The organism is Shinella sp. CPCC 101442, assembly GCF_024704725.1.
Taxonomy (GTDB): domain Bacteria; phylum Pseudomonadota; class Alphaproteobacteria; order Rhizobiales; family Rhizobiaceae; genus Shinella.
The window spans coordinates 1-96,414 of the sequence record NZ_JALIQS010000012.1 but is presented as its reverse complement, the minus strand read 5'-3'; the positions used below and the strand labels follow the sequence as shown (position 1 = coordinate 96,414).

Here is a 96,414-nt window from a genome sequence, read left to right as displayed (position 1 = left end):
AGAGCGAGTTCGTCGGCCGCCAGAAGCGCCGCCGCTCTCGTTCGATGGCCGGGTTATAGGCCCATCATTTTCTGGCGTCAACAGCGATGTGACACTTTTTTGAAGAAATCTTCGAAAAAATGCGTTTGCCTTTCATTTGCCGCGCTGCACACCCTGGTTTCCGGGCATTTCGCAGTGCAAACATCGCAAACAGGCCCGATTGCCCTCAGATTATCACAATCGGCACCTCTTAGAGAGAGCATAGAAGCAGCATGATTTGACTCGCGGGCCCGCCTGCGTGCATCTTCCCGCGCTGAAACGACAAAAGGCGAAGTGCAATCGGCATGACCACCGACCGGAACATGATCCGATCCCTCGGCAATGAACCGCCGATCCTCGCCGACGGGCGCAAGGCGCCCGACCGTCGCGAGATTTCGCTGCGCTGGCTTTCGGGTACCTTTCTTACCGGCATCACCTCTTCCATTCTTATGGGCGTGGCCCTCTTCGCCGCGCTCGACGGCCGCCAGCAGCTCGCCATCCCGGCCGAAGCCTATGCGGCGCTCGGCGTTGCCAACCAGACGAACAAGACCGGCGAGACGGCCAAGCGCGGCGAACGCGTGCTGGAGCCCGCCATCGTCACCAAGCCCGCAGACAAGAAGATCATGGAAATCTCCACCATGATCCATGACGGCCAGAAGGAAGTGGTGCGCCGGCAACCCTTCGCGCATGTGAAGATGGCGCTCGCCGCCAACCATGCGACGAGCGAGGACTATCCGCGCTTCGATCCGCTGGCGATTTTCTCCACCAACGGCAAGGACGCAGCGCCCGCCTCGCGCATGGGCACGATCTATGGTTCTGACGTCGAATCCGAGGTGGCGCTGCAGACCGACGCTTTTCCGACCGGCGGCTCGGCCCTCGACTATGCCGACCAGATGTCGATCGAGGAAGTCGAGGAGAACGTGCGCACCAACGGTTCCGTCCTAACGGATGGCAGCACGCAGGTCGCCTCGCTCTATTATGTCGATCCGCAGCGCTTCGCTTCGGAAGGTTCGGATCTCGACCTGTTGCAGGGCCTGACGGCCCGCGTGGTCGAGGAGAACATGAGCGTTTCGAACTTCGACACGGCGACGCCGGACGATACCGAATATGCCGATGACGTCATCCCGGTACGCCGTGCGGCCGATATCGACGAGATCATGACGGCTGCGGGCTACACCAAGGCGCAGGCCGAAGATCTCTCCGCCTATCTCGAGGGCCAGCTCGGCACCAGGCAACTCGCTGAGGGCGACGTGCTGCGCATCTGCATTTCGCAGCAGGGCAAGGAAGCGAGCATCGTGCGCGCCAGCGTCTATTCGCGCGGCCGCCATGTCGTGACCGCCGCACTCGACGACAAGGGTCGCTTCGTCAGCGGCGCCGAGCCGCCGGTGCTCGATGCCGTCGCCACGGCCTTCGACGACGATGGCCGGCCGACCATCATCGCCGGCCGCGACCTGCCGCGCGTCTATGACGGCATCTACCGCGCTGCGCTCTCTTACGGCATGGGACAGGATATGACGGCGGAAGTCATTCGTGTTCTCGCAAGCACGGTGGATTTCCAGGCGCAGCTTCGCCCGACGGACTCGCTGGAAGCCTTTTTCTCGGTGACCGACGAGACGGGCACGGCGACGGAAGGGTCCGAAATCCTCTTCCTCGATGCCAAGTTCGGCGACACGGAAACCCGGGTCTATCGCTTCCAGAACGCGGAAGACGAATCCGTCGATTATTACGACGAGGACGGCAAGAGCATTCGCCAGTTCCTGCTGCGCAACCCGGTCCCCAACGGCACCTTCCGCTCCGGCTTCGGCATGCGCCGCCATCCGATCCTCGGTTTTTCGCGCATGCATACGGGGGTCGACTGGGCGGCGCCGCGCGGCACACCGATCATCGCGGCGGGCAACGGCGTCGTCGAAAAGGCCGGCTGGGATTCCGGCGGCTACGGCAACCAGACGCTGATCCGCCACGCCAATGGCTATGTCTCCTCCTACAACCACCAGAGCGCCATCGCCAAGGGTATCAAGCCGGGCGTCAAGGTGCGTCAGGGTCAGGTGATCGGCTTCGTCGGCACGACCGGTCTTTCAACCGGCCCGCACCTGCACTACGAGCTGATCGTCAACGGCAACAAGGTGGATGCGCTGAAAATCCGCCTGCCCGGCGGCAAGTCGCTGGAAGGCAAGGCGCTCGCCCAGTTCGAGACCGAACGCAAGCGCATCGACGATCTGCTCGGCCGCGGGGACGACCCGACGGAAGTCGCCGAAACCCACTGAACATCCGATCGGCAAAGCTGCCGGACATCCGCACCGGCAGGTCTCTCGCCCGGCAGACCGCAGGGCGGACAGGCGGTCATTTCCTGCGCCTTAAGGATTGTCCGAAAGGCATGGGAAGCCGGCTTTACAATTGCTGCGCGAAGGTGGAAGTTCGCCGCTGATCGTCAGTCCAATCACGGTTTCCGGGGCGATCTTCATTTGTCGGGGGCTTCAATGCGAGACAAATTGATTGCAGCATTTTCACAGGTCGGCGTGATGCAGCCGCTCGGCGAGCATTCAAAGGCATCGTCACTCGGCGCATGCCACAATTTTACGATCGAATGGGTCAGCTTCATGCTCGAGGACAAGGGTCTTGTCTCCGATGCCGCCGCTGCCAAGCGCATGAACAAGCTCTCTGCCCGCCGGGGTGCGGGCAATCCGGTGCTTCAGAAGGTTTTCAGCCAACGCTGGGCTGAGGGCGGCCAATCCTATACGATGGCGGATGGCATGATGATCTCGCTTCGCGGCATGAAAGAGGTCGATCTAACGATACCCTATGAGCCCTTTGATCAGAAGAGACTCCTCACCCAGATCAAAGCACCGAAGGCCGCGGGTTTCGTCTATTCCTTCTGGTTCAAAGGGTCGGTAGTCGGCGCTACCGGCGGCGCGCATACGATCGGGTTCTTCCGGCCCGTTGGCGGCAGCGGCGGTTCCCTGAAGCCAACCAGTGATTATGTCAGCGTTTTCGATCCCAATTTCGGCGAATATTATGTGCCGGCGCTGGAATTCAACTACTGGCTGAACAAGTTCAAGGATTCCTACGGCAAGTTCACGAACCAGATGCTGAAATTCGTTACGAAATGACGGGTTCCGCAGGAGGACGATTGCGTCCGCATCCGGGAAAAACAAAGAAGCGCGGGCTGGAACCCGCGCTTCTTTTTGACCTCACCCTGACTTAGGCAGCCTTGCTCACCGGCGCAGCGCGCGACGAGAAGAGCAGCCGGTCGGAACCGGCCGTTACCTTGACGGTCGAACCGTCGGGGATATCGCCGCCGAGGATTTTCTCGGCCAGCGGATCCTGCAGGTGCTTCTGGATCGCCCGCTTCAGGGGACGCGCACCATAGACCGGATCGTAACCCTTTTCCGCCAGCCAGTGCACAGCGTCCTCATCGAGTTCGAGAAGGATCTTGCGATCTTCCAGAAGCTTGCGCAGACGCGCCAGCTGGATGTCGACGATCGCGCCCATTTCCGACCGCTTGAGGCGATGGAACAGGATGATCTCGTCGACGCGGTTCAGGAATTCCGGCCGGAACGCCATCTTCACGACATCCATGACCTGATCGCGAACCGTGTCGCTGTCCTCGTTTTCGCCGAGCGCCGTCAGATATTCCGCTCCGAGATTCGACGTCATGATGATCATCGTATTGCGGAAATCCACGGTGCGGCCCTGACCATCGGTCAGGCGGCCATCGTCGAGAACCTGCAAGAGCACGTTGAAGACATCGGGATGCGCCTTCTCGATTTCGTCGAACAGCACGACCTGATAGGGCCGGCGGCGGACGGATTCGGTGAGAGCACCGCCTTCCTCATAACCGACATAGCCCGGAGGCGCGCCGATCAGCCGGGCCACGGAGTGTTTCTCCATGTATTCCGACATGTCCATGCGCTGGATCGCCGTCTCGTCGTCGAACAGGAAGCGGGCCAGCGCCTTGGTCAGCTCCGTTTTGCCGACCCCGGTCGGACCGAGGAAGATGAACGAGCCGATCGGCCGGTTCGGATCCTGCAGGCCGGCGCGGGCGCGGCGAACCGCACGGGAGACCGCCTGGACGGCATCGCCCTGGCCGACAACCCACTTGGCGAGCTCGTCTTCCATTCGAAGCAGCTTGTCGCGCTCGCCTTCCAGCATCTTGTCCACGGGAATACCCGTCCAGCGCGAGACGATATGGGCGATGTTGTCGGGCGTGACGACTTCCTGCACCATCGGATCGACATCGCCGACATCGTGTCCTTCGGCGTCTTCCAGCTCTTTTTCGAGCTTGGGAATGATGCCGTAGGCAAGCTCGCCGGCGCGCTGGAATTCACCCTTGCGCTGGGCAATGGCAAGTTCGTTGCGCAGTTCATCGAGCTGGCGCTTGAGATCGGCGGCACGGCCGAGTTTCGACTTTTCCGCCTGCCAGCGCGCGGTGAGCGCAGAGGCTTCCTCTTCGATCGCGGCGAGATCGATCTCGAGCTTTTCGAGACGATCCTGCGACGAGCGGTCGGTTTCCTTCTTCAGGGCCTCGCGCTCAATCTTCAGCTGGATGATGCGGCGGTCGAGTTCGTCGAGCTCTTCCGGCTTGGAATCGACCTGCATGCGCAGCCGCGAGGCGGCTTCGTCCATGAGGTCAATCGCCTTGTCCGGCAGGAAGCGATCCGTGATGTAGCGGTTAGAGAGGGTCGCGGCGGCAACGAGGGCCGAGTCGGAAATCCGGACCTTGTGATGTTGCTCATACTTCTCCTTCAGACCACGCAGGATCGAGATCGTGTCCTCGACCGTCGGCTCGTCCACCATGACGGGCTGGAACCGGCGGGCAAGGGCCGCGTCCTTCTCGACATGCTTGCGGTACTCGTCGAGCGTGGTGGCGCCGACGCAGTGCAATTCGCCGCGGGCAAGCGCGGGCTTCAGGAGGTTGGAGGCGTCCATCGCCCCCTCCGCCTTGCCGGCGCCGACCAGCGTATGCATCTCGTCGATGAAGAGGATGATCTCGCCGTCTTCCGCCTGAACTTCGGCAAGAACGGCCTTCAGCCGCTCCTCGAATTCACCGCGATATTTCGCACCGGCGATCAATGCGCCCATGTCGAGCGCCATCAGCTTCTTCTCTTTCAGGCTCTCCGGCACGTCGCCATTGACGATGCGCAATGCCAGACCTTCGGCGATCGCCGTCTTGCCGACGCCGGGTTCACCGATGAGGACCGGATTGTTCTTCGTGCGGCGCGACAGGACCTGGATCGTGCGACGGATTTCGTCGTCACGGCCGATCACGGGGTCGAGGCGGCCTTCGCGTGCATCGGCGGTAAGGTCGCGGGCGAACTTCTTCAGCGAATCAAAACCCTGTTCCGCGCTCGCCGTATCGGCGGTGCGGCCCTTGCGGATGTCGTTGATGACCTGGTTGAGCTTCATCGCCGTCACGCCGGCCTTGGCCAGGATGTCGGAGGTCGCCGCGGATTTTTCGATGGCCAGCGCCAGAAGCAGGCGCTCGACCGTGACGAAACTGTCGCCGGCCTTCTTGGCGGCGTCTTCGGCAGTCGAGAAAACCTTGGCGAGCGGCTGCGAAAGATAGACCTGCCCGTTGCCGCCGGACACTTTCGGCAGCTTGGCGAGGGCGGCATCGTTGGCGATCCGCGCATCACGCGCATTTCCGCCGGCCCGCTCGATCAAGGATGCGGCCATGCCCTGCTCGTCGTCGAGCAGCACTTTCAGCACATGTTCGGGCGTGAATTGCGGGTGGCCGTCGGCCAACGCCTTGGTCTGGGCGGATTGCAGGAACCCGCGCACGCGTTCGGAGTATTTTTCAATATTCATATTTGCCTCCAGGACTCGGCCGGCCCTTCGTGGCACCGGTCGACGATTGAAGATAGGCTCCCATCAAGGCGAGCCTTTCATGCTTGCGGCGCACCGGCCTTGCGACCGGTCAACCGCCTGAAGGGAATATGGTGGAGGGGGTTGCGGAATTAAAGGATCACCGGAAGCCGCGTGAAACATTTTTCCGCAGGAACTGCGCAAACGCAAGAACCCGGCACAAGGCCGGGTTCCTGATAGTCCTGAAACGCGTTTCGTTATTCCGAAGCGGGTTCGAGCGCCGGGGAATCGTCACCGGACGATGCACCCTCTTCGCCGGAAGCCTCGCCTTCGCCACGACGCGGGCGACGCGGACGAGCGGCATTGCGGCGGCGCGGTGCGCGACCGGCGGGCGCTGCCGCCTCTTCGTCGAGCGCCACTTCGGCAGGCGTACCTTCGATGACAGGCTGCGGACCGGAACCGTCGATGACCGGCTGTTCGACAGCCGGCTTGGCGGCAGGCTTGGCGACCGGCGTTGCGGCAGGCTTGGCGACAGGTGCCGCGGCAACGGGAGCCGGCTCGTCCGCATGCATCGAATCGCCATCGTCCTGATCGTAACCGTCACGGTCGCCGTCGTCGCCGCGGTCGGCATTGTCGGCGCGCTCGTCGCGCGGGTAGCGTTCCTGCATCTGCGCCTGAGCGGCCGCGATGATGCGGTTATAGTGCTCGGCGTGCTGCAGGTAGTTTTCCGCGATAACACGGTCGCCGGCGCTCTGGGCGTCTCGCGCGAGTGTGGAATACTTTTCGGCGATGTGCTGGGCCGTGCCCCTGATCTTCACGTCCGGACCCGAGCTATCGTAGGTCCTCGTCAGGGGATTGCCACCCTTGCGGTGGTTGTTGTGATTGCTGCTGTTATTGTTGTTGTTATTGCTACTGTTGTTGTTACGCCCGCGGCCGCGCTTGTTTTGCTGTCCTGGCCTCATATTTCACTCACCTAACGTATCGTGTCTGGATGATCATGTGTCTGCACGCTTGATCCGGCCATGCCAAATCAAGCATCCTTACCCGCGGGCAAACCACGCCGGTGGGTGGTCCTGTCGCCGTAAGACGTCAAATTAACAGGTACCCGCACAGGGCAGTCTTCAACCCTATCAACTCTTCGAGAGAGCAATCCTCGATCGGGGTCACGCAGGAGCGAATCTCTGTGTCATGACCGCTTGCCTAGTGCGTGGCCGCAACCTAGCCCGCTTCCTTCACAATTCCAAGCCTTTTCTTTGGGTCGATGGAATTTGCTGCGCACATGCAGCAAAACCTCAAGGAGCCGGTGTTTTTGCAAAGACAAGAGCACGGTCGTTGCCACCAAGATCCATGACCGCTTCGATCCGCGTAAAACCTTTTTCGCGCATGATCGCGGTGACGGCGTCCTTCTGGTCGTAACCGATTTCGTAAGCCACCAGGCCACTTTCCCTGAGATGGTCGCCTGCACCGGCGGCAATGGCGCGATAGGCATCGAGCCCGTCTTCGCCGCCATCCAGCGCCAGGATCGGATCGAACAGCCGGACCTCGTCATCCAGCGTCCCGACCACGGAACGCACGATATAGGGGGGATTTGACACGATGATGTCGAACACCCCGGTCACGGCTGCAAACCAGTCGCTCTCGACCGCTTCGAAACGGTCGGCGACACCATTGATGTCAGCATTGCGCCGGGCGGTTTCAAGGGCCCCGGCCGAAAGATCGGCCCCCACGCCCGTTGCGCCCGACACCAGATCGAGCAGCGCAAGGCAGATCGCGCCCGTGCCCGTGCCGAGATCGAGAATGCGGCAGCTGCCCGTCCCTGCGACCATCTTCTGCGCGTAGGGCACGAGCGTATCGACCAGGACTTCCGTATCCGGCCTCGGCTCCAGCGTTTCGGGCGAAAGGGCAAGGTCGAGCCGGGAGAAGGCACGGTGGCCGAGGATGCGGTGCACCGGCTCGCGCGCCGCCCGGCGGGCGATTGCCACCGCAACCGCCGACTGCGCAGCCTCGTCAAGAACACGGGATCCGTCGGTGAGGATGGCCGTGGAAGAAAGCTTGAGAATGCCGGCGACCAATACGCGTGCGTCCTGTGCCGCATCCGCAATGCCCGCATCGGCAAGCTGACGCCGCGCCGCGGCGAGAACCCCGGCGAGCGTCGCGCCGTTCATCGACCCTGCTCGCCGAGCTGCGCGAGCTGGCCGGCCTGGTAATCGGCCATCAGCGCATCGACGATCTCGTCGATCTCGCCGATCATCATGCGGTCGAGCTTGTAGAGCGTCAGGTTGATGCGGTGGTCCGTCACCCGCCCCTGCGGGAAATTGTAGGTGCGGATGCGCTCGGAGCGATCGCCCGAGCCGACCTGGCTCCTGCGGTCGGCAGAGCGCTCGCTGTCTGCCCGCTGGCGCTCGATGTCGTAGAGCCGCGAGCGCAGCACCTGCATCGCCTTGGCGCGGTTCTGGTGCTGCGACTTTTCCGAACTGGTGACGATCAGGCCCGTCGGCAGATGCGTGATGCGCACAGCCGAGTCCGTCGTGTTGACGTGCTGACCACCGGCGCCGGAGGAACGCATCGTATCGATACGGATGTCTTCCGGGCGAATTTCGATATCGATTTCCTCGGCCTCGGGTAGAACGGCCACCGTCGCCGCCGAGGTATGGATGCGTCCGCTCGCCTCTGTTTCCGGCACACGCTGCACGCGGTGCACGCCGGATTCGAACTTCAGCTTGGCGAAGACGCCGCGCCCGGTGATGGTCGCGATGATTTCCTTGAAGCCGCCCGCTTCCCCTTCACTCGACGAAAGGACTTCCACCTTCCAGTTATGCGCGGCGGCATAACGCTCGTACATGCGGAAAAGATCGCCGGCAAAGAGTGCCGCCTCGGAGCCGCCCGTGCCCGCGCGAATTTCGAGGATCGCGCTCTTCTCGTCGGCGGCATCTTTCGGGAGAAGCAGGATCTGCATCTCCTTTTCGAGGCCTTCGAGGCGCTCCTTGAGGTCCGGCAGCTCCATTTCGGCGAGATCGCGCATCTCGCGATCGGTCGTCTTGTCGTTGAGCAACGCATCGAGGTCGGCGATCTCGCCGCTGACCTTCTGGTATTCGCGGATCTTCGTGACGACGGGCTGAAGTTCGGAATATTCCGATGCGAGACGCACATAGGTCTCCGAATCCGGACCCGCCGACATGCGGGCCTCGATCTCGCCGAAACGGCGTTCGAGTTCACGCATCTTTTCAACGGGAAGCTTCGCCACCGTTCAAACTCCAATCGAATATTAAAGCGGAATGCCGTTCTCGGCCGCAAAGTCGGTGAGAATCTGACGGACCGAGGCCGTCGGTTTCGTATCGTCGAGCGCCGGCGTCATAAGCGCTTCGAGCTTGCCGGCATCGAGCGCCAGCAGCATCGACTTGACCGGGCCGATGGCGGCCGGCGACATCGAGACGGACCGGAAACCGATACCCATCAGCGCCATGGCGGAAATCGGCTTGCTCGCCATCTCGCCGCAGAGCGTCACCGACGTGTCGTTGCGTTCGCCAGCGCGCACGATATCGCGCAGGATGCGCAGGAACGGCCGGCCGAGCGTATCGAAGCGGTCGGACACACGGGCATTGCCGCGATCGACCGCCATCGCGAACTGGAAGAGGTCGTTCGAGCCGACCGAGACGAAGTCCACCTCGGCCATCAACTCGTCCATCTGCCAGAGCAGGGCGGGCACTTCGAGCATGGCGCCGAACTGCAGCTTCTTCGGAAGCTGCTCCCCGATCTTCGACTGGCGCTGGATTTCCTTCTGCAGGAGATCGCGGACCTCCTTCAGTTCCGATACCTCGGTCACCATGGGCAGCATCAGCCGCAGGTCAGCCCCGGCGGCCGCGCGCAGCATGGCGCGCAACTGGGTGCGCAAGAGGCCCGGCCGGTCGAGCGACAGACGGATGGCGCGCCAGCCAAGCGCCGGGTTTTCTTCTTCCGCCGCGCGGAAATAGGGCACGACCTTGTCGCCGCCGATATCGAGCGTGCGGAAGGTCACAGGACGCCCGCCCGCCTGCTTCAGCACGTTGCGGTAGAACGCCTCCTGCTCCTCCGCCTTCGGCATGGTCGAGGCGATCATGAACTGAAGCTCGGTTCGGAAGAGGCCGATGCCCGAGGCGCCGGATTCGTTGAGATGCGGCAGGTCGACGAGGAGACCGGCATTCATCTGGAGATTGATATGGCGGCCGTCCCGGGTGACCGGCTCGACGGCGCGCAACGCCCGATATTGCTCCTGCCGCCGGGCGCGAAAACGCACCTTTTCCTCGTAGGAACGCTGGAGATCCGAGAGCGGACGCAGATGCACCCGCGCATCCTCGCCATCGACGATGATGGCGTCACCGTTTTCGGCAAGCGCCACGGCGCCCGCCGCCTGGCCGACAACCGGAATCCCCATCGCGCGGGCAACGATGACGACATGACTGGTGACCGCACCCTCTTCGAGCACGAGGCCGCGCACGTTCTCGCGCGGATAGTCGAGCAGTTCGGCAGCCCCCATGGCGCGCGCGACGACGATCGCATCGTTCGGGAAATTGCTTGCCGATAGTTTCGCGCCGTAGCCGGTCAGCTGCCGCAGCAGGCGGTTGGCCAGATCGTCGAAATCGTGCATGCGTTCGCGCAGATACGGATCCGTCAGGCGGATCATGCGCGCCTTGGTTTCGCTCTGCACACGCTCGACCGCCGCTTCCGCCGTCAAACCGTTTCGGATCGCCTCTTCGAGTTTTCTGACCCAACCGCGGTCATGCGCGAACATGCGGTAGGTTTCCAGAACCTCGCGGTGCTCGCCTTCCATGGAGATTTCACGGCGCGACAGCATGTCGTCGATGGAGATGCGCAGCGAGCCGAGCGCCTCGGCGAGACGGCCGAGTTCGTGTTCGGAATCCTCGTTGAGCAGGTTCGTGACGACGATGCGCGGCTCGTGCAGCACGACATAGCCTAGGCCGATGCCTTCGCCGAAGCTGGACCCTTCGATCGCGACGGGGCGGGAAAGGTCGAGCTCGAGGCCGGGCTTGGTGAGCTTCTTCAGCTCGCCGGTCGCCACCATTTCCGCAATCACCATCGCCGTCGTTTCGAGCGCCTCTACCTCGTCCTCGCGGTAGGTGCGGCTCGCCTTGTTCTGCACGACAAGCACGCCGAGCGCCCTGCCGGTGCGCAAGATAGGAACGCCGAGGAAGGAATGGTAGATCTCCTCGCCCGTTTCCGGCAGATAGGTGAAGGCGGGATGCGACTGGGCGTCGGACAGGTTGAGCGGCCGGGCGGAGGCCGCGATGGTGCCGACGAGGCCCTGGCCCATCTTGAGCTGGGCCAGGTGCACAGCGCCGGGATTGAGACCTTCGGTCGCGTAAAGCTCGAGAATGCCATCGGAGCGCAGCACGTAAACGGAACACACTTCCGCGACCATGTTCTGCGCGATCTGGCGCACGATCTGGTCTAGGCGCTCCTGCGGCTCGAGCGGCTCCGCCATCAATTCGCGAAGCCGCTTGAGAAGAACGCGCGGACCCGCGGAGAGATCTCTCATCGCGTGGCGTCTCCCGAAAATGACGTTACCTCACCGGCGCTTGCCCGCGCTGGCGATCACAGGATCGGCGCCGACTCGGCCGGTCCTTACTTCTTATCGAGACCGTAGACGGAATGCAAAGTCCGAACGGCGAGTTCGGCATAGGGACCGTCGATCAGGATGGAAATCTTGATTTCCGAGGTGGTGATCGCCTTGATGTTGATGCCCTTCTCGGCCAGCGCCCGGAAGGCGGAGGCGGCAACGCCGGCGTGGCTGCGCATGCCGATGCCGATGACGGAGACCTTCACCAGGCCCGTCTCGTGCTGGATCACGTCGAAACCGACCTGCGCCTTGGCGCCTTCCAGAACCTTGAGTGCCTTCTCGACATCGCCGAAGGGAACCGTGAAGGTCATGTCGGTCTTGGAGCCGTCCTCGGAAATGTTCTGGACGATCATGTCGACATTGATATGGGCTTCGGCCAACGGGCCGAAGATCGCGGCCGAAACGCCCGGCCGGTCGGCGACGCGGCGGAGCGAGATCTGCGCTTCATCCTTGGCATAGGCGATGCCGGTTACGACTTCCTGTTCCACGATCTCATCCTCATCACAAATCAGCGTACCGGGCGGGTTCAGAAGATCGCCCATGCCCGGCGCATCGGGGTCCTCGAAAGAGGAGCGAACGAAGGTGCGCACCTTGTGCACCATGGCAAGCTCAACGGAGCGCACCTGCAGGACCTTGGCACCGAGGGAGGCCATTTCGAGCATTTCCTCGAAGGCGATCTTCTTCAGGCGGCGGGCCTTCGGCTCGATGCGCGGGTCGGTCGTGTAGACGCCATCGACGTCGGTATAGATGTCGCAGCGATCAGCCTTGACGGCAGCGGCGATGGCTACTGCGGACGTATCGGAACCGCCGCGGCCGAGCGTGGCGACGCGATTGTCCGGGCCAAGGCCCTGGAAGCCAGCGACGACGGCCACCTGGCCCTCGCCCATGCGACGGATGATGTCCGAGCCCTCGATTTCGAGGATGCGGGCTGCACCATGGGCGTTGTCGGTGCGGATCGGGATCTGCCATCCCTGCCAGGAGCGCGCATCGATGCCCATCGACTGGAGCGCGATGGCGAGAAGGCCGGCGGTGACGAGCTCGCCCGAAGCGACGATCGCGTCATATTCGCGCGCGTCGTAGAAGGGCGAGTTGGCCCCCGTCACCTTCGGCATGTTCTGCACCCAGCCGACGAGTTCGTTCGTCTTGCCGGACATGGCCGAAACGACGACGGCGACTTCGTGGCCGGCATCGACCTCGCGTTTCACATGACGGGCCACATTGTGGATACGGTCGAGGTCAGCGACGGACGTTCCGCCGAATTTCATCACGATGCGTGCCATGAGTGTGTACCGCTATTTTCGATGTTCGCGCGAGCGCGGGAGAAACCGCGGGGTTTTTAGCGGAAGACCCTGCACTGTGCAATGCGCAAACTGTACCAATCGGTACGGTTCGGTCGAAAGGCCGCAGACCGACCGATTCTAGCGCTTGCGGCCGATGCGGTAGACAAAAGCGGGCGGCACGTTGCGTATTGTCCCGCCGGTGCGGACGGCCGAGAGCCCGAGCCGATAGAGCACGGCGCGCGGCACCGGGCATCTGAGGCCATAGGTGAACTGATAGAGCGCCGCGTTCTCCTCAAGACGTGAAAACGTGCCGGCAAGAATGGCGAAAACCTTCTCCGGCCGCATGGAAAGCAGCGGCAGGCCGCTGATGGCCGCCCCTGCCGGCTCAGTGCAGAAACGCGCGATTTTGGCCGCATCCGTACACGCGATCACGGCCTTCGGGAAACGTTGCTGGAGGAGGCTTGCAAATTCCGGCCCTTTTTCCACGAGGACGATGTCCTCCTCCGCGACCCCGCGCCGCAGCAGCGCATGTGTGAAAACGCCGGTGCCAGGTCCAAGCTCGATCACCCTGCCCGTCTCCGGCCCGATCTCGCGCACGATAAGGTCGGACAACGCCTTGCCCGACGGCGTGATGGACGCGACCCGAAGCGGGTCGCGGATCCAGGCGCGGAAAAATTGATAGGAATCCATCGTCAAGGCGGTCATGCGGCGCGCTCCGGGATTGCTGGAAATTGAGTCTTCGTCATGCCTTCGGAAAGCGCCCAGAGGCGGGCTGCCAGGTCCCCGTCGGTCGCCGCCGGCAGCGGATGCACCAGCGAGGGCGAGCCACGCATTTCGCGGAAACCGTCGGGGCCGATGAATTCGCCGCCGCGTAGCCCCTTGGCCGTCGCGGCATAGAGCTGGTTCAGCACGCCCTGCTCGGCATTCTGCGCGAGGAACCGGTTGCCGATGCGCATGAAGAGGCGAAGCACACCTGACGTCGCGCTGGTCTGGAGATTGGTATCCGAATAGCCGGGATGGGCCAGCACACTGATCACAGGCAGGTTCGCGGCCTTGAGGCGACGGTCGAGTTCCAGCGCGAAGAGGACGTTGGCGAATTTCGACTGGGCATAGAAGGCGAGGCGGCTGTAGCTTTTTTCGCCCGTGAAATCGTCGAAATGTATTCGCCCGCGACGATGCAGCTCGGAACTGACGGTGACGACGCGCGCGCCGATGGCCCGGGAAAGCAGGGGCAGAAGGCGCAGCGTCAGGGCAAAATGGGCGAGATGGTTGACGCCGAACTGCGTCTCGTGGCCCTGCCGGGTCAGCCCGCGCGGCGGCATCATCACGCCGGCATTGTTGATCAGGAGATCGACCGCTCGGCCCTCGCTATTGAGAGCGCCCGCAAAGGCGGCGACGGCGTCGAGGTCTGCAAGGTCGAGCCGCCGGAGTTCGACCGCGGCATCGGGAAGCTCGGCCTGAATGCGCGCCAGCGCACGCTGTCCCCTGCCCTCGTCTCGCGCAGTCATCACGACCCGCGCGCCTTTTCGGGCGAGTTCCCGCGCCGTGAGGAAGCCCAGTCCGCTATTGGCTCCGGTGACGACGGCCAAGCGTCCAGTCTGGTCCGGCATTCGGGTCAATGTCCATGGTGCCCTGATTGCCTCATCGGTGGTTGCCACAGTGACGGCACGCATTATGATACCTCGCAGCGAATCTGAACAGTGTTTACATTTGCTAGCGCATAATCTTTACACTGTAAAGATATTCATTCGGCGAGACCTGCGATGAACGAGAAGAAAACGGCCGAACGCGGCTATCACCACGGCGACCTGCGCGATGCACTGATCCGCGCCGCCGACGACCTCATGGCTGAAAAGGGCCTCGAAGGTTTCACGCTGCGCGAAACCGCGCGCCGCGCCGGCGTTTCCCCGGCGGCGCCCTCGCACCATTTCGGCGGCTCGCCCGGCCTGTTGACCGAGGTCGCGGCGCTCGGCTACCGGGAGCTCGCCCGCCGGCTGGTAGCAGCAAGCGAAACAGGCTCGCCCGCCGACCGCCTGAAGGCACAAGGCGTCGCCTATGTGCGCTTTGCCCTGGATTTTCCCGGACGCTTCCACCTGATGTTCCGCCACGATCTTCTCGTGAAGGAGCAACTCTCGCTGGAACAGGCGACCGGACAGGCCTGGGATGCATTGGAAAAGACCGTGCTCGCCATTCGCGGCCAATCGGAAGGCGCCGAGCTCGACGCGGAGGGCGAGGCCATGCTGATCGGTATCTGGTCGACCGCGCATGGCTTTGCCCATCTGACGCTCGACAAGAAACTGGCACGCATCGCCGAATGCGACAGCGACGACGACATGCTGGAAAACCTCTTCCCCGCCATCATCGATACGCTCTGGGTCAAGAAGCTCGGCTGACATGAAAAAGCCCGCGCACCTTTCGGCACGCGGGCGAGCGGATCGAATACCAGTGGGGACGGGCCGTACAGCCCGTCCCCACGTCACTTACTTCTGCCAGCTTTTGACGAGTTCGTCATAGTTGACGGTCTGCGGCTTTTCCTTCTCGTTCTCGATCTTGAGCTGCGGTGCGAGGTTGCCCTTTTCGACGGCATCCTTGTTCCAGTAGGCAAGATCGTGCTCTTCGGCGAGCTTCGGGCCGATATCGCCCTGGACGCCGGCGCGCTCGAGGCGTTCCAGCACCTTTTCCTGCTCGGCGCACAGCGAGTCCATCGCTTCCTGCGCGCTCTTGGCACCCGACGACGCATCGCCGATCGCCTGCCACCACAGCTGGGCCAGCTTCGGATAGTCCGGGATGTTCGTACCGGTCGGCGACCACTGCACGCGGGCCGGCGAACGATAGAACTCGATCAGACCACCGAGCTTCGGTGCGCGTTCCGTAAACGACGGATGAGCGATCGAGGATTCGCGGATGAGCGTCAGGCCGGTCTGGCTCTTCTTGACGTCAACCGTCTTGGACACCACGAACTGCGCATAGAGCCAGGCGGCCTTGGCGCGGTCGTCCGGGGTGGACTTCAGAAGCGTCCAGGAGCCCACGTCCTGGTAACCGAGCTTCATGCCGTCCTTCCAGTAGACGCCGTGCGGGCTCGGCGCGAAGCGCCACTTCGGCGTGCCGTCCGCGTTGACGACCGGCAGGCCTTCCTTCACGAAGTCGGCGGTGAACGCCGTATAGGTGAACATCTGCTGGGCGACCTCGCCCTGCGCCGGAACGGGACCGGCCTCGCCGAAGGTCATGCCCTGGGCGGATGCCGGAGCGTAAGCCTTCAGCCAGTCGAGATACTTCTGGATGGCATAGACCGAAGCCGGGCCGTTGGTGTCGCCGCCGCGCGCAACGCACGAGCCGACCGGACGCGACTTCTCGTCGACCTTGATGCCCCATTCGTCGACCGGCAGGCCGTTCGGCAGGCCCCTGTCGCCGTTGCCGGCCATCGAGAGCCAGGCGTCGGTGAAGCGCCAGCCGAGCGACGGGTCCTTCTTGCCGTAGTCCATGTGGCCATAGACCTTCTTGCCGTCGATCTCGCGGCCGGTGAAGAACTCGGCGATGTCCTCGTAAGCGGACCAGTTGACGGGAACGCCGAGGTCGTAGCCGTACTTCGCCTTGAAGTCGGCCTTGTTCTTCTCGTCGTTGAACCAGTCATAGCGGAACCAGTAGAGGTTCGCGAACTGCTGGTCGGGCAGCTGGTAGAGGTCGCCGTCCGGAGCGGTGGTGAACTTCAGGCCGATGAAGTCTTCCAGGTCGAGACCCGGATTGGTGACGTCCTTGCCTTCGTTGGCCATCCACTTGGTGAGCGAGCGGGCCTGCTGGTAGCGCCAGTGCGTGCCGATGAGGTCGGAGTCATTGACGTATGCGTCATAGACGTTTTCGCCCGACTGCATCTGAGTCTGCAGCTTTTCGACGACGTCGCCCTCGCCGATCAGGTCGTGGGTGATCTTGATGCCCGTGATCGCGGTAAAGGCCGGAGCCAGCACCTTCGATTCGTATTCATGCGTGGTGATCGTTTCAGAGACGACCTTGATCTCCATGCCGGCGAACGGCTTGGCGGCATCGACGAACCACTGCATTTCGGCTTCCTGGCCGGCGCGGTCGAGCGAGGACAAGTCGCCGATTTCCGCATCCAGGAATTTCTTGGCAGCATCCATGTCCGCGAATGCGGAGCCGGTAAACGCCAGCAGCATAACCGCCGTCGTCGTCAGAAGTTGCTTTCGCATATTGATCCTCCCTTAGGGTTTTGCGATTGCAAGTGCGAAGGCCCCATATCTCCCCGAGGCCTCCATTTCCTTTGCCTCACACGAAGCGGAATACGCCGATGGCGTAGACCACGGACAAGGCAAGAGCCCACCACAGGTTGGCGCCGATCAGCCCCAACCATGCGAGATGAATGAACGCCGAGCCGAGCAGCGACACGAAGAGCCGGTCGCCGCGGGTCGTCTCGAAGCGCAGGATGCCGACGCGCGGATTGCCGCCCGGACGGGCATATTCCCAGACGCCCATCAGCGCGATCAGCGTGAAGATCGTCAGGAAGAACATCGCCGTCGGGAACGACCAGGCCATCCAGCCGCCCGGAATGAGCGGTGCGAACCAGTCGCGCTCGCCGTCCTTGAGCGGAAGCGCCATGACCAGGAGCCCGGCGACAACGGTATAGACAGCAAGAACGGCGGCAAGCGCCACAGGCCAGCGATTGGTACGGTTGGCGACAGCAGCAGTCATCAGACCCTCCCCAGGGCAAAGCCCTTGGCGATGTAATTGCGGACGAAGTAGATCACGAGCGCGCCGGGAATGATGGTCAGCACGCCGGCAGCGGCCAGCACGCCCCAGTCCATGCCCGAAGCCGAGACCGTGCGCGTCATCGTGGCGGCAATCGGCTTGGCATCCGTCGTCGTCAGCGTGCGGGCGATCAGGAGTTCGACCCAGGAGAACATGAAGCAGAAGAAGGCGGCGACACCGATGCCGGACGCGATCAGCGGCACGAAGATCTTGGCGAAGAATTTCGGGAACGAGTAGCCGTCGATATAGGCGGTCTCGTCGATCTCCTTCGGCACGCCCGACATGAAGCCTTCGAGGATCCAGACGGCGAGCGGCACGTTGAACAGGCAGTGGGCGATGGCGACGGCGATATGCGTGTCGATCAGGCCGAAGGCCGAATAGAGCTGGAAGAACGGCAGCGCGAAGACGGCCGGCGGCGCCATGCGGTTGGTGAGCAGCCAGAAGAACAGGTGCTTGTCGCCGAGGAAACGGTAGCGCGAGAAGGCATAGGCTGCCGGCAGCGCCACCGAGACCGAGATCAGCGTGTTCAGCACGACGTAGATGATCGAGTTGATATAGCCATTGTACCAGGCCGGATCGGTGAAGATCACCGTGTAGTTGCGAAGCGTCGGATTGACCGGCCAGAGCGAGAACGCCCCGGTGATCTCCGCATTCGTCTTGAAGCTCATGTTGACGAGCCAGTAGATCGGCAGCATCAGGAAGACGATGTAGAGCGTCGGCACCAGCCAGGACAAGCTGCGCTTGCTGTTGGCCCCGGCCCTGCTGCCGGCGCTGCTTGCAACGCTGGCCTGGAGTGTGTTTGCGGTGGTTGCCTGTGAGGTCATGGTTTCCTCCCTCACGCCTGTTCGTCGCTGCTGGTCATGACCGTGTAGAAGATCCACGACAGCAGCAGGATGATCAGGAAGTAGATGATGGACATTGCCGCGGCCGGGCCGAGGTCGAACTGGCCGATCGCCATCTTGACGAGGTCGATCGACAGGAAGGTCGTCGAGTTGCCGGGACCGCCGCCGGTGATGACGAAGGGTTCGGTATAGATCATGAAGCTATCCATGAAGCGCAGCAGGAAGGCGATGAGCAGGACGCGCTTCATCTTCGGCAGCTGGATGTAGCGGAACACGGCCCAGCGCGAGGCGCCGTCGATCTTGGCGGCCTGGTAATAGGCTTCAGGGATCGACACCAGGCCAGCATAGCACAGGAGCACAACGAGGCTCGTCCAGTGCCAGACGTCCATGACGATGAGCGTCATCCAGGCGTCGAAGACATTGTTGACGTAGTTGTAGCTGATGCCGAGCGCATCCAGCGTGCGGCCGAGCAGGCCGATATCGACGCGGCCAAAAACCTGCCAGATCGTGCCGACGACGTTCCACGGAATGAGCAGCGGCAGCGCCATCAGCACGAGGCAGAACGGCACGCCGAGGCCTTTTTTCGGCATGTTGAGCGCGATCAGGATGCCAAGCGGGATCTCAATCGTCAGAATGATGCCGGAGAACAGCAGGTTGCGTCCGAGCGCCTGCCAGAAGCGATCCGATGCCAGAACGTCGGAGAACCAGCCGACGCCGTTCCAGAAGAACTGGTTGTTGCCGAACGTGTCCTGAACCGAATAGTTCACCACCGTCATCAGCGGGATCACCGCCGAGAAGGCGACGAGCAGCAGGACGGGCAGGACCATGAACCAGGCCTTGTTGTTCCAGGTCTTGTTCATCGTCAGCCCTCCCTGCCGACACGCCAAGAATCGGCGTAGATGTTGATGGCGGTCGGATCGAAGGTCACGCGCGGATCGGCCGGAATTTCTCCGTCCTCCGGCACGACGATGGCGATCGGCTTGCCGGCGAATTCGGCGCGCACGATCTTCTGCCGGCCGATATCCTCGACCTTGTTGATCGAGACCGGCATGCCGTCGCGCGAAAGCGTGATGAATTCCGGGCGGATACCGAGCTCGGTCTTGGCGCCGACGGCGACCGTCGGCTTGTAACCGAGGTCAAGCGTCTGCTCACCGACCTTGATGCTGCTGCCGTCGATGGCGGCCGGCAGCACGTTCATACCCGGTGAGCCGATGAAGTAGCCGACAAAAGTGTGGCTCGGCTTCTCGAAGAGCTCGGCCGGCGTGCCGATCTGCACGATCTGGCCGTCATACATGACGACGACCTTGTCGGCGAAGGTGAGCGCTTCGGTCTGGTCGTGCGTGACATAGACCATGGTGAAGCCGAACTGGCGGTGCAGCTTCTTCAATTGCGAGCGCAGTACCCATTTCATGTGCGGGTCGATGACGGTCAGCGGCTCGTCGAACAGGATGGCATTGACGTCGTTGCGCACGAGGCCGCGGCCGAGCGAAATCTTCTGCTTCTGGTCGGCGGTGAGGCCGCGTGCGGTCTTCTTCGCCCAGCTCGAAAGATCGATCATCTCAAGGATTTCGCGCACCCGGCGGTCGACTTCCGGTTCCGCAACGCCGCGGTTGCGCAAGGGGAAGGCCAGGTTGTCGTAGACCGTCATCGTGTCGTAGATGACCGGGAACTGGAAGACCTGCGCGATGTTGCGCTGCTGCGTCGAGAGGTACGTCACGTCCTTGCCGTCGAACAGGATGCGGCCTTCCGACGGCTGCAACAGGCCCGAGATAATGTTGAGCAGCGTGGTCTTGCCGCAGCCCGAGGGGCCGAGCAGCGCGTAGGCGCCGCCATCGTTCCACTCGTGATGGACTTCCTTCAGCGAATAATCCGCTTCCGACTTCGGCTTTTCGCCGTAGGCGTGGCGGATATGATCGAGGGTGATGCGTGCCATGGTCTCCTCCTCAGGCCGCCGCGGCGACCGGTTCGGCGATCGTCCTGCCATCCGTGCCGAACGCCATCAGGTGGCGTGTGTCGACATGGACAGTGATGATCGCGTCCGGTTCGATGTCGTGGATACCCGGCGAGAGCATGACCCAGCGGCTGCCCTCGAATTCGATGTAGATAAAGCTTTCCGAACCGGCGATCTCCGAGATCGCGGTGCGCACCTGGAGGCTTGCCGAGGTCGGATGCCGGCTCGTCAACGCCAGGTGATGTGGATGAAACGCAATGGTGCAGGGACCGTCGGCCAGCGCGGCAAGATGCGCAGGCACCTGCAGCACCGGTTTGCCGCCCACCTCGAAACTGCCGCCGTTCTTCAGGACCTGCATCGTGTTCAGCGGCGGGTCCGCGAAGGTTCGCGCCGTGACGAGATCGCTCGGATGACGATAGACGTCGATGGTGCGGCCGAACTGGGTGATGCGACCTTGCGACAGCGTCGCCGTGTTGCCGCCGAGCAAAAGGGCTTCGGAGGGTTCGGTCGTGGCATAGACGAAGATCGCGCCGGATGCGGCAAAGATTTTTGGCAGTTCGAGGCGCAGTTCTTCGCGCAGCTTGTAGTCGAGATTGGCGAGCGGCTCGTCGAGCAGGACGAGGCTGGCATTCTTGACGATGGCGCGAGCGAGCGCTGTGCGCTGCTGCTGGCCGCCGGAAAGATTGAGCGGCGTGCGGTCGAGATAGGGCGTGAGCTTCAGGAGATCGGCCGCCTTTCGCACTTCGCGGTCGATCGTCGCCTTGTCCGCCCCCTTGATGCGCATCGGCGACGCGATGTTCTCGTAGACGGTCAGCGCCGGGTAATTGATGAACTGCTGGTAGACCATGGCGACGCCGCGCTCCTGCACGCGCACGCCGGTGACGTCCTTGCCGTCGAACCAGACGGAGCCGGCGGTCGGCTTGTCGAGGCCTGCCATCAGCCGCATCAGCGATGTCTTGCCAGACAGCGTCGGGCCGAGCAGCACGTTGAGCGAGCCGCGCTCGAGCACGAGGTTGGTCGGGTGGATATGCGTCTCCGCCCCCACCACCTTTGCGATGTTTCTGAGTTCAAGCATTCATGGTCTCCAATGTTCCTCCCAGCCACCGGATCAGGTGCGGCTAGTGCGGGGCCGCCAGGGCTCCCACCATGTATTCTTCCAGCGCAGCCGCTTCCGCAGCCGAGAGATGCAATCCTCGTTTGGTCCGCCGCCACAGCACGTCCTCTGCATGCCGGGCCCATTCTTCGCTCATCAGCCAGCGCACTTCGCACTCGTAAAGGTCGCTGCCGAAATGCCGCCCAAGGTCGCCAATCGTCTTCGCGCCACCCAGCATCGCCGCCGCCCGTGTGCCGTAGAGCCGAACAAGCCGACGGGCATGGGCCGGAGCGAGGAAGGCAAAGCGCGATGCAAGCGCCTTCACCTCGGCATCGAAACCGTCGACCTTGAAGTCACCGCCGGGCAGGCGGGACTGCGCCGTCCAGCGGCCACCCTTCGCGCCGATCGATTCCGAAATCTTCTCCAGCGCCGATTCGGCGAGACGCCGGTAGGTGGTGAGCTTGCCGCCGAAGATGTTGAGCAACGGCGCCTGGCCATCGCCACCCTCGACCTTCAGCACGTAGTCGCGTGTTGCTTCCTGCGCCTTGCTGGCGCCATCATCGAACAGCGGGCGCACGCCGGAATAGGTCCAGACGATATCCTCGCGCGTCACCGGTTCGGCAAAATATTCGCTGGCCGAGGCGCAAAGATAGTCGATTTCCGCGTCGCTGATGCGAACATCCCGGGGATCGCCCTGATAGTCACGGTCGGTCGTGCCGATCAGCGTGAACTCTTCCTGATAGGGAATGGCGAACATGATACGCCCATCCGGGTTCTGGAAGAAGTAGGCGCGCGGATCGGAGAATTTCTTCTTCACGACGATATGGCTGCCCTGCACGAGGCGGACATTGTGCACGTCGTTGCGACTGAGCGCGGAGGACAGCACCTTGTCGACCCAGGGGCCTGCCGCATTCACCAGCATGCGGGCGCGAAATGTTTCGCGAGCGCCCGTCTCGACATTTTCCGTCTCGACATTCCAGTGGCCGTTTTCACGACGCGCGGTGACGACCTTGGTGGCCGTGCGAATGTCGGCGCCGCGATCGGCGGCATCACGCGCATTCAGCACCACGAGGCGGGCATCATCGACCCAGCCGTCGGAATATTCGAAAGCCTTGCGGAACAGCTTTTTCAGTGGGCCACCGGCCGGATCCTTCGCGAGATCCACCGTGCGGGTTGCCGGCAAAAGCTTGCGGCCGCCGATATAGTCGTAAAGGAATAGGCCGAGGCGGATGAGCCAGGCCGGACGCGGCCCGCCCTTCTGGAACGGCAGCACGAAACGCATCGGCCAGATGACGTTCGGCGCCATGGCCCAGAGCACTTCGCGCTCCATCAGCGCCTCGCGCACCAGGCGGAATTCATAATGTTCGAGATAACGCAGGCCGCCATGGATGAGCTTGGTGGAGGCGGAAGACGTGCCGGAGGCAAAGTCCTTCATCTCGGCAAGCACGACCGAATAGCCACGGCCCGCAGCATCGCGTGCAATGCCACAGCCATTGATGCCGCCACCGATAACAAAAATATCGCGGATCACGTTGCCGTCCAAGTTCCCCTCCCATTTCGCATTGCACAATATGCGCGCAGTTGCGAAAGCAAGAGGAGTTAAAACGAAAACATTTCGAATGTCAAACGAATGCGAGAAGAAATTCCATGCCCTATGTCATGCCTGTGAAGCCGTCTCGACCAGGCGCACGTCGTGCTCCTGGCAAATGGTGCGAATGCCCTCGAAAGGGCAGCTGTCGGTGATGAATGTATGGACCTGCGAGAGGTGGCCGATCCGAACCGGCGCGGTCCTTTCGAATTTCGTCGAATCCGAAACCAGAATGACATGCCGCGCATTCGCGATGATGGCCTGCGCCACCTTGACTTCGCGGTAATCGAAATCGAGCAGCGCACCGTCCTCGTCGATGGCGGAAACGCCGATGACGGCATAATCCACCTTGAACTGGCGGATAAAATCGACCGCCGCCTCGCCGACGATGCCGCCATCCGCCCCACGCACCACACCGCCGGCAATCACCACCTCGATCGAGGGGTAGACGCGCAAGCGATTGGCGACGTTGATATTGTTGGTAATGACCATCAATTCCTTGTGGTCGAGCAGCGCCTCGCCGACGGCTTCCGTCGTCGTGCCGATATTGATGAAGAGCGAGGAATTGTCGGGAATAACGGCGGCGGCGGCGCGGCCGATCGCCTGTTTTTCCGGCGCAGCTATGGAACGCCGCGCTTCGTACTTCACATTCTCGTTGCCGCTCGGGAAGAGCGCGCCGCCATGAATGCGCGTCAAAACCTTGTTGTCGCAGAGATCGTTCAGGTCCTTGCGGATCGTCTGCGGCGTCACGGAGAAGCGTGCCGCCAGGTCTTCCACGAGCACGCGGCCCTCGGTTTTGGCGAGATCCAGAATCTCCGCCTGTCGACCCGTCAGAAACATAGGCACCTCCCACTGCTTTCGTTTTCTTTCATCATATGCAAAAACGAAAGCACATCAATTGATCGATCCTGCCTTCTTGGAGTGCGCCCCACTTTTTGTGATACTGGGTGGATCGCAGATGACGGGAGGACAGTCCATGTTTCATCCAGCCTTGTTCAAGGGCGCCAATGTCGTCGTAACGGGTGCCGGCCGCGGCATCGGCCTGGAAATCGCGAGGCAGTTCCTCGATTGCGGTGCCCATGTGCTGCTGCACGGCGGCCGCGCGCCCGCAGAATCGCTGCCGGAATTCCTCGACATTGCCGTAGCGGAAGCGCGCGCCCACATCGTCTATGCGGACTTCCTCGAGGAAGGCGGCATCGGCGCCATCCTTCAGCGGACGGACAGCCTCTTTCCGCATGTCGATGTGCTCATCAACAATGCGGGCACCATGGTCGGTCGCTTTCCGGCCGCCGATCTCACCGACGAGCAGTACGACACCGTCGTGCGCCTGAACCAGACTTCTGTCGTCGAGGTAACGCGCGCGCTCCTGCGGTCGCTGCGCCGGGCGCCGCACGCCGCCATCGTCAACACGGTGTCGATTTCGGCGCTGACCGGCGGCAGCCCCGGCTCGGCGATCTACTCGGCCACGAAGGCCTTCGTCTCGACCTATTCGAAGGGCCTCGCCCGCGAACTCGCGCCCGACGGCATCCGCGTCAACTGCGTCTCGCCGGGCACGATCACCACGGATTTCCACGCGCGCTATTCATCCTCCGACAAGCTGGAAGCGACGCGCAAGACGATCCCGCTGCAGCGGCTCGGCACGACAGAGGACTGCGCCCCCGCCTATCTCTTCCTCGCCTCGAATGCGCTGTCCGGCTACATCACCGGCCAGGTTCTGGAGGTGAATGGCGGCCAGCTCATCTGCTGACTGTCGCTGCCGTCAGGTCCAAACCCGTCAAGCGTTGACATCGACGACGACGCGCCCCTTCACCTTGCCCTCCAGAATCTGGTTCGCCAGGTCCGGCAGGTCCGACAACCGGTGCTCGACGACCATGGCCTCGAGCTTGTCCATCGGCAGGTCGGTGGCGATGCGGCTCCAGGCATCGACACGCTGGTTATAGGGCCGGTTCACCGAATCGATCCCGAGCAGGCTGACGCCGCGCAGCAGGAACGGAATGACCGTGAAGGACGGCACGGCCGCACCCGCGGCAAGGCCGACGGAGGCGACGGCGCCATCATATTTCATCTGCTTGAGCACGCGCGCCAGCATCTCGCCGCCCACAGCATCCACCGCGCCGGCCCAGCGCTCGGATTCGAGCGGCCTGCTGTTCGGCTCCGCCAGGTCCGCGCGATCGATGATCGTCTCCGCACCCAGCTCCTTGAGGTAATCTGCCGTTTCCGGCCGCCCCGTGACGGCGGCGACCGCGTAGCCGAGCCGCGCCAGAAGGGCCACGGCGACCGAGCCGACGCCACCGGCCGCTCCCGTTACGAGAACCTCGCCCTTCAGCGGCGAAAGCCCCGCCTTTTCCAGCGCGATAACCGACATCATGGAGGTGAGGCCCGCCGTGCCGATCGCCATGGCCTGCCGGGTCGAAAGCTCGTCCGGCAACGGCACCAGCCAGTCGGCCTTCACCTTGGCGCGCGTCGCATAGCCACCCCACCAGACCTCGCCGACGCGCCAGCCCGTCAGCACCACCCGGTCGCCGGGCCGGTAGCGGGGATCGTCCGAGGCCTCCACCGTACCGGCGAAATCGACACCCGGTACATGCGGGAAGGTCCGCACCAGGCCGCCCTTGCCGTTGATGCAGAGGCCGTCCTTGTAGTTCAGCGTGGAATATTCGACGGCGACAGTGACATCGCCATCGGGAAGCCGGGCGTCGTCAAGCGCCTGGATCGATGCGGAAACCGCGCCATCGGCGGCCTTTTCTACCAACAATGCCTGAAACGTCATCGCATGCTCCCTGTGTTTCCTGCGCTGCACGAGATATAGGGCCGGGGGCATTGGTGCCGCCACTGTTCTTTTGTATCAAGAGAAAGGAGGCGTGCTTCTGACATGATAGACAAGCTCGAATATTTCATCGCGCTCGCCCGCGAAAAGCACTTTGCCCGGGCCGCCGAGGAGATCGGCATTTCACAGCCGACGCTGTCTGCGGCGATCCGCCAGCTGGAAGACCAGCTCGGCGTGATGCTCGTGGTGCGCGGCTCGCGTTTCCAGGGCCTGACACCGGAAGGCCAGCGCGTGCTGGAATGGGCGCGCCGCATCGTCGGCGACACCCGCACTATGCGCGAGGAGATGCGCGCGGCGCGAAAGGGTCTTTCCGGCCATATCCGCATCGCCGCCATCCCGACGACGCTCGCCATGGTGCCGCGCATCACCGCGCCCTTCCAGGAAAAGCACCCCGACGTCACGTTCTCGATCGTCTCGACGACCTCGATAAAAATCCTTGGCCTGCTCGAAAACCTCGAGATCGATGCCGGCCTGACCTATCTCGAAAACGAGCCGCTCGGCCGCGTCACCAGCGTACCGCTGCTGCACGAGCACTATTGCCTGATCACCGCCAGGGGAAATGCCTTTTCCGATCGCGAAACCGTGACCTGGCAGGAGGCCGGCAGCATTAGGCTCTGCCTATTGACCGCCGACATGCAGAACCGCCGCATCATCAACCGACACTTCGCGGAAGCCGGGGTTACGGTGGAACCTTCGCTTGAAGCCAATTCGATGATCGTGCTGTTTTCCCATGTCCGCACGGGACGCTGGTCGAGCATCATGCCGCGCAATGTTGCAAAATCGTTTGGATTTCCTGACGAAATAAGTATAGTTTCCCTCGTCGATCCCGAACCGCATCATACGGTCGGCCTCGTGGCAACCCATCGCGAGCCGTTTACACCGCTCGTTTCCGCGCTGCTGCACGAAGCGCGTGTGCTTGCCGAAAAGGGGATGGATTGATAGGAGTTTTCTATCGCCCAACGGCTTTGCTTTATTGACCCGTCGTCCCCCGGCTGAGAAGGTGCTAGACTAAGTCTGCGGGGATCGACAGGGTTCCGGTCTTCGCCGAACATTTTCAATGGTATCGGCGCGCCAGAACCCCCTGTCTCCTCGTGGTTCATTCGTGTCGGTTGGGAGGCCTACCATGAATGTGCACGTTGCCGGCAGCGATGTCGGAGCAAGAACGCTGGCGATCATCAGCGAACTGAAGGGGCTTGAAGGCCCGCTTCTTCCCATCCTGCACGAAATCCAGGCCGAATTCGGCTATGTGCCGCAGGACTGCCTGCCGATCATTGCGCGTGAACTGAACCTGTCGCGCGCCGAAGTGCATGGCGTCGTCACCTTCTATCATGACTATCGCGACCACCCGACGGGCCGGCATGTCCTGAAGCTCTGTCGCGCCGAAGCCTGCCAGTCGATGGGCGGGGACGCGGTCGCCGAGCGCATCAAGGCGCTGCTCGGCATCGATTTCCACCAGACGACGCTGGACGGGGCGGTGACGCTCGAGCCCATCTACTGTCTCGGGCTCTGTTCGTGCGCACCCGCCGCGATGCTCGACGGCGAGGTGCATGGACGGGTCGATGCCGAGCTTGCCAAGGAACTCGTCGCGGAGGCCCGCCGATGACCGTTCGCATCTACGTTCCCCGCGATGCCGCAGCCCTTGCGCTTGGCGCCGACCGCGTCGCCAAGGCACTGGCGAGCGAAGCCCATTCCCGCAAGCTCGACATCGTCATCGTGCGCAACGGCTCGCGCGGCATGCACTGGCTGGAGCCGCTGGTCGAGGTGGAGACGGCCAGTGGCCGCATCGCCTATGGCCCGGTCAAGGCATCCGACGTGCCGGACCTGCTCGATGCCGGTCTCCTCGAAGGCAGGACGCACGCGCTCTGTCTTGGCGGAACGGAAGACATTCCGTTCCTGAAAAACCAGACCCGCCTCACCTTTGCCCGGTGCGGCCTCATCGATCCCGTCTCGCTGGAGGACTACAAGGCGCATGGCGGCCTGAAGGGCCTCGAAAAGGCCATCGCCATGGCTCCGCTCGACATCGTCAAGGAAGTCACCGACAGCGGCCTGCGCGGCCGCGGCGGCGCAGGCTTCCCGACGGGCATCAAGTGGAAGACCGTTCTGGAGGCGCCGGGCGACAGAAAATACATCGTCTGCAATGCCGACGAGGGCGACTCGGGCACCTTCGCCGACCGCATGATCATGGAGGGTGACCCCTTCGTGCTCATCGAAGGCATGGCGATTGCCGGCCTCGCGACGGGCGCCACGAAGGGTTATGTCTACACCCGCTCGGAATATCCGCACGCCATCGCCGTCATGAACGAGGCCGTCGCGGTCGCACGCGCCGCCGGTGTTCTCGGCCCCTCGGTGCTCGGTTCCGGCAAGGCGTTCGACATGGAAATCCGCGTCGGCGCAGGCGCCTATGTCTGCGGCGAGGAAACGGCGCTGCTCAACAGCCTGGAAGGCAAGCGCGGCATCGTGCGCGCCAAACCGCCGCTGCCCGCACTTCAGGGCTTCCTCGGTCGTCCGACCGTGGTCAACAACGTCATCTCGCTCGCCTCGGTGCCCGTCGTCATGGACAAGGGCGCCGCCTTCTATCGCGATTTCGGCACGGGCCGTTCGCGCGGCACGATCCCGATCCAGATTGCCGGCAATGTGAAGCATGGCGGCCTCTATGAAACCGCCTTCGGCCTGACGCTCGGCGAGATCGTCGATCAGATCGGCGGCGGCACCGCCTCCGGCCGTCCGGTGCGCGCCGTGCAGGTCGGCGGCCCGCTCGGCGCCTATTTCCCGCGCGCGCTGTTCGATACGCCTTTCGATTACGAGGCCTTTGCAGCAAAGGACGGCCTCATCGGCCATGCCGGCATCACCGTCTTCGACGATACGGTCGACATGCTGAAGCAGGCACGCTTCGCCATGGAGTTCTGCGCCGTCGAAAGCTGCGGCAAGTGCACGCCCTGCCGCATCGGTTCGACGCGCGGCGTCGAGACGGCGGACAAGATCGCCCAGGGTATCGAGCCGGAGAAAAACCGCGAACTGCTCGCCGACCTCTGCAACACCATGAAATTCGGCTCGCTGTGCGCACTTGGCGGCTTCACGCCCTACCCAGTCATGAGCGCCATGAACCACTTCCCGGAAGACTTTTCACCGGCACCGATGGTGGAGGCTGCGGAATGAGCGAGAAGATCAAAGGCCCGGCCTCCTACTTCCCGTCCATCGAGAAGACATACGGCCAGCCAATCGAGCATTGGAAAGCCATCGTCCGCGCGCAGGACGGCAAGGCGCATATGCAGATCGTCGCGTTCCTGAAGGAAACGCACGGTCTCGGCCATGGCCATGCCAATGCGCTCGTCGCGGCGACCCTCGCCGAGACGAAGTCCTAAGAATTGAACCCAAGTCGCCGCTGAAACGCGGCGCGAGACGATCCGGAGGTTCCCATGTCCCTCGTTCCTGAAATCGACTTCGGCACGCCCGCCGCCCGTTCGGAAAAGATGGTGACGCTCACCATCGACGGGAACGAGATCACCGTTCCCGAAGGCACCTCCATCATGCGCGCCTCGATGGAGGCCGGCATCCAGGTGCCGAAACTCTGCGCGACCGACATGGTCGATGCCTTCGGCTCCTGCCGCCTCTGTCTCGTCGAGATCGAAGGCCGCAACGGCACACCCGCCTCCTGCACGACGCCCGTCGCGCCCGGCCTCGTCATCCATACCCAGACGAGCCGTCTGAAGAGCATCCGCAAGGGCGTGATGGAACTCTATATCTCCGACCATCCGCTCGACTGTCTGACCTGCGCGGCCAACGGCGACTGCGAGTTGCAGGACATGGCCGGCGCGGTCGGCCTGCGCGACGTGCGCTATGGCTATGAGGGCGACAACCACGTCAAGGCGCGCAGCAACGGCGAGGCGAACGCCCGCTGGATGCCGAAGGACGAATCGAACCCTTACTTCACCTATGATCCGTCGAAATGCATCGTCTGCTCGCGCTGCGTGCGCGCCTGCGAAGAGGTGCAGGGCACGTTCGCGTTGACGATCGAGGGCCGTGGCTTCGACAGCCGCGTCTCGCCCGGCATGCACGAGCATTTCCTCGAATCCGAATGCGTCTCCTGCGGCGCCTGCGTGCAGGCCTGCCCGACGGCGACGCTGACGGAAAAGTCGGTCATCGAGATCGGCCAGCCGGAACATTCCGTCGTCACCACCTGCGCCTATTGCGGCGTCGGCTGCTCCTTCAAGGCGGAAATGCGCGGCGAGGAGCTGGTACGCATGGTGCCGTGGAAGGATGGCCAGGCCAATCGCGGCCACTCCTGTGTGAAGGGTCGTTTCGCCTATGGCTATTCGACCCACCGCGACCGCATCCTCAACCCGATGATCCGCGAGAAGATTTCCGATCCCTGGCGTGAAGTGACCTGGGAAGAGGCCTATGCCCATACCGCCTCGGAATTCCGCCGCATCCAGTATCAATATGGCCGGGAGTCCATCGGCGGCATCACTTCGTCGCGTTGCACCAACGAGGAGACCTACCTCGTCCAGAAGCTGATCCGTGCCGGCTTCGGCAACAACAATGTCGATACCTGCGCGCGCGTCTGTCACTCGCCGACGGGTTACGGTCTCGGACAGGCCTTCGGCACCTCGGCCGGCACGCAGAACTTCGATTCGGTCGAGCATACGGATGTCGTCATCGTCATCGGTGCCAACCCGACGGATGGTCACCCGGTCTTCGCCTCGCGCCTGAAGAAGCGCCTGCGCCAGGGCGCCAAGCTGATCGTCATCGATCCGCGCCGCATCGACCTCGTCTCCTCGCCGCATGTCAAGGCGTCCTATCACCTGCCGCTCCGGCCGGGCACCAACGTCGCGGTCGTCACCGCGCTCGCCCATGTCATCGTGACGGAAAGCCTCTACGACGAGAGCTTCATCAAGGAGCGCTGCGACTGGTCGGAATTCGAGGACTGGGCCGGCTTCGTCGCCGAACCGCGCCACAGCCCGGAGGAAACCGAAGCGCTGACCGGTGTGCCCGCCGAAACGCTGCGCGGTGCCGCCCGGCTTTTCGCCACCGGTGGCAATGGCTCGATCTATTACGGCCTCGGCGTCACCGAACACAGCCAGGGCTCGACGACGGTCATGGCGATTGCCAACCTTGCCATGGCGACCGGCAATATCGGCCGCGAGGGCGTGGGCGTGAACCCGCTGCGCGGCCAGAACAACGTGCAGGGCTCGTGCGACATGGGGTCCTTCCCGCATGAACTGCCGGGCTATCGCCACATCTCGGATGATTCCACGCGCGAAATCTTCGAAAAGCTCTGGGGTGTGACGCTCAACAACGAACCGGGCCTGCGCATTCCCAACATGCTGGACGCCGCTGTCGAGGGCACGTTCAAGGGCATCTACATCCAGGGCGAGGACATCCTCCAGTCCGACCCCGACACCAAACACGTCTCCGCCGGTCTTGCCGCCATGGAATGCGTCGTGGTGCAGGATCTCTTCCTGAACGAAACCGCAAACTACGCCCATGTCTTCCTGCCGGGCTCGACCTTCCTCGAAAAGGACGGCACCTTCACCAATGCCGAGCGCCGCATCAACCGCGTGCGCCGCGTCATGACGCCGAAGAACGGCTATGCCGACTGGGAGGTCACGCAGAACCTCGCCCATGCCATGGGACTGGGCTGGAACTACAGCCACCCCTCCGAGATCATGGACGAGATCGCCGCGACGACGCCGAGCTTTGCGCTCGTTTCCTACGACTATCTCGAAAAGCACGGTTCGGTGCAGTGGCCGTGCAACGAGAAGAACCCGCAGGGTTCGCCGATCATGCACATCAACGGCTTCGTGCGCGGCAAGGGTAAGTTCATCCGCACGGAATATGTCGCGACGGACGAGAAGACCGGCCCGCGCTTCCCGCTGCTGCTCACCACCGGCCGCATTCTCAGCCAGTACAATGTCGGCGCCCAGACGCGACGCACCGACAACGTGCTCTGGCACGAGGAGGACCGGCTGGAAATGCATCCGCACGATGCGGAAAACCGCGGCATCCGCGACGGCGACTGGGTGCGGCTGGCAAGCCGCGCCGGTGAGACGACGCTGCGCGCGCTCGTCACCGACCGCGTTTCGCCCGGCGTCGTCTACACGACCTTCCACCATCCGCTGACGCAGGCCAACGTCATCACCACCGATTTCTCCGACTGGGCGACGAACTGCCCGGAGTATAAGGTGACGGCCGTGCAGATCTCGCCGTCGAACGGTCCGTCCGACTGGCAGGTCGAATATGACGAGCTGTCGCGCCAGTCCCGCCGCATCAAGGGCAAGCTGGAGGCAGCGGAATAGGAACGCGCGTGCCGGATTTTCCGACCCACACCAAGGTTGCCGAGACCGCCCGCCGCAACGGGCGGCTCGGCGAGAGCGATCGGTTCGTGCCGGAGGAAACCCCGGTCGCCTTCTCCTATGCCGGCTCGACCCACGCCGTGATGATGGCGACGCCCGCGGATCTTGAGGATTTCGCGACCGGCTTCAGCCTCACCGAAGGCATCATCGCCGATCCCTCGGAGATCGAAACCATCGAGGTTCTGGCGGAAGACAAGGGCATCGACCTGCAGATCCGCCTTGCCGACGCACAGAACGACGCGCTGACCACCCGCCGCCGCCATATGGCCGGCCCGGTCGGCTGCGGTCTCTGCGGCATCGAATCGATCGAACAGGCGGTTCGCGTCACGCCTTCGGTGCGTTCATCACCGCTTACCCTTCTGGAGGACCAGGTCGTCGAAGCGGTTCGCCTTCTGAACGGTCAGCAGCCGCTGCACATGGTGACGCGCGCCGTGCATGGCGCGGGCTTCTATGTGCCGGGCCAAGGCCTCATCGCGGTGCGCGAGGATGTCGGCCGGCACAACGCGCTGGACAAGCTCGTTGGTGCCGCGCGACGCGCCGGCCATGCCGGTGGCGCGGGCGCCGTGGTCGTCACCAGCCGCGTCTCGGTCGAGATGGTGCAGAAGACGGCGATCATCGGCAGCCCGTTCATCATCGCCATTTCGGCACCGACCGCGCTCGCCATCCGAACGGCGGAGGATGCCGGCATGACGCTGATCGCGCTGGTGCGCGGCGAGGACTTCGAGATTTTCACCGGTGCGGAACGCATCGTGCCCGGCGCCGAGCGGCGCCTGGGAAATGGTTAGGAGACGCGCATGTCCGACAACAACAAGATCATCCGGATGGCAAACCAGATCGCCACCTTTTTCCACTCGCAGCCGGCAAGCGAAGGCCCGGGGGGCGTCGCCACCCATATCAACAAGTTCTGGGAGCCGCGCATGCGCCGCCAGCTTTTCGATCTCGTCGACAACCACAATGGCGAAGGTCTCGACAGCCTCGTCCTGCAGGCGGTCCCGCTGATCCATCGCCCCAAGCCGGCGGAAGTCCCGCCCGCGGCGGCCGCACCGGCCTGAAGCCGGCTCTTGCCCTCAAACAAAACGGCCGGCTTTACGCCGGCCGTTTTTGCATTGATGCGCCGGGATCAGAATTCTTCCCAGTTTTCCGCCGCCGCGGCACCGCCGGAGGATCGCATCGTGCGGGCAACGGCATGCAGCTGCGCGGTGGGGGCAGGAGCGACAGCCCTTGGAGCTCGGGCCGCCCCCTGCCCGCCAGCCGCGCCGTTTCCGGCGAGCCGGAACCGACGGATAAGCGCATGCAATGCATCGGCCTCACGCGCCATGGCATGGCTCGCCGCCGTGCTTTCCTCGACCATCGCCGCATTCTGCTGCGTGGCCTGGTCCATCGAGTTGACGGAGGTGTTGATCTCGCGAAGGCCCGTCGATTGTTCGCGCGAAGCCTCGACGATGGCGGCGACGTTGGTGTGAACCTCGTGCACCTGCGCCAGGATTTCCTGCAGGGCGCGCCCGGTCTCGTCGACGAGGGCGACGCCGCTCCTAACCTGCTCGCCTGACGTGGTGATCAGCGCCTTGATGTCCTTGGCCGCACTTGCCGAACGCTGGGCAAGCTCGCGTACCTCCTGCGCCACGACCGCAAAGCCCTTGCCGGCCTCCCCCGCTCGCGCAGCTTCGACACCGGCATTCAGCGCCAGGAGGTTGGTCTGGAAAGCGATGTCGTCGATCACGCCGATGATATTGGAAATCTCGCGTGACGACTGCTCGATCTGTCCCATGGCGCCGATCGCCTTCTTGACGACTTCACCGGATTTTTCCGCGCCCATCCTGGTCTTGCCGACCAGTGTACCGGCCTCGTCGGCGCGGCGGCTCGAATCGGCGACCGTCGTGGTGATTTCGTCGAGGGCGGCCGCGGTTTCCTCCACGGAGGCCGCCTGCTGCTCGGTACGCCTGGCAAGATCGTCCGCCGCCGAGCGGATTTCCTGTGCGCCGGACGCGATGGCATTCGCATTGGTTTCGACTGTCCGCATGGTCTCGTGCAGACCGGCGACAGCCTCGTTGAAGTCCTTGCGGACCGCCTCCATGGAGGGCACGAAGGGAACTTTCAGGTTCTGCGTGAGGTCGCCTTCCGACAACGCCTTCAGCGCGCCGCCGAGCGCATTGATCGCTGACATGCGCTGGGTGACATCGGTCGCGAACTTGACGACCTTGAAGACCCGGCCATTCAGGTCGCGGATCGGATTGTAGGCCGCCTGGATCCAGATTTCCTTGCCGCCCTTGCCATAGCGCACGAATTCGTTGGAGATGAATTGCCCGTCGGCAAGGTTCTTCCAGAAATCCGCATAGGCCTGCGTCTGCACATAGGCTGGATCGCAGAACATGCGGTGATGCCTGCCGCGAATTTCGGAGAGATCGTAGCCGAGCCCCGCGCAGAAATTTTCGTTGGCATTGAGGATTTCGCCCGATGGCGTGAACTCGATCACCGCCTGCGAGCGGGAAATGGCGTCGAGCTTTGCAGCGTCTTCCGTCGCCCGCATCTTCGCTTCGGTGATATCGCTCGCGAATTTGACGACCTTGTAAGCTTTGCCGCCACGGAAGACCGGGTTGTAGCTCGCCTGGATCCAGATCTCCTTGCCGTCCTTGCGCAGGCGCTTGTAGCTGGAGGAGTCGTGTTCCCCACGTCCGAGGCGCGCCCAGAACTGGCGGTATTCTTCCGTCGCCGTATAGGCGGCTTCGCAGAAGATGCGGTGATGCTTGCCGACGATCTCCTTCAGATCGTAGCCGAGCGCCTTGCAGAAGTTTTCGTTGGCGGTGAGGATATTGCCGTTAAGGTCGAATTGGATCACGGCCTGCGAGCGCGACAGCGCGTCGATGATGTGGCCTGCATCCATGGACTTTGCAAATGAAAGCATGACCTGTCCCCTTGTGTGACGACCACTGCTTCTAAGCTGATGGCCAGCGTGGCGATCGTCAGTTTGCGGTGTTGCGCATGGGTCGCGACGCGGCCCACGATAGACCTGCTCAGTTCTCAATCTTTGCGGGAGACGATCACGCCTCCCCAGAACGCATATCTGCAATCAAAGATGGAGCGACAGCTTTAACAATTGATGAAAAACAAGATATCATTTTTAAGTTCTGTTATATAACAATAGCTTACAAATGCAGTCAGCTTTGTGTTGCTGACGTAACGTTAGGCGCCGCTTTCCTTGCGTAACTGCAATTTCTTCCAAAGGTTGCATTATTTTACAGGCAACAAAAAACCGCCGTGCGGCAGCACGACGGTTTTCGATTTTCCAGAAGGATGGGACGGGGAATCAGGCCGCCATTTCTTCCACGTCGCGTTCCTTGAACATGCGCGCAAGGTTGAGGAAGCAGATCATGCCGTTCTCATGGGCGATGATACCCTCGGCATAGACTTTGTCGAAGGAGGTCGTCACCTCGGGCACCGGCTGGATCTGCTCGCTGCGGATGGTGAGGATGTCCGAGACACGATCGACGACGAGGCCGACGACCATGCTGTGCACTTCGGCGACCACGATGGCGCTGCGCTCGTTGGCTTCCGTGCTCTTCATGCCCAGCTTGTGGGCGAGATCGATGATCGGGATGACCGTGCCGCGCAGGTTCATCACGCCGATGACGTCGGGCGGGGAATGCGGGATCGGCGTGGATGGGGCCCAGCCGCGAATCTCACGGATCGTCGTCGTCTTCACGCAGAACTCCTGCTCATGCAGACGGAATGCGATGATTTCGAGCGTGTCGCCGGCAAAGGTGGCCGTAGTGATGGAGGTCATCGGGATCTTTCCAGGTTGATCTGCGTCGTGCTTCGATCCTATGCACGCTCTGGTTAAAATCTTTCAAACTTTTGCCGCATCCGAAAAAAGCAAAGGCCCCGCGTCGCCGCGAGGCCTTGTCTCCTGGCTCCGTCGCGCCCGGTCAGGTGCGCAGAACCGCCTCGAACTGCTCCAGCGCCCAATCCACCTGATCGCCGGTGATGACGAGCGGCGGGGCGATGCGGATCGTATCGCCATGGGTATCCTTGGCGAGGATGCCGCGCTCCTTCAGTGCTTCGCAATATTTGCGCGCGCCGCCGGCGGCCGGGTCGAGTTCCACGGCGAGCATCAGTCCGCGACCGCGTACTTCCTTGATGAGGTTCGACCGGATGCCCTTGAGGCCTGCCTGGAAACGCTCGCCCATGCGCTCCGAATTGCCGATCATATCCTCTTCGACGAGCACCTTCAGAGCGGCCCGCGCGATGGCGCAGGCAAGCGGGTTGCCGCCGAAAGTCGAACCATGCTGGCCGGGCTTCAGCACGCCAAGCACTTCGCTGTTCGAAAGCACCGCCGAAACCGGATAAAAACCACCCGAAAGCGCCTTGCCGACCAGCGTCATATCCGCCTCGATGCCCTCGTGCTCTTCAGCCAGGAGCTTGCCCGTGCGGCCAAGGCCCGTCTGAATTTCATCGAGGATCAGCGTGATACCGTGCTTGGTGCAGAGTTCGCGCACCGCCGTGAAATAGCCCGTCGGCGGGATCAGCACGCCGGCCTCGCCCTGGATCGGTTCGATCAGGAAGGCGACCGTATTTTCATTGATCGCCGCGCGAAACGCTTCAAGATCGCCGAAGGGCACATGGCGGAAGCCCGGCGCGAAGGGACCGAAGCCGCTGCGCGCATCCGGATCCGTCGAGAAACCGACGATGCCCATGGTTCGGCCATGGAAGTTGTTGGAGCAGACGATGATCTCCGCCTGGCCTTCCGGTACGCCCTTGACCTCGTAGCCCCACTTGCGCACGGCCTTGACGGCCGTTTCGACGGCTTCGGCACCCGAATTCATCGGCAGCACCTTGTGCGAACCGGTGAGCGCAGCAATTTCTTCGTAGAAATGCGCCAGCTGGTCGTTGCGGAAGGCACGCGAAGTGAGCGTCAGCTTCTGCGCCTGCTCCATCATCGCGGCCAGGATCTTCGGGTGGCAATGCCCCTGGTTGACCGCCGAATAGGCCGAGAGGCAGTCGAGATAGCGGTTGCCGTCGATATCCCAGACGAACACGCCCTCCCCCCGCGACAGCACGACGTCGAGCGGCTTGTAGTTATGGGCGCCGAGGCGATACTCGGTTTCGATCAGGCTGGCAGTCGACGGCGTCATGGGGTCCTCCGGTTGTTTTCAGGCGCTGCGGGTTGGCCGATCGAGAATACGGCGCCCGAAAAGGCTGGCGGTGAGTTCGACGAGGATGCGCGCGCTCTTGCCGCGGTCATCGAGGAACGGGTTCAGCTCGACGAGGTCGAGCGACGAGACGAGGCCACTGTCGCAAAGCATCTCCATGATGAGATGCGCCTCGCGGAAGGTCGCGCCGCCGGGCACCGTGGTGCCGACGCCCGGCGCAAGCTCCGGATCGAGGAAATCGACATCGAGGCTGACATGCAGGAGACCGTTCGCCGCTTTGATGCGGGCGATGATGTCGTGCATGATATGCGCCATGCCGATCTCGTCGACCGCGCGCATGTCATAGACATTGACACCATGCTCGGCGATTTCCTCGCGCTCGCGTGCATCGACCGAACGGATGCCGACCTGGAAGACATTCTTGGGGTCGACCAGCGGGCGACCGGCTTCGAGGATCGGCGTGAATTCGGCCTTGCCGCAGAAGAAGGCCACGGGCATGCCGTGCATGTTGCCCGAGGGCGACGTTGCCGGCGAATTGAAGTCGGCATGCGCATCGAGCCAGAGCACGAAGAGCGGACGGCCCTGATCGGCGGCATGGCGCGCCATGCCGGAGACGGACCCCATGGAGAGCGCATGGTCGCCGCCAAGGATGAGCGGGAATTTTCCGCTGCGCGCCGCGTCATAGACGGCGGTATCAAGGGCCCGCGTGAAGGCCGCGACGATCTGTAGGTTGTTCGCCTTCGGATGATTGGCAAGGTCGCGGGCCGGCAGGGGATGCAGATCCCCCTCGTCCGTCACCATATGCCCGAGATCCGTCAGCGTCGTATCGACGCCGGCGATGCGCAGCGCCGTCGGTCCCATGGCCGCGCCGCGGCGGCCCGAACCTTCTTCCAAGGGTGCGCCGATCAGCGCGATATGCTTGTCATTTTCCGCCATGATTTCCCCGCGGGTGCGTGAGAGCCGGTTTGCCCGGTTTTACGCGATTATTGCCGTTCGCTCTGTTGGCAAAAAGAGGAAAAACTGGCAAATAGATGGGCGATTTTAGCATTTTGCGCAGCGCTGGATGACAAATTGGTAAGTCTTGATGATCTTGACCATGCATTGATCGGTGCGCTGCGCCACAATGCCAGAACGCCCGTCTCCTCGCTCGCCGCCATGACCGGTGCCTCGCGCGCCACGGTCTCCGCGCGCATCGACCGGCTCGTCTCGTCCGGCACGATTGCCGCCTTCACCATCAAGACCGGGGTGGAACTGACCGGCAGCGGCGTGCGCGCCATCGTGTTGATTGAGGTGCACGGCAAGATGGCCGACCGCGTCAGTGCCCAGTTGCGCGGCCTACCGCAGGTTCGCGCCCTTCACTCCACCAATGGCCGCTGGGATTTCATCGCCGAACTCGAGGACCGCGATCTCGGCGCCTTCGACGAAACACTGCGCCGCATCCGCCTCATCGACGGCATCACGGTGACAGAAACCAATATTCTCTTGAAAACGACGAAAAACGCGCTGGCGTGAAGGAATATCGAGAGCGGGCAAACCGCCTCAATATTCCTTCTCGTAAAAGATACCCGCACCGGCGCTGCCGCCGCTGCCCGCCTCGCCGCGCAGTTTCAGGCCGCGGCCGACATCGAGGTTGATCACGGCCTTGGCGCCATTCGTCTCCGGGTCCTGCTTCAGCTCGATATAGGTGCGCTCGTTCAGGTATTTGCCGGCCGACACCGCGGCACGGCCCTGGGCGTCCGTCGTGATATCGAGATCGTCGACGCCGAGCTTGCTGCGCAGGCTGTCGAGCAGGCCAGTCGAGCGGCCGCCCGCAAGCTGGCTTGCCGCCGAGGCGAGCTGGGCGATCTGCACCGCTGAAAGATTCGACATCGAGCGATTGAAGATGAGCTGAGCGAGGATTTCATCCTGCGGCAGCGAGGGCGACGACGCAAAGGTGACGGTCGGGTTGCTGGCAACGCCGGCCACCGTGACGGTGATTTCCGTCGTGCCAGCCGAACTGCCTGCGACGAGATTGACCGTCGGCACCAGCCCGCCGGCAAAACCAATATGCGCGGAGGTGAAATCAAGCCGGCGCGTCAGGATTTCCATGCGCCCGCGCTCGAGCTCGAAGCCGCCGGAGACGACAGGCGCGGTGGAGGTGCCCGTCACCCTCAGGCTGCCGCCGAGCTCCGCATTGATGCCACGTCCGCGCACGAAAAGCTGGCCGGGTGCCTCGATGGTGAGATCGAGCGCGATGCCGCGCGTCGCACCGCTGCTTCCCTGATCGCGATTGACATCCGCCTTCATGCGTTTGACCTCGGCGGGCGCGTTGCGATGCTTGATGTTGATTTCGGAAAGCGTCGCCGGCAACCGCTGCGGAATGGTGACGTTGGCCCTGTTGATATGCACCTTGCCACCGAGCGCCAGGCCGGCCACCGGCCCGCGCAGGGTGATGTCACCGCTGACATTCGCCGTGACCAGCGTACCGTCCACATAGGTGACGTCGCGGAGCTGCATCGTCACGTCGACCGGAAAGCCGCTCGCCGGCGCGATGCCGACACGGCCGCTCGCCGAAAGCTGCCCGCCGGTCGATACCCGGCCGGACACCGTCTCGATGACGGCCTGCCGCCCGTCCATCGTCACGCGGATCGTCAGGTTCTCCACCGCGAGATTGCGGCGCACATCGACGAGGCGCGCGCCGCCGGCCGTGATGCTGCCGGTGACGGAGGGCGCGGCCGCCGTACCGCCGATGGCAAGATCCACATTGGCATTGCCCGTCAGCACGAAGCCCTGGGCAGACAGCTGGCCCTGCAGGAGCCCGAACGGCACCGTGCCGCGGAAGTTGAGCCCGAGCGGCGTCGCCCCGCCGATACCGACCGTGCCGCCGCCCCGGAAGGAGAGCCCGCCGCCGCCCGAAAGCACGGTATCGAGCGTTACCCTGTTGTTCGCGAAGGCGCCGTTGGCACTGATGGTCAGCGCGCCGATGCCGGCGCTGCGTGTCTGGCTCGTCACGGCGCCGCTCCAGTCGAGCGCATAGTTGACTACCGGCGCGGCCGCCTGGCCCCTGACCGTTACTGTACCGCCGATCGCGCCTTCGGCACCGAGACCGGCAGCGAAATTGTTGACCAGCGCCGCCGGCAGCGCATTGAGCCGCAGCGACAGGTCGAGGGTTTCGCCCGCCCGGCCGGAGACCGCAACCGAACCGCGTCCGGCCTGGATGGTGAGCCCGTCGAGCGTCGCCACGCCCCCGGCCACGCCGATCGTCGTCGGCCTGGCAAGTGTCAATGCGATACGCCGGGGGGCTGCCTCGAAGGCCTGTAATGCCACATCCAGCCCGCCCTCACGCTGAAGGACCTTACCCCTGGTGATGAGCGGCGCGCCGTCGAGACGACCGGTGACATCGAAATTGGTCGCCTGCCCTGCGCGGGAGAATTCAAGTTTCAGAGCGTCCAGCCGGTTTTCGCCCGAGGCGACGCGTTCGGCGCGAACCGTGCCCGAGATCGCAGCGGTCGCAAGGTCAGCGATATCGAGATCGACGGCCGGCCTGGTGATGCTGACGGCGTCCCGGCTGATGGCCGAGCCGGATGCCTGCACCGTGGCCGAGGTCTTGCCATTGCTCGTTGCGATTTCGACCTGGCCCGAAAGATCGCCGGCCGCCTTCTGCCCGGCCATGGCGGCGAGCAGACCGAGATCGGGGAAATCGAAGCGGATGGTGCCATCCGGCATGAAGTTCGGCGCGAGCGCGAGAGAGCCCTTCAACGTGTTCGGCCCGATCTCCGCCTCCAGCACCGGCACCGAAATGCGCCCGCCTTCCGAGGTAATGCTGGACCGCACATTGATCGCCTGGCCGTCGAGCGCGCCCGTCGCCGTCAACTCGCCCGAGGGACTGTCGGCAACGGCCTTGCCCTTGAGCGTCACCACGAGATCGCTCAACGTGCGGCCGGACAGCGTCGCGCCGCTGGACGTCACCTTGGCCGAAACGTCGAGCCCGTCGAGAGGGCCGGTCGCGGAAAGGTCGAAGACGGCCTCGCCCTTGGCATCGGCAAGCAGCTTGCCGAGGTTCAGCACCTTGCCGGTCAGCGCCGCCTGGAGATTGCCGTTGCCGAGCGAGACGGTACCCGTCGTCTCCAGCGTGCCGGACTTCACGGTGAGGCCGGAAAGATCGATTGCGCCATCGCTGCCAAGCTGGACGCGTCCCTCCATCGCAATCGTCGTATCGATTTTGCCGGCAAGGGCCGGCGGCAGCACGGCGGGTAGCGCAAAGAGGCGGAAACTGACGTCGGCCTCGCGGCTTTCGAGCCCGTAGCGGCCGGACAGGGTGCCGCCGATACTGGCGCTTTCGAGCATTGCCGGATCGAAGGCGATCTCCGTCGGCGACACGTTCAGCGTCGCGACGAGCTTGGCCGGCCCTTTCACCGTACGGTCGAGATCGGGATTGGCGAAGGCCGTTACGCCGGTTTCCACCGTCGCATCGATGCGGCCCGACTGGCTTGCCACGTTGAAGGCATCGCTTTTTGCCGTGAGGCGGATGTTCTCGATACGCCCGGCCGGCATTTCGGCGGAGACAATAGAGGCATTGGCGTCGAGCGCCGCAGCGCTCGCTTCTCCGGTGAGGGACACATCGGCACCGGCGATCAGCACACGTGCATCGCCTTCGGCAAGCGGCCAGCGAAAATCGATGGGACCGTCGCGGCCGGAGAGTTTGACGTCGAGGTCGTTTGCGCCCTTGGCACTGACCGTGCCCGAAGCGGCAAGCGTCATCGCACCCGTCGAGATCGCGCCCTTTTCGATGCGCAGCATGTCCGAGCCGTCGAAGGCGGCAATCACGTCGATACCCGTTTCGCCGGCGAAGAGCGGGCGCAATTGCGGCGGCATCAATGCGTCGAACGTGCCGCCGCCATTGAGCGCGATCGTATGCAGCCCGTTGGCCGCCAGATCATGCCGCCCGTCGACGTGTAGCATCTCCGTGCCGTCGAGCGCGGCGGAAAGGCGGCCCTTCCACTGCGACAGCGGACCGTCGCCGGTCAGGCGGATCGAGACCGCCGGATCGTCGGGCAATTTGAGCAAGGCGGCCAGAATGCCGCCCTTGGGCTCGGCGACATCGGCTTCGAGGCGAAGCTGGTTGTCGGCGGGGTTGAAGACGATATCGGCCACGACGCGCGCATCCGGGCGCGCCTTTTCCGAGGCGGAGAGTTTGACGGCCACGCTTTCGGCCGTCGCATTGCCACTGCCCGAAAGCACGATGCGCTGGTCGCGACCGGCGACGGTGCCCGAAACGAACAGCTCCGGCACCTGCAGCGCGCCGACATGCACCTCGACCGGCAGGGAAAAGGGCGCGTCGGATTTTTCCGCGTCCGCCTTGGACTCGGGAAGACGCAGAAGCGAAATGGAAGAGGCGGAAATGCGCTGTGCGTCGAACCGGAAACCGAGCAGGCTCAGCGGTGACCAGTCGACCGAGAGATCCTTGACCTCCGCATAGGTGCCCTTCTCGTCCCCGACGGTGATCATCTTTGCCCTGAGCCGACCCGTGAGCAGGCCGGAGGGTTCGCTGATCGAGATCACCTGTCCGCTCGCCGCAGCGATCTTCTCCACATAGGCGACGGCGAAACGCGCGCCCGCATCGGTAAAGCCGACAAAGCCGACAAGGCCGACCAGAACGAGCAGAAGAATGACGATGCCGTAGCCGAAATAACGGAGCGTGGCGCGGAGAATTCGGGACAGCCTGTTCATGCTTCATCCATTTCGCGTGCGGGGAGCGCTCGATATCGCTCATGTCCGTCTTGAATCCGAATCGCCCGGCCGATCAAGAGTCTAAACGGAAATTCGGGCGGCCGTCAGAACGACTGGCCAATACCGGCATAGACCCCGAAGGAGGTGCCGCCGTCATATTTCTTGAGCGGCACCGCCACATCGAGGCGGAGCGGCCCGAAGGGCGTCGCATAGCGAAGACCGATACCGGCACCGGCCCTGATATCCTTGAAATCGGGCACTTCGTCGGTGGAAACCGTGCCGACGTCGATGAAAGGCACGATGCCGATCGTCTCCGTCACGCCGATTCGCACCTCCGCGGTCGCCGCCACATAGGAGCGGCCCCCGAGGATCTTGCCCTTGCCGTTGCGCGGCGAGATTTCCTGGTAGCCGTAACCGCGCACCGTGCCGCCGCCGCCGAGGAAGAAACGGCGCGTCGCCGGAATGTCGGACAACTGATCGCCGCCAATGATCGTGCCGGCAGCGACCTTGCCGGCGAGGACGAAACGCTTTTCCTCGCCGAGCGCCTGGTAGCCGGTCATAGCGCCTTCGAAGCTCGAGAAGAACGTGCCGCGCTTGATTTCATAGGTCGGCTTCGCGTTGATCATCGCGCGATAGCCCTCGGTCGGGTTCAGCCTGTCATCGCGCGTATCGCGGACATATTCGATCGGGATGGCGGCCGTGAGATACTTGTTCTTGCCGAAGGCGTCCTCGACGTCGCTCCACATGACCTCGCCGCCGGCGCTCACTGTATCCTGATCGGAAAGCTCGACACTGACGCCAGCCGCAGCCGTCGTGGTGAACGCCTTGTAGGCGTCGGGATCGACGATCGACGCCTTGAGGCTAGCATTGAAGGTCGAGGTCGGGCCAAAGGCTCCGGGCTTGGAAAAGAGGATCGCCGTCGAATAGTCCATGTCGCCGAGCGCGGATTCGCCGATACGGCTGACTGCGCCTTCGATGCGCAGGGATTCGGCCTGGCCGAAGAGATTGCGGTGGCCCCAATAGCCCTGCAGGCCAAGCCCGTCGGTATTGGAAACCTGCGCGCCGACGCCGAAATAGCGGTGTTTGCCCTCGGAGACCTCGATGGTCATCGGCAGCGAACCGTCCGGCGCCAGCTTGTCAGCCTCACGGATCGTCACGCTCGAAAAAACGCCGAGCGTGCGCAGCCGCTCAGCTGCCTTGGCGAGCGCCTCCGGCGAATAGGGCTGGCCGGCATTGATGCGCGAATAGCGCTGAACGAAGCCTGCATCGACCGCCTTGGTGCCGGAAACACCGACCTCGCCGATGGGAGCGACCGGCCCGCCCTCGGCGGCGATCACCACGTCCACGGTCACGGTCTTGTGGTCGGCCGTGGCGTTGCGCTCGGTCAGCTTCGCAAGCGGCCGCCCCTCGGCCCTGAGATCGACGACCATCTTCTCGCCGGCCTTCAGGATGATCGTGGAGTCGGCGCGAGCACCCGGCACAAGGCCATAATCGGCCGGATTGCGGCCCTCCGCATCGCCGGAAAAGGCGATATCGCCAAAGGTGAAGACCGGGCCGGGCTCGACGGTGATCGTGACGGGAATGGCACCGCGATCGGAAAATTCCGGGTTGGGCGGCAATTGATCGAGGTCCTGGCCGTCGACCGTGACCTTCACCACGCCGCCATAGCGGGCCTGTTCATAAAGCGCGGCCAGAATGCGATCGCGGTCATCGCGCGCCTTGATGACGAGGCCGAGATCGCCCGAGACCGGCTTGCCCTCATCCTGCTTGAGAAGCGCGGTGTTCTCGATCGCCTCTTTCAGGTCATCGTCATCGGTGCCGGGATTGAGCGTCAGCGTGTAGTTGACGGGATCGATGACGGCGGTCGTGTCTTCCTCGTCCTCGAAGAACTTCATGCCGAAAATTTCGAAGGCGAAGGCGGGGGAAGCTGAGAGAGGCGCAACGGCCAACGCCGCAGCGACCGCGAGGGCGGTGCCAGCTTTCAGAAACGCAAAACTCTTTTCCGGCCGGTTCACTTTATCCCGCATCCGCAGCTATCCGTCGCCTTTCTCCGTAAGGTGCGGTGCGCGCGGTAGACCGACATGCTTCCGTCACAGACTTCAGGCGCCCTGGTTCATCCAGAGCTTTCAGGCAGAAAAGACCCTAACGCGTTAGGTTTTCCGTAATGTTAACGGCGGTTTTACACGCTGACGAACAGGATTTGAAGCGCCGAAGGGCATTTTATCCCGGAAGCGGAAAAGCAAAAGCCCCGGATACGATCCGGGGCTTCGCATGGGCTGCATGCGCGAGGGATCAGTAACCCTGCGGGCAACGATCGATGTAGCGGCGGCCGTGGCGGTCGCGGTAGTAGCACTGGCCGGGCTGCTCGGAGACGGAGCCGATGACAGCACCGGAAACGCCGCCGATGGCAGCACCGACGGCAGCCCCACGGACGTCACCGGTGATCGCGCCACCGATAATCGCGCCGGAGACGGCGCCGATACCCGCACCCTTTTCCGTCTGCGTGCAGCTGGCAACCGCCAGACCGACTAGGACGAGCGCAATGACTTTTTTCATGAAGATGTTCTCCAAAGTTGAGATGCGCCCCGTTTTCGGATCCGCACTATCCCCTTCTTACGTTACGCAACATACGCGCCGTCTTGGACGGTCAGGTCTGTCCGAGGTTCAAAATATAGCCGGATTCCGGGAAGTCCATGGGACTAAACTATTTTTTTGTTCCGCGAATAAACAGCGTTTCCGTTTCGTTTGTTTCGCCTCTCAATATGTTCCGGTCACGAGAAATTTCGATATTGCCTGAAAGTACCGGTTGATCCCGGCCGCGAAAAGTCAAATGATATGACTGTTGATGTCGTGTCGGCTGGAGGAGAACCCCACGCGCCATCTTTGCCGGAATGAAATGCACGCGAATTGAATGCTGGTTTCGTTTGATCCCAGGCCCGCGTCGCGAGGCGCCCGCTGCATGCACCACAGGATCGATCGGCCCAGCGGCTCTGCAACCGCCAGGGAGGAACGAATGGCGAAAGTGGCAATGACCGTCAATGGCCGGAAGGTGAGCAAGGAATGCGAGGACCGCACCCTGCTCGTGCACTTCCTGCGCGACACCCTCAGCCTCACCGGAACCCATGTCGGCTGCGATACGTCCCAGTGCGGCGCTTGCGTCGTGCATATGGACGGCAAGGCTGTGAAGAGCTGTTCCATGCTCGCGGCCCAGGCCGCGGGCTCCGACATCCTCACCATCGAGGGCCTTGCCGCGAACGGCGAGCTGCACCCCGTGCAGGCGGCCTTCAAGGCCAATCACGGCCTGCAATGCGGTTTCTGCACGCCCGGCATGGTGATGACCGCCGTCGACATGATCAACCGCTATGGCGCCAAGCTCGACGAGCAGACCGTCCGGGAAAACCTGGAAGGCAATATCTGTCGATGCACCGGCTACCATAACATCGTGAAAGCCATTCTGGCCGCCGCCGAGGAAATGGGCGCGGCAGGCCGGCAGGCTGCGGAATAACGCCGACGGCGGTCTCCCCGACGGCTGCGACACGTATCCGCCCGCCGGCTGACCGCCTTCAGCATGTCACGCGAACGATATCTCTGGAGGAGATGAAGATGGGTGTCGAAGGCATCGGCGCGCGCGTTGCGCGAAAGGAAGACAAGCGGTTCCTCATGGGCCAGGGCAAGTATACGGACGACATGTTCGTGCCCGGCATGCGTTATGCCGCTTTCGTGCGCTCGCCGCACGCGCATGCGAAGATCAGAAGCATCGATACGTCGGCGGCAGAGGAAATGCCCGGGGTCATTGGCGTGCTCAACGGCAAGCAGATGCTGGACGACGGCATCGGCAACCTGATCTGCGGCTGGATGATCCATTCCAAGGACGGCTCGCCTATGAAGATGGGCGCCTGGCGGCCACTCGCACATGACACCGTGCGCTATGTCGGCGATGCCGTCGCCGTCGTCGTTGCCGATACGATGGGCGAGGCCCGCGATGGCGCCGAAGCCGTCGTCGTCGATTATGACGTGCTGCCAGCCGTTACCGATGCCGTAAAGGCGCTCGGAACCGGCCAGCCGCAACTGCATCCGGAAGCCCCCGGCAACCTAATCTACGACTGGGAGATCGGCGATGGCGCCGCGACGGATGCGGCGATCGCCGCCGCCGCCCATGTCACCGAGATGAAGATCGTCAACAACCGCCTGGCGCCGAACCCGATGGAACCGCGCGCCGCCCTCGGCATCTACGATTCCGCCGAGGACCACTACACCTGCTACACGACGAGCCAGAACCCGCATGTCGCGCGCCTCGTCATGAGCGCCTTCTACAATGTCGCACCGGAAAACAAGCTGCGCGTCATCGCGCCCGATGTCGGTGGCGGCTTCGGTTCGAAGATCTATATCTACCCGGAGGAAATCGTCTGTCTCTGGGCTTCCAAGCGCACCGGCGTGCCGGTCAAATGGACAAGCGACCGCACCGAGGCCTTCCTGACGGATGCGCATGGCCGCGACCATGTCTCGACCGTGAAAATGGCCTTCGACGCCAATAACCGCGTCACGGCGCTGAAGGTCGACACGATCGCCAATTTCGGCGCCTACATGTCGCTCTTTTCCTCGGCCGTGCCGACCTATCTCTATGCGACGCTGCTCTCCGGCCAGTATAATTTCCCGGCGATCCACGCCAATGTGCGTGCGGTCTATACCAACACCGTCGCCGTCGACGCCTATCGCGGCGCCGGCCGGCCGGAAGCGACCTACCTGCTCGAACGCACCATGGAGACGGCGGCACGCGAACTCGGCGTCTCGCCGGCCGAGCTTCGCCGCATCAACTTCATCCGAAGCTTCCCGCACCAGACGCCCGTCATCATGAACTACGATGCCGGCGACTACGAAGCCTCGCTGGAAGCCGCCATGGCCGCCGCCGACTGGGCCGGTTTCCCGGCTCGCAAGGCGGAAGCCGCCGGCCGCGGCATGAAGCGCGGCATCGGCATGAGCTGCTATATCGAGGCCTGCGGCATCGCGCCGTCGGCGGCGGTCGGCTCGCTCGGTGCCGGTGTCGGTCTCTGGGAATCGGCGGAGGTGCGCGTCAATGCCGTCGGCACCGTCGAGGTGCTGACCGGCTCGCACAGCCACGGCCAGGGCCATGAGACGACCTTCGCCCAGCTCGTCGCCGACCGCTTCGGCGTGCCGCTCGACAGCGTCTCCATCGTGCATGGCGATACGGACAAGGTGCAGATGGGCATGGGCACCTACGGCTCGCGCTCCGGCGCCGTCGGCATGTCCGCGGTGGTGAAGGCGCTCGACAAGGTGGAGGCCAAGGCCAAGAAGATCGCCGCCCACCTGATGGAGGCCGACGAGAGCGACATCGTCATCGAGAACGGCGCCCTGAAGGTCGCCGGCACCGACAAGTCGGTTCCGTGGTTCCAGATGGCGCTTGCCGCCTATACCGCGCACAATCTGCCCTCCGGCATGGAGCCGGGCCTCAAGGAAGGCGCCTTCTACGATCCGGCCAACTTCACCTTCCCGGCCGGCTGCTACATCGCGGAGGTCGAGATCGACCCGGAAACCGGCAAGACCAAGATCGTCCAGTTCGTCGCCGCCGACGACTTCGGCAACATCATCAATCCGATGATCGTCGAGGGCCAGGTGCATGGCGGCATCGCGCAGGGTATCGGCCAGGCGCTGCTGGAAGGCGTGCATTACGATCCGGAAACCGGCCAGCTTCTGACGGCGAGCTACATGGACTACACCATGCCGCGCGCCGACGACCTGCCCTCCTTCCAGGTCTCGCACCAGGTAACCCCCTGCCCGAACAATCCGCTCGGCATCAAGGGCTGCGGCGAGGCGGGCGCCATCGGCTCGCCGCCGGCACTGATGAACGCCATCACCGATGCCATCGGCAACAACGACCTCACCATGCCGGCAACGCCCCAGAAAGTCTGGGCGGCGGCACGGGCAGCAACGAACTGACGGGAGGACGCCATGTACGCAACGAGTTATCACCGTGCATCCTCGGTTGCCGATGCGGTCAAGCTGCAGTCCGCTTCCGACGAGGCCAAATACGTCTCCGGCGGCATGACGCTGATCCCGACGATGAAGCAGCGGCTCGCCGCCCCTTCCGACCTCGTGGATCTCAGACACGTCGCCGAGATGAAGGGCATCTCGGTCAACGGCAGCCGCGTGCGCATCGGCGCGGCCACCACGCATTACGAGGTCTCGAGCTCCGCCGAGCTGAAGGCCGCGTGCCCGGCGATCTCTCACCTCGCCGCCCATATCGGCGACCCGCATGTCCGCCACATGGGCACGATCGGCGGTTCCATCGCCAACAACGACCCCGCCGCCGACTATCCCTCCGCCATGCTGGCCCTGGGGGCGACGATCATCACCAATACCAGGGAAATCTCCGCCGGGGACTTCTTCACCGGCCTTTTCGAAACCGCCCTTGAAGAAGGCGAGATCGTTGTCGCCGTGACCTTCGACGCGCCCGCCAAGGCGGGTTACTCCAAGTTCCCCAACCCGGCTTCGCGCTATGCCATGGCCGGCGTCTTCGTGACAAAGGCAGGGGATGGCAGCGTGCGGGTGGCGGTGACCGGTGCGGGCTCCAACGGCGTCTTCCGCCATGCGGGCCTGGAGGCAGCACTTGCCGCCAACTGGTCGGCGGATGCGGCCGCAGGCGTCGATATCGATGCCACGGATCTGCTCTCCGATCTCCACGGCAGCGCGGAATACCGGGCAAATCTCGTAAAAGTCATGGCCAAGCGGGCGGTCGCGGCCGCCTGACTTCTACGAAAAAGCTGAAACTGGTTCGATTAAAAGGGCGGTTGAGGCCGTCCTTTTTTCGTGCAGACTTGACATGCATCAACAGGAAATGGCCTTTGGGGGCTTAGGATACATTGGAATGGTTCAAAGGTGGCGCCGATTTGCCGCAGCGGATATCGTTGCAGCGGAACGGCCTCAGGTGTAGCCGATTGAACGACCGCCAACGATGATGATGTCCGGGTTTTCGCCGGACAGGAGACTCCGGATGGACTTCGAAACTTTCTTCAAGAACGAGCTGGATGGCCTGCATCAGGAAGGCCGCTATCGCGTGTTCGCCGACCTGGAGCGCCAGAAGGGCAACTTCCCCAAGGCGACCCGCTATACGGCCGAAGGCCCGAAGGACGTCACCGTCTGGTGTTCCAACGACTATCTCGGCATGGGCCAGAACCCCAAGGTTACCGAGGCGATGAAGCTTGCCATCGACCAGTGTGGCGCCGGCGCCGGCGGCACCCGCAACATTTCCGGCACCAACCACTACCATGTCCTGCTCGAGCAGGAACTGGCCGATCTGCACGGCAAGGAATCCGCCCTGCTCTTCACCTCGGGCTACGTGTCCAACTGGGCGGCGCTTGGCACGCTCTGTTCGAAGATCCCGGGCCTCATCTGTTTTTCCGATGCCGGCAACCACGCTTCGATGATCGAGGGCATCCGCCACTCCAAGTGCGAGCGCGTGATCTGGAAGCACAATGATCTCCGCGACCTCGAAGCCAAGCTCGCCGCCGCCGACCCGAAGGCGCCGAAGCTGATCGCCTTCGAATCGGTCTATTCGATGGACGGCGACATCGCCCCCATCAAGGAAATCTGCGATCTCGCCGACAAGTATGGCGCGATGACCTATCTCGACGAAGTCCATGCCGTGGGCATGTACGGCCCGCGCGGTGGCGGCATTGCCGAACGCGAAGGCCTGATGCACCGCCTGACGGTCATCGAAGGCACGCTCGCCAAGGCGTTCGGCGTGATGGGCGGCTATATCGCGGCCTCCACCGCGCTTTGCGATTTCGTGCGCTCCTTCGCATCCGGCTTTATCTTCACGACGTCGCTGCCGCCGTCGCTCGCCGCCGGTGCGCTTGCCTCGATCCGCCACCTCAAGGACAGCCAGATCGAGCGCTTCGCCCATCAGGAGCGTGTGCGCAAGCTCCGCGCAGCCCTCGACCGCAACGGTATCCCGCATATGCCGAACCCGAGCCACATCGTGCCGGTCATGGTCGGCGATGCCGCCAAGTGCAAATGGATCTCGGACCTGCTGCTCGACAATTTCGGCATCTATGTCCAGCCGATCAACTACCCGACGGTGCCGCGCAAGACCGAGCGCCTGCGCATCACGCCGACGCCGCTGCACACCGATGCCGATATCGAACATCTCGTCGGCGCGCTGCATTCGCTGTGGTCACGCTGTGCGCTGGCCCGCGCCGTCGCCTGAGACGGCGAAAAACGCAACCGATCAGATGAGCCCGGCGGCCACCCGCCGGGCTTCTTCGTCTGCGGCAAAGACATCGTCCATCGAGGATGCCGGCGGCAGATGGGTAAGCGTGTCCATCACCTGCTCGGCAATATCGGCCATAGACAGGAAGCCGATGCGCCCGCCGACGAACGCGTGAAAAGCCACTTCCTCCGCCGCATTCATGATCGCGCCCTGAAGACCACCGCGCTCCAATGCCGTGCGGGCAAGCCGCAGCGCCGGGAAGCGCGCCTCGTCCGGCGCCTCGAAATCGAGACGCGACAGTTTTGCGAAATCCAGCCGGTCGACATTGAGCGCTGAACGTGTGGGATAGGTCAGCGCATAGCCGATCGCCGTGCGCATATCCGGCGCACCGAGCTGCGCCAGCACGGATCCATCGACATAACCGACCATGGAATGGATGATCGACTGAGGATGCACGACCACCTCGATCTGGTCGGGCCTGACATCGAAGAGATGTTTCGCCTCGATCATCTCCAGCGCCTTATTGAACATGGAGGCGCTGCCGATCGAGATTTTCAGGCCCATCGACCAGTTGGGATGGGCGCGGGCGATATCTGCCGTTACGCCCGCCATCTGCTCGCGGCTCCAGGTGCGGAAGGGACCGCCCGAAGCCGTCAGCACGATACGCTCGACGGCATGGCGCTGGTCGTCCTCCAGCGCCTGGAAGATCGCGCTGTGCTCGCTGTCGACGGGAATGAGACGCCCGCCGCCCGCCGCGACGGCCTGCACGAAGAGATCGCCGGCGGACACCAGGCATTCCTTGTTGGCCAGCGCGATATCCGCGCCCTTCTTCGCAGCCGCCAGCGTCGGCGCAAGGCCGGCCGTGCCGACGATGGCCGCCATCACCCAGTCCGCGTCGCCGGAAGCCGCCTCCAGAAGCGCCGTGCGCCCCGCCGCCGCTGCGATACCGCTGCCGGCAAGCGCATCCTTCAGCGCGCCGTAACGGCTCTCGTCGGCCGTCACCACCAGCTTCGCGCCGCATTCCCTGGCCTGCGCTGCGAGAAGCTCTACATTGCCATTGCCGGTCAGCGCCACGACCTCGTAGCGCTCGCGCCCGCCAAGCTGGCGCACCACGTCGAGCGTGCTGGTGCCGATAGAGCCTGTCGAGCCTAAAATGGTGATGCGGCGCATCTGCCGCGCATCGAGAGCCATGATGGTTTCCGCAATTTTCTTGTGTTCTGCTATTGGCTCTACAGGCGAAAGACGCCAGCAACAAGCCGTCGAAGCGGCGGAAAACCGCCGTTGCACGGGTCTTCTCGAACCCGTGGCTTGACCTTTTCGCCCGGTCGGCCATAACGTCCCCGAAAAGCGGCTTTCCGCCCCGACGCGATTGGAGAAATCTGTGCATCGACGCCTGAGAGTTTGGACCCTCGCCTGCCTCGTGCTTGCGGCAGCAGCTCCGGCCTATGCCGACGAGCCGGTCCCGGGTGGTCTCGGCGGCGCCTGGCTTGCCGAGGATATCGGCGGCAACGGCGTCATCGACGACCTGCAGACAACGCTGGAGATCAAGCCCGACGGCAGCTATGGCGGCAATGGCGGCTGCAACACCTATCGCGGCAAGCTGAAGGTCCAGAACGGCAACATCGCTTTCGCGCCCGCCGCCGCAACGCGCAAGATGTGCGCTCCCGCCATCATGGACCAGGAGCAAAAATTCTTCGATGCGCTCGGCACCGTGACCTCCTGGAAGCTCGAAAACGGCATCCTGCATCTCACCGGCAAGGAAGGCGCCCCGGCGATCCGCCTTGCCGGGCTGAAGAACAGCACGGATATCGTCATCCGCCTGCCCGGGCCGGAACAGAGCGTGGCGCGCGAGACGATCAGCTACCAGTGCGACGCCGACCAGCGCGTCGTTGCCGAATATATCAATGCCGGCGCCAATTCGCTCGCCGTATTGAAGATCGGCGAAGAGACCGTCATCGCGGCCAATGTCCTGGCTGCCTCGGGCGCCAAATATGCCGGCGGCCGTTTCGAATGGTGGACCAAGGGCGACGAGGCGACGCTCTACGACCTGACGAAGGGCGAAAACGCGCCGGGCGTCAACTGCCGCAAGACCGGTTGAGCCCACAGGCTTCCGGCCTTTGCACAGGGACCCTGATGGGGGAGAAAGCGGCATGCCCACATTCCAAGTCGGCCAGAAAGTCGTCTGCGTCAACGACCGTTTCAAGAACGTCTCGATCGACCAGGGCATCCGCAAGGGGCAGATCTATACGGTCCGTTGGGTCGGCCAGTACCGCCACTATATCGACGGCGATTTCTACGGCATCAAGCTGATGGAACTCTACCGCGGCAACGACGATGGCCCGGAAGGCTACGGCGCGGTCGACATGCCCTTCCGCGCCAGCCGCTTCCGGCCGCTGGTTTCCGATCGCATCCGCAACATGCTTGGCATCAAGGCGCCACAGCCGAAGAAGGTCGTCACCCAACCCTCGATCGTGCCGTCCGTGCGCCCCAAGCCGCGTGTCGTCACGCCGGAGCGCGAGAAGGAAGACGTCTAAGCCAGCTCAGGCCTGAAGCCGTTTCGGCGGCAAGCCTGCAAAAGATGTCAGCCGCGCCAGGCTTTCTTCCTGCTCGTAGACAACAGCCCGTCCTCGGCCAGCCTGCTTGGCCCAGTAAAGCGCCTGGTCGGCACGCTTGAGACAGGCATCCGCGTCGCCGGCGCTGTCTGCGATGAAGGTGATGCCGACACTGACCCCGACAACGGCGGATGAGCCATCGATCATATAGGGCATGCTGACGATCTCGATGATCCGTCCGGCAAGGGCAAGACCATCTTCGGGACAGGCGGCATCGTCCTGCAACACGGCGAATTCGTCGCCGCCAAGCCGGGCGACAGGGCCGCTTTCGCCCACCGTGGCACGCAGCCGGCCGGCGACTTCCCGAAGAAGCGTATCGCCAGCCGCGTGGCCCAGCGTATCGTTGACCTGTTTGAAGCGGTCGAGATCGAGATAGAGCAGCGCCCGCAGTTTGCCGTTCAGCGTATCGGCGATGGCATATTCCAGCTGCCGGTGCAGCGTCACGCGATTGGCGAGGTCGGTGAGCGCATCATGATGGGCAAGATGCGCCACGCGGGTTTCGCTCTGCTTGCGCGCGTCGATGTCCTCGATGACGCCGGCCCATTGCAGGACGGAGCCGTCGTCATCGTATACCGGCCCGCCGCGCTTGCGCACCCAGAGCCAGCGCCCGTCTGTAACGAGAAGACGGAACTCGGCATCGACCATGCGACAGGCGTTGCGCGTCTCCTCCAGATTTTCGACGAGCAGCACGCGGTCGTCCGGGTGCACGTAGTCGAGCCACGCCGCGCCGAGCGCCTCGGTTTCGGAAGTGCCCGTCAAAGCGGGCCAACCTTCGATCCAGCTGAGATCTCCTCGCGCGGACCAGCGCCACAGCGCTAGGGAGCCCGCCTGCGCCACCGTTTCCAGCCGCCGCTCGTTGCTGCGCCGCGTCGCCTCGGCCACCTCGACACTGACCCGCAGTGTCTCGAACTCCCGTACCAGCGAGCGGGGAATGGGCGGGAGTGCGTCCGCAGGCTTGTTGGACGCGACGGCCGCGCTATGCGCCGCCAGCGCCTCCACCGGCCGCAGGATCAACCGCCCGATCCACACCGCAGCCACCGTCGCAAGCCCTAGCGCCAGCAGTGCGCCGATGGAAAGGCCGATCAGCGGATCCTTCCAGCGCGCATTGAAGATCGCGGTCGGTTCGCCGACCACCAGCGCCCAGCCAGGCGTCGAATCCAGCTTTTCGAACGCAAGGATCGTCGTCATGCCCTCGGTCGTCACGGCCTCGAACCAGCCGCTGCGGGCATTGAGTGCCTCGAGCTTGTGCCAATCGGGTGCACGCAGACCGATGGTCCGCTCGTGATCGCGCGACCGGGCGATGATGCGTCCATTGCCGTCGGTAACGGCGACAAGGATACCGCTCAGCGCCTCGTTTCTCTGCTGCAGGGCGCGGACAAGCTGCTCCGGCGCGACAGACAGCACGAGCGCACGGCTGTGCCCGCCATCCGGCGGCAAGGGCAGCGCCAGGTCGATCTTGTAGTCCGCCCGCGTGCGTCCAAGGTAAAGATTGGAGAGAGCCGGCGCCTGCGCGCCGACGGCATCGCGCGCGACGTCGGCAATGCGCCGCGCCACGCCGCCGATCGGCATGTCACCGTCAAAGGCGACAAGGGTGATCTGCCCGTCAAGGCCGATGCCCTTGAACCGGCTGGAGGTCAGCGTCGTGGAAACGACATCGCCGGAGAAGGTACGCAGTGTCGCGAAGGCGCTGAGCGCCGTGAAACGTCCTTCAATATCCGACTCGATAGCGCGGGCGAGCGTTGCTGCCGTATCGCTGAGCCGGGTCGTCGCCGTCTGCCGATAGGCCTCGCCTGCCCGCCACATCGCAAAGCCGGATATGGCAACAACCGGCGTCAGACAGGCAAGGGCGAGCGCCAGAAGGAAGACGTTCAGTCCCACGCTCCTCCCGACAACAAACTTCTTGGGCAATCCAGCGACCTCCGCCATTCCATCAGCGGTCAGTTTTATGCGGAAAGACTTAAAAGTCTCCTTCGCCGGAAATGGTGATCCCGCCGCGATTCGAACGCGGGACCCCCAGATTAGGAATCTGGTGCTCTATCCTGCTGAGCTACGGGACCACTGAGTGAACCCATACAAAAGCCGCGGCCCGAAGCCAAGCGATTTTCGGGCCGTCGCTCGTCGGGTTCCATATGGAACAGCGCGAAAGGCCGGCACATGAGACATTCGGTTCATGGGATGGAGATGGCTCCATCCACAAACATTAGAGGAGAATGTCCATGCGCAAGATCATGCTTTCCGCTGTCGTCGCCGCCGTCGCAGCACTTTCCTTTGCCGCCCCGTCACAGGCCGGCGGACTTTCCATCGGTTTCGGCTTCGGCGGCGGCCATCATGGCTGGGGTCACGGCCATGGCCACGGCTGGGGTAATGGCGCCCAGGTCACTTTCTACGATGATGACTACGGCTACGACTGCTTCTGGAAGAAGGTGAAGCGCTACGACAAGTGGGGCAACCTGAAGATCAAGAAAATCCGCGTCTGCGAATAAACCCGCAGCGCACGATCGATACCACCGATCTCCCCACACTTGCCCGGCTGTTCGTCCCTGCAGCCGGGCACTTTTTCGTCACGGGGCGAGCCGGCTCTCGGCGAGCTTCACCCAATAGGTCACGCCATGGGGAATGGCGTCGTCGTTGAAATCGTAGGCCGGGTGGTGCAGGCCTGCCGTGTCGCCATTGCCGATGAAGATGAAGGCGCCGGGGCGCGCAAGCAGCATGTAGGAAAAATCCTCGCCGCCCATCATCGGATCGAGCGACGGATCGACCGCGGCTACACCCGCAATATCCTCGGCCACGGAGACGGCATGGCCGGTCTCGTCCGCATGGTTGACGGTGACGGGGTAGTTGCGGTGATAGCTGACGGTGATTTCCGCACCATGCGCAGCCGCAAGGCCGCCGCAGATCTGGCGGATGCGGGCCTCGGCCTCGTCGCGCATGGCGGGGTCCAGCGTGCGCACCGTGCCGGCAAGCTTGGCCGTCTCGGGGATGACATTGTGCGCGAAGCCGGCATTGAACTTGGTGACGGAGACGACGAGCGAAGCGATGGGATCGGCGACACGCGAAACGATGGTCTGGAGCGCAGTGACGACATACGACCCGATGACGATCGGATCGATCGTCTTGTGCGGCAGCGCCGCATGGCCGCCGCGTCCCTCGACGGTAATGCCGAACTCGTCGGTCGCCGCCATGATCGGCCCCGAACGCGTGCCGAAAGAACCGACCGGCATGCCGGGCAGATTGTGCATACCATAGACTTCGGCAATGCCGAAACGTTCCATCATGCCGTCCTTGACCATCTCGTTGCCGCCGCCGCCGCCCTCTTCGGCCGGCTGGAAGATAACCGCGACGTTGCCGGAGAAATTGCGCGTTTCGGCAAGATATTTCGCAGCCCCCAGCAGCATGGCCGTGTGGCCGTCGTGCCCGCAGGCGTGCATCTTGCCCTTGACGGTCGACGACCAGGGTTTGCCGCTCGTCTCGTCTATCGGCAGTGCATCCATGTCGGCGCGAAGGCCGATGGTGCGCCCTTTGCCTCCACGATCTTCATTGCCGCGGATGATGCCGACGACGCCGGTGCGGCCGATGCCGGTGACAATCTCGTCGACGCCGAATTCCCTGAGCTTTTCCGCCACGAATGCAGCCGTCTTTTCCACGGCGAAGAGCAATTCGGGCTCCCGGTGGATCTGGCGGCGCCATTCGGCGATTTCGTCCTGCATTTCGGCGGCGCGGTTGAGAACGGGCATGCGGGCTTCCTGTCATGTTCGGCCGGAATTTTGGCCATCTCGCTCGGATGGCTTTGCCATCACGGTGCCATATAGGTTAAATAGGGCAACGGTTCGAGACAACTCCCGATTTCGAGGACAGACCTTTGCAGACGAACGGACGATCGATGCGTCGGGCTGCTGCGCTTGCGGGCGCGGCCCTGCTGCTCACAGCCTCCCTGACACCCGCCGCCAACGCCAATCCACGCATGCTGGTGGACGTCAACACGCTGCAGGTCATCGAGCATGAGGACGCGTTCCAGCGCTGGTATCCCGCCTCGCTCACCAAGCTGATGACAGCCTATACGGTGTTCCGCGCCATCAAGTCCGGCGAGATGACGCTGGAAAGCCCGGTCATCATGACGAAGAACGCCGCCGCCGAACCGCCGAGCAAGATGTATTTCAAGCCCGGGCAGAAGATGACGCTCGACAGCGCCCTGAAGATCATTCTCGTCAAATCGGCCAATGACGTGGCCGTCGCCATCGCCGAATCGGTCAGCGGCTCCGAGCAGGGCTTCATCGACCGCATGAATGCGGAAGCCGCGCGCATCGGCATGAGCTCTTCGCATTTCATCAATCCGCATGGCCTGCCCGGCAAGGGCCAGTACACGACGGCGCGCGATCTTGCCGTGCTCGCCGTGACGCTGAAGCGCGAATTCCCGCAATACTCCTCCTATTTCGCGCTGGAAGGGTTCACGACCGGCAAGAAGCAGTATCCGAACTACAACATGCTGATCGGCCGCTTCGACGGCGCCGACGGCATGAAGACCGGCTTCATCTGCGCCTCCGGCTTCAACCAGGTGTCGTCGGCCACCCGCAACGGCCGTTCGGTCGTGTCCGTCGTGCTCGGCTCCGACAGCCTTGGCGCGCGCGCCGATATTTCGGCGGGCATGCTGGAGAAGGGCCTGACCATGCGGACGGCCAAGGTGCCGACGCTCGGCCAGCTTCGCGCCTATGGCGAAACGCGCGACGTGGTCGCCGATATCTCGCAGGAAATCTGCTCGAAGCACGCCGCCAAGATACGCAGCGAAGGCCGCGACGAGGCCGGCCGGCAGAAGCTCCTGTCACCCTATATCCATGAGGTGAACCGGCCGCTGAAGCTTGTCTTTGCCGGCCTGCTGGGCGGCGATACAGCGAAATCCGTCGGCAATGACGAGGTCGCTGCCGGCGATATCGGCGACGCCATCAACATCCCGATCCCGATCCCGCGGCCGACCTTCTGATTGGACAAGACATGACCCTGCTCGAGCGGCGCGTGCCGGTCTCCGTGCTGACCGGCTTTCTGGGCGCAGGCAAGACGACCCTGCTCAACCGCCTCCTGAAGGATCCGACCCTCACCGATACGGCCGTCATCATCAACGAATTCGGCGAAGTCGGCATCGATCACCTGCTCGTCGAGCAATCCGGTGACGGCATCATCGAACTGTCGGACGGCTGCCTGTGCTGCACCATCCGCGGCGAACTGGTCGATACGCTCGCAGACCTGATGGATCGTATGCAGACCGGCAAGATCCAGCCGCTGAAGCGCGTGGTGATCGAGACGACCGGCCTTGCCGACCCCGCGCCGGTCCTGCAGGCCGTCATGGGCAATCCGGTGCTCGCTCATTCCTTCAGCCTCGATGGCGTCATCACCGTGGTCGATGCCGCAAACGGCCTCTCGACGCTCGCCAATCATCCGGAAGCGGTAAAGCAGATTGCGGTGGCCGACCGCGTGCTGATCAGCAAGACGACGCTTGCCGATGCCGCGACACTGGACGCCGTGAAGCGCGAGATCGCCGCTCTCAATCCGCGCGCCGTCGTCTCGGACATCGACACGCCCGGCCTCGCCGGCCCCGATCTGCTCGCCAACGGGCTCTACGACCCCGGCAGCAAGATCGCGGATGTCGCCCGCTGGCTGCGCGAGGAGGCACATGATCACGGCCATGAGCACCATCACGATCACGGGCACCACCACCATCATGGGCATGATCATCACCATGATCACGGTCATCAGCACGCTCATGACGTGACGCGCCATGACGCGACGATCCGCTCCTTCAGCATCGTGCATGACCGCGCCATCGATCCGATGGCGCTCGACATGTTCATCGACCTGCTGCGCTCCGCCCACGGCGAAAAGCTCCTGCGCATGAAGGGTATCGTCCAGCTCTCGACCAATCCGGATCGCCCGGTCGTCCTGCACGGCGTGCAAAGCGTCTTCCATCCGCCGGAGCGGCTGGCTGCCTGGCCGGATACGTCCGACCGCCGCACGCGACTGGTGCTGATCACCAAGGATCTGCCGGAAGCCTTCGTGCGTGACCTCTTCGATGCCTTCACCGGCACGCCGAAGATCGACCGCCCGGACCGCGCGGCACTGGCCGACAATCCGCTCGCCGTTCCGGGCTTCCGGTTTTAAAAACTAGGCTTTCTTGCGAATCAGGAAGCGGTGCCCGGCATCGACACGCTCGCTGGTTTCGAGCACGTGGCCGTCCTCATGGCAGAAATGGGGAATGTCGATAACGGCGAGGGGGTCGGTCGTCTCAACCCAGAGGCTGGCGCCGGCTTGCATCGTCGAAAGGCGCTTGCGCGTCTTCATCACCGGTAGCGGACATTTCAATCCGCGCAGGTCATAGACCTCGGTTTCCTCACGCGCCGCCGTCGCGGTCATTTCTGCCAGAACTTCCAGAACGGCTTCTTCGCGGCCTCTTCAACGACCTGCTGGCCCGCATCGCCGCCAGGAACAGGAAGTGTGGCGACGGCGTCGGTCTGTGGCCCGGCACCGGTATTCGTCGCAACGGCCTGATTGGCAGACGTGGCTGTCTCGACAGACTTCACCTGCTGTTGGCTGCCCTGAAGAACACCCTGTTCGGTATTTTCGGTCTGGGTCGGCTGGACCTGCTCAGCCGTGGCCGGCTCACTGCCTTCCGTCCAGACCTTCCAGAAGGGCTTCTTTTCCTTCTTTTCAATGGTCGATGCGATGCCGGGATTGTGCTCGGGCACCGGCAGGGCGCCTTCGCCCTTGGCCTGCTTTTCCGCCTTCTCGGCGGCCACATCGGCAGCAAAGTCCGCCTCGGCCTTGGCCTTGGCTTCCGCGGCTTCCCGCACCGAACGTTCGGCGGCGTCGATCTTGCGCTGCTCGGCCTCTTCGGCCTTGCGCTTCTGCTCGGCGATTTCGCGCTCGGTCATCAGCTTGCCGGCATCGAGCGAATTGCCCGTCGGCGCATAGGCAAGCTCGCGGCCCTTGCGCTGATCGGCGACGATCGCCTTGCGCTGGGCCTCCGACGGCTCGATCCAGACCGTGCCGTCATACTTCCGCATCGCGGTGGCATAGGACGCCGCATAGGTCTTGTTGTAGCTGCCGAGCGCGGATTCCAGCGCGCCGGGCGTCGTCATGGCGGGGCAGGCGCCGCCGGCCGAGAACGGCTTGTCGGACTGCTGGTTGAAGACGTACTTCTTCTCGCAGACATTGACCTCCGGCGGCCGCTTGGTCACCTCGAAATGGTCGTAGCCGACCTTCAGCATCTTCCAGAATTCGATATGCGGATTGTCGCGGTGGCGCGCCATGTTTTCCGCCGTCATGCGGAAGGGGAAGGCCTGGAGCTGGATGGTGGACTGGCCACCGCCGAAAGCGTCACGGGCAAGCGCGAAGATTTCGACCATCTGCTCGTCGGTCATCGAATAGCAGCCCGACGACGAGCAGGCGCCATGGATCATCAGATGCGTGCCGCTCGCCTTGTTGGCGCGGTCATAGGCATTCGGATAACCGGTGTTGATCGCTAGGAAATAGCTCGAATTCGGGTTCATGTTCGCCTTGGAAAGCGGATAGAACCCTTCCGGCGCCTGACGGTCGCCTTCCTTCGTCTTCGGGCCGAGTTTGCCAGACCAGGCGCAGATCTTGTAGTTGCGCACCTGCTGGAACCGGTTGGAGCGGTCCGCCTTCCAGACTTCCAGCCGTCCCTCTTCCTTGAAGATGCGCAGCATGATCGGCGAGGCACGGTCGATGTTCATCGACGACATCTTGGACAGCACCGCAGACGACAGCTGATAGCTGGTCTTGCTGGATACCCGCTTGAGATCGACATCGACCTTGTCGAACGTGTCGAGGGTCTCATTCGTGCAGCCGGCGGCGGCAACGGCAAGGAGCGATACAGCGGCAAGAACAGTCAGGCGCATTCAAAAGGTCCGTCAACAATCGTCAGATCGCATGCCATCACGCCGGGCGGGCGGACGCGCAGTCGTAACCGGCTTATACTTCATAAATTCTTAACCGGAAATTCTTTCGCGAGGCTGCCGGAAGCCCGCACTCGTCTCAACACGGGGAATGTGGCCGAGATTTGGCAAGGGCGGCACCGCGGCCGCCCTTCGAAAGAAATCGCCTTAAAGCTGGCGCCCGATATTGAGGTAACGCTGGCGGCGGTCTTTGCGCAGCTGGTCACCCGGCTTGACCGACAGTTCCTTCAGCGCGGCGGCGATCACGTCGCCGGTGCGGCCGATCACGCCGGCGGGATCGCGATGCGCGCCACCGACCGGTTCCTGGATGATGCCGTCGATGATGCCGAAGGTCTTCAGATCCTCGGACGTGATCTTCATGTTGCTCGCCGCTTCCTTGGCGCGCGTGGAATCGCGCCAGAGAATGGAGGCAGCCCCTTCCGGCGAAATCACGCTGTAGATCGCATGTTCCAGCATGTAGACGCGGTCGCCGGTGGCGATGGCGATGGCGCCGCCCGAACCGCCTTCGCCGATCACGACCGAGACGATCGGCACGCGGACGTTGAGGCACATTTCCGTCGAGCGGGCGATGGCCTCCGCCTGGCCGCGCTCTTCCGCGCCGATACCCGGATAGGCGCCTGCGGTGTCGATCAGCGTTATGACGGGCAGGCCGAAGCGGTCGGCCATTTCCATGACGCGGATCGCCTTGCGGTAGCCTTCCGGCCGGGCGCTGCCGAAATTGTGCTTGAGGCGCGACTTGGTGTCATTGCCCTTTTCCTGGCCGATGATGGCGACGGCTTCGCCGCGGAAGCGGCCGAGGCCGGCCTGGATCGCCTCGTCTTCGGCAAACTTGCGGTCGCCGGCAAGCGGGGTGAATTCTTCAAAGAGCTGGCGGGCGTAGTCGAGGAAGTGCGGGCGCTGCGGATGGCGCGCGACCTGCGTCTTCTGCCAGGGCGTCAGCTTGGAATAGATGTCGGCCATCGCCTCGCGGGCGCGCACCTCAAGGCGGCCGACCTCATCCGACGTGTCGATGCTCTCATCTTCTTCGGTGAGCTTCCTGAGCTCGTGGATCTTGCCTTCGAGATCCGAGATGGGCTTTTCGAAATCGAGATAGTTGTGCATGAGATGCGTTTCCGATCGTTTGCTCAAACCGCGCCGGGCGGGTGTCGGCCAAGTTTGGGGCCAGTCGCGGGCGAAGGGTCCTAATCCGGTTTTTTTGCCTGTTTGGCAAGAGGGTGATGGGTTTGAACGAGCGTGTGGAGCCGTTCTTCCAGCACATGTGTATAGATTTGTGTCGTCGAAATGTCTGAATGCCCCAGCAGTTCCTGCACGGCGCGCAGGTCCGCGCCGTTCTGGAGCAGATGACTGGCAAAAGCATGGCGAAGGACATGCGGCGACAGCGTCGCGGCCCGAATTCCCGCCCGGCCCGCCAGTGCCTTCAGGTCGCGGGCAAACACCTGCCGCGCCAGGAACCCTTCCTTGCTCTGCGCCGGAAAAAGGAAGGCGCCCGCCGCCGGATCGTCGCCGATCTCGGCCGCCAGCACCTCGCCATAGGCCTCCATGGCGGAGACGGCCGCACGAGAGAGCGGCACAAGCCGTTCCTTGTTGCCCTTGCCCTTCACGACAAGGAAACGCCCGGTCTGCGCCAGCGCGCTGGCCGGCAACGATACGAGCTCGCTGACGCGCATGCCCGTCGCATAAAGCAACTCGACGAGCAGATGCATGCGCCGCTTCATCAGAAGATTGCCGCCCGGCTCCGCGGCCTCCATCTCCGCCCGCAGGATGAGGCGCGTCACATCGTCGACGCTCAAGGTCTTCGGCAGCGAGCGGCCCTTTTTCGGCGCATCGAGAATGCCGGTCGGATCGTCGCCGCGCAGGCCCTCGCCATAGAGGAACTTGAAGAACTGCCGGAGCGCCGACAGCCGGCGCGCCTGGGAGGAGGCGGCAAAGCCCTGTTTGGCGAGATGACCGAGATACGCGCGCAGGTCGTCCGGCATCGCCTCGGTAAGGCGCACATTGCGTTCGTTGAGAAAGGACTTGGCGTCCTCCAGGTCACGCTCGTAGGATTGCAGCGTGTTCGTCGCCGCACCCCGCTCGGCGCTCATCATCTCGAGGAAGGACTCCACCTGGAGCGCGGACGGGTCCCTCATGGCTGCGGGTTCACCCGCTCGGAAGGAATGCGGATCGTCACCTCCCGCTCCGTCGGCTCGACAAAGGTCACCAGCGCCACCATCACGCCATAGACCGTTCCCACGATCACGGCACAGAAGAACAGGAAGCGAAACAGGCTGGGCATGGCACTCTCCGGGGCGAACGCCCACTATATCGCCCTGCGATCGGCCGAGCGCAAGGTTTGGAATGCTGGGCAGACTTGACGCTTCCGGTGGTTTTGTCGATACGGAAGGAACGAAACCCCGGAAACACCAATGACCGAGCCGACCGACCAGGCCCCTGTTTTGCTTGCCCCCACGCTCGCCAATGAGGCCCGTGCCGCGCTCGGCAAGCGCAACCTCGTCCTGATCGGCCTGATGGGCGCGGGGAAATCGGCAATCGGCCGCATGACCGCCCAGACGCTCGGCATTCCCTTCGTCGATTCCGACCACGAGATCGAGCGCGTCTCGCGCATGTCGATCACGGATCTTTTCGCCGCTTATGGCGAAGCCGAATTCCGGGCGCTGGAAACCCGCGTCATCAAGCGTCTGCTGCGCTCGGGCCCGCGCGTCGTCTCCACCGGCGGCGGCGCCTATATCAACGAGAACACGCGTAAGCACATCAGGCGCGGCGGGCTCACCGTCTGGCTGAAGGCCGATCTCGACGTGCTGTGGGAACGCGTCAACAAGCGCGATACTCGTCCGCTGCTGAAAACCGAAAACCCGCGCCAGACACTCGAAAACCTGATGAACGCTCGCTACCCGATCTACGCGCAAGCCGATCTCACCGTGATGTCGCGTGACGTGAAGAAGGAAACCATGGTGGAGGAGGTGCTGACCGCCATCACCGCCACCCGCAAACCGTGACGAGATGACCATGACCGCTTCTGCCACCGCCCGCCGCACCGTGCGGGTCGACCTCGGCGACCGCTCCTACGATATCCTGATCGGCCCCGGCCTCATCGCCGACGCCGGCCGCGAGATCGCAGGCCGTCTCAAGGGCCGCAAGATCGCCGTCATCACCGACGAGAACGTCGCGCCGATCTATCTCGACGGCTTCATGGCCGCGCTGAGGGCCGAGAGCATCGACGCCGTCTCGCTCGTGCTGCCGGCCGGCGAGAAAACCAAGAGCTTCGAACACCTGATCAGCGTCTGCGACAGCGTGCTGGCCGCCCGTATCGAGCGCAACGACGCGGTCGTAGCGCTCGGCGGCGGCGTCATCGGCGACCTCACAGGCTTTGCCGCCGGCATCGCACGCCGCGGCTCGCGTTTCATCCAGGTGCCGACCTCGCTTCTGGCACAGGTCGATTCCTCCGTCGGCGGCAAGACGGGCATCAATTCGCCGCACGGCAAGAACCTCATCGGCGTCTTCCACCAGCCGGACCTCGTGCTTGCCGACACCGACGTGCTCGATACGCTCTCGCCGCGCGAGTTTCGCGCGGGCTATGCCGAAGTCGCCAAATACGGCCTGATCGACAAGCCGGACTTTTTCGCCTGGCTCGAAAACAACTGGCGCGCGGTCTTTGCCGGCGGCGAGGCCCGCATCGAGGCCATCGCCACGAGCTGCCAGGCCAAGGCCGACGTCGTTGCCGCGGACGAGCGTGAGAACGGCCAGCGCGCCCTCCTCAATCTCGGCCACACCTTCGGCCATGCCCTGGAGGCCGCCACCCAGTACGACAGCGCGCGCCTCGTGCATGGCGAGGGCGTTTCGATCGGCATGGTGCTCGCCCACCAGTTTTCCGCCCGCATGAACCTGTGCAGCCCCGACGACGGCAAGCGCGTCGAGACGCATCTTCGCGACGTCGGCCTGCCGACGTCGATGGGCCAGATCCCGGGCGGCCTGCCGCCGGCCGAAAAGCTGATGGACGCCATCGCGCAAGACAAGAAGGTCAAAGGTGGAAAACTCACCTTCATCCTGACGCGCGGCGTCGGCCAGTCCTTCGTCGCCGATGACGTGCCGCAATCCGAAGTCGTCGCATTCCTCACGGAAAAGCTGCCGAAATGACCAGCGACACGCCCGTGGCACTCGCTCCCTTTCCCTGGCTGCTGATATCGGTCGTTCTCGGCCTGATCCCGCTAGCGATCCTGCTCCTGCGCTTTCGGGCACCGCTCGCCACGCTGTGGCGCACGCATCAGGAAGCGCGCGAGGCGGAGGGGGAGCGCCGGCAGGCCGAGAGCACCTCGGCGAAACCCGACCGCGAAAAACTGCTCGGCATGCTCGACCTCGACGCGCTGGAAGTCTCCGACATCATGATCCACCGCACGACCATGCGGGTGCTCAATGCCGGAGACCCACCGGAGGAAATCGTCAAGGCGGTACTGGAAAGTCCCTATACGCGCATGCCGCTCTGGGCCGGCTCCGTCGACAATATCGTCGGTGTCGTGCACGCCAAGGATCTTTTGCGCGCGCTCGCGGAACCGGGTGTCGAGCCGAAGAACCTCGATATCACCAAGGTCGCGCAAAAACCCTGGTTCGTGCCGGATACGACGACGCTGAAGGAGCAGCTCGCCGCCTTCCTGCGTCGCCAGGAGCATTTTGCCACCGTGGTGGACGAATATGGCGAGGTGCAGGGTGTCGTGACGCTCCAGGACATATTGAAAGAAATCGTCGGCGACACCTCGGACGAAGCGGCCATCGACCTGCAGGGTGTGCGCCGCGAGGCGGACGGTTCGCTCGTTGTCGACGGCGGCGTGACGATCCGCGATCTCAACCGCGCCTTCAGCTGGGCCCTGCCGGACGGGGAAGCGACGACCATCGCCGGCCTGGTCATCCACGAAGCGAAATCGATCCCCGAGGAGCGGCAGGCCTTCACCTTCTATGGCAAGCGCTTCATCGTCATGACACGCGTGAAGAACCGCATCACCAAGCTGCGCATCCGTCCGGTCGAACCTGTTCAGTTCAACAGCTAACTACCAGCGGGTCGGCTCTCCGGGCGCCGCCACTTCGACGGCGAGTGCATGCAGCCCGGCATCGAATTCCGCCTTCACGAGATCGTTGATCGCCCGATGGCGCGCCACGCGGCCCATACCGGCAAAGGTCGCGGCGACGATGCGCACACGCATATGCGTCTCGCCCTCCCCATCGAACTCCGGCTTGTGGCCTGCATGCAGATGGCTCTCGTTGATGACCTCGAGCCGCTCGGGCGAAAAGGCCGCTTCGAGTTTCTCGGCTATGCTGGATTTCATGGACATGAACGAACTTTCGGCGGCCGGGAAATCACGCGCCGCAACGCAACAAAATAGTTTCACAAAGCCAGCAACAATCCGCTTTGTCAATTCTTGTTGCGACCCCTGCGCACCCCCATAATGTGGCCCATGAAACTCGATTCTAAATACTTCGACCGCATCCGCACGAAGCGGCGCGTGGAGCGTCCCGAACGCTCTGCGCCGACCTGTCAGTGGGATGGCTGCGAGGAAAGTGCAAAGCACCGCGCACCCGTCGGCCGCAACGCCGAGGGGCAGTATTTCATGTTCTGCTTCGAGCACGTCAAGGAGTACAACAAGGGCTACAACTACTTTTCCGGCCTCTCCGACGGCGAGATCGCCCGCTATCAGAAGGAGGCGATCACCGGCCATCGCCCGACCTGGACGATCGGCGTCAACAAGGCCTCGAAGAACGGCCCGGCGCAGGGTTCGGCACGCTCCGGCACCGCCGGGGCAAATCAGCGCATCCGCGATCCCTTCGGCCTGTTCAACGAGAGCAAGGGGCGCCGGCCGCAGATGGAGCCGCGCGCCAGGAAACTGAAGACGCTGGAGGCGAAAGCCTTCGATACGCTCGGCCTTTCGGCCAATGCGACGACCGACGACATCAAGACCGCTTACAAAACACTTGTCAAAAAGCATCACCCGGATGCAAATGGCGGAGATAGAGGCTCGGAGGAGCGTTTTCGCGCGGTCATCCAAGCATATCAATTGTTAAAGCAGGCCGGCTTCTGCTAGAGCATTCGGCGGCCGGGCGGAATCGCCCGGTATCGTCCTTCTGCGGTCAAGCAAAAGGCATTGTCGGCGAGCACTAAGGTATTGGGGTGGAGGAGAACCCGCCGCCCGCGGAGACGTGATGAGCAAGATGGATCTCGATATTTCCAACCTCCCCGATACGACTGTATCTGTCCGGGAGGTTTTCGGCATTGATACGGACATCAGGGTCCCGGCCTATTCCAAGGCGGACGCCTATGTGCCGGACCTCGACCCGGACTACCTGTTCGACCGGGAAACCACCCTGGCCATTCTCGCCGGTTTTGCCCATAACCGCCGCGTCATGGTCTCCGGCTATCACGGCACCGGCAAGTCGACCCATATCGAACAGGTCGCCGCCCGCCTCAACTGGCCCTGCGTACGCGTCAACCTCGACAGCCATGTCAGCCGTATCGACCTCGTCGGCAAGGACGCCATCGTCGTCAAGGACGGCCTGCAGGTCACCGAATTCAAAGACGGCATCCTGCCCTGGGCCTACCAGCACAATGTCGCGCTCGTCTTCGACGAATACGACGCCGGCCGCCCGGACGTGATGTTCGTCATCCAGCGCGTGCTGGAATCCGCCGGCCGCCTGACGCTGCTCGACCAGAGCCGCGTCATCCGCCCGCACCCCGCCTTCCGCCTGTTCGCCACCGCCAACACGGTCGGGCTTGGCGACACGACGGGCCTCTATCACGGCACGCAGCAGATCAACCAGGCGCAGATGGACCGCTGGTCGATCGTCACGACGCTGAACTATCTGCCGCACGACCACGAAGTCAGCATCGTCGCCGCGAAGGTCAAGCGCCTGTCCGGCGGCAAGGACGGCCGCGACACGATCTCGCGCATGGTTCGCGTTGCCGATCTAACCCGCGCCGCCTTCATCAACGGCGACCTGTCGACGGTCATGAGCCCGCGCACGGTCATCACCTGGGCGGAAAATACCGAGATCTTCGGCGATATCGCCTTCGCCTTCCGCGTCACCTTCCTCAACAAGTGCGACGAACTGGAGCGCACGCTGGTCGCCGAACTCTACCAGCGCGCCTTCGGCGTCGAGCTTAAGGAAAGTGCCGCCAATATCGTCCTGGAGGCGACGGCCTGAGGCCCGGTAAAGCGCATGGCAGCTCGCGGTGACAATTCGAAGCCGAGACCGGGCGGCGTGGTCGACATGGAGCCATTCCGCCGCGCCGTGAGCGGCTGCGTGCGCGCCGTCGCCGGCGATGCGGAGGTGGAGGTTTCCTTCGCCAACGAGCGACCCGGCATGACCGGCGAGCGCATCCGCCTGCCGGAACTCTCCAAACGCCCCTCCCCGACCGAAGTCGCGATCACCCGCGGCCTCGGCGATTCGATGGCATTGCGCAAGGCTTGCCACGATGCCCGCATCCACGCGACCATGTCGCCGCAGGGTGCGGATGCCCGTGCGATCTTCGACGCCGTCGAACAGGCGCGCGTGGAAGCCATTGGCTCCAACCGCATGCAGGGCATGGCGCAGAACCTCAACGTCATGTTGACGGAGAAATATGCCAAGGCCAATTTCGGCGCGATCACCCGTCAGGCGGATGCGCCTCTGGAAGAGGCCGTCGCGCTGATCGTGCGTGAAAAGCTGACGGGCCAGGTCCCGCCCGCCTCAGCCGGCCAGGTTCTCGATCTCTGGCGCGATTTCATCACGGAAAAAGCCGGCAAGGACATGGAAGGCCTGTTTGCCTCCATCAACGACCAGCAGGCCTTTTCGCGCGTCGTGCGCAACATGCTCGCCTCGATGAACGTCGCCGAACAGTATGGCGAGGATGAAAACGAGCCGGACGATTCCGAGACCCCCGAGGACGAAAACCAGCCGCGTAGCGACGAGCAGGAAGACAATAACAGCCAGGAAGAGGCCGGCGACGACAGCGCACCCGCCGACGAGAACGAAACGTCCGACGAGCAGATGGAAGAAGGCGAGATGGACGGCGCGGAGATTTCCGACGACGACCTCGTCGACGACGACGGCGACGAGACGGAAAAGCCCGGCGAGGTCCGCCGCCCGAACCAGCCCTTCTCCGATTTCAACGAGAAGGTCGATTACGGCGTCTTCACGCAGGAATTCGACGAGACGATCACGGCGGAAGAGCTTTGCGACGAGGCGGAACTCGACCGTCTGCGCGCCTTCCTCGACAAGCAGCTCGCCCATCTGCAAGGCGCCGTCGGCCGCCTGGCAAACCGCCTGCAGCGCCGCCTGATGGCGCAGCAGAACCGCGCCTGGGAGTTCGACCTCGAAGAGGGCTATCTCGACAGCGCGCGCCTGCAGCGCATCATCATCGATCCAATGCAGCCGCTCTCGTTCAAGCGCGAGAAGGACACGACGTTCCGCGATACGGTCGTGACGCTGCTGATCGACAATTCCGGCTCCATGCGCGGACGACCGATCACCGTTGCCGCCACCTGCGCCGATATTCTCGCGCGCACGCTGGAACGCTGCGGCGTGAAGGTCGAAATCCTCGGCTTCACCACCAAGGCTTGGAAGGGCGGCCAGTCGCGCGAAAAATGGCTGGGCAGCGGCAAGCCGCAGTCCCCCGGCCGTCTCAACGACCTGCGCCACATCATCTACAAGAGCGCTGATGCGCCGTGGCGCCGCGCGCGCCGCAATCTCGGCCTGATGATGCGTGAAGGCCTGCTCAAGGAAAACATCGACGGCGAGGCGCTGATCTGGGCGCATGACCGTCTTTTGGCCCGCCCCGAGCAGCGCCGCATCCTGATGATGATCTCGGACGGTGCGCCGGTCGACGATTCGACACTCTCGGTGAATCCCGGCAACTATCTGGAACGGCACCTGCGCGCCGTGATCGAGCAGATCGAGACGCGTTCGCCGGTCGAGCTTCTCGCCATCGGCATCGGCCATGACGTGACACGCTACTATCGCCGCGCCGTCACCATCGTCGATGCGGATGAACTGGCTGGCGCCATGACCGAGCAGCTTGCCTCGCTCTTTGCCGACGAAAGCACCAGCCGCCCCGCCGGCCGGCGCCGTGCGGGCTGAACGCGTGCCACGGCACCAAGGCGGAGGCCTCTTGCGAGGCCTCTCCTTTCTCGCTCTCACCGCTGCGCTTTCCCTGCCGCTGCCCTATATCGCCGCGGCGGAGGCCATCGACCTTCCTGTCGTCAATCGCGCCTTCTCGCAATTCGCCGTCGGCTCGGACAAGCGCGTCTTCGGCAAGCTCGAATTCCTCGGCGGCATCAGCTATTCCTCAAGCAACCCGCTGCTCGGCGCCCTGTCGGCCATCCGTTTTCGCGAAGACCACCAGACGTTCGTCGCCGTGCTCGATACCGGCCACTGGCTGACCGGCCGCATCGAACGGGACGATGAAGGCCGGCTGAGCGGGCTGGCGGATCTGAAGGTCCGCTCGATGTTCAACAGCGCGGGGCAGGACGAGAACGTCAAGTACCAGATGGATGCCGAAGGGCTCGCCATCGGCAGGGGCGAAGTCTTCGTCAGCTACGAGGTCTTCCACCGCATCGACGCCTACCCGGATCCCGGCTTCATGGAAGCCCGCCCCACCCGCTCGCTTCCGCTGCCATTCCCGCGCAAGGAGATGCGCAACAATCAGGGCATGGAAACGCTTGCCCTGTCGCCGGAGACGGGGCCGCTCGGCGCAACGCTGGTGGCCGTCACCGAACGCAGCCTCGACGCCGACGGCAATGTGCTTGCCGCTGTTCTCGACGGTCCGCTGGCCGGCCCCTTTGCCGTTGTTCGCAATGACCCGTGGGACATCACGGACGGCGCCTTTTTGCCCAATGGCGACCTGCTGCTGCTGGAGCGCCGTTTCCGCCTGTCCGACGGTGTCGGCATGCGCATCCGCCGCATCGACGGTACGAAAATCAGCCCCGGCGCCGTCGTCGATGGCGAGGTGTTGATCGATGTCGATCTCAGTCACCAGATCGACAATATGGAAGGCCTCGACGTGGTGGCGATGGCGGAGGACGACATCCGTATCCTCGTCGTCTCCGACGACAACCATTCCATTCTCCAGCGCAACCTGATGCTGGAATTCCGCCTGCCGCAGGCAAAATAAAAGCCGCCGGCGCGAGGCAGGCGGCTTCAGACTTCCGTCGTCTCAGACCTCTCAGGCCAGTTTTTCAACGTCCGGCATCGGCTTCAGCTTGCTCATGAGCGCGCCGTAGGGCAGCAGCATGACGAAACCGACCAGCACCTTCACGCTGAAATCGCCGAGCGCCCAGGAGATCCAGCGCGGGGCTTCCGCCGTCAGCACACCCAGAACAGGCGCCCATTCGATGGCGAAGGCGTCGTTCGGACCGAAGACCGAAAAGACCGGCGCGAAAGCGAAGGAGAAGAAGATTACCGTGTCCAGCACCGATCCGAACAGCGAGGCAAACAGCGGCGCGCGCCACCAGGTCTGTCGGCGCAGCTGGTTGAACACCGAGATATCGAGCAGCTGGCCAAGCAGGAACGCCGAGCCGGAAGCTATGGCGATGCGCGGCGATGCGACGGCAAACGAGAAAACCACGGCAACCAGGAAACCGGCGGCCACGACACGGCGCGCGATGCGCGGGCCGAACTGGCGGTTGGTGAGGTCGGTGATGAGGAAGGCGACCGGATAGGTGAAGGCACCATAGGTCAGGAGGTCGCCGAGATTGATACCCAGGAGCTCACCCGAAAGCGGGTACTGCACGAGCACGTTGGAGGCGACGACAACGGCCGTCATCAGGAGGACGTAAAGAAGGGTAATGCGGTTCGCTAGCATTTTTTTATCCTGGGTGATGCCACCAGTTGGAGTGCTATGGGCAATGTCAGAGCGACTTGCGCCCGGCATTGCGTGATCTATACGCAAAGCATTGAGGCCTGCCCGGAACCCGGTCAAGCCTCAATGAAAACGATCTGGCTGCGCCTGAAATCAGGCAGCGACAGCAGCAGCGGTCTTCTTGGCGATCTGGCGGCGCAGCAGACGAGCGCGCATCGACAGTTCGTTTTCTTCAGCCTTCAGCAGGAAGGCATCGAGACCACCGCGGTGCTCGACGGAACGCAGAGCAGCAGCGGAAACGCGAAGACGGAAACGCTGGCCGAGGGCATCGGAAATCAGCGTGACACTGCACAGGTTCGGCAGGAACCGGCGCTTCGTCTTGTTGTTTGCGTGGCTCACATTGTTGCCCGACTGGACGCCCTTGCCGGTCAATTCGCAACTACGGGACATGGTACACCTATTTTTTCTTGGTTCTGGACAATACGTTTCCGGCACCGAAACCGGCCGCAGTCCATCTGGCCTTTTTGAGAAGTCGCGGTTCTATAGTCACAGTCGCCAGCGACGTCAAGCCAAACCTGCCGTTCAGCCTGAATTCAGTTGCCAAAAGCCATGATTTGCAGGCAATAGCAACGAGATCGTGATTGGGCCGCGGCGTAGAATCGCCGCATTGGCCGATTAGGCGGAGCGTCTCAATGGGAGTCGTCGGGATGAGCGGGAAGAGTTGGATTGCTGGCGCGGCCCTGTCGCTTCTCTGCGGGGTGAGTGCCACGCCCGTGTCCTCGGCCGAAATCGAGCACCGGACCGATTACAGCATCCGTCTCTCCGGCCTGCCGGTCGCGACCGCCACCTTCCGTTCGCAGTTCAATGGCGACCGCTACAAGATTTCCGGCAGCATGCAGTCGGCAGGCCTTGCCGATATCTTTTCGAGCACCCACGGATCGACGTCGGTTTCCGGCGTCGTCAGCCATGGTCGGCTGCACGCCACCAGCTACAGCGTCGACTACCGGAGCGGCAAGCGCAGCCGCGCCATCGATGTCACGTTCCGCAACGGCAATGTCATCACCGCCAGCATGACGCCGCCGCGCAAGAAACCGAAGAACTGGGTGTCCGTATCCAAGGCTGACATGCGCGCGGTGCTCGACCCGATTTCCGGCCTTATCATTCCCGCCAGCGGCCGCGTCTGCCCCAAGACGCTGCCGATCTTCGACGGCGAATCCCGCATGGACCTGAAGCTGAGTTCCAAGGGCACCCGGCCCTATTCCACCAAGGGCTTCGAAGGCGACGCCATCGTCTGCGGCATCCGCTTCGTCCCCAAATCCGGCTTCAGGAAAGGCCGCCATGACGTGGAATATCTGCGCAAGCTGAGCACGATGGAAATCTGGTTTGCCAAGGCCGAAGCGGCGAATGTATATGCTCCTGTTTATGTGAAGATTCCGACCTCGCTCGGCCCTGTCACCGTCTCGGCCACGCGCTTCGGCGAATGACATCAGCCCCTGCGGGTCGAGACCCGTGGAGTGACCGGCCTTGAAGACGCGTGCAACCCTGATCGGCTTTACGGCGATCCTCATGTGGGCGTTGCTCGCCCTCTTCACCGCCGCTTCGGGCAAGATGCCGCCCTTCCAGCTCTCGGCCGTCTGCTTCCTGATCGGCAGCCTGCCCGGCCTTGTCGTGCTGGCAATGCGGCCTGAGCGTATCGCGAAGCTCAGGCAGCCGGCGAAGGTCTGGCTCACCGGCATTCTCGGCCTGTTCGGCTACCATTTCCTCTACTTCACGGCCCTGCGCAACGCGCCAGCCGTCGAGGCGAGCCTGATCGCCTATCTGTGGCCGCTGCTCATCGTCACCGGCTCGGCCTTGCTGCCCGGCGAAACACTCAAATGGAACCACGTGTTCGGCACGCTGCTCGGTCTCGGCGGAACCGCGCTCATCGTCGGCCGCAACGGCTTCGATTTCGACAGCGCCTATCTCATCGGCTATGGCGCGGCCTTCCTCTGCGCCTTCACCTGGGCCGGTTACTCGCTCGCCACGCGCCGCTTCGAGGCCGTTTCGACCGATGTCGTGACCGGCTTCTGTCTCGCCACATCCATCCTCTCTCTCGTCTGCCACCTGATGCTGGAAACCACCGTCTGGCCGCAAACAAGTTTCGAATGGCTCGCCGTCGCCGGTCTCGGCCTCCTGCCTGTCGGAGCCGCCTTCTACGTCTGGGATTTCGGCGTAAAGAACGGCGACATCCAGATTCTGGGGGCCGCGAGCTATGCTGCCCCGCTGCTCTCGACGCTCGTCCTGATCCTCAGCGGCTTTGCCGAGCCGTCCTGGAGCATCGGCCTTGCCTGCCTGCTTGTCACGGGCGGTGCAATACTTGCCGCCAAGGACATGGTTCTTCGCAAGAGCCCCGCGGCGGCCTGAGCCTCAGAAGCGGTCTTTTCGCGCGCGAATCTCCGCAAAGACGTCGGCATCGCTTGCCGTCTCCATGCCGAGGTGGCGGCGGACAGCCGGATCGGCGGCGCGCAGAAAAGGGTTCGTCGCCTTTTCGAGGCCGATCGTCGTCGGCGCGGTGAAGGCGCCGGCGGCGCGAAGCTTCTCGATCCCGGCGACCCGGCTTGCGAGGAGCGTGTTTTCAGGATCGACGGTCAGGGCAAAACGGCCGTTGGACAGCGTATATTCGTGCCCGAAATAGACCGTCGTCTCGTCCGGCAGCACGGCGAGGCGGCTGAGCGCATCCCACATCTGCGCCGACGTGCCCTCGAAGAGGCGGCCGCAGCCGAGCGCGAAAAGCGTATCGGCGGCAAAGAGCAGCTTCTCCTCCGGCAGGTAAAAGCAGATATGGCCGAGCGTGTGACCCGGCGTCAGAATGACCTCGACCCGCCGGCCGGCAAAATCGAACGTGTCGCCGCCGTCCACCGTTCGGTCGATGCCGGGAATGCGAGGCGCCTCGCGCGCCGGACCGATGATCTCGACGCCAAAACGTGCCTTCAGCGCTAGATTGGCCTCGACATGATCATTGTGGTGATGGGTCGTGAGGATATGGCTGAGCGTCCAGCCGCGACGGGCGAGCGCATCGAGGATCGCCTGCTCTTCCGGCGCATCGATGCTCGCGGTCGCACCGGAAACCGGATCGTGCAGCAGAACGCCGAAATTGTCGCTGCGGCAGGCAAAGAGGTCGATTTCCAACGGGTTCATGGCAGGGTCCTTGGCACGGCGTTCGGTTTCGCGGGCGAATGTAAGGCAATCGGCCTTGAAGTCCACCGGCCGCCCACTAACATGGAGGCCATGCATGCAGACATCGTCGACCTCCGTGAATTCTACCATTCGCCGCTCGGGCGCCTCGCCGATCATTCGATCTCCATGGCGCTGGCGTCGCTCTGGGCGCGCCTGCCGGACGAGCGGCTGGTCGGGCTCGGCTATGCCGTGCCCTATCTCGAACGCTTCCGCGCCGATACGGAACGCACCTTCGCCTTCATGCCGGCCGGCCAGGGTGCGGTGAACTGGCCGCCGTCGGAACTGTCCTCGACGGCGCTGGTCTTCGACGAGGAACTGCCGCTGCCGGACGCTTCCGTCGATCGCGTGCTGATGGTGCATTCGCTGGAATTCGCCGAAAACCCGCGTGAGACGATGAAGGAGCTTTGGCGCGTGCTGGCGCCGGGCGGACGTCTCGTCATCGTCGTACCGAACCGGCGCGGCGTGTGGGCGCGCATGGAGCACACGCCATTCGGCTCCGGCCGGCCCTATTCGCGCGGCCAGCTGACCGCGCTGCTGCGCGAAACCAACTTCACCCCCGGGGCCAGCGCCGAGGCGCTGTTCTTCCCGCCTTCGAAACTGCGCAGCGTGCTGAAGCTGCGCGGTGTCTTCGAGAAGATGGGACGTATGCTCTGGCCGATGTTTTCAGGCGTCATCGTCGTGGAGGCGCAGAAACGGCTCTATCAGGGCCTGCCCGTCGCCGCCCGTGCCTCGCGCCGCGTCTTCGTGCCCGTGATGGCGCCGCAGGGTGTACCCACCACACGCGACCGTGCCGGACGCTGATCCCCTCGACAAAACCGGGCCTGCCCGCTAGAGCCAACAGGACCACGGCAAGGGAACGACGGGCATGACGGACGGACATTTCGACAAGATCACGCTGATCGGCATCGGCCTCATCGGCTCGTCCATTGCCCGCGCCGTCAAGGCGAAGGGTCTTGCCAAGACCGTTACGATCTCCAGCCGCAGCCAGGAGACGCTGGATCGCGCCCGGGAATTGGAACTCGGTACCGACTACGTGCACGATGCCGGCGAGGCCGTCGAGGGCGCGGACCTCGTCATCGTCTCGGTGCCCGTCGGTGCTTCGGGCAAGGTGGCGGAGGAAATCGCCCCGCATCTGAAACCCGGCGCCATCGTCACCGATGTCGGCTCCACCAAGGCCTCGGTGGTTGCGCAGATGTTGCCGCACATCCCGAAGGGCGTGCATTTCATCCCCGGCCACCCGCTGGCGGGCACGGAACATTCCGGCCCCGACGCCGGTTTCGCTGAACTCTTTCAGGGCCGCTGGTGCATCCTCACCCCCGTACATGGCACCGACAAGGACGCCAAGCGCAAGCTCGCCGCCTTCTGGGAGGCGCTCGGGTCGAAGGTCGACGAGATGGATACCGAACATCACGACAAGGTGCTCGCCATCGTCTCCCACCTGCCGCATATCATCGCCTACAACATCGTCGGCACCGCCGACGATCTCGAGACCGTGACGGAATCGGAAGTCATCAAATATTCGGCATCCGGTTTTCGCGATTTCACGCGTCTTGCCGCCTCGGACCCGACCATGTGGCGCGACGTGTGCCTGCACAACAAAGACGCGATCCTCGAAATGCTCTCGCGCTTTTCCGAGGACCTCGCCTATCTGCAGCGCGCGATCCGCTGGGGCGACGGTGAAAAGCTCTTCGACCTCTTCACCCGCACCCGCGCCATCCGCCGCTCGATCATCGATGCCGGCCAGGATACGTCGGCGCCGAACTTCGGCCGTCCGGTCGCCGACAAAAAAGGCTGAGATCAGAAGGGTGGGATGAAGGCGATCGGGAAGAGCCCGAGATAGACCGTGCCGTCCTCGACCTTGAGCTTCACCACGGCCCGATCGTTGCCTTTCGACAGGCCCTCGATGGCTTGCGCAACCTGCGCCGCCGTATCCGCGATTTCCGGAAACGCTTCGGAAATCCGGTCGCGCCAGACCACGATGCCGGATATGTCGAGATCCAGCGAGCCGGAGAGATACCCGTCGTCACCGACCTTCAGCGGGCCGGACAGAGCCGCCACCTTGCCGTCACCCAGATCAAGCGAGAGCCGACGCAGTTCCACGCTCGCGCCGAGCGGCGCGTCGGCCGGTGGCCCCTCCGTCGAAATCCACTTGGCGGCATCGGAGATCGTCATGTCCACCGCCACATCGAGCGGCGGCAGGGCACGGTCGCCGAGATCGAGCGAAAGCGCGCTAAACGAGGCCGCAAGATCGAGCGCCGCGCCGGACTGGCGGATATGCTTTTCGCCATGGGTGGCGGCCACGCCGATCGAAATGCCTTCCGAGGGCACGTTGAGCCTGCCCTTCAGCCCGTCATAGGCAAGCGAGGCGCGGTCGAGCCCATTTGTCCAGGCCGTGGCGCTGGCACGCAGAAGATCCCAGTCCGCATCGAAGACCAGATCGGGCGTGATGCGCAGCTGCGCTGGGCCATCGAGTTCAAGCACCGCATGCCCTGGCCGATAGACCTGGGCGGCCGAACGCAGCGCGCCGAATGTCGCCGAAAGACCCGTCGGACGGTCGTCGAGCGCGACCGAATCGCAGAAGAGTCCGATGCGGAAAGGGAAGCCGCGCACGGAGAGATTGCTGCAGGAGGCAGAATGCATGCCCTGTTCGGAGGCGGCAAGCTCCCGGTCGACCGTTTCCTTCACCCGGCTTGCGACATAGAACCACCCGCCCGTATAGAGCGCGATGACGACTACCACGGCAACACCGAGCCGGATCAGTTTGCGCGTGACGCCGGAAGCGTCCGTGCGGCTTGACGATGCCATGTTGTTCTCCAATGGTGGCGGACGTGATTTGCCCGCAAGCGCGACAAAGCCGGCAATTGCGGCGGCTTTTAGAGCTGTTGCAGCAAAAGTGTGGAAGCGGTTTTGCACTCGCAACCGCGACAACGAAGAGATGATGACCGTGACGGTGGATATGAACGAATTCTGGGTGTTCGGCTATGGATCGCTGATGTGGAATCCGGGCTTCGAATTCGAGGAACGGCAGCCTGCCCACCTCTTCGGCTTCCGCCGGTCGCTTTGCGTACGCTCTTGGGTTCACCGCGGCACCGAGGAGAAGCCCGGCCTTGTGCTCGGCCTCGATCGCGGCGGCTCCTGCCGCGGCGTCGCCTTTCGTGTCGCACCCGAAAGCCGTGAGCCCGTTACCGACTATCTGCGCGAGCGCGAACTCGTGACCCATGTCTACAAGGAGCGTACTCTGTCGGCGACACTCGGCGACGGGCGGCGCATCACCACGCTCGCTTATATCTGCGATCGCGCGCACCACCAGTTTGCCGGCTCTCTCACGGTCGAGGAGGCGGCGGCGACCGTCAGCTCCGCCGTCGGCAAGTCCGGGCACAATATCGATTATGTGCGCAATACCCTGTCGCATCTGCGCGAAATGGGCATCCGCGACCATTGGCTGGAGGATGTCGGCCGGAAGGCGGACACGCTCCACGGCCGCACGCCGGCCTGATCAGGCGACGCGCCCCTTCAACTCCGCCACGCGCGCCGCCGCGATCGGCGGCAGGGGCAGCGACGGGTTCGCCTCGGCGGTCTCGACCAGCAGGCGGTCGCTTGCCGTTTCCATGACATCGATGAGATGGGCGAGGAAGGCATCGGGATCCATGCCGGGCTGGATCGCCGGCAGGATCTGCACCTTGAAATGCCCGGGATAGCGGATGAACTTACGGCGCGGCCAGAAAAGCCCCGGATGCATAACGACCGGCACGACCGGGACCTGCAGGTCCCGGTAGAGGCGGGCGATGCCGTATTTGTATTCCGGCGCTGCACCCGGCGGACGGCGCGTACCCTCGGGATAGATGATGAGCTGGCGGCCGGCATTCATTTCAGTCTTGGTGCGTTCCATCACGGCAGCCATCGCCTTGCCGCGGGCCGAGCGATCGACCGCCACCATGCGTTGCTTCTTCAGATACCAGCCGAACAAAGGGATCCATGTCAGTTCCCGCTTCAGGATATAGAGGGGATCCTCAAGCCAGGGCAGCGGTGCATAGGCGTCCCAGAAGGACTGATGCTTCGGCGCGAAGATGTAACCGCCCTTCGGAATATTCTCCAATCCTTCGACTTCGAAGGTCGTGCCGACGATCTTGGCGAAGAGCCAATGGTTGCTGCGCGCCCAGTTCTTGGCGATGGCGTAGGATTTCTTGCGCGGCAAAAGAAAATAAGGGGGCGTCATGACGATCATCTGCGCGATGAGATTCATGTAGAAGACGGTATTGAAGAGCACGGAGCGGAGAGCGATCATCGGGCAGCCTGTGTGCGAAACGGTCTTTTCGCCCTACACGATATTGGCGAGCGGGGGAACTCCTGTCCGCCGAACTCAATCGCCCGCCAGATCGCCCCGGAGGCCAGACCAGCTGCGGGCGCCCGCCATGGCGCGCACACGGGCCAGCGTGTATTTCAGATATTCCGACAGCATGACTTTCACAACGCCGGGCTGGCGCAGCCAATTGCCGTTCCGCAGATCCGTATTGATGACGGGATAGGCGATGAATTCCGTCTGGGGATCGCTGACCTCCAGCTCCAGAAGACTGCGCGGCATGTGGTAGTTGTTGGTGACGACCAGCACCCGGCGGAAGCGATGATCGTTGATCCAGCGCGCCGTCTCGTTGGCATTGCCGATGGTGTCCACGGCGTCATAGCCGATATCCACGCAGCATTCGAAAAGGATCGAGGAGCTTTGCGTGAGCTTGCGCAGCTGGTTGCCGCTCGTCGTGGGGTTCACGCCCGAGATCAACAGCCGCTCGCCAGCACCGCGCTTCAACAGCCCGATCGCATGGTCGATGCGCTGGTAACCGCCGGTCAGCACCACGATGGCGTCCGCCTTCGGATCGCGCGGCGCTTCGAGCGTTGCGACGGTCTCGGCAAAATGCAGGAAGCCGGCAAGGCCGGCGGCGGCGGCGAGGATGAGGACGGCGAGCAGAACGCGCACGGCGATACGGACGGGGCCCTTGCGCCGCCGCCCTTCCGTCTCCGGCCGGGTGCCGTCAGACAGCCCCGCTTTTGCCCGTTCAAACCCGCTCATGATTCCGTCCATAGAACCCGATTGCGGCAACGGCTAGCCCGTTTCGCGGCGATGGTTCGGCGACGACGATCATGTGTCGGGCAGCTGATCGGTGCGCGACGGATCGGAGCGGATCTGGTCGATTTCGTGGATCGTCCGCATCACGGTGAAGCGGGCCGTCAGCGTGGTCAAAAGCGCGATCACCGCAATGGTCGCGGCAATGCCGAGGTAACCGGTCAGCCCCATGGAGAAGGAGCCGAACAACGCCGTCGCCTGGTCGCTCTGCGGGGTCGCGATGGAGCGCCCCTGCCAGAAGCCGGCAACCGCAAAGAACAGAGCCGCGAGCGCTCCACCGGCGATGGAACCCTTGAGACTGATCTTCAGAAAATGCTTCTGGAACTCCGATGCGACGAAACCCGCCTCCGCGCCGACGAAATGCAGCACTTCGACGATATGGCGGTTGCCCGAAAGCGCGCCGCGCGTCGCGAAGACGACCGTCAGGACCATGGCCGAGAAGACGAGGACCAGAACACCCGTACCGATGAAGGCCGTGGTGCGCGCCATCGCCACGAGGCGGTCGACCCAGGTGCGGTGATCATCGAGGAAGGCCTGCGGGATCTTCGCCGACAGCGCCTTGCGCATGGCGGTGAAATCCGGCGGGCTTTGTTCGTCGATGGTAACGATGACAAGGCGCGGCACCGGCAGTTCGTCGAGGTTCAACCCTTCGCCGAGCCAGGGTTCGAGCAGGCGTGCGGTCGCCTCGCGATCGACGATCGTGCCGTCGCGTGTACCGGAAAATGTGAGCGCGAGATCGCGCGCATCCTTCAGCGCCTGCTCCATGTCGATGGCGTCGTCGGGCTTGATCTGGATGGTGATCTCGCGGGAAATCTGGCTCTGCCAGCTCGACGCCGTTGCCCGCACCATGTTGACCGCCCCGAAGGTGAGGCAGGCGAGGAAGGCCATGATGGCGATGACGGCCATCAGCGCATTGCCCGACACGTTGGACGGCGGCACGATGGGCGCCGTCGGGCGCACCTTCATTTCCGGGCGGCGGGCGCCTTGCGCTTCCTGAGCGGTCTCGCGGGGGGCCTCAGTCATAGATGTCGAGCCGTCCCTGCGAGAGGATCATGCGGCGCGCCTCGACCTGATCCATCAGCGACAGGTCGTGCGTGGCGATGACGACGGCCGTACCGAGACGGTTGAGCTCGAGAAAGAGGCTGAGCAGGCGTTGCGCCATCGGCGGATCGACATTGCCGGTCGGTTCGTCGGCGAGCAGCAGCTCCGGACGGTCGATAAGCGCGCGGGCGATTGCCGCACGCTGCTTTTCCCCACCCGACAGCACCGGCGGCAGAACGTTGATCCGCTCCCCCAGTCCGACCCATTTCAGAAGCTCCAGCACATCCGCCTTGTAGCTCGATTCGTCCTTGCCGCGCACGCGCAGCGGCAGAGCGACGTTCTCGTAGGTCGTCAGATGATCGAGCAGGCGAAAATCCTGGAAGACGATGCCGATGCGCCGGCGCAGCATGGGCAGCTCGTCGCGCGGGATGCTCGATACCTCCCGGTCGAAGCTTCTGATGATGCCGCGCGTCGGCTGTAGAGACAGGAAAAGCAGGCGCAGCAGCGTCGTCTTGCCTGCACCCGAGGGGCCTGTCAGGAACTGGAACGACCGGCGCGGAATATCGAAGGTCAGATCACGCAGGATCTCCGGCCCCATCCCGTAGCGCAGTCCGACATTCTCGAAGTGAATCAATGGCCAATCCGGTTCATGAGCAATTCCGGCAAAGTGCGAAACGGTTTGCGTTCGGAGTTGCATAATCAAAGAGATGCACGGTCACCCAGCCGTATCGTGGCCGACGTCGCACAGGAAAGCGGCTCTTTCACGGTCAGGTTTCCGAAGCATTAACCAGTATGGTTTACGTTTCGTAAGGATTTCATTCAATGCCCGACTTTTCGCGGATGATTTGCGTGTGAGAAGGGGGAAGCGGAGTTCGCGATGAACGCTTTCAAAGCAAGGCGCGAGGCGAAAGGCCGGATCGACCTGCTGCCGCCCGAGCCGAGGAGGCCGGCGGAAACACACAAGAGGCGCGCGCCCGCCCGGCTCGAAGTGGTCGACGCCGATTTTGTCGTGATCCGCGCCGGCACCACCCGCACCTCCAACGACAATGTCCGCCCGCAACGCACGGCGCAAGCGCCCGATGGCGTCCGGCACGCTCTCGTCCAGGTCGCGGCCGCCATCGCCCGGTTCTGTGAAGCCGGCCTGCAGCTTCTTTCCGGCCGCGCCTTCGCCGGCCTCGTCGCCGCGATCTTCGTTTTCGTCTTCGCCTATGCGGGCGGCCTGACGGCGCTCAGGGCAGCCCTCCCCGCAACCGGCACCGGAACGTCGCTGCGTATCGCCGATGTCATCACCACGATCGACGACCGCAACGGCATGAAGGTGCTGGCCGTCTATGGCCGCCTTCACAATGACGCTGATACGGTGCAAGCGGTGCCTGTGATCGACATTGTCGTTGAAGGCACCGACAAGCCGCTGCACCGCCGCGTGGCTCTGGAAACCGCCACGCTTGCCCCCGGCGCCAGCGAACACTTCGCGCTTCGCGTCCCGTATGGCGGCGGAAAAGTGCCGAAAGTCTCGGTTTCGCTTGCCGCCGAGGGTGCACCCGCCAACTGACTGTGCTAAGCGGCACCTTTGTTTCTGCGCAGATCCGCGCCGCACCAGCCGGAGCCTGCGCCACCCAAGGAGCCGCCTCGCGATGCAGATTGTCCGCGGAAAGAAGATCGAAACGCTCTACGACGCCGGCCAGATCGCCAAGCGCAACGAAGAGCTTGCCGCGCAGATCGCCGCCGGCCCGACGAGCGACCTGCTCGTCATCGCCGTCCTCAAGGGTTCCTTCATCTTCGCCGCCGACCTGACGCGCGCCCTGCATGCCGCCGGCCTCGCTCCGGAGGTGGAGTTCATCACGCTTTCCAGCTACGGCACCGGCACGGTCTCCCAGGGTGTGAAGATCACCAAGGACATCGATAGCGACGTGCATGGTCGCGATATCCTGCTGATCGACGATATCCTGGAATCCGGCCGCACGCTGAGCTACGCCAAGGAACTGATGTACGAGCGCGGCGCGCGCAACGTCACGATCGCCGTGCTGCTCGACAAGCGCGAAAAGCGCAAGACCGATCTCGAAGCCGATTATGTCGGCTTCGAATGCCCCGATCATTTCGTCGTCGGCTACGGCATGGACGTCGCCTACGCCTTCCGCGAACTGCCCTTCGTCGGCATCGTGACGGGCGACGCCGAATAGGCCATCGCCGACCCCCTCGAATTCCCCCCATCGGTCGTTTACCGATCGACAAGGAAAGTCTGATCTTTTCAGGCAAGCCGCTGCGTCGGAATGAACCGGTTCGCAGTGTTGCGCTTTTGATGTCGCGCCTCTCACGATGCGCACGGGACACGGCCGGATGAGCGGCCGAAGGGGAACCGATGGCGAAGATTCTGATCACCGAAGACGAGGATTCGCTGCGCATCTTCGTGGCGCGTGCGCTGCGACTGGATGGTCATGAGACCGTCGAGGCGCCGGATGGCGCAGCCGGTCTCGACGCGCTCACCGACGGCGGCTTCGACCTTCTGCTTTCCGATATCCGCATGCCCGTCATGGATGGCATCGAGCTTGCCCACAAGGCATCCGCCGCGCATCCGGCGTTGAAGATCCTGCTGATGACCGGCTATGCCGACCAGCGCGAACGCGCCGACGACCTCTCGCAGAAAATCGTCGACGTCGTCAGCAAACCCTTCAGCCTGCCGGATATCCGCCGCGCCGTAGCACAGGCCCTCGCCGCCTGATCTTTCGCTAAAATTCTGAATTCCGGCTTGCTCAGCGAATGCCGAGCAGCCGCTCCAGATAGTCCCGCTCGAAGCCCGGCGACGTACCGGCGCCGAGCCGGCGGCGGATTTCGTCGAGAATCTCGCGCGCCCGCTGGATGTCGATTTCCTCCGGGATTTTCGTCGGGCCGCCGAAATCAGGCCCCTGACCGTTGGTGTTGCGCTCGCGGCCAAGCGGATCGCGGCCATTGCGCCCGGCCTGCGGCATGCCTTCGCCCGGTCCCTGGCCCTCGCCCATCGCCTGCATCTGGCTCATCATGCTCTGCGCGCCCTGGCGCAACGCTTCCAGCGCACGCCCCTGGCTGCCGACGGCCGGCTCGCCCTGACCATCCCCGAGCGCTTCGGAGGCGCCCTTCATCTCGCGGCCGGCCTTGCCGAAACCCTCACCCGGATCGAGGCCCATGTCCTTCAGGCCCTTCTGCACCTCGCCAAGCTGCTTGCCCAGGCCGTCCTGCTGCGCCTTGAGGTCTTTCAGCGCCTGACGCAGCTGTTCGGCCGTCATCTGGTCCGTCGGTTGCTGGCCCGCGCCGTTGTCGCCGGGCTGCTGCTGCTCGCCCTCTTCGCCCGGCATCGGATCGCCGCGCTGCTGGCGGTCACGGAGCGCCTGATCGAGCTTGAACGTCTCTTCCATCAGCTTCTGCTGCTGCTGCATCAGCTGGCCGAGCTTGTCCATCTGCTGGCGCATGGCGTCGTTCTGCTGGCCCTGGCCCTGCTGCGGGCGGCCGGCCTGAAGATTGTTCATCATGCGCTGGAGCTCGGAAAGCATCTGCTGCGCCTGATCCTTGGCGCCGGAGCGGGCCAGATTTTCGATCTGGTCCATCATACGCTGCAGATCCTGCTGGCGCAGCACCTGACCCTGCTGCTGGGCGCTCTCCCGCATCTGGCCGTTCTTGGCCGCCTGCTTGGCAAGCTCCTGCATATAGGCCTGCATCGCCTCGCGCAGTTCCTTCATCAGCCCGGCGATCTCCTCATCGGAGGCATTGCGCTCCAGCGCTTCGGACAGCGCCTTCTGCGCTTCGCGCAGGCGCCGGTCGGCGAGCGAAAGATTGCCGTCCTCGATGCCGAGCGCGATCTCCCAGAGATAATCGGCGGTCTCGCGCATCTGGTCGTCCGTGCGCGAAAGCTTCATGCGCGCGGCTGCCGATTGCAGCAGCAGATAGTGCGTCAGGTTCGGGATCGTCTCCTCCGGGCGGATCGTCAGCGCCTCGTTGAGCGCAATGGCGAAAGGAAGCCGGTTGGCATCGAGCGCGAAAACCTGCCGCTGTTCGGCGACGGCGGCGGCGAGCGGTTCGAAAAAGGTCTTTTCAGGCAGGATCATCTCGACCGGCTGGCTGCGGCCCTCCTGCCCGGCCGCATCCTTCGCGACCAGCGTGATCTTCACGCGCTTGCCAGAGAGCGGGTGTTCGGAAAGATTGCGGCTGGTCGTGCCCTTGGCCTCACGCGCACTGCGGCGCGGCAGATCGAGGCGGTATTCCGGCAGCGGGTAGAGCGGACGGGCATCCTTCGCCTCCTCGACCGGCACGATTTCCGCACGAGCCTCCTGAAGCCCGTAGTCATCCTTGGCGATAAAGCTGATTTCGAGCGCCGAGGCGACCGTCTTCTTGGGAATGCCGTTGAAGGCGATATCCGGCACGCGATCCGGTATGACCGAGAAGGTCCAGGTGCGGCCATCGACCGTCAGCGTGCCATCCTTCAGGATCTCGTAGTGCATGGTCTTGGCGCCGGCGACAACCGGCACCTTGGCGCCACTCGCGGCGCTCCCGGTCTTTTCGTCCTTCGGTTTCTCTTCCTCGGGGCGGATCGTCGTGGCGGTACTGTCGCCCGCAACCTGATAGCTCACGGGTTCATCGCCGCTGCCCCCGGTCACGCGGACGGTCAGCTCGCTGAACTGGGGGATGCGGATTCCGCCCTTGCCTGCCTCCGCCTCGCCGCCCTGCCCGTTGCCGGTGAGGAAGACAGGTGCGCGCGACGTATGTGCCGGCGGCGTCACCCAGGCATCGATACGCACATCCGGTGCCGATTCGAGCGGAGCCCGGAAGGAAATCGTATCGGCAAGCAGGCCGCCGCGGTTGGAGTAGGAAAAGGCAAAGGCAATCACGACGAGCAGCACCGGAATGGCGCGCAGCGCATGGCGGTCGTGACGCGCTATATCGGGTTCAGGCGCGCCGGTGTGCAGCGAGCCGACAAGCCGCGCCATGCGGGCCTGATGCTCGCGCCAGAGCACCTCCGCAAAGGCATCGCCGCCCGCCGGTCGGTCGTCCTGTACGCGGATCGCCTGGTGGGCGAGCGCATTGCGCGCTTCCAGCATGCGATAGGCATCATCGGTCGAGGGCCAGGCGAGACCGCGAAGACGCAGCAGAAGCGCAACGAAGCCACCCGCGAAGGCGACGAGCGTGGCAATATGCAGCCAGGCCGGCGCATGGCGGAAATAGCCGAACCACGTCAGCGCGAAAAAGGCCGCGACGAGAAGGAGAACCGGCAGCAATCGTGGCGCCAGCGCTTCGATATAGAGGATGGTCTGGGCGGCGAGGCGTTTGCCCGCAAGCCGGCGCGCCAGCGGATTGTCGCTCGCCCCCGCCTTGCGCTGCTTTTCAATCGCCATCGTTCGCCGCTCTCCGCATGATTTCACAGGCTAAAAGATAACACGCTTTGTGGCGAAGACGAGGGCGCGCGCAAAATCGTGATCACGCGCCTCAAGCTTTTGTCAGGCGAGCCAGGCCGGGACGGAATCGAGGCCGATCAGGTCGTCATAGGTGAGACGCGGGCGGATGACGTGGAATTCCGCGCCATTGACCAGCACCTCGGGGATCAGCAGGCGGCTGTTGTAGGTGCCGGCCTGCACCGCGCCATAGGCACCCGCCGAACCGACGGCGATGAGATCGCCGGGCTTCGGCTGCGCCATTTCACGGTCCTGCGCCAGATAGTCGCCCGTCTCGCAGACGGGACCGACGACATCGGCGCGAATGCGCGGCGCGTTGGCGGCGGAAATGACGACGGGCTGCACCTCGTGCCAGGCTTCGTAAAGCGTCGGACGGATGAGATCGTTCATGGCGGCATCGACGATGACGAAGGTCTTTTCGCCGCCGTCCTTCACATAGATCACCTCGGTAACGAGGATGCCGGCATTGCCGACGATCAGGCGGCCGGGCTCGGTGACGATCTTGCAGTTCAGACCCTTGAGTTCGTTCTTGACGATCTCCGCATAGGCATCCGGCAGCGGCGGCGGCGCGTTGTCGGTCTTGTAGGGAATGCCCAGACCGCCGCCGACATCGACATGATCGATCGTATGGCCATCGGCGCGCAATGTATCGACGAGTTCGCGCAGCAGCCGGAAAGCGTCTTCGAAGGGTTGCAGCTCGGTGATCTGGCTGCCGATATGCATGTCGATACCGGTGACCTGGATGCCCGGCAGGCTGGCCGCACGGGCATAGACGGCGCGGGCGCGCTCCCAGGAAATACCGAACTTGTTTTCCTTCTTGCCGGTCGAAATCTTGGCATGGGTGCGGGCGTCGACATCCGGATTGATGCGGAAGGAGACATGCGCGACCTTGCCGGCCTTGACGGCGCGGGCATTCAGCACGTCGAGTTCCGGCTCGGATTCCACGTTGAAGCAATAGATTCCGGCCTCAAGCGCCAGATCCATCTCGCGCGGCGTCTTGCCGACGCCGGAGAACATGATGCGCGAGGCGGGCACGCCCGCGGCAAGCGCACGACGCAGTTCCCCCTCCGAAACCACGTCGATGCCGGCGCCGAGCCTGGCGAGCGTCTTCAGCACCGCCTGGTTCGAATTCGCCTTCATCGCGTAGCACACCATGGCATCGACGCCATCGAAGGCCTTCGAAAAGACCTTGTAGTGGCGCTCCAGCGTGGCCGTCGAATAGACGTAGAAGGGCGTGCCGACCGCCTTGGCGATTTCAGGAACCGGCACGTCCTCTGCATGAAGAATGCCGTCGCGATGCTCGAAATGGTTCACGGTTGCTGTCCGTTGCAAGCAATTCCAGCAAAAGTGCGAAGCGGTTTTGCGTCCGGAATTGCGTTAAGAAACATTAGAGAAGGGGATCGAGAATGAAGGGCCTGTCCTCGACCTGCTCGACCTTCTTGCCGTCGATCGTCTTGAAGACCGGTTTTGCGCCGCCCGGCAGGTCGAGATCGCCCTTGCGGCCGCAGGCAGTGAGAACCGCTGCGGAAAGGCAGAGCACAAGAGCCAGCCTGCCGATATCGATGCGTGTCATGAAGCGTTCCCTGGAAACTCGGGTGGTCGGGTGGGCATCATCCTTAGCGAATTCGCCCGCCCTTGTGCACCCTTAATCTGCTGATGAGTCCTGCAAGCAACCTGATCAGTTCCGCTGCCGCCACCAGGCGATCTGCTTCCTGACCTCGGAGGGCGCCGTGCCACCAAAACTCTTGCGGCTGGCGACCGAGGCCTCGACCGTCAGCACGTTGAAGATGTCGGCGGTGATCGAGGCATGGATCGCCTGCAGGTCCTCCAGCGACAGTTCGGCGAGGTCGCAACCCTTGCTCTCGGCAAGCGCCACGGCGCGGCCCGTCACATGGTGGGCGTCGCGGAAGGGAAGCCCGGCCTCGCGCACCAGCCAGTCGGCAAGGTCGGTGGCGGTGGAATAGCCGGAGCCGGCCGCCGCCTTCATCTTGTCCGTGCGGATCGTCATGTCGCGCACCATGCCGGTCATCGCGGCAATCGCCAGTTCGATGCTTTCGGCGGCGTCGAAAACCTGTTCCTTGTCTTCCTGCATATCCTTGGAATAGGCGAGCGGCAGGCCCTTCATGACAGTGAGCAGCGCGATCAGCGAGCCGTTGATGCGGCCGGTCTTGGCGCGCACCAGCTCGGCGGCGTCCGGGTTCTTCTTCTGCGGCATGATCGAGGAGCCGGTGGAGAAGGCATCCGACAGACGGATGAAACCGAACTGCGGCGTCGACCAGATGACGATCTCTTCGGCAAGGCGCGACAGGTGGACAGCGGCGATCGCCGCGATCGACAGAAATTCCAGCGCAAAATCGCGGTCCGACACGGTGTCGATCGAGTTGCGCGTCGGCTCGCGGAAACCGAGCGCCTTGGCCGTCATGTGCCGGTCGATGGCATAGCCGGTGCCGGCGAGTGCTGCGGCGCCGATCGGGCTCTCGTCGAGATGTTCGATGGCGTGGCGCACGCGCTGGCGGTCGCGGCCGAACATTTCCACATAGGCCATGCAATGGTGCCCAAAGGTCACCGGCTGCGCCGTCTGGAGATGGGTAAAGCCGGGCATGACGGTGTCGGTATGCTCTTCCGCGCGATCAAGGAAGGCGGCGATCAGGCCGGTCAGCGCCTTTTCCGTCTTCTGCAGCTCTTCCTTCACCCAGAGGCGGAAATCGAGCGCCACCTGGTCGTTGCGCGAACGGGCGGTGTGCAGGCGGCCGGCGGCCGGGCCGATCAGCGTCGCAAGGCGTGCCTCGACGTTCATATGGATGTCTTCGAGACGGCGCGAGAACTCGAACTGGCCGCTTTCGATCTCTGACAGGATCGTGTCGAGACCGTGAACGATCTTTTCCTTATCGTCCGCCGAAATAATGCCCTGATGGGCGAGCATTTCGGCATGCGCCTTTGAGCCGCGGATGTCCTGGGCGTAAAGCTTCTTGTCGAAGCCGATGGAGGCATTTATCTCCTCCATGATCGCATCCGGTCCCGAGGCGAAACGGCCGCCCCACATCTGGTTCGAGGATTTCGTCTCGGAATTGCCGTCAGCCATGGGATGCCTATCCTGGAGAAAGAAATGACAGTGAAGAAGAAACTCGGCCTGCCCGCCACGAAGCTCATCGCCATCGCGGGACTGGCCGGACTTCTCGCCGGTGGTGCAGCGATATACGTGAAGGAAAGCCTGTCTGGCAATGGCGCGGTGGCCTCCGCCGATCCCGCCGCCTGCGCCGCCGCTGCCGAAAAAGCAGCAGCCATCACGCCCTTCTCGAAGGGCCAGGTCGCCGCCATGCGCACCGTCGACGAACATCGCCCGCTGCCCGACCTCATCTTCGACGGACCGGACGGCAAGAAGAAAACGATCGCCGACTTCGCCGGCAAGACCCTGCTCGTCAATCTCTGGGCCACCTGGTGCGGCCCCTGCCGCGAAGAAATGCCCGCACTCAACGCGCTCGAAAGGGAGCTCGGCAGCGACAGGTTCGAGGTCGTGGCGATCAATATCGACACCGGTGACGACGAGAAGCCAAAAGCCTTCCTCAATGAAACGGGCGTCAACGAACTCGGCTACTACCGCGATGCCTCGATGGGTGTCTTCAATACGCTGAAGAAGGAAGGCCTTGCCTTCGGCCTGCCTGTTACGCTGCTGATGGACGACAAGGGCTGCCTGATCTCCGCCATGAACGGCCCCGCCGCCTGGGACAGCGAGGACGCCAAGGCCTTGATCAACGCCGCGCTGGCAACGCCAAAGAGCTGAACGCAGCACGCACGATGGGCGGGGTTCCCCCTCACCCCGCCTCCGCTTCGCTCGGCGGACCTCTCCCCGCGGGGGAGAGGGGAACAGAGATGTTGCGGCATATCCCTTCTCCCTCACGGGGAGAAGGTGCCGGCAGGCGGATGAGGGGGCTTGTTTCCTGCGATGCCGTCAAGCCGCCGCGTAGACGCGCGGCCGGCGGATGTCGATGAAGCCTTCCTCGCCCTTGCGGTGCGGGAATTCCGGCGCGGTATCGAACTCGACGGCTTGGCCGCTGCCGGTCATCGCCAGCACGCGGCGCGAATCCGGCCGGTCGATGACGCGCAGGATACGCGCGGCAATGCCGTGGCCGTGCTCGCGCCAGCTGACATCCGCCGGGCGGAAGAGGATCTGCCCGCTGCCATCGGCGACGCCTTCGGCATCGAAGGCGACTGCATCGACATAGGCCTTGCCGCCGCGGATATCCGCATCGAGCTTGTTGGCATCGCCGAGAAAATTCATCACGAAGGCATCGGCGGGGTTGCGGCAGACCGCTTCCGGCGTGCCCTCCTGAACGATCTTGCCCTTGTTGAGAATGACGACGCGATCGGCGAGGTCGAGCGCCTCTTCCTGGTCATGCGTGACGAAAAGCGTGGTGATGCCGAGTTCGTCATGGATTTTTCGAAGCCAGCGGCGCAGGTCCCGCCGGACATTCGCATCGAGTGCGCCAAAAGGCTCGTCGAGCAGCAACACGCGCGGATCGACGGCAAGTGCGCGGGCAAGCGCCACGCGCTGGCGCTGGCCGCCGGAAATCTGGGCGGGGAAACGATCCTTGAGACCACTCAGCTGTACGAGGTCGAGCAGTTCCTTGACGCGATCGGCAATCGCCTGCGGCGAGCGCTTCACCTTGGAGACCTTCATGCCGAAGGCGATGTTCTCGCCCACCGTCATATGCGGAAACAGCGCATAATGCTGGAAGACGAAGCCGACGCCGCGCTCGCGCACGGGAATGTCGGTGGCGTTCTCGTCGCCGAAATAGATTGCGCCAGCATCGGCATATTCGAGGCCGGCGACCATGCGCAGGATCGTCGTCTTGCCGGAGCCGGACGGACCGAGCAACGCTACCAGCTCGCCGCTGCCGATATCGAGCGAGACGCCGTGCACGGCACGAAACGTCTCGAACTCCTTGACCACATTGTCGAGGCGGATCTTCAAGGTTTGACCTCCGGAATGATGCTGTCGGCGCCGGCAAGTGCTGCGGGACGCTGGACGCGCCCTGCGCCCTGCCGCTCCAGCGCCACTTTGACGACGAGCGTCACGATGGCGAGGCAGGCGAGAATGGATGCGGCGGCGAAGGAGCCGGCCGCGTTGTAGTCGTGATACAGCAGCTCGATATGCAGCGGCAGCGTGTTGGTCTGGCCGCGGATATTGCCCGAGACGACGGAGACCGCGCCGAACTCGCCCATGACGCGCGAATTGCAGAGCACGACGCCATAGAGCAGCGCCCATTTGATGTTCGGCAATGTCACGGAGAAGAAGGTCCGCCAGCCGCTCGCCCCGAGCGATGTCGCCGCCTCTTCGAGATCACGCCCCTGCGCCTGCATCAGTGGAATCAGCTCGCGCGCCACGAAGGGTGCCGTCACGAACATGCTGGCGAGCACGATGCCAGGCAGCGCAAAGAGGATCTTGATCTCCATCGATTGCAGAACCGGACCGAACAGGCCCTGCAAGCCGTAGACGAAGAGATAGGCCACGCCCGCGACAATCGGCGAAACCGAGAAGGGCAGCTCGATAATGACGGTGAGCAGCCGCTTGCCGCGGAAATCGTGTTTGGTGATCGCCCAGGCGGCCGCCACACCGAAGGCCGTGTTGATCGGCACGGCGATAAGCGCGGCGATGACCGTCAGCAGAATGGCGTGGCGCGTATCCGGATCGGCGATCGACTCGGCGAAATAGACTACACCGCGCGAAAACGCCTCGACCGCGATGACGACCAGCGGCGCGACGATCATCAACCCGACGAACACGAGCACGATGCCGAGCAGCGAACGACGGAAGACCGTGTTGTCGCCCACCCGCGGCGGCTTGCCTTTTCTGTTGTGCACCATGGTCAGCCCCGCACCGTGTAGCGCAGGGCGCGCGCCTGCATCAGGTTGGTGATGGCGAGCATCACGAAGGCCGTCAGCAGCATGACGGAGGCGATCGCGGCGGAGGCCGGATAGTCATATTCCTCGAGCCGGATGAAAGCGAGCAGTGCGGTAATTTCCGTCGAGAACGGCTGGTTGCCGGCGATGAAGATGATGGCGCCGAACTCGCCGAGGCTGCGCGCGAAGGAGAGCGACACGCCGGCGAGCAGCGCCGGCGTCAGAAGCGGCAGGATGACGCCGACGAAGATCGAGAGGTCACTGGCTCCCAGCGTCTGCCCGGCCTCCTCCAGCGCCGGATCCAGTTCTTCCAGCACCGGCTGCACGGTGCGCACGATGAAGGGAATGCTGGTAAAGCTCATCGCGACGATGATGCCGAGCGGCGTATAGGCGACTTTGATGCCGAGAAGCGACAGCGGCGCGCCGAACCAGCCGTTGGTGGCAAACAGTGTGGTGAGTGCAATGCCCGCAACCGCCGTCGGCAGCGCAAAGGGCAGGTCGACCAGCGCATCGACCAGCCGGCGGCCTGGAAAACGATAACGCACCAGCACCCAGGCGAGCGCCATGCCGAAGACGAGGTTGAAGACCGTTGCGGCGAGCGCACAGAGCACCGTCACGCGGTAGCTGGCGAAGGCGCGATCCGACGAAATGATGCGCCAGTAATCCGCCGGCCCGAGGCTTGCCGCCTTGAAGACGAGCGCAGCCAGCGGCAGCACCACGATGATGGCCACATAGACAAGGGTGATGCCGAGCGCGAGCGGCAATCCGGGCAGTACACGCCGTCTCAAAGCGCGCGTCCTTTCTCAAGCAATTCCAGGAAAAGGGCGTGGCGTTTCCGACCGGAATACGTCGCGCTTTTCATGCCAACAACCGGCGGGCTCCATGCCCGCCGGTTGCCGGAAAAACAATGGCTTTGGGCGATCAGCGGCTGCCGTAGATCTTGTCCAGCATGCCGCCTTCAGCGAAGTGTTCTTCGGAAATCTTCTTCCAGCCGCCGAAGACGTCATCGACGTTCACGAGGCGGATTTCCGGGAACTGGTCCTTGAACTCGGCGGCAACCTTTTCGTCATGGACGCGGTGGCCGAATTCAGCGGCGATCTTCTGGCCTTCCGGCGCATAGAGGAAGTCGAGATAGGATTTTGCGAGATCCCGGCTGCCATGGCTGTCTGCCACCTTGTCGACAATGGCGACAGGGAATTCGGAGAGAAGCGAGACCGACGGTACGACGCTCTGGAACTTGTCTTCGCCATACTGCTTGGCGATCGACTTGGTCTCGGCTTCGAAGGTGATGATCACGTCGCCGATTTCGCGCTCGACGAAGGTCGTCGTCGCTGCGCGGCCGCCCGTGTCGAAGACCGGCACATTGTCAAAGATCTTGGTGATGAATTCCTCGACCTTGGCCGGATCGTCCTTGAACGCTTCCTTGGCGTAAGCGGTGGCCGCCAGGTAGGTGTAGCGCGCATTGCCCGAGGTCTTCGGGTTCGGGAAGATGACCTTCACGTCGTCACGGGCAAGGTCCGCCCAGTCCTTGATGTTCTTCGGGTTGCCGGCGCGCACCAGGAAGGACGGGAAGGAGTAAAAGGGCGAAGCATTGTTCGGGAATTTCTGCTGCCAGCCTTCGGCGACAAAACCGTTCTTCACGAGGAAGTCGATGTCCGTCACCTGGTTGAAGGTCACGACATCGGCTTCAAGGCCTTCAACGATGGCGCGCGCCTGCTTGGAGGTGCCGCCATGCGACTGGTCGATGGTGACGCCCGGATGCGCCTTCACGAAGGCTTCGTTCTCGGCGGCGAAAAGCTCGCGCGCCACGTCATAGGAGGCGTTGAGCAGCTTGTCGGCGGCATGCGCGGAGAACGGAGCGGCAAGGCCGAGAAGGGCCACGCCGAGAAGGAGCAAACGTTTCATCTGAAAAACCCCGAATGGAAATTGAATTCGGGCAGACAATAGCGACGGGAGCGACGCCATCCGAGGCATGGCCTGCCGCCACTCCGGCGGCAGGCGAAACAATTTTCCCTGAAACGGACAGCTCGGGGATTCTTCCGCCGATCAGCGGGTGGGAACCGGGACCTCGCCGCGGTAGTCGTAGAAGCCGCGGCCGGACTTGCGGCCGAGCCAGCCGGCTTCGACATATTTTACCAAGAGCGGGCACGGGCGATACTTGGAATCGGCGAGCCCGTCATGCAGCACCTGCATGATCGAAAGGCAGGTGTCGAGGCCGATGAAATCGGCAAGCTGGAGCGGGCCCATCGGATGGTTTGCGCCGAGCCGCATCGCCGTGTCGATGGCGTCCACCGAACCGACGCCTTCATAAAGCGTGTAGATCGCCTCGTTGATCATCGGCAGCAGGATACGGTTGACGATGAAGGCCGGAAAATCTTCGGCAACCGTAATCGTCTTGTCGAGCGTGGCGACGAATTCCTTGGCGGCCGAGAAAGTCTTTTCCTCGGTGGCGATGCCGCGCACGAGCTCGACCAACTTCATGACCGGGACCGGGTTCATGAAGTGAATGCCCATGAAACGCTCCGGCCGGTCGGTGGCGGATGCGAGACGGGTGATCGAAAGCGACGACGTGTTGGTGGCGAGAATCGCCTCCGGCTTCAGCACGGAACAGACCTGACCGTAGATCTTGCGCTTGACGGTCTCGTCTTCAGTGGCGGCCTCGATGACGAGATCGGCGTCGGAGAGATCGTTGATGTCGGACGAACCCTTGATCAGCGCCATCGCCTTCTTGCGCTCATCCTCGGTCATCTTGCCGGAGGACACCTGGCGGGCGAAATTGCCGTTCAGCGTCGCGAGGCCGGTTTCGATGCGCTCGGGCGACAGGTCGTAGATATGGACCTTGTACCCGGCAACGGCCGCGACATGCGCGATGCCGCATCCCATCTGGCCTGCACCCACAATACCGACGTTCTTGATCATAGCGGCTATCGCCCCGTCATTTGCGCCCGCAGCGCAGGCAAAAAAACACCGGGCCGGTCAAGCCGGCCCGGTGAAGTGATAAAGCGCCGCGACGCATTTTTCCAGTGAAATCATCGTCGCAAAACGAGACCTTGGTCGGCTCAGAGCGCCTTCTGCAACTCGGGCAGAGCTTCGAAGAGATCGGCGACGAGGCCGTAGTC

87 protein-coding genes, 1 tRNA gene and 1 pseudogene are annotated in these 96,414 nt (G+C 63.5%); 37 read left to right on the top strand and 52 right to left on the bottom strand.

Features of this window, described 5'->3' with window-relative positions; all coding sequences use genetic code 11:
• The first annotated feature begins 323 nt into the window (after positions 1 to 323).
• Complete coding sequence (locus MUO32_RS27180; RefSeq protein WP_257951503.1) at positions 324 to 2,282, top strand: M23 family metallopeptidase; 1,959 nt, start codon at positions 324 to 326, stop codon at positions 2,280 to 2,282.
• Positions 2,283 to 2,495: 213 nt separating this feature from the next.
• On the top strand, positions 2,496 to 3,125 hold the full coding sequence (locus MUO32_RS27175; RefSeq protein WP_257951502.1) for a hypothetical protein: 630 nt from the start codon (positions 2,496 to 2,498) through the stop codon (positions 3,123 to 3,125).
• A 91-nt stretch (positions 3,126 to 3,216) separates the two neighbouring features.
• On the opposite strand, the gene clpB is transcribed toward MUO32_RS27175, so the two are convergent.
• The 8 genes from clpB to MUO32_RS27135 all read right to left on the bottom strand — a co-directional run bounded on the left by clpB (position 3,217) and on the right by MUO32_RS27135 (position 14,387).
• A complete protein-coding gene (gene clpB, locus MUO32_RS27170) occupies positions 3,217 to 5,823 on the bottom strand; it encodes an ATP-dependent chaperone ClpB (protein WP_257951500.1) in 2,607 nt (868 codons plus the stop codon).
• A 254-nt stretch (positions 5,824 to 6,077) separates the two neighbouring features.
• The gene (locus MUO32_RS27165; protein ID WP_257951498.1) at positions 6,078 to 6,782 is read right to left on the bottom strand and encodes a DUF4167 domain-containing protein; all 705 of its coding nucleotides are present in this window, start codon (positions 6,780 to 6,782) and stop codon (positions 6,078 to 6,080) included.
• 330 nt (positions 6,783 to 7,112) lie between these two features.
• Positions 7,113 to 7,985: a peptide chain release factor N(5)-glutamine methyltransferase gene (prmC, locus tag MUO32_RS27160; RefSeq protein WP_257951497.1), complete on the bottom strand. Its 873-nt coding sequence runs from the start codon at positions 7,983 to 7,985 to the stop codon at positions 7,113 to 7,115.
• Complete coding sequence (gene prfA / locus MUO32_RS27155) at positions 7,982 to 9,064, bottom strand: peptide chain release factor 1 (protein ID WP_257951495.1); 1,083 nt, start codon at positions 9,062 to 9,064, stop codon at positions 7,982 to 7,984. Before prfA ends, prmC begins: the two co-directional genes overlap by 4 nt.
• A 21-nt stretch (positions 9,065 to 9,085) precedes the next feature.
• Positions 9,086 to 11,353: a phosphoenolpyruvate--protein phosphotransferase gene (ptsP, locus tag MUO32_RS27150; protein WP_257951494.1), complete on the bottom strand. Its 2,268-nt coding sequence runs from the start codon at positions 11,351 to 11,353 to the stop codon at positions 9,086 to 9,088.
• Positions 11,354 to 11,439: 86 nt separating this feature from the next.
• On the bottom strand, positions 11,440 to 12,714 hold the full coding sequence (locus MUO32_RS27145; protein WP_257951493.1) for an aspartate kinase: 1,275 nt from the start codon (positions 12,712 to 12,714) through the stop codon (positions 11,440 to 11,442).
• A gap of 138 nt (positions 12,715 to 12,852) precedes the next feature.
• Entirely contained in the window at positions 12,853 to 13,419 is a 567-nt protein-coding gene (locus tag MUO32_RS27140; protein ID WP_257951492.1) for a class I SAM-dependent methyltransferase, read from the bottom strand.
• A complete protein-coding gene (locus MUO32_RS27135; RefSeq protein WP_257951491.1) occupies positions 13,416 to 14,387 on the bottom strand; it encodes an oxidoreductase in 972 nt (323 codons plus the stop codon). The genes MUO32_RS27140 and MUO32_RS27135 overlap by 4 nt, the downstream gene beginning before the upstream one ends.
• Before the next feature lie 90 nt (positions 14,388 to 14,477).
• Here MUO32_RS27135 and MUO32_RS27130 point away from each other — a divergent pair, with 90 nt between their 5' ends.
• Entirely contained in the window at positions 14,478 to 15,107 is a 630-nt protein-coding gene (locus tag MUO32_RS27130) for a TetR/AcrR family transcriptional regulator (protein ID WP_257951490.1), read from the top strand.
• 87 nt (positions 15,108 to 15,194) lie between these two features.
• Here the strand turns inward: MUO32_RS27130 and MUO32_RS27125 are convergent, their stop codons facing one another.
• The 8 genes from MUO32_RS27125 to MUO32_RS27090 all read right to left on the bottom strand — a co-directional run bounded on the left by MUO32_RS27125 (position 15,195) and on the right by MUO32_RS27090 (position 23,786).
• Positions 15,195 to 16,916 carry an ABC transporter substrate-binding protein gene (locus tag MUO32_RS27125; RefSeq protein WP_257951489.1) on the bottom strand — a complete coding sequence of 574 codons (1,722 nt, stop codon included), beginning with the start codon at positions 16,914 to 16,916 and terminating at the stop codon, positions 15,195 to 15,197.
• A gap of 76 nt (positions 16,917 to 16,992) precedes the next feature.
• Positions 16,993 to 17,415: a DUF2160 domain-containing protein gene (locus MUO32_RS27120; RefSeq protein ID WP_257951488.1), complete on the bottom strand. Its 423-nt coding sequence runs from the start codon at positions 17,413 to 17,415 to the stop codon at positions 16,993 to 16,995.
• Positions 17,415 to 18,296, bottom strand: coding sequence for a carbohydrate ABC transporter permease (locus tag MUO32_RS27115; protein ID WP_257951487.1), 882 nt, complete (start codon positions 18,294 to 18,296; stop codon positions 17,415 to 17,417). Before MUO32_RS27115 ends, MUO32_RS27120 begins: the two co-directional genes overlap by 1 nt.
• An 11-nt stretch (positions 18,297 to 18,307) precedes the next feature.
• Entirely contained in the window at positions 18,308 to 19,174 is an 867-nt protein-coding gene (locus tag MUO32_RS27110; protein WP_257951486.1) for a carbohydrate ABC transporter permease, read from the bottom strand.
• Positions 19,175 to 19,176: 2 nt separating this feature from the next.
• Positions 19,177 to 20,247 carry an ABC transporter ATP-binding protein gene (locus MUO32_RS27105; RefSeq protein WP_257951485.1) on the bottom strand — a complete coding sequence of 357 codons (1,071 nt, stop codon included), beginning with the start codon at positions 20,245 to 20,247 and terminating at the stop codon, positions 19,177 to 19,179.
• A gap of 10 nt (positions 20,248 to 20,257) precedes the next feature.
• Complete coding sequence (locus tag MUO32_RS27100; RefSeq protein WP_257951484.1) at positions 20,258 to 21,340, bottom strand: ABC transporter ATP-binding protein; 1,083 nt, start codon at positions 21,338 to 21,340, stop codon at positions 20,258 to 20,260.
• 43 nt (positions 21,341 to 21,383) lie between these two features.
• Entirely contained in the window at positions 21,384 to 22,901 is a 1,518-nt protein-coding gene (gene glpD, locus MUO32_RS27095; protein WP_257951483.1) for a glycerol-3-phosphate dehydrogenase, read from the bottom strand.
• Between the two features lie 114 nt (positions 22,902 to 23,015).
• The gene (locus MUO32_RS27090; RefSeq protein ID WP_257951482.1) at positions 23,016 to 23,786 is read right to left on the bottom strand and encodes a DeoR/GlpR family DNA-binding transcription regulator; all 771 of its coding nucleotides are present in this window, start codon (positions 23,784 to 23,786) and stop codon (positions 23,016 to 23,018) included.
• A 136-nt stretch (positions 23,787 to 23,922) separates the two neighbouring features.
• On the opposite strand from MUO32_RS27090, the gene MUO32_RS27085 reads away from it, so the two are divergent.
• Positions 23,923 to 24,693, top strand: a complete 771-nt coding sequence (locus tag MUO32_RS27085; RefSeq protein WP_257951481.1) for an SDR family NAD(P)-dependent oxidoreductase — start codon at positions 23,923 to 23,925, stop codon at positions 24,691 to 24,693.
• 27 nt (positions 24,694 to 24,720) lie between these two features.
• Here MUO32_RS27085 and MUO32_RS27080 read toward each other — a convergent pair whose 3' ends face one another.
• Positions 24,721 to 25,716, bottom strand: coding sequence for an MDR family oxidoreductase (locus MUO32_RS27080; RefSeq protein ID WP_257951480.1), 996 nt, complete (start codon positions 25,714 to 25,716; stop codon positions 24,721 to 24,723).
• Positions 25,717 to 25,818: 102 nt separating this feature from the next.
• Here MUO32_RS27080 and MUO32_RS27075 point away from each other — a divergent pair, with 102 nt between their 5' ends.
• The 7 genes from MUO32_RS27075 to MUO32_RS27045 all read left to right on the top strand — a co-directional run bounded on the left by MUO32_RS27075 (position 25,819) and on the right by MUO32_RS27045 (position 33,178).
• Complete coding sequence (locus tag MUO32_RS27075) at positions 25,819 to 26,712, top strand: LysR family transcriptional regulator (RefSeq protein WP_257951479.1); 894 nt, start codon at positions 25,819 to 25,821, stop codon at positions 26,710 to 26,712.
• Positions 26,713 to 26,896: 184 nt separating this feature from the next.
• Positions 26,897 to 27,376 carry a formate dehydrogenase subunit gamma gene (locus MUO32_RS27070; RefSeq protein ID WP_257951478.1) on the top strand — a complete coding sequence of 160 codons (480 nt, stop codon included), beginning with the start codon at positions 26,897 to 26,899 and terminating at the stop codon, positions 27,374 to 27,376.
• The gene (locus MUO32_RS27065) at positions 27,373 to 28,929 is read left to right on the top strand and encodes an NADH-quinone oxidoreductase subunit NuoF (RefSeq protein ID WP_257951477.1); all 1,557 of its coding nucleotides are present in this window, start codon (positions 27,373 to 27,375) and stop codon (positions 28,927 to 28,929) included. The genes MUO32_RS27070 and MUO32_RS27065 overlap by 4 nt, the downstream gene beginning before the upstream one ends.
• Positions 28,926 to 29,135 carry a DUF4287 domain-containing protein gene (locus MUO32_RS27060; protein ID WP_257951476.1) on the top strand — a complete coding sequence of 70 codons (210 nt, stop codon included), beginning with the start codon at positions 28,926 to 28,928 and terminating at the stop codon, positions 29,133 to 29,135. Before MUO32_RS27065 ends, MUO32_RS27060 begins: the two co-directional genes overlap by 4 nt.
• Positions 29,136 to 29,189: 54 nt before the next feature.
• Complete coding sequence (fdhF, locus tag MUO32_RS27055; RefSeq protein ID WP_257951475.1) at positions 29,190 to 32,069, top strand: formate dehydrogenase subunit alpha; 2,880 nt, start codon at positions 29,190 to 29,192, stop codon at positions 32,067 to 32,069.
• An 8-nt stretch (positions 32,070 to 32,077) separates the two neighbouring features.
• The gene (gene fdhD / locus MUO32_RS27050) at positions 32,078 to 32,911 is read left to right on the top strand and encodes a formate dehydrogenase accessory sulfurtransferase FdhD (protein ID WP_257951474.1); all 834 of its coding nucleotides are present in this window, start codon (positions 32,078 to 32,080) and stop codon (positions 32,909 to 32,911) included.
• 9 nt (positions 32,912 to 32,920) lie between these two features.
• On the top strand, positions 32,921 to 33,178 hold the full coding sequence (locus MUO32_RS27045) for a formate dehydrogenase subunit delta (RefSeq protein ID WP_257951473.1): 258 nt from the start codon (positions 32,921 to 32,923) through the stop codon (positions 33,176 to 33,178).
• A gap of 68 nt (positions 33,179 to 33,246) precedes the next feature.
• On the opposite strand, the gene MUO32_RS27040 is transcribed toward MUO32_RS27045, so the two are convergent.
• From MUO32_RS27040 to rocF, 4 genes are all read right to left on the bottom strand, one after another.
• A complete protein-coding gene (locus MUO32_RS27040) occupies positions 33,247 to 35,028 on the bottom strand; it encodes a PAS domain-containing methyl-accepting chemotaxis protein (protein WP_257951472.1) in 1,782 nt (593 codons plus the stop codon).
• Positions 35,029 to 35,430: 402 nt separating this feature from the next.
• Complete coding sequence (locus MUO32_RS27035; protein WP_257951471.1) at positions 35,431 to 35,907, bottom strand: chemotaxis protein CheW; 477 nt, start codon at positions 35,905 to 35,907, stop codon at positions 35,431 to 35,433.
• 142 nt (positions 35,908 to 36,049) lie between these two features.
• Positions 36,050 to 37,255 carry an ornithine--oxo-acid transaminase gene (gene rocD / locus MUO32_RS27030; RefSeq protein ID WP_257951470.1) on the bottom strand — a complete coding sequence of 402 codons (1,206 nt, stop codon included), beginning with the start codon at positions 37,253 to 37,255 and terminating at the stop codon, positions 36,050 to 36,052.
• Positions 37,256 to 37,273: 18 nt separating this feature from the next.
• Positions 37,274 to 38,209, bottom strand: coding sequence for an arginase (gene rocF, locus MUO32_RS27025; protein ID WP_257951469.1), 936 nt, complete (start codon positions 38,207 to 38,209; stop codon positions 37,274 to 37,276).
• Positions 38,210 to 38,344: 135 nt separating this feature from the next.
• Here rocF and MUO32_RS27020 point away from each other — a divergent pair, with 135 nt between their 5' ends.
• On the top strand, positions 38,345 to 38,785 hold the full coding sequence (locus MUO32_RS27020) for an Lrp/AsnC family transcriptional regulator (protein WP_257951468.1): 441 nt from the start codon (positions 38,345 to 38,347) through the stop codon (positions 38,783 to 38,785).
• A gap of 27 nt (positions 38,786 to 38,812) precedes the next feature.
• Here MUO32_RS27020 and MUO32_RS27015 read toward each other — a convergent pair whose 3' ends face one another.
• From MUO32_RS27015 to MUO32_RS27005, 3 genes are all read right to left on the bottom strand, one after another.
• A complete protein-coding gene (locus MUO32_RS27015; protein ID WP_257951467.1) occupies positions 38,813 to 42,982 on the bottom strand; it encodes a translocation/assembly module TamB domain-containing protein in 4,170 nt (1,389 codons plus the stop codon).
• Positions 42,983 to 43,086: 104 nt separating this feature from the next.
• Positions 43,087 to 45,009, bottom strand: a complete 1,923-nt coding sequence (locus tag MUO32_RS27010) for an autotransporter assembly complex family protein (RefSeq protein WP_257951466.1) — start codon at positions 45,007 to 45,009, stop codon at positions 43,087 to 43,089.
• A 265-nt stretch (positions 45,010 to 45,274) separates the two neighbouring features.
• Positions 45,275 to 45,538 (bottom strand): YMGG-like glycine zipper-containing protein, encoded by a 264-nt coding sequence (locus MUO32_RS27005; protein WP_257951465.1) that lies wholly within the window; start codon positions 45,536 to 45,538, stop codon positions 45,275 to 45,277.
• A gap of 457 nt (positions 45,539 to 45,995) precedes the next feature.
• On the opposite strand from MUO32_RS27005, the gene MUO32_RS27000 reads away from it, so the two are divergent.
• The 4 genes from MUO32_RS27000 to hemA all read left to right on the top strand — a co-directional run bounded on the left by MUO32_RS27000 (position 45,996) and on the right by hemA (position 51,206).
• Positions 45,996 to 46,487 carry a (2Fe-2S)-binding protein gene (locus MUO32_RS27000; RefSeq protein ID WP_257951464.1) on the top strand — a complete coding sequence of 164 codons (492 nt, stop codon included), beginning with the start codon at positions 45,996 to 45,998 and terminating at the stop codon, positions 46,485 to 46,487.
• A 98-nt stretch (positions 46,488 to 46,585) separates the two neighbouring features.
• Positions 46,586 to 48,937, top strand: a complete 2,352-nt coding sequence (locus tag MUO32_RS26995; protein WP_257951463.1) for a xanthine dehydrogenase family protein molybdopterin-binding subunit — start codon at positions 46,586 to 46,588, stop codon at positions 48,935 to 48,937.
• Between the two features lie 12 nt (positions 48,938 to 48,949).
• Positions 48,950 to 49,747: a xanthine dehydrogenase family protein subunit M gene (locus MUO32_RS26990; protein WP_257951462.1), complete on the top strand. Its 798-nt coding sequence runs from the start codon at positions 48,950 to 48,952 to the stop codon at positions 49,745 to 49,747.
• Between the two features lie 244 nt (positions 49,748 to 49,991).
• Positions 49,992 to 51,206, top strand: coding sequence for a 5-aminolevulinate synthase (gene hemA / locus MUO32_RS26985; protein ID WP_257951461.1), 1,215 nt, complete (start codon positions 49,992 to 49,994; stop codon positions 51,204 to 51,206).
• 21 nt (positions 51,207 to 51,227) lie between these two features.
• Here the strand turns inward: hemA and dxr are convergent, their stop codons facing one another.
• A complete protein-coding gene (gene dxr, locus MUO32_RS26980; RefSeq protein ID WP_257951460.1) occupies positions 51,228 to 52,400 on the bottom strand; it encodes a 1-deoxy-D-xylulose-5-phosphate reductoisomerase in 1,173 nt (390 codons plus the stop codon).
• Positions 52,401 to 52,590: 190 nt separating this feature from the next.
• On the opposite strand from dxr, the gene MUO32_RS26975 reads away from it, so the two are divergent.
• Together MUO32_RS26975 and MUO32_RS26970 are read left to right on the top strand one after the other, a co-directional pair.
• On the top strand, positions 52,591 to 53,307 hold the full coding sequence (locus tag MUO32_RS26975) for an META domain-containing protein (RefSeq protein ID WP_257951459.1): 717 nt from the start codon (positions 52,591 to 52,593) through the stop codon (positions 53,305 to 53,307).
• 52 nt (positions 53,308 to 53,359) lie between these two features.
• Positions 53,360 to 53,743 (top strand): CAP-Gly domain protein, encoded by a 384-nt coding sequence (locus MUO32_RS26970; protein ID WP_257951458.1) that lies wholly within the window; start codon positions 53,360 to 53,362, stop codon positions 53,741 to 53,743.
• A 6-nt stretch (positions 53,744 to 53,749) separates the two neighbouring features.
• On the opposite strand, the gene MUO32_RS26965 is transcribed toward MUO32_RS26970, so the two are convergent.
• Together MUO32_RS26965 and MUO32_RS26960 are read right to left on the bottom strand one after the other, a co-directional pair.
• Positions 53,750 to 55,699 (bottom strand): diguanylate cyclase domain-containing protein, encoded by a 1,950-nt coding sequence (locus tag MUO32_RS26965; protein ID WP_257951457.1) that lies wholly within the window; start codon positions 55,697 to 55,699, stop codon positions 53,750 to 53,752.
• Between the two features lie 102 nt (positions 55,700 to 55,801).
• Positions 55,802 to 55,878, bottom strand: a tRNA-Arg gene (locus MUO32_RS26960).
• A 159-nt stretch (positions 55,879 to 56,037) separates the two neighbouring features.
• Between MUO32_RS26960 and MUO32_RS26955 the strand changes: the two genes are divergently transcribed.
• Positions 56,038 to 56,304 carry a hypothetical protein gene (locus tag MUO32_RS26955; RefSeq protein ID WP_257951456.1) on the top strand — a complete coding sequence of 89 codons (267 nt, stop codon included), beginning with the start codon at positions 56,038 to 56,040 and terminating at the stop codon, positions 56,302 to 56,304.
• Between the two features lie 78 nt (positions 56,305 to 56,382).
• Here the strand turns inward: MUO32_RS26955 and MUO32_RS26950 are convergent, their stop codons facing one another.
• Positions 56,383 to 57,555, bottom strand: a complete 1,173-nt coding sequence (locus MUO32_RS26950; RefSeq protein WP_257951455.1) for a M20 aminoacylase family protein — start codon at positions 57,553 to 57,555, stop codon at positions 56,383 to 56,385.
• A 146-nt stretch (positions 57,556 to 57,701) separates the two neighbouring features.
• Between MUO32_RS26950 and MUO32_RS26945 the strand changes: the two genes are divergently transcribed.
• On the top strand, positions 57,702 to 58,796 hold the full coding sequence (locus MUO32_RS26945) for a D-alanyl-D-alanine carboxypeptidase family protein (protein WP_257951454.1): 1,095 nt from the start codon (positions 57,702 to 57,704) through the stop codon (positions 58,794 to 58,796).
• A gap of 11 nt (positions 58,797 to 58,807) precedes the next feature.
• The gene (locus tag MUO32_RS26940; RefSeq protein WP_257951453.1) at positions 58,808 to 59,968 is read left to right on the top strand and encodes a GTP-binding protein; all 1,161 of its coding nucleotides are present in this window, start codon (positions 58,808 to 58,810) and stop codon (positions 59,966 to 59,968) included.
• A gap of 3 nt (positions 59,969 to 59,971) precedes the next feature.
• On the opposite strand, the gene MUO32_RS26935 is transcribed toward MUO32_RS26940, so the two are convergent.
• The 5 genes from MUO32_RS26935 to MUO32_RS26915 form a co-directional block, all read right to left on the bottom strand.
• Positions 59,972 to 60,220, bottom strand: coding sequence for a sulfurtransferase TusA family protein (locus MUO32_RS26935; RefSeq protein WP_257951452.1), 249 nt, complete (start codon positions 60,218 to 60,220; stop codon positions 59,972 to 59,974).
• Entirely contained in the window at positions 60,217 to 61,725 is a 1,509-nt protein-coding gene (locus MUO32_RS26930) for a L,D-transpeptidase family protein (RefSeq protein WP_257951451.1), read from the bottom strand. The genes MUO32_RS26935 and MUO32_RS26930 overlap by 4 nt, the downstream gene beginning before the upstream one ends.
• Positions 61,726 to 61,929: 204 nt before the next feature.
• A complete protein-coding gene (locus tag MUO32_RS26925; RefSeq protein ID WP_257951450.1) occupies positions 61,930 to 62,883 on the bottom strand; it encodes an acetyl-CoA carboxylase carboxyltransferase subunit alpha in 954 nt (317 codons plus the stop codon).
• Positions 62,884 to 62,963: 80 nt separating this feature from the next.
• Positions 62,964 to 63,911 carry a site-specific tyrosine recombinase XerD gene (locus MUO32_RS26920; RefSeq protein ID WP_257951449.1) on the bottom strand — a complete coding sequence of 316 codons (948 nt, stop codon included), beginning with the start codon at positions 63,909 to 63,911 and terminating at the stop codon, positions 62,964 to 62,966.
• The gene (locus MUO32_RS26915; protein WP_257951448.1) at positions 63,908 to 64,057 is read right to left on the bottom strand and encodes a hypothetical protein; all 150 of its coding nucleotides are present in this window, start codon (positions 64,055 to 64,057) and stop codon (positions 63,908 to 63,910) included. The genes MUO32_RS26920 and MUO32_RS26915 overlap by 4 nt, the downstream gene beginning before the upstream one ends.
• 130 nt (positions 64,058 to 64,187) lie before the next feature.
• Here MUO32_RS26915 and MUO32_RS26910 point away from each other — a divergent pair, with 130 nt between their 5' ends.
• The 3 genes and pseudogenes from MUO32_RS26910 to MUO32_RS26900 form a co-directional block, all read left to right on the top strand.
• Entirely contained in the window at positions 64,188 to 64,778 is a 591-nt protein-coding gene (locus MUO32_RS26910) for a shikimate kinase (protein ID WP_257951447.1), read from the top strand.
• A gap of 10 nt (positions 64,779 to 64,788) precedes the next feature.
• Positions 64,789 to 65,916: a 3-dehydroquinate synthase gene (gene aroB, locus MUO32_RS26905; RefSeq protein WP_257951446.1), complete on the top strand. Its 1,128-nt coding sequence runs from the start codon at positions 64,789 to 64,791 to the stop codon at positions 65,914 to 65,916.
• Positions 65,917 to 66,098: 182 nt separating this feature from the next.
• A pseudogene (locus tag MUO32_RS26900) lies at positions 66,099 to 66,821 on the top strand (transporter associated domain-containing protein); the annotation flags it as partial.
• Here the strand turns inward: MUO32_RS26900 and MUO32_RS26895 are convergent.
• Positions 66,822 to 67,103 carry a BolA family transcriptional regulator gene (locus MUO32_RS26895; RefSeq protein WP_257951445.1) on the bottom strand — a complete coding sequence of 94 codons (282 nt, stop codon included), beginning with the start codon at positions 67,101 to 67,103 and terminating at the stop codon, positions 66,822 to 66,824.
• 114 nt (positions 67,104 to 67,217) lie between these two features.
• Between MUO32_RS26895 and MUO32_RS26890 the strand changes: the two genes are divergently transcribed.
• The 4 genes from MUO32_RS26890 (at position 67,218) to MUO32_RS26875 (ending at position 71,914) form a co-directional block, all read left to right on the top strand.
• Positions 67,218 to 67,850 (top strand): DnaJ domain-containing protein, encoded by a 633-nt coding sequence (locus MUO32_RS26890; protein WP_257951444.1) that lies wholly within the window; start codon positions 67,218 to 67,220, stop codon positions 67,848 to 67,850.
• Positions 67,851 to 67,968: 118 nt separating this feature from the next.
• Positions 67,969 to 68,967: a cobaltochelatase subunit CobS gene (gene cobS / locus MUO32_RS26885; RefSeq protein WP_257951443.1), complete on the top strand. Its 999-nt coding sequence runs from the start codon at positions 67,969 to 67,971 to the stop codon at positions 68,965 to 68,967.
• Positions 68,968 to 68,982: 15 nt separating this feature from the next.
• On the top strand, positions 68,983 to 70,881 hold the full coding sequence (cobT, locus tag MUO32_RS26880) for a cobaltochelatase subunit CobT (RefSeq protein WP_257951442.1): 1,899 nt from the start codon (positions 68,983 to 68,985) through the stop codon (positions 70,879 to 70,881).
• A 31-nt stretch (positions 70,882 to 70,912) separates the two neighbouring features.
• Positions 70,913 to 71,914 carry an esterase-like activity of phytase family protein gene (locus tag MUO32_RS26875; protein WP_257951441.1) on the top strand — a complete coding sequence of 334 codons (1,002 nt, stop codon included), beginning with the start codon at positions 70,913 to 70,915 and terminating at the stop codon, positions 71,912 to 71,914.
• Positions 71,915 to 71,965: 51 nt separating this feature from the next.
• Here MUO32_RS26875 and MUO32_RS26870 read toward each other — a convergent pair whose 3' ends face one another.
• Both MUO32_RS26870 and rpmB read right to left on the bottom strand, forming a co-directional pair.
• Positions 71,966 to 72,604 carry a VUT family protein gene (locus tag MUO32_RS26870; protein WP_257951440.1) on the bottom strand — a complete coding sequence of 213 codons (639 nt, stop codon included), beginning with the start codon at positions 72,602 to 72,604 and terminating at the stop codon, positions 71,966 to 71,968.
• A gap of 150 nt (positions 72,605 to 72,754) precedes the next feature.
• On the bottom strand, positions 72,755 to 73,051 hold the full coding sequence (gene rpmB / locus MUO32_RS26865; RefSeq protein WP_257951439.1) for a 50S ribosomal protein L28: 297 nt from the start codon (positions 73,049 to 73,051) through the stop codon (positions 72,755 to 72,757).
• 257 nt (positions 73,052 to 73,308) lie between these two features.
• On the opposite strand from rpmB, the gene MUO32_RS26860 reads away from it, so the two are divergent.
• Entirely contained in the window at positions 73,309 to 74,085 is a 777-nt protein-coding gene (locus MUO32_RS26860; protein WP_374708729.1) for a DUF3108 domain-containing protein, read from the top strand.
• Between the two features lie 40 nt (positions 74,086 to 74,125).
• Positions 74,126 to 75,004: a DMT family transporter gene (locus MUO32_RS26855; protein WP_257951437.1), complete on the top strand. Its 879-nt coding sequence runs from the start codon at positions 74,126 to 74,128 to the stop codon at positions 75,002 to 75,004.
• Between the two features lie 3 nt (positions 75,005 to 75,007).
• Here the strand turns inward: MUO32_RS26855 and gloB are convergent, their stop codons facing one another.
• Positions 75,008 to 75,778 (bottom strand): hydroxyacylglutathione hydrolase, encoded by a 771-nt coding sequence (gloB, locus tag MUO32_RS26850; RefSeq protein WP_257951506.1) that lies wholly within the window; start codon positions 75,776 to 75,778, stop codon positions 75,008 to 75,010.
• 90 nt (positions 75,779 to 75,868) lie between these two features.
• Here gloB and MUO32_RS26845 point away from each other — a divergent pair, with 90 nt between their 5' ends.
• Both MUO32_RS26845 and MUO32_RS26840 read left to right on the top strand, forming a co-directional pair.
• Positions 75,869 to 76,618, top strand: coding sequence for a class I SAM-dependent methyltransferase (locus MUO32_RS26845; protein WP_257951436.1), 750 nt, complete (start codon positions 75,869 to 75,871; stop codon positions 76,616 to 76,618).
• A gap of 64 nt (positions 76,619 to 76,682) precedes the next feature.
• Positions 76,683 to 77,612 (top strand): prephenate/arogenate dehydrogenase family protein, encoded by a 930-nt coding sequence (locus MUO32_RS26840; RefSeq protein ID WP_257951435.1) that lies wholly within the window; start codon positions 76,683 to 76,685, stop codon positions 77,610 to 77,612.
• 2 nt (positions 77,613 to 77,614) lie between these two features.
• On the opposite strand, the gene MUO32_RS26835 is transcribed toward MUO32_RS26840, so the two are convergent.
• Complete coding sequence (locus MUO32_RS26835; RefSeq protein WP_257951434.1) at positions 77,615 to 78,622, bottom strand: DUF2125 domain-containing protein; 1,008 nt, start codon at positions 78,620 to 78,622, stop codon at positions 77,615 to 77,617.
• A gap of 139 nt (positions 78,623 to 78,761) precedes the next feature.
• On the opposite strand from MUO32_RS26835, the gene MUO32_RS26830 reads away from it, so the two are divergent.
• Positions 78,762 to 79,313 carry a gamma-glutamylcyclotransferase gene (locus tag MUO32_RS26830; protein ID WP_257951505.1) on the top strand — a complete coding sequence of 184 codons (552 nt, stop codon included), beginning with the start codon at positions 78,762 to 78,764 and terminating at the stop codon, positions 79,311 to 79,313.
• Here the strand turns inward: MUO32_RS26830 and MUO32_RS26825 are convergent, their stop codons facing one another.
• The 4 genes from MUO32_RS26825 to ftsE all read right to left on the bottom strand — a co-directional run bounded on the left by MUO32_RS26825 (position 79,314) and on the right by ftsE (position 82,611).
• Entirely contained in the window at positions 79,314 to 80,102 is a 789-nt protein-coding gene (locus tag MUO32_RS26825) for a 1-acyl-sn-glycerol-3-phosphate acyltransferase (protein WP_257951433.1), read from the bottom strand.
• Between the two features lie 75 nt (positions 80,103 to 80,177).
• Positions 80,178 to 80,882: a YdcF family protein gene (locus MUO32_RS26820; RefSeq protein WP_257951432.1), complete on the bottom strand. Its 705-nt coding sequence runs from the start codon at positions 80,880 to 80,882 to the stop codon at positions 80,178 to 80,180.
• Positions 80,883 to 80,951: 69 nt separating this feature from the next.
• Positions 80,952 to 81,959: an ABC transporter permease gene (locus MUO32_RS26815; protein ID WP_257951431.1), complete on the bottom strand. Its 1,008-nt coding sequence runs from the start codon at positions 81,957 to 81,959 to the stop codon at positions 80,952 to 80,954.
• Entirely contained in the window at positions 81,952 to 82,611 is a 660-nt protein-coding gene (gene ftsE / locus MUO32_RS26810; protein ID WP_257951430.1) for a cell division ATP-binding protein FtsE, read from the bottom strand. The genes MUO32_RS26815 and ftsE overlap by 8 nt, the downstream gene beginning before the upstream one ends.
• A gap of 243 nt (positions 82,612 to 82,854) precedes the next feature.
• On the opposite strand from ftsE, the gene MUO32_RS26805 reads away from it, so the two are divergent.
• From MUO32_RS26805 to MUO32_RS26795, 3 genes are all read left to right on the top strand, one after another.
• Complete coding sequence (locus MUO32_RS26805; RefSeq protein WP_257951429.1) at positions 82,855 to 83,529, top strand: hypothetical protein; 675 nt, start codon at positions 82,855 to 82,857, stop codon at positions 83,527 to 83,529.
• A gap of 82 nt (positions 83,530 to 83,611) precedes the next feature.
• Positions 83,612 to 84,157, top strand: a complete 546-nt coding sequence (gene hpt, locus MUO32_RS26800) for a hypoxanthine phosphoribosyltransferase (RefSeq protein WP_257951428.1) — start codon at positions 83,612 to 83,614, stop codon at positions 84,155 to 84,157.
• 179 nt (positions 84,158 to 84,336) lie between these two features.
• Positions 84,337 to 84,696 (top strand): response regulator, encoded by a 360-nt coding sequence (locus MUO32_RS26795; protein WP_257951427.1) that lies wholly within the window; start codon positions 84,337 to 84,339, stop codon positions 84,694 to 84,696.
• A 31-nt stretch (positions 84,697 to 84,727) separates the two neighbouring features.
• Here the strand turns inward: MUO32_RS26795 and MUO32_RS26790 are convergent, their stop codons facing one another.
• The 4 genes from MUO32_RS26790 to argH form a co-directional block, all read right to left on the bottom strand.
• Complete coding sequence (locus MUO32_RS26790; protein ID WP_257951426.1) at positions 84,728 to 87,337, bottom strand: TIGR02302 family protein; 2,610 nt, start codon at positions 87,335 to 87,337, stop codon at positions 84,728 to 84,730.
• Positions 87,338 to 87,439: 102 nt separating this feature from the next.
• A complete protein-coding gene (lysA, locus tag MUO32_RS26785; RefSeq protein WP_257951425.1) occupies positions 87,440 to 88,708 on the bottom strand; it encodes a diaminopimelate decarboxylase in 1,269 nt (422 codons plus the stop codon).
• 73 nt (positions 88,709 to 88,781) lie between these two features.
• Complete coding sequence (locus MUO32_RS26780) at positions 88,782 to 88,967, bottom strand: lipoprotein (protein ID WP_257951424.1); 186 nt, start codon at positions 88,965 to 88,967, stop codon at positions 88,782 to 88,784.
• Between the two features lie 105 nt (positions 88,968 to 89,072).
• Positions 89,073 to 90,476: an argininosuccinate lyase gene (argH, locus tag MUO32_RS26775; RefSeq protein ID WP_257951423.1), complete on the bottom strand. Its 1,404-nt coding sequence runs from the start codon at positions 90,474 to 90,476 to the stop codon at positions 89,073 to 89,075.
• 24 nt (positions 90,477 to 90,500) lie between these two features.
• Between argH and MUO32_RS26770 the strand changes: the two genes are divergently transcribed.
• Positions 90,501 to 91,175, top strand: a complete 675-nt coding sequence (locus MUO32_RS26770) for a TlpA disulfide reductase family protein (protein WP_257951422.1) — start codon at positions 90,501 to 90,503, stop codon at positions 91,173 to 91,175.
• 168 nt (positions 91,176 to 91,343) lie between these two features.
• Here MUO32_RS26770 and MUO32_RS26765 read toward each other — a convergent pair whose 3' ends face one another.
• The 6 genes from MUO32_RS26765 to MUO32_RS26740 all read right to left on the bottom strand — a co-directional run.
• The gene (locus tag MUO32_RS26765; protein ID WP_257951421.1) at positions 91,344 to 92,366 is read right to left on the bottom strand and encodes a sulfate/molybdate ABC transporter ATP-binding protein; all 1,023 of its coding nucleotides are present in this window, start codon (positions 92,364 to 92,366) and stop codon (positions 91,344 to 91,346) included.
• Entirely contained in the window at positions 92,363 to 93,259 is an 897-nt protein-coding gene (gene cysW / locus MUO32_RS26760; RefSeq protein ID WP_374708728.1) for a sulfate ABC transporter permease subunit CysW, read from the bottom strand. Before cysW ends, MUO32_RS26765 begins: the two co-directional genes overlap by 4 nt.
• Positions 93,260 to 93,261: 2 nt before the next feature.
• On the bottom strand, positions 93,262 to 94,083 hold the full coding sequence (gene cysT / locus MUO32_RS26755; protein ID WP_257951420.1) for a sulfate ABC transporter permease subunit CysT: 822 nt from the start codon (positions 94,081 to 94,083) through the stop codon (positions 93,262 to 93,264).
• 133 nt (positions 94,084 to 94,216) lie between these two features.
• The gene (cysP, locus tag MUO32_RS26750) at positions 94,217 to 95,200 is read right to left on the bottom strand and encodes a thiosulfate ABC transporter substrate-binding protein CysP (protein WP_257951419.1); all 984 of its coding nucleotides are present in this window, start codon (positions 95,198 to 95,200) and stop codon (positions 94,217 to 94,219) included.
• Between the two features lie 141 nt (positions 95,201 to 95,341).
• Positions 95,342 to 96,214, bottom strand: coding sequence for a 3-hydroxybutyryl-CoA dehydrogenase (locus tag MUO32_RS26745; protein WP_257951418.1), 873 nt, complete (start codon positions 96,212 to 96,214; stop codon positions 95,342 to 95,344).
• Between the two features lie 16 nt (positions 96,215 to 96,230).
• A partial coding sequence (locus MUO32_RS26740; RefSeq protein ID WP_257951417.1) for a hypothetical protein occupies positions 96,231 to 96,414 on the bottom strand: 184 nt, incomplete at its 5' end.

Bases quoted from the DNA above. Each gene is read 5' to 3' on its own strand.
- MUO32_RS27180 (WP_257951503.1), top strand. From the start codon at position 324: ATGACCACCGACCGGAACATGATCCGATCCCTCGGCAATGAACCGCCG.
- MUO32_RS27175 (WP_257951502.1), top strand. From the start codon at position 2,496: ATGCGAGACAAATTGATTGCAGCATTTTCACAGGTCGGCGTGATGCAG.
- clpB (WP_257951500.1), bottom strand. From the start codon at position 5,823: ATGAATATTGAAAAATACTCCGAACGCGTGCGCGGGTTCCTGCAATCC.
- MUO32_RS27165 (WP_257951498.1), bottom strand. From the start codon at position 6,782: ATGAGGCCAGGACAGCAAAACAAGCGCGGCCGCGGGCGTAACAACAAC.
- prmC (WP_257951497.1), bottom strand. From the start codon at position 7,985: ATGAACGGCGCGACGCTCGCCGGGGTTCTCGCCGCGGCGCGGCGTCAG.
- ptsP (WP_257951494.1), bottom strand. From the start codon at position 11,353: ATGAGAGATCTCTCCGCGGGTCCGCGCGTTCTTCTCAAGCGGCTTCGC.
- MUO32_RS27145 (WP_257951493.1), bottom strand. From the start codon at position 12,714: ATGGCACGCATCGTGATGAAATTCGGCGGAACGTCCGTCGCTGACCTC.
- MUO32_RS27140 (WP_257951492.1), bottom strand. From the start codon at position 13,419: ATGACCGCCTTGACGATGGATTCCTATCAATTTTTCCGCGCCTGGATC.
- MUO32_RS27135 (WP_257951491.1), bottom strand. From the start codon at position 14,387: ATGCGTGCCGTCACTGTGGCAACCACCGATGAGGCAATCAGGGCACCA.
- MUO32_RS27130 (WP_257951490.1), top strand. From the start codon at position 14,478: ATGAACGAGAAGAAAACGGCCGAACGCGGCTATCACCACGGCGACCTG.
- MUO32_RS27125 (WP_257951489.1), bottom strand. From the start codon at position 16,916: ATGCGAAAGCAACTTCTGACGACGACGGCGGTTATGCTGCTGGCGTTT.
- MUO32_RS27120 (WP_257951488.1), bottom strand. From the start codon at position 17,415: ATGACTGCTGCTGTCGCCAACCGTACCAATCGCTGGCCTGTGGCGCTT.
- MUO32_RS27115 (WP_257951487.1), bottom strand. From the start codon at position 18,296: ATGACCTCACAGGCAACCACCGCAAACACACTCCAGGCCAGCGTTGCA.
- MUO32_RS27110 (WP_257951486.1), bottom strand. From the start codon at position 19,174: ATGAACAAGACCTGGAACAACAAGGCCTGGTTCATGGTCCTGCCCGTC.
- MUO32_RS27105 (WP_257951485.1), bottom strand. From the start codon at position 20,247: ATGGCACGCATCACCCTCGATCATATCCGCCACGCCTACGGCGAAAAG.
- MUO32_RS27100 (WP_257951484.1), bottom strand. From the start codon at position 21,340: ATGCTTGAACTCAGAAACATCGCAAAGGTGGTGGGGGCGGAGACGCAT.
- MUO32_RS27090 (WP_257951482.1), bottom strand. From the start codon at position 23,786: ATGTTTCTGACGGGTCGACAGGCGGAGATTCTGGATCTCGCCAAAACC.
- MUO32_RS27085 (WP_257951481.1), top strand. From the start codon at position 23,923: ATGTTTCATCCAGCCTTGTTCAAGGGCGCCAATGTCGTCGTAACGGGT.
- MUO32_RS27080 (WP_257951480.1), bottom strand. From the start codon at position 25,716: ATGACGTTTCAGGCATTGTTGGTAGAAAAGGCCGCCGATGGCGCGGTT.
- MUO32_RS27075 (WP_257951479.1), top strand. From the start codon at position 25,819: ATGATAGACAAGCTCGAATATTTCATCGCGCTCGCCCGCGAAAAGCAC.
- MUO32_RS27070 (WP_257951478.1), top strand. From the start codon at position 26,897: ATGAATGTGCACGTTGCCGGCAGCGATGTCGGAGCAAGAACGCTGGCG.
- MUO32_RS27065 (WP_257951477.1), top strand. From the start codon at position 27,373: ATGACCGTTCGCATCTACGTTCCCCGCGATGCCGCAGCCCTTGCGCTT.
- MUO32_RS27060 (WP_257951476.1), top strand. From the start codon at position 28,926: ATGAGCGAGAAGATCAAAGGCCCGGCCTCCTACTTCCCGTCCATCGAG.
- fdhF (WP_257951475.1), top strand. From the start codon at position 29,190: ATGTCCCTCGTTCCTGAAATCGACTTCGGCACGCCCGCCGCCCGTTCG.
- MUO32_RS27045 (WP_257951473.1), top strand. From the start codon at position 32,921: ATGTCCGACAACAACAAGATCATCCGGATGGCAAACCAGATCGCCACC.
- MUO32_RS27040 (WP_257951472.1), bottom strand. From the start codon at position 35,028: ATGCTTTCATTTGCAAAGTCCATGGATGCAGGCCACATCATCGACGCG.
- MUO32_RS27035 (WP_257951471.1), bottom strand. From the start codon at position 35,907: ATGACCTCCATCACTACGGCCACCTTTGCCGGCGACACGCTCGAAATC.
- rocD (WP_257951470.1), bottom strand. From the start codon at position 37,255: ATGACGCCGTCGACTGCCAGCCTGATCGAAACCGAGTATCGCCTCGGC.
- rocF (WP_257951469.1), bottom strand. From the start codon at position 38,209: ATGGCGGAAAATGACAAGCATATCGCGCTGATCGGCGCACCCTTGGAA.
- MUO32_RS27015 (WP_257951467.1), bottom strand. From the start codon at position 42,982: ATGAACAGGCTGTCCCGAATTCTCCGCGCCACGCTCCGTTATTTCGGC.
- MUO32_RS27010 (WP_257951466.1), bottom strand. From the start codon at position 45,009: ATGCGGGATAAAGTGAACCGGCCGGAAAAGAGTTTTGCGTTTCTGAAA.
- MUO32_RS27005 (WP_257951465.1), bottom strand. From the start codon at position 45,538: ATGAAAAAAGTCATTGCGCTCGTCCTAGTCGGTCTGGCGGTTGCCAGC.
- MUO32_RS27000 (WP_257951464.1), top strand. From the start codon at position 45,996: ATGGCGAAAGTGGCAATGACCGTCAATGGCCGGAAGGTGAGCAAGGAA.
- MUO32_RS26995 (WP_257951463.1), top strand. From the start codon at position 46,586: ATGGGTGTCGAAGGCATCGGCGCGCGCGTTGCGCGAAAGGAAGACAAG.
- MUO32_RS26990 (WP_257951462.1), top strand. From the start codon at position 48,950: ATGTACGCAACGAGTTATCACCGTGCATCCTCGGTTGCCGATGCGGTC.
- hemA (WP_257951461.1), top strand. From the start codon at position 49,992: ATGGACTTCGAAACTTTCTTCAAGAACGAGCTGGATGGCCTGCATCAG.
- dxr (WP_257951460.1), bottom strand. From the start codon at position 52,400: ATGGCTCTCGATGCGCGGCAGATGCGCCGCATCACCATTTTAGGCTCG.
- MUO32_RS26970 (WP_257951458.1), top strand. From the start codon at position 53,360: ATGCCCACATTCCAAGTCGGCCAGAAAGTCGTCTGCGTCAACGACCGT.
- MUO32_RS26955 (WP_257951456.1), top strand. From the start codon at position 56,038: ATGCGCAAGATCATGCTTTCCGCTGTCGTCGCCGCCGTCGCAGCACTT.
- MUO32_RS26950 (WP_257951455.1), bottom strand. From the start codon at position 57,555: ATGCCCGTTCTCAACCGCGCCGCCGAAATGCAGGACGAAATCGCCGAA.
- MUO32_RS26945 (WP_257951454.1), top strand. From the start codon at position 57,702: ATGCGTCGGGCTGCTGCGCTTGCGGGCGCGGCCCTGCTGCTCACAGCC.
- MUO32_RS26940 (WP_257951453.1), top strand. From the start codon at position 58,808: ATGACCCTGCTCGAGCGGCGCGTGCCGGTCTCCGTGCTGACCGGCTTT.
- MUO32_RS26935 (WP_257951452.1), bottom strand. From the start codon at position 60,220: ATGACCGCGACGGCGGCGCGTGAGGAAACCGAGGTCTATGACCTGCGC.
- MUO32_RS26930 (WP_257951451.1), bottom strand. From the start codon at position 61,725: ATGCGCCTGACTGTTCTTGCCGCTGTATCGCTCCTTGCCGTTGCCGCC.
- MUO32_RS26925 (WP_257951450.1), bottom strand. From the start codon at position 62,883: ATGCACAACTATCTCGATTTCGAAAAGCCCATCTCGGATCTCGAAGGC.
- MUO32_RS26920 (WP_257951449.1), bottom strand. From the start codon at position 63,911: ATGAGGGACCCGTCCGCGCTCCAGGTGGAGTCCTTCCTCGAGATGATG.
- MUO32_RS26915 (WP_257951448.1), bottom strand. From the start codon at position 64,057: ATGCCCAGCCTGTTTCGCTTCCTGTTCTTCTGTGCCGTGATCGTGGGA.
- MUO32_RS26910 (WP_257951447.1), top strand. From the start codon at position 64,188: ATGACCGAGCCGACCGACCAGGCCCCTGTTTTGCTTGCCCCCACGCTC.
- aroB (WP_257951446.1), top strand. From the start codon at position 64,789: ATGACCGCTTCTGCCACCGCCCGCCGCACCGTGCGGGTCGACCTCGGC.
- MUO32_RS26895 (WP_257951445.1), bottom strand. From the start codon at position 67,103: ATGTCCATGAAATCCAGCATAGCCGAGAAACTCGAAGCGGCCTTTTCG.
- MUO32_RS26890 (WP_257951444.1), top strand. From the start codon at position 67,218: ATGTGGCCCATGAAACTCGATTCTAAATACTTCGACCGCATCCGCACG.
- cobS (WP_257951443.1), top strand. From the start codon at position 67,969: ATGAGCAAGATGGATCTCGATATTTCCAACCTCCCCGATACGACTGTA.
- cobT (WP_257951442.1), top strand. From the start codon at position 68,983: ATGGCAGCTCGCGGTGACAATTCGAAGCCGAGACCGGGCGGCGTGGTC.
- MUO32_RS26870 (WP_257951440.1), bottom strand. From the start codon at position 72,604: ATGCTAGCGAACCGCATTACCCTTCTTTACGTCCTCCTGATGACGGCC.
- rpmB (WP_257951439.1), bottom strand. From the start codon at position 73,051: ATGTCCCGTAGTTGCGAATTGACCGGCAAGGGCGTCCAGTCGGGCAAC.
- MUO32_RS26860 (WP_374708729.1), top strand. From the start codon at position 73,309: ATGAGCGGGAAGAGTTGGATTGCTGGCGCGGCCCTGTCGCTTCTCTGC.
- gloB (WP_257951506.1), bottom strand. From the start codon at position 75,778: ATGAACCCGTTGGAAATCGACCTCTTTGCCTGCCGCAGCGACAATTTC.
- MUO32_RS26845 (WP_257951436.1), top strand. From the start codon at position 75,869: ATGCATGCAGACATCGTCGACCTCCGTGAATTCTACCATTCGCCGCTC.
- MUO32_RS26840 (WP_257951435.1), top strand. From the start codon at position 76,683: ATGACGGACGGACATTTCGACAAGATCACGCTGATCGGCATCGGCCTC.
- MUO32_RS26835 (WP_257951434.1), bottom strand. From the start codon at position 78,622: ATGGCATCGTCAAGCCGCACGGACGCTTCCGGCGTCACGCGCAAACTG.
- MUO32_RS26825 (WP_257951433.1), bottom strand. From the start codon at position 80,102: ATGATCGCTCTCCGCTCCGTGCTCTTCAATACCGTCTTCTACATGAAT.
- MUO32_RS26820 (WP_257951432.1), bottom strand. From the start codon at position 80,882: ATGAGCGGGTTTGAACGGGCAAAAGCGGGGCTGTCTGACGGCACCCGG.
- MUO32_RS26815 (WP_257951431.1), bottom strand. From the start codon at position 81,959: ATGACTGAGGCCCCCCGCGAGACCGCTCAGGAAGCGCAAGGCGCCCGC.
- MUO32_RS26805 (WP_257951429.1), top strand. From the start codon at position 82,855: ATGAACGCTTTCAAAGCAAGGCGCGAGGCGAAAGGCCGGATCGACCTG.
- hpt (WP_257951428.1), top strand. From the start codon at position 83,612: ATGCAGATTGTCCGCGGAAAGAAGATCGAAACGCTCTACGACGCCGGC.
- MUO32_RS26795 (WP_257951427.1), top strand. From the start codon at position 84,337: ATGGCGAAGATTCTGATCACCGAAGACGAGGATTCGCTGCGCATCTTC.
- MUO32_RS26790 (WP_257951426.1), bottom strand. From the start codon at position 87,337: ATGGCGATTGAAAAGCAGCGCAAGGCGGGGGCGAGCGACAATCCGCTG.
- MUO32_RS26780 (WP_257951424.1), bottom strand. From the start codon at position 88,967: ATGACACGCATCGATATCGGCAGGCTGGCTCTTGTGCTCTGCCTTTCC.
- argH (WP_257951423.1), bottom strand. From the start codon at position 90,476: ATGGCTGACGGCAATTCCGAGACGAAATCCTCGAACCAGATGTGGGGC.
- MUO32_RS26770 (WP_257951422.1), top strand. From the start codon at position 90,501: ATGACAGTGAAGAAGAAACTCGGCCTGCCCGCCACGAAGCTCATCGCC.
- cysW (WP_374708728.1), bottom strand. From the start codon at position 93,259: ATGGTGCACAACAGAAAAGGCAAGCCGCCGCGGGTGGGCGACAACACG.
- cysP (WP_257951419.1), bottom strand. From the start codon at position 95,200: ATGAAACGTTTGCTCCTTCTCGGCGTGGCCCTTCTCGGCCTTGCCGCT.
- MUO32_RS26745 (WP_257951418.1), bottom strand. From the start codon at position 96,214: ATGATCAAGAACGTCGGTATTGTGGGTGCAGGCCAGATGGGATGCGGC.